The sequence below is a fragment of the Devosia ginsengisoli genome, assembly GCF_007859655.1.
GTDB classification, from domain to species: domain Bacteria; phylum Pseudomonadota; class Alphaproteobacteria; order Rhizobiales; family Devosiaceae; genus Devosia; species Devosia ginsengisoli.
Window position 1 is genome coordinate 3797133 of the sequence record NZ_CP042304.1, and the last position, 114906, is coordinate 3912038.

General features: G+C 64.3%; 99 protein-coding genes and 3 pseudogenes (2 of these 102 running past the window's edge). 52 read left to right on the top strand and 50 right to left on the bottom strand.

The genetic code is table 11. From position 1 onward, the window contains the following. The 4 genes in view from kdpB to FPZ08_RS18615 are tightly spaced (at most 43 nt apart) and all read left to right on the top strand, a layout consistent with a single transcriptional unit that may run on beyond the window. Window positions 1-813 carry the 3' portion of a potassium-transporting ATPase subunit KdpB gene (gene kdpB / locus FPZ08_RS18600; RefSeq protein ID WP_146291725.1) on the top strand. It extends 1239 nt beyond the left edge of the window, so the window shows 813 of its 2052 coding nt (coding positions 1240-2052); its start codon lies off the left edge, out of view; the stop codon is at window positions 811-813. Between the two features lie 11 nt (window positions 814-824). Beyond that, window positions 825-1391 carry a potassium-transporting ATPase subunit KdpC gene (gene kdpC / locus FPZ08_RS18605; protein ID WP_146291727.1) on the top strand — a complete coding sequence of 189 codons (567 nt, stop codon included), beginning with the start codon at window positions 825-827 and terminating at the stop codon, window positions 1389-1391. 43 nt (window positions 1392-1434) lie between these two features. Next, the gene (locus FPZ08_RS18610) at window positions 1435-4056 is read left to right on the top strand and encodes a sensor histidine kinase (protein ID WP_246132711.1); all 2622 of its coding nucleotides are present in this window, start codon (window positions 1435-1437) and stop codon (window positions 4054-4056) included. Beyond that, a complete protein-coding gene (locus FPZ08_RS18615) occupies window positions 4053-4736 on the top strand; it encodes a response regulator (RefSeq protein ID WP_146291731.1) in 684 nt (227 codons plus the stop codon). Before FPZ08_RS18610 ends, FPZ08_RS18615 begins: the two co-directional genes overlap by 4 nt. A 27-nt stretch (window positions 4737-4763) precedes the next feature. Here FPZ08_RS18615 and FPZ08_RS18620 read toward each other — a convergent pair whose 3' ends face one another. Genes FPZ08_RS18620 through FPZ08_RS18665 form a run of 10 tightly spaced genes read right to left on the bottom strand, consistent with a single transcriptional unit; the run spans window position 4764 to window position 15062 of the window. Beyond that, window positions 4764-5822 carry an ABC transporter ATP-binding protein gene (locus FPZ08_RS18620; protein WP_146291733.1) on the bottom strand — a complete coding sequence of 353 codons (1059 nt, stop codon included), beginning with the start codon at window positions 5820-5822 and terminating at the stop codon, window positions 4764-4766. Beyond that, window positions 5815-7026, bottom strand: a complete 1212-nt coding sequence (locus tag FPZ08_RS18625) for an ADP-ribosylglycohydrolase family protein (protein WP_146291735.1) — start codon at window positions 7024-7026, stop codon at window positions 5815-5817. The genes FPZ08_RS18620 and FPZ08_RS18625 overlap by 8 nt, the downstream gene beginning before the upstream one ends. Then, window positions 7019-8422 carry an extracellular solute-binding protein gene (locus FPZ08_RS18630; protein ID WP_146291737.1) on the bottom strand — a complete coding sequence of 468 codons (1404 nt, stop codon included), beginning with the start codon at window positions 8420-8422 and terminating at the stop codon, window positions 7019-7021. Before FPZ08_RS18630 ends, FPZ08_RS18625 begins: the two co-directional genes overlap by 8 nt. Before the next feature lie 49 nt (window positions 8423-8471). Continuing rightward, window positions 8472-9368, bottom strand: a complete 897-nt coding sequence (locus FPZ08_RS18635) for a carbohydrate ABC transporter permease (RefSeq protein WP_146291739.1) — start codon at window positions 9366-9368, stop codon at window positions 8472-8474. Window position 9369: 1 nt separating this feature from the next. Further along, window positions 9370-10338 (bottom strand): ABC transporter permease, encoded by a 969-nt coding sequence (locus FPZ08_RS18640; RefSeq protein WP_146291741.1) that lies wholly within the window; start codon window positions 10336-10338, stop codon window positions 9370-9372. Continuing rightward, window positions 10335-11201 (bottom strand): phosphoenolpyruvate hydrolase family protein, encoded by an 867-nt coding sequence (locus tag FPZ08_RS18645; RefSeq protein ID WP_146291743.1) that lies wholly within the window; start codon window positions 11199-11201, stop codon window positions 10335-10337. The genes FPZ08_RS18640 and FPZ08_RS18645 overlap by 4 nt, the downstream gene beginning before the upstream one ends. After that, on the bottom strand, window positions 11198-12400 hold the full coding sequence (locus FPZ08_RS18650; protein ID WP_146291745.1) for a Tm-1-like ATP-binding domain-containing protein: 1203 nt from the start codon (window positions 12398-12400) through the stop codon (window positions 11198-11200). The genes FPZ08_RS18645 and FPZ08_RS18650 overlap by 4 nt, the downstream gene beginning before the upstream one ends. Window positions 12401-12426: 26 nt before the next feature. Beyond that, window positions 12427-13476, bottom strand: coding sequence for a Gfo/Idh/MocA family oxidoreductase (locus tag FPZ08_RS18655; RefSeq protein ID WP_146291747.1), 1050 nt, complete (start codon window positions 13474-13476; stop codon window positions 12427-12429). Continuing rightward, window positions 13476-14360, bottom strand: a complete 885-nt coding sequence (locus FPZ08_RS18660) for a sugar phosphate isomerase/epimerase family protein (RefSeq protein WP_146291749.1) — start codon at window positions 14358-14360, stop codon at window positions 13476-13478. Before FPZ08_RS18660 ends, FPZ08_RS18655 begins: the two co-directional genes overlap by 1 nt. Beyond that, entirely contained in the window at window positions 14361-15062 is a 702-nt protein-coding gene (locus tag FPZ08_RS18665; RefSeq protein WP_146291751.1) for a GntR family transcriptional regulator, read from the bottom strand. Between the two features lie 152 nt (window positions 15063-15214). On the opposite strand from FPZ08_RS18665, the gene FPZ08_RS18670 reads away from it, so the two are divergent. Beyond that, complete coding sequence (locus FPZ08_RS18670) at window positions 15215-15610, top strand: cupin domain-containing protein (protein WP_146291753.1); 396 nt, start codon at window positions 15215-15217, stop codon at window positions 15608-15610. Window positions 15611-15791: 181 nt separating this feature from the next. Here the strand turns inward: FPZ08_RS18670 and FPZ08_RS18675 are convergent, their stop codons facing one another. From FPZ08_RS18675 to FPZ08_RS18700, 6 genes are all read right to left on the bottom strand, one after another. Further along, window positions 15792-16022 (bottom strand): hypothetical protein, encoded by a 231-nt coding sequence (locus tag FPZ08_RS18675; protein WP_146291754.1) that lies wholly within the window; start codon window positions 16020-16022, stop codon window positions 15792-15794. A 45-nt stretch (window positions 16023-16067) separates the two neighbouring features. Beyond that, window positions 16068-16310 carry a hypothetical protein gene (locus FPZ08_RS18680; protein WP_146291756.1) on the bottom strand — a complete coding sequence of 81 codons (243 nt, stop codon included), beginning with the start codon at window positions 16308-16310 and terminating at the stop codon, window positions 16068-16070. Window positions 16311-16392: 82 nt separating this feature from the next. After that, a complete protein-coding gene (locus tag FPZ08_RS18685; protein ID WP_146291758.1) occupies window positions 16393-17055 on the bottom strand; it encodes a hypothetical protein in 663 nt (220 codons plus the stop codon). A 153-nt stretch (window positions 17056-17208) separates the two neighbouring features. Next, on the bottom strand, window positions 17209-17961 hold the full coding sequence (locus FPZ08_RS18690; RefSeq protein ID WP_146291760.1) for a hypothetical protein: 753 nt from the start codon (window positions 17959-17961) through the stop codon (window positions 17209-17211). Next, on the bottom strand, window positions 17954-18946 hold the full coding sequence (locus FPZ08_RS18695) for a Gfo/Idh/MocA family protein (protein ID WP_146291761.1): 993 nt from the start codon (window positions 18944-18946) through the stop codon (window positions 17954-17956). Before FPZ08_RS18695 ends, FPZ08_RS18690 begins: the two co-directional genes overlap by 8 nt. Continuing rightward, complete coding sequence (locus FPZ08_RS18700; RefSeq protein ID WP_246132712.1) at window positions 18943-19872, bottom strand: Gfo/Idh/MocA family protein; 930 nt, start codon at window positions 19870-19872, stop codon at window positions 18943-18945. Before FPZ08_RS18700 ends, FPZ08_RS18695 begins: the two co-directional genes overlap by 4 nt. Window positions 19873-20033: 161 nt before the next feature. Between FPZ08_RS18700 and FPZ08_RS18705 the strand changes: the two genes are divergently transcribed. From FPZ08_RS18705 to FPZ08_RS18770, 14 genes are all read left to right on the top strand, one after another. Beyond that, window positions 20034-20759 carry a FadR/GntR family transcriptional regulator gene (locus FPZ08_RS18705; protein ID WP_146291765.1) on the top strand — a complete coding sequence of 242 codons (726 nt, stop codon included), beginning with the start codon at window positions 20034-20036 and terminating at the stop codon, window positions 20757-20759. Between the two features lie 20 nt (window positions 20760-20779). Continuing rightward, window positions 20780-22366 carry an ABC transporter substrate-binding protein gene (locus FPZ08_RS18710; RefSeq protein ID WP_146291767.1) on the top strand — a complete coding sequence of 529 codons (1587 nt, stop codon included), beginning with the start codon at window positions 20780-20782 and terminating at the stop codon, window positions 22364-22366. Between the two features lie 69 nt (window positions 22367-22435). After that, on the top strand, window positions 22436-23395 hold the full coding sequence (locus FPZ08_RS18715) for an ABC transporter permease (RefSeq protein WP_146291769.1): 960 nt from the start codon (window positions 22436-22438) through the stop codon (window positions 23393-23395). A 1-nt stretch (window position 23396) separates the two neighbouring features. Then, window positions 23397-24281 (top strand): ABC transporter permease, encoded by an 885-nt coding sequence (locus FPZ08_RS18720; RefSeq protein WP_146291771.1) that lies wholly within the window; start codon window positions 23397-23399, stop codon window positions 24279-24281. A gap of 18 nt (window positions 24282-24299) precedes the next feature. Then, on the top strand, window positions 24300-25217 hold the full coding sequence (locus FPZ08_RS18725; protein ID WP_146291773.1) for a dihydrodipicolinate synthase family protein: 918 nt from the start codon (window positions 24300-24302) through the stop codon (window positions 25215-25217). 2 nt (window positions 25218-25219) lie between these two features. Beyond that, window positions 25220-26227 (top strand): ABC transporter ATP-binding protein, encoded by a 1008-nt coding sequence (locus FPZ08_RS18730; RefSeq protein ID WP_146291775.1) that lies wholly within the window; start codon window positions 25220-25222, stop codon window positions 26225-26227. A 2-nt stretch (window positions 26228-26229) separates the two neighbouring features. Further along, a complete protein-coding gene (locus FPZ08_RS18735; RefSeq protein WP_146291777.1) occupies window positions 26230-27195 on the top strand; it encodes an ABC transporter ATP-binding protein in 966 nt (321 codons plus the stop codon). 20 nt (window positions 27196-27215) lie between these two features. Further along, on the top strand, window positions 27216-28748 hold the full coding sequence (locus FPZ08_RS18740; protein ID WP_246132713.1) for a putative N-acetylmannosamine-6-phosphate 2-epimerase: 1533 nt from the start codon (window positions 27216-27218) through the stop codon (window positions 28746-28748). A 161-nt stretch (window positions 28749-28909) separates the two neighbouring features. Continuing rightward, window positions 28910-29746: a MurR/RpiR family transcriptional regulator gene (locus tag FPZ08_RS18745; protein ID WP_146291779.1), complete on the top strand. Its 837-nt coding sequence runs from the start codon at window positions 28910-28912 to the stop codon at window positions 29744-29746. Window positions 29747-29762: 16 nt separating this feature from the next. Continuing rightward, entirely contained in the window at window positions 29763-30920 is a 1158-nt protein-coding gene (locus FPZ08_RS18750) for an ABC transporter substrate-binding protein (RefSeq protein ID WP_146291781.1), read from the top strand. Window positions 30921-30973: 53 nt separating this feature from the next. Beyond that, complete coding sequence (locus tag FPZ08_RS18755) at window positions 30974-32719, top strand: ABC transporter permease (protein WP_146291783.1); 1746 nt, start codon at window positions 30974-30976, stop codon at window positions 32717-32719. Then, window positions 32716-33816 carry an ABC transporter ATP-binding protein gene (locus tag FPZ08_RS18760; protein WP_146291785.1) on the top strand — a complete coding sequence of 367 codons (1101 nt, stop codon included), beginning with the start codon at window positions 32716-32718 and terminating at the stop codon, window positions 33814-33816. The genes FPZ08_RS18755 and FPZ08_RS18760 overlap by 4 nt, the downstream gene beginning before the upstream one ends. Then, complete coding sequence (locus FPZ08_RS18765; RefSeq protein ID WP_146291787.1) at window positions 33813-34418, top strand: histidine phosphatase family protein; 606 nt, start codon at window positions 33813-33815, stop codon at window positions 34416-34418. Before FPZ08_RS18760 ends, FPZ08_RS18765 begins: the two co-directional genes overlap by 4 nt. A gap of 6 nt (window positions 34419-34424) precedes the next feature. Next, window positions 34425-36086, top strand: coding sequence for a Na/Pi cotransporter family protein (locus FPZ08_RS18770; protein ID WP_146291789.1), 1662 nt, complete (start codon window positions 34425-34427; stop codon window positions 36084-36086). Between the two features lie 39 nt (window positions 36087-36125). Here the strand turns inward: FPZ08_RS18770 and FPZ08_RS18775 are convergent, their stop codons facing one another. Further along, window positions 36126-37163: an ABC transporter ATP-binding protein gene (locus FPZ08_RS18775; protein WP_146291791.1), complete on the bottom strand. Its 1038-nt coding sequence runs from the start codon at window positions 37161-37163 to the stop codon at window positions 36126-36128. A gap of 90 nt (window positions 37164-37253) precedes the next feature. Between FPZ08_RS18775 and FPZ08_RS18780 the strand changes: the two genes are divergently transcribed. Then, window positions 37254-38045 carry a phosphodiesterase gene (locus FPZ08_RS18780; protein WP_186767077.1) on the top strand — a complete coding sequence of 264 codons (792 nt, stop codon included), beginning with the start codon at window positions 37254-37256 and terminating at the stop codon, window positions 38043-38045. 4 nt (window positions 38046-38049) lie between these two features. Here the strand turns inward: FPZ08_RS18780 and FPZ08_RS18785 are convergent, their stop codons facing one another. Continuing rightward, window positions 38050-39015 carry a sugar-binding transcriptional regulator gene (locus FPZ08_RS18785; RefSeq protein ID WP_146291795.1) on the bottom strand — a complete coding sequence of 322 codons (966 nt, stop codon included), beginning with the start codon at window positions 39013-39015 and terminating at the stop codon, window positions 38050-38052. Window positions 39016-39200: 185 nt separating this feature from the next. On the opposite strand from FPZ08_RS18785, the gene FPZ08_RS18790 reads away from it, so the two are divergent. The 11 genes from FPZ08_RS18790 to FPZ08_RS18840 all read left to right on the top strand — a co-directional run bounded on the left by FPZ08_RS18790 (window position 39201) and on the right by FPZ08_RS18840 (window position 52758). Next, window positions 39201-40544, top strand: a complete 1344-nt coding sequence (locus FPZ08_RS18790) for an ABC transporter substrate-binding protein (RefSeq protein ID WP_146291797.1) — start codon at window positions 39201-39203, stop codon at window positions 40542-40544. A gap of 24 nt (window positions 40545-40568) precedes the next feature. After that, on the top strand, window positions 40569-41270 hold the full coding sequence (locus FPZ08_RS18795) for a glycerophosphodiester phosphodiesterase (protein WP_146291799.1): 702 nt from the start codon (window positions 40569-40571) through the stop codon (window positions 41268-41270). 2 nt (window positions 41271-41272) lie between these two features. Continuing rightward, entirely contained in the window at window positions 41273-42064 is a 792-nt protein-coding gene (locus FPZ08_RS18800; protein ID WP_146291801.1) for an inositol monophosphatase family protein, read from the top strand. Next, entirely contained in the window at window positions 42061-42978 is a 918-nt protein-coding gene (locus FPZ08_RS18805) for a carbohydrate ABC transporter permease (RefSeq protein WP_146291803.1), read from the top strand. The genes FPZ08_RS18800 and FPZ08_RS18805 overlap by 4 nt, the downstream gene beginning before the upstream one ends. Then, on the top strand, window positions 42975-43790 hold the full coding sequence (locus FPZ08_RS18810; RefSeq protein WP_210246828.1) for a carbohydrate ABC transporter permease: 816 nt from the start codon (window positions 42975-42977) through the stop codon (window positions 43788-43790). Before FPZ08_RS18805 ends, FPZ08_RS18810 begins: the two co-directional genes overlap by 4 nt. A gap of 71 nt (window positions 43791-43861) precedes the next feature. Continuing rightward, complete coding sequence (locus tag FPZ08_RS18815) at window positions 43862-45481, top strand: Na/Pi cotransporter family protein (RefSeq protein ID WP_146291805.1); 1620 nt, start codon at window positions 43862-43864, stop codon at window positions 45479-45481. Window positions 45482-45483: 2 nt separating this feature from the next. Then, window positions 45484-46959, top strand: a complete 1476-nt coding sequence (locus FPZ08_RS18820; RefSeq protein WP_146291807.1) for an FGGY family carbohydrate kinase — start codon at window positions 45484-45486, stop codon at window positions 46957-46959. Further along, window positions 46956-48428, top strand: coding sequence for an FGGY-family carbohydrate kinase (locus FPZ08_RS18825; protein ID WP_146291809.1), 1473 nt, complete (start codon window positions 46956-46958; stop codon window positions 48426-48428). The genes FPZ08_RS18820 and FPZ08_RS18825 overlap by 4 nt, the downstream gene beginning before the upstream one ends. Continuing rightward, on the top strand, window positions 48425-49051 hold the full coding sequence (locus FPZ08_RS18830) for a histidine phosphatase family protein (RefSeq protein ID WP_146291811.1): 627 nt from the start codon (window positions 48425-48427) through the stop codon (window positions 49049-49051). Before FPZ08_RS18825 ends, FPZ08_RS18830 begins: the two co-directional genes overlap by 4 nt. Next, the gene (locus FPZ08_RS18835) at window positions 49044-50057 is read left to right on the top strand and encodes a 2-hydroxyacid dehydrogenase (RefSeq protein WP_146291813.1); all 1014 of its coding nucleotides are present in this window, start codon (window positions 49044-49046) and stop codon (window positions 50055-50057) included. The genes FPZ08_RS18830 and FPZ08_RS18835 overlap by 8 nt, the downstream gene beginning before the upstream one ends. 196 nt (window positions 50058-50253) lie before the next feature. Further along, the gene (locus tag FPZ08_RS18840; protein ID WP_146291815.1) at window positions 50254-52758 is read left to right on the top strand and encodes a PIG-L family deacetylase; all 2505 of its coding nucleotides are present in this window, start codon (window positions 50254-50256) and stop codon (window positions 52756-52758) included. A 101-nt stretch (window positions 52759-52859) separates the two neighbouring features. Here FPZ08_RS18840 and solA read toward each other — a convergent pair whose 3' ends face one another. From solA to FPZ08_RS18860, 4 genes are read right to left on the bottom strand one after another with little or no spacing between them, the layout of a single operon-like run. After that, window positions 52860-54029: an N-methyl-L-tryptophan oxidase gene (gene solA, locus FPZ08_RS18845; protein WP_146291817.1), complete on the bottom strand. Its 1170-nt coding sequence runs from the start codon at window positions 54027-54029 to the stop codon at window positions 52860-52862. Then, entirely contained in the window at window positions 54013-54903 is an 891-nt protein-coding gene (locus FPZ08_RS18850) for a DMT family transporter (protein ID WP_146291819.1), read from the bottom strand. Before FPZ08_RS18850 ends, solA begins: the two co-directional genes overlap by 17 nt. Before the next feature lies 1 nt (window position 54904). Continuing rightward, window positions 54905-57271, bottom strand: a complete 2367-nt coding sequence (locus tag FPZ08_RS18855) for a PIG-L family deacetylase (protein ID WP_146291820.1) — start codon at window positions 57269-57271, stop codon at window positions 54905-54907. 29 nt (window positions 57272-57300) lie between these two features. Then, window positions 57301-58524 (bottom strand): ROK family protein, encoded by a 1224-nt coding sequence (locus tag FPZ08_RS18860; RefSeq protein ID WP_246132714.1) that lies wholly within the window; start codon window positions 58522-58524, stop codon window positions 57301-57303. 196 nt (window positions 58525-58720) lie between these two features. On the opposite strand from FPZ08_RS18860, the gene FPZ08_RS18865 reads away from it, so the two are divergent. From FPZ08_RS18865 to FPZ08_RS18895, 7 genes are all read left to right on the top strand, one after another. Continuing rightward, window positions 58721-59959: a sugar ABC transporter substrate-binding protein gene (locus FPZ08_RS18865; protein ID WP_146291822.1), complete on the top strand. Its 1239-nt coding sequence runs from the start codon at window positions 58721-58723 to the stop codon at window positions 59957-59959. A 72-nt stretch (window positions 59960-60031) separates the two neighbouring features. Continuing rightward, complete coding sequence (locus tag FPZ08_RS18870; RefSeq protein WP_146291824.1) at window positions 60032-60964, top strand: carbohydrate ABC transporter permease; 933 nt, start codon at window positions 60032-60034, stop codon at window positions 60962-60964. Further along, window positions 60961-61821, top strand: a complete 861-nt coding sequence (locus FPZ08_RS18875; protein ID WP_146291826.1) for a carbohydrate ABC transporter permease — start codon at window positions 60961-60963, stop codon at window positions 61819-61821. Before FPZ08_RS18870 ends, FPZ08_RS18875 begins: the two co-directional genes overlap by 4 nt. A gap of 3 nt (window positions 61822-61824) precedes the next feature. Beyond that, window positions 61825-63333 (top strand): argininosuccinate lyase, encoded by a 1509-nt coding sequence (argH, locus tag FPZ08_RS18880; protein ID WP_146291828.1) that lies wholly within the window; start codon window positions 61825-61827, stop codon window positions 63331-63333. Next, on the top strand, window positions 63333-64400 hold the full coding sequence (locus FPZ08_RS18885; RefSeq protein WP_146291830.1) for an ABC transporter ATP-binding protein: 1068 nt from the start codon (window positions 63333-63335) through the stop codon (window positions 64398-64400). Before argH ends, FPZ08_RS18885 begins: the two co-directional genes overlap by 1 nt. Next, window positions 64397-65293 carry a carbohydrate kinase family protein gene (locus FPZ08_RS18890; RefSeq protein WP_146291832.1) on the top strand — a complete coding sequence of 299 codons (897 nt, stop codon included), beginning with the start codon at window positions 64397-64399 and terminating at the stop codon, window positions 65291-65293. Before FPZ08_RS18885 ends, FPZ08_RS18890 begins: the two co-directional genes overlap by 4 nt. Window positions 65294-65343: 50 nt before the next feature. Further along, complete coding sequence (locus FPZ08_RS18895) at window positions 65344-66084, top strand: glucosamine-6-phosphate deaminase (RefSeq protein ID WP_146291834.1); 741 nt, start codon at window positions 65344-65346, stop codon at window positions 66082-66084. A 2-nt stretch (window positions 66085-66086) separates the two neighbouring features. Here FPZ08_RS18895 and FPZ08_RS18900 read toward each other — a convergent pair whose 3' ends face one another. Continuing rightward, complete coding sequence (locus FPZ08_RS18900) at window positions 66087-67028, bottom strand: GlxA family transcriptional regulator (protein ID WP_146291836.1); 942 nt, start codon at window positions 67026-67028, stop codon at window positions 66087-66089. A gap of 89 nt (window positions 67029-67117) precedes the next feature. Between FPZ08_RS18900 and FPZ08_RS18905 the strand changes: the two genes are divergently transcribed. Continuing rightward, complete coding sequence (locus tag FPZ08_RS18905) at window positions 67118-68269, top strand: DJ-1/PfpI family protein (protein WP_425457555.1); 1152 nt, start codon at window positions 67118-67120, stop codon at window positions 68267-68269. A 10-nt stretch (window positions 68270-68279) separates the two neighbouring features. On the opposite strand, the gene FPZ08_RS18910 is transcribed toward FPZ08_RS18905, so the two are convergent. Genes FPZ08_RS18910 through FPZ08_RS18920 form a run of 3 tightly spaced genes read right to left on the bottom strand, consistent with a single transcriptional unit; the run spans window position 68280 to window position 77745 of the window. Continuing rightward, window positions 68280-68930 (bottom strand): 4'-phosphopantetheinyl transferase family protein, encoded by a 651-nt coding sequence (locus FPZ08_RS18910; RefSeq protein WP_146291838.1) that lies wholly within the window; start codon window positions 68928-68930, stop codon window positions 68280-68282. Beyond that, the gene (locus FPZ08_RS22465) at window positions 68927-74320 is read right to left on the bottom strand and encodes an SDR family NAD(P)-dependent oxidoreductase (protein WP_342780190.1); all 5394 of its coding nucleotides are present in this window, start codon (window positions 74318-74320) and stop codon (window positions 68927-68929) included. Before FPZ08_RS22465 ends, FPZ08_RS18910 begins: the two co-directional genes overlap by 4 nt. A gap of 20 nt (window positions 74321-74340) precedes the next feature. After that, window positions 74341-77745: a type I polyketide synthase gene (locus tag FPZ08_RS18920; protein ID WP_186767079.1), complete on the bottom strand. Its 3405-nt coding sequence runs from the start codon at window positions 77743-77745 to the stop codon at window positions 74341-74343. A gap of 270 nt (window positions 77746-78015) precedes the next feature. On the opposite strand from FPZ08_RS18920, the gene FPZ08_RS18925 reads away from it, so the two are divergent. Together FPZ08_RS18925 and FPZ08_RS18930 are read left to right on the top strand one after the other, a co-directional pair. Continuing rightward, the gene (locus FPZ08_RS18925) at window positions 78016-78750 is read left to right on the top strand and encodes an outer membrane protein (RefSeq protein ID WP_186767080.1); all 735 of its coding nucleotides are present in this window, start codon (window positions 78016-78018) and stop codon (window positions 78748-78750) included. A gap of 94 nt (window positions 78751-78844) precedes the next feature. Beyond that, the gene (locus tag FPZ08_RS18930; RefSeq protein WP_146291846.1) at window positions 78845-79975 is read left to right on the top strand and encodes a peptidogalycan biosysnthesis protein; all 1131 of its coding nucleotides are present in this window, start codon (window positions 78845-78847) and stop codon (window positions 79973-79975) included. On the opposite strand, the gene FPZ08_RS18935 is transcribed toward FPZ08_RS18930, so the two are convergent. The 14 genes and pseudogenes from FPZ08_RS18935 to FPZ08_RS19000 form a co-directional block, all read right to left on the bottom strand. Then, on the bottom strand, window positions 79956-80597 hold the full coding sequence (locus FPZ08_RS18935) for a GNAT family N-acetyltransferase (RefSeq protein ID WP_146291848.1): 642 nt from the start codon (window positions 80595-80597) through the stop codon (window positions 79956-79958). The genes FPZ08_RS18930 and FPZ08_RS18935 overlap by 20 nt on opposite strands. 128 nt (window positions 80598-80725) lie before the next feature. Beyond that, window positions 80726-81502: a DeoR/GlpR family DNA-binding transcription regulator gene (locus FPZ08_RS18940; protein WP_425457611.1), complete on the bottom strand. Its 777-nt coding sequence runs from the start codon at window positions 81500-81502 to the stop codon at window positions 80726-80728. A gap of 154 nt (window positions 81503-81656) precedes the next feature. Beyond that, window positions 81657-82697, bottom strand: coding sequence for a sn-glycerol-3-phosphate import ATP-binding protein UgpC (locus tag FPZ08_RS18945; RefSeq protein ID WP_146291850.1), 1041 nt, complete (start codon window positions 82695-82697; stop codon window positions 81657-81659). Between the two features lie 4 nt (window positions 82698-82701). After that, window positions 82702-83550, bottom strand: coding sequence for a sn-glycerol-3-phosphate ABC transporter permease UgpE (ugpE, locus tag FPZ08_RS18950; protein WP_146291852.1), 849 nt, complete (start codon window positions 83548-83550; stop codon window positions 82702-82704). Window positions 83551-83562: 12 nt separating this feature from the next. Further along, complete coding sequence (gene ugpA / locus FPZ08_RS18955) at window positions 83563-84447, bottom strand: sn-glycerol-3-phosphate ABC transporter permease UgpA (protein WP_146291854.1); 885 nt, start codon at window positions 84445-84447, stop codon at window positions 83563-83565. 87 nt (window positions 84448-84534) lie between these two features. Next, complete coding sequence (gene ugpB / locus FPZ08_RS18960) at window positions 84535-85863, bottom strand: sn-glycerol-3-phosphate ABC transporter substrate-binding protein UgpB (RefSeq protein WP_146291856.1); 1329 nt, start codon at window positions 85861-85863, stop codon at window positions 84535-84537. Window positions 85864-86090: 227 nt separating this feature from the next. Further along, window positions 86091-87512, bottom strand: a complete 1422-nt coding sequence (locus FPZ08_RS18965) for a carboxylesterase family protein (RefSeq protein ID WP_186767081.1) — start codon at window positions 87510-87512, stop codon at window positions 86091-86093. Further along, window positions 87509-88454: pseudogene (locus FPZ08_RS22690) on the bottom strand (ABC transporter ATP-binding protein). The gene FPZ08_RS18965 and the pseudogene FPZ08_RS22690 overlap by 4 nt, the downstream one beginning before the upstream one ends. Further along, window positions 88451-89467 (bottom strand): ABC transporter ATP-binding protein, encoded by a 1017-nt coding sequence (locus FPZ08_RS18975; RefSeq protein WP_246132716.1) that lies wholly within the window; start codon window positions 89465-89467, stop codon window positions 88451-88453. Before FPZ08_RS18975 ends, FPZ08_RS22690 begins: the two are co-directional and overlap by 4 nt. Further along, complete coding sequence (locus FPZ08_RS18980; protein WP_146291860.1) at window positions 89464-90408, bottom strand: ABC transporter permease; 945 nt, start codon at window positions 90406-90408, stop codon at window positions 89464-89466. The genes FPZ08_RS18975 and FPZ08_RS18980 overlap by 4 nt, the downstream gene beginning before the upstream one ends. 1 nt (window position 90409) lies before the next feature. Then, window positions 90410-91315 (bottom strand): ABC transporter permease, encoded by a 906-nt coding sequence (locus tag FPZ08_RS18985; protein WP_146291862.1) that lies wholly within the window; start codon window positions 91313-91315, stop codon window positions 90410-90412. A gap of 3 nt (window positions 91316-91318) precedes the next feature. Beyond that, window positions 91319-92890: an ABC transporter substrate-binding protein gene (locus FPZ08_RS18990; RefSeq protein ID WP_146291864.1), complete on the bottom strand. Its 1572-nt coding sequence runs from the start codon at window positions 92888-92890 to the stop codon at window positions 91319-91321. Window positions 92891-92910: 20 nt separating this feature from the next. Further along, the gene (locus tag FPZ08_RS18995) at window positions 92911-93285 is read right to left on the bottom strand and encodes an AtuA-related protein (protein ID WP_146291866.1); all 375 of its coding nucleotides are present in this window, start codon (window positions 93283-93285) and stop codon (window positions 92911-92913) included. Beyond that, window positions 93282-94646 (bottom strand): acyclic terpene utilization AtuA family protein, encoded by a 1365-nt coding sequence (locus FPZ08_RS19000; RefSeq protein WP_146291868.1) that lies wholly within the window; start codon window positions 94644-94646, stop codon window positions 93282-93284. The genes FPZ08_RS18995 and FPZ08_RS19000 overlap by 4 nt, the downstream gene beginning before the upstream one ends. Window positions 94647-94765: 119 nt before the next feature. Between FPZ08_RS19000 and FPZ08_RS19005 the strand changes: the two genes are divergently transcribed. Next, window positions 94766-95440, top strand: coding sequence for a GntR family transcriptional regulator (locus tag FPZ08_RS19005; RefSeq protein WP_186767082.1), 675 nt, complete (start codon window positions 94766-94768; stop codon window positions 95438-95440). 9 nt (window positions 95441-95449) lie between these two features. Here FPZ08_RS19005 and FPZ08_RS19010 read toward each other — a convergent pair. The 3 genes and pseudogenes from FPZ08_RS19010 to FPZ08_RS19020 all read right to left on the bottom strand — a co-directional run bounded on the left by FPZ08_RS19010 (window position 95450) and on the right by FPZ08_RS19020 (window position 97997). Continuing rightward, window positions 95450-96624 (bottom strand): annotated as a pseudogene (locus FPZ08_RS19010) (acetyl-CoA C-acetyltransferase). Further along, a pseudogene (locus tag FPZ08_RS19015) lies at window positions 96621-97281 on the bottom strand (3-oxoacid CoA-transferase subunit B). The pseudogenes FPZ08_RS19010 and FPZ08_RS19015 overlap by 4 nt, the downstream one beginning before the upstream one ends. Continuing rightward, a complete protein-coding gene (locus tag FPZ08_RS19020; protein WP_146291872.1) occupies window positions 97281-97997 on the bottom strand; it encodes a CoA transferase subunit A in 717 nt (238 codons plus the stop codon). Before FPZ08_RS19020 ends, FPZ08_RS19015 begins: the two are co-directional and overlap by 1 nt. A 186-nt stretch (window positions 97998-98183) precedes the next feature. Here FPZ08_RS19020 and FPZ08_RS19025 point away from each other — a divergent pair, with 186 nt between their 5' ends. Continuing rightward, the gene (locus tag FPZ08_RS19025) at window positions 98184-98705 is read left to right on the top strand and encodes a LuxR family transcriptional regulator (RefSeq protein WP_146293310.1); all 522 of its coding nucleotides are present in this window, start codon (window positions 98184-98186) and stop codon (window positions 98703-98705) included. Between the two features lie 13 nt (window positions 98706-98718). On the opposite strand, the gene FPZ08_RS19030 is transcribed toward FPZ08_RS19025, so the two are convergent. Beyond that, window positions 98719-99801 (bottom strand): Gfo/Idh/MocA family protein, encoded by a 1083-nt coding sequence (locus FPZ08_RS19030; RefSeq protein ID WP_146291874.1) that lies wholly within the window; start codon window positions 99799-99801, stop codon window positions 98719-98721. A gap of 138 nt (window positions 99802-99939) precedes the next feature. On the opposite strand from FPZ08_RS19030, the gene FPZ08_RS19035 reads away from it, so the two are divergent. The 9 genes from FPZ08_RS19035 (at window position 99940) to FPZ08_RS19075 (ending at window position 109136) form a co-directional block, all read left to right on the top strand. Beyond that, window positions 99940-100842: a MurR/RpiR family transcriptional regulator gene (locus tag FPZ08_RS19035; protein WP_186767083.1), complete on the top strand. Its 903-nt coding sequence runs from the start codon at window positions 99940-99942 to the stop codon at window positions 100840-100842. A gap of 52 nt (window positions 100843-100894) precedes the next feature. Continuing rightward, window positions 100895-101617, top strand: a complete 723-nt coding sequence (locus FPZ08_RS19040) for an SDR family NAD(P)-dependent oxidoreductase (RefSeq protein WP_146291878.1) — start codon at window positions 100895-100897, stop codon at window positions 101615-101617. A 44-nt stretch (window positions 101618-101661) separates the two neighbouring features. Then, window positions 101662-102822: a Gfo/Idh/MocA family protein gene (locus FPZ08_RS19045; protein ID WP_146291880.1), complete on the top strand. Its 1161-nt coding sequence runs from the start codon at window positions 101662-101664 to the stop codon at window positions 102820-102822. After that, a complete protein-coding gene (locus FPZ08_RS19050) occupies window positions 102819-103733 on the top strand; it encodes a sugar phosphate isomerase/epimerase family protein (protein WP_146291882.1) in 915 nt (304 codons plus the stop codon). The genes FPZ08_RS19045 and FPZ08_RS19050 overlap by 4 nt, the downstream gene beginning before the upstream one ends. A gap of 46 nt (window positions 103734-103779) precedes the next feature. Then, window positions 103780-104805: an ABC transporter substrate-binding protein gene (locus FPZ08_RS19055; protein WP_146291884.1), complete on the top strand. Its 1026-nt coding sequence runs from the start codon at window positions 103780-103782 to the stop codon at window positions 104803-104805. Between the two features lie 68 nt (window positions 104806-104873). After that, window positions 104874-106397, top strand: coding sequence for a sugar ABC transporter ATP-binding protein (locus FPZ08_RS19060; RefSeq protein WP_146291886.1), 1524 nt, complete (start codon window positions 104874-104876; stop codon window positions 106395-106397). Continuing rightward, window positions 106394-107365, top strand: coding sequence for an ABC transporter permease (locus tag FPZ08_RS19065; RefSeq protein ID WP_146291888.1), 972 nt, complete (start codon window positions 106394-106396; stop codon window positions 107363-107365). The genes FPZ08_RS19060 and FPZ08_RS19065 overlap by 4 nt, the downstream gene beginning before the upstream one ends. Beyond that, a complete protein-coding gene (locus tag FPZ08_RS19070; protein WP_146291890.1) occupies window positions 107365-108342 on the top strand; it encodes an ABC transporter permease in 978 nt (325 codons plus the stop codon). The genes FPZ08_RS19065 and FPZ08_RS19070 overlap by 1 nt, the downstream gene beginning before the upstream one ends. A gap of 14 nt (window positions 108343-108356) precedes the next feature. Further along, window positions 108357-109136, top strand: a complete 780-nt coding sequence (locus tag FPZ08_RS19075; RefSeq protein WP_146291892.1) for an SDR family oxidoreductase — start codon at window positions 108357-108359, stop codon at window positions 109134-109136. Window positions 109137-109194: 58 nt separating this feature from the next. On the opposite strand, the gene FPZ08_RS19080 is transcribed toward FPZ08_RS19075, so the two are convergent. The 6 genes in view from FPZ08_RS19080 to FPZ08_RS19105 are tightly spaced (at most 45 nt apart) and all read right to left on the bottom strand, a layout consistent with a single transcriptional unit that may run on beyond the window. Then, complete coding sequence (locus tag FPZ08_RS19080) at window positions 109195-110457, bottom strand: ABC transporter substrate-binding protein (protein ID WP_146293312.1); 1263 nt, start codon at window positions 110455-110457, stop codon at window positions 109195-109197. 45 nt (window positions 110458-110502) lie between these two features. Further along, complete coding sequence (locus FPZ08_RS19085; RefSeq protein WP_146291894.1) at window positions 110503-111426, bottom strand: phosphotriesterase family protein; 924 nt, start codon at window positions 111424-111426, stop codon at window positions 110503-110505. Further along, window positions 111423-112718 (bottom strand): FAD-dependent oxidoreductase, encoded by a 1296-nt coding sequence (locus FPZ08_RS19090; RefSeq protein WP_146291896.1) that lies wholly within the window; start codon window positions 112716-112718, stop codon window positions 111423-111425. Before FPZ08_RS19090 ends, FPZ08_RS19085 begins: the two co-directional genes overlap by 4 nt. Then, on the bottom strand, window positions 112715-113473 hold the full coding sequence (locus tag FPZ08_RS19095; protein WP_146291898.1) for an SDR family NAD(P)-dependent oxidoreductase: 759 nt from the start codon (window positions 113471-113473) through the stop codon (window positions 112715-112717). The genes FPZ08_RS19090 and FPZ08_RS19095 overlap by 4 nt, the downstream gene beginning before the upstream one ends. Further along, window positions 113463-114242 (bottom strand): sugar isomerase domain-containing protein, encoded by a 780-nt coding sequence (locus FPZ08_RS19100; protein WP_146291900.1) that lies wholly within the window; start codon window positions 114240-114242, stop codon window positions 113463-113465. Before FPZ08_RS19100 ends, FPZ08_RS19095 begins: the two co-directional genes overlap by 11 nt. Further along, window positions 114235-114906: the 3' portion of a GntR family transcriptional regulator gene (locus tag FPZ08_RS19105; protein WP_146291902.1), read on the bottom strand. 117 nt of this gene lie beyond the right edge of the window; 672 of the gene's 789 nt are visible here — the last part of the coding sequence; the start codon falls outside the window, past its right edge — the gene reads right to left on this strand; it ends in the stop codon at window positions 114235-114237. Before FPZ08_RS19105 ends, FPZ08_RS19100 begins: the two co-directional genes overlap by 8 nt.

Here is a 114906-nt window from a genome sequence, read left to right on the forward strand (position 1 = left end):
GGTGGCGATTTCAACAGGGCGGTGGAGGCCATTGCACGCTCGGGCGGGACACCGCTGGCCGTGGCTGAGGCCGATCGCCTTCTCGGCGTCGTGCATCTCAAGGATGTGGTCAAGCCCGGCATCAAGGAGCGTTTCGCGGCCTTGCGCGCCATGGGCATCCGCACCGTCATGGTCACCGGCGATAATCCCGTCACCGCTGCGGCCATTGCCTCGGAGGCCGGGGTCGATGATTTCCTGGCCGAGGCCACGCCCGAGCAGAAACTCGACTTCATCAGGAAGGAACAGACCGGTGGCCGCCTCATTGCCATGTGCGGCGACGGCACCAATGACGCGCCCGCCCTTGCCCAGGCCGATGTCGGTGTCGCCATGCAGTCAGGCACCCAGGCGGCGCGCGAGGCCGGCAATATGGTCGATCTCGATTCCAGCCCGACAAAGCTCATCGAGATCGTCGAGATCGGCAAGCAGATCCTGATGACACGCGGTGCGCTCACCACCTTCTCGATCGCCAATGACGTGGCCAAATATTTCGCCATTATCCCGGCCTTGTTCCTGGCGACCTATCCCCAGCTCGGTGCCCTCAACGTCATGGGGCTGAGCTCGCCGGAATCGGCGATCCTCTCGGCGGTCATCTTCAACGCGCTGATCATCGTGGCGCTGATCCCGCTCGCGCTGCGCGGCGTCAGGTATCGCCCGGTCGGCGCCGCCGCTTTGCTCAGCCGCAACCTGCTCATCTATGGCCTTGGCGGGCTGGTCGCGCCCTTTATCGGCATCAAGCTGGTGGACATGGCCGTCACCGCGTCAGGCCTTATCTAGGATTACCCGTCATGTTCAATCAGCTTCGTCCGGCCATCGTGCTTACCGTCCTGCTGTCGGCGGTCACCGGTCTGCTCTACCCGATGGCCATTGCCGGCATGGCGCAGGCGGCCTTTCCGGCCCAGGCCAATGGCAGCCGCGTCGTCATGGATGGCGTCACGATCGGCTCCGATCTCATCGGGCAGAATTTCGTCCAGCCCGGCTACTTCCGGCCGCGTCCCTCGGCGACAGGAGGCGAGCCCTACAATGCCGGCGCATCGGGCGGCTCCAATATCGGTCCCACCGGCAAGGCGCTGGTCGATCGCGTGGCAGCCAGCGTCGATGCCCTGGGTGGCGGGCCGGTGCCGGCCGACGCCGTCACCACGTCGGGCTCCGGCCTTGATCCGCATATCAGCCCGCAATATGCGGCATTGCAGGTCGGCCGCGTGGCCGAGGCGCGCGGCGTTGATCCTGCCGCGATCGAGGCCATGCTTGCCGATATGACGGAACAGCCGCTGCTTGGTATATTGGGCGAACCGCGCGTCAACGTGCTGCGTCTCAACCTGGCGCTGGACGAGGCCGCCCCCCTCGGGAACTGACATGCCCCGCCCCACCGATGCACCAAGGCCGGACCCAAAGGCCATGCTCCAGCTTGCCGCGCGCGAAAGCCGCGGCAAGCTGACCGTGTTCCTCGGCGCGGCTCCCGGCGTCGGCAAGACCTATGCCATGCTCGAGCGCGCGCGCGGCCGCAAGGCTGAGGGTATCGATGTCGTCATTGGCCTTGTCGAAACCCATGGCCGCAGCGAAACGGCAAGACTGGCCGAGGGCATCGAAACCCTGCCCCGGCAGGGCGATAGAGGCGTCTATGGGGAATTCGACCTCGATGCGGCTTTGGCCCGCAAGCCGGCTTTGCTGGTTGTGGACGAACTGGCCCACAGCAACGCTGTCGGCGCCCGCCACCCCAAGCGGCATCAGGATATTGCCGAGCTCATCGCTGCCGGCATCGAAGTGTGGACCGCGCTCAATGTCCAGCACCTCGAAAGCCTCAGCGACCTTGTTGCCCGCATTGCCGGCGTGCCGGTGCGCGAGACGGTGCCCGATACGGTGCTCAAGGGTGCCGATGAGGTCATCCTGGTCGATCTGCCGCCAGCCGAGCTGATCGAGCGGCTCCATGCCGGCAAGGTCTATCTGCCCGACAATGCCACCCGGGCACTGGATGGCTTCTTCAAGCCTGCCACGCTCACCGCCCTGCGCGAGCTGGCCCTGCGCCGCGCCGCCGACCGGGTCGATGATCAGATGGTCGATTTCCTGCGCCAGAGCGCGGTGGAAGGGCCATGGGCCACCGGCGAGCGGCTGCTGGTCTGCGTGGGTCCCGACGAGATGTCGGAAAAGGTCGTCCGCATCGCCAGCCGGCTCGCCTCGGGCCTCAATGCGCGCTGGCTGGTCTTCTCGGTCAGCCGGCCCGGCGCGCCCCTGCTTGATGCCACCAGCGCCGAGCGCCTGGAAGAAACCCTGCGGCTGGCAGAGCGGTTGGGAGCGGAGACGCGGCGCGAGACAGCCGGCGATTTTGTCGAGACGATCCTGCGTCTTGCGCGGCGCGAGCACATCACCCAGATCGTCATCGGTCGGCCCGCCGGCCGGCGCTGGTTTCGGCGCTCGCTACCCGATGCCATCCTGCGGCAAGCGGGCGATATCGGCGTGCATGTGGTGCCCGTCCAGGCCTCCGGCGCCACGATCCGCCGTCCACGACGGCACCTGTCGCTGCCCCAATGGGCGCTGGCGGCGGGGCTGCCAGTCATTGCCGTCGGCGCAACGACGCTTCTTGGCCTCGGCATCAATGCGCTGATCGCGCTGCAGAACCTCAGCATGTTCTATCTGGCTGCGGTCCTGCTCTCGGCCGTGATCGCCGGGCGCGGTTCGGCTTTGCTGGCGGCGATCCTGTCCTTTGCTGCCTACAATTACTTCTTCATCGAGCCGACTGGCGAACTGACCGTGGCCCAGCCGCAGGAAGTGCTGTCGCTGCTGATCTTCATCGCCGTGGCCCTGGCCGCCGGGCAGTTGGCCGCGCGACTGCGTGAACAGGTGGAACTGGCACGCCATCAGGCGCGGCAAAGCCAGGCGCTGCTCGATTTTTCCCGCAAACTGTCCGGCGCCTTCGGTGAAGAGGCCGTGCTCGACGCCATTGCCAGCCACCTTCATGCAAGCCTGGGACGCCCGGCCATCGTGCTGGTGCCGGACGGGAGCGGCGAGCTGTCGCCCGCTGCCGCCTGGCCACCCGATCAGCCGCTCGACGCCGCTGCACTCACCGCGGCGCGCTGGGCGCAGGACAAGAAGGAGCCTGCCGGTTTCCTGACGGGCACGCTGCCACAGGTGCGCTACCTGTTCTGGCCCATCATCTCGGCCCAGCGCATGCTGGGCGTGGCCGGTCTTGCCATGGGCCCGCGCGACGAACCCCTCGGCGCCGAGGATGAGCGCACCTGGCAGGCGCTGCTGGCGCAGGCCGCCATTGCCATGGATCGCGCCCGCCTCAACCGCGAGAGCGCCCGCGCCTCGGTGGCGCGCGAGGGCGAGAAACTGCAGGCGGCTCTTCTGTCATCTCTGTCGCATGACCTGCGCACGCCGCTGGCCTCGATCACGGGGGCAGTGACAACCCTCCGCCAATTGGGCGAAAAGCTTCCCGGCGAGACGCGCGACGATCTCCTCCTCTCCATTGAGGAAGAGTCCGGCCGCCTCAATCGCTTCGTCGCCAATCTCTTCGACATGACCCGTATCGAGGCCGGCATGACCAAGGCGCGACGGGAGCCGATCGATCTCGCACAGCTGATCGATACCAGCGTGGCGCGCGCCAGGCGGCTTCACCCAGACCTGACGGTCGAGCTCAGTCTCGCCGCCGACCTGCCGCCAGCCATGGGTGACGCTACCCTGCTCGAACAGGTGTTGTTCAACCTGCTCGACAATGCACACAAATATGGTGGCGCCGAACAACCGGTGGCCATTTTCGCCAGGGCGGAAAGCGGCGCGGCGATGATCTCGGTGACCGACCAGGGCAAGGGCATTCCCGAGGCGGACCTCGAAAAAATCTTCGACAAGTTCTATCGTCGCGCCAAGGGCGATGGGCGCCCTGCAGGGACAGGGCTGGGCCTGTCCATTGCACGCGGACTGATGACGGCAATGGGCGGCACCATCACGGCCAGCAGCCCGGCCACGCGCAAGCGCGGCACCCGCTTCACGCTGCACCTGCCATTGGCCAGGACGGGTATCTGATGCAACAGCGCATTCTGGTTGTCGATGACGAGCCGCAGATCCAGCGCTTCCTCAGGCCTGCGCTGAGCGCCGCCGGCTTCGAGGTCGAAACCGCGGCGACGGCCGCCGAGGCCAGGCGCCTCGCCGCAACCCGTGCCCCGGCGCTAATCGTGCTCGATCTCGGCTTGCCCGATGGCGACGGCAAGGACGTCATCGAAACCGTGCGCGCCTTTTCTGCCGTGCCGATCATCGTGCTGTCGGCGCGGGACCAGGAGGTCGAGAAGATCGCCGCCCTCGACCTTGGCGCCAATGACTATGTCGAAAAGCCCTTCGGCATTGGTGAGCTCCTGGCGCGCATCCGCGTGGCGCTGCGACAGGCAGAGCCGGCCGAGTCAGGACCATCCGAGCGGCGCTTCGGCAATATCCTGCTCGACCTCGACCATCGGCACGTGCTCGTCGATGGCGCCGAGGTCCACCTGACGCCCAAGGAGTTCGACCTCTTTGTGCTATTGGCAGCCAATGCCAACAAGGTCGTTACCCACCATCACGCCTTGATGCAGGTCTGGGGACCGGCTCATCGGGATGACGTGCAATATCTGCGCGTCGTCATCGCCCAGCTCCGCGCCAAGCTGGAGACCGACCCCAAGGCCCCGCGGCATCTGCTCAACGAGGCAGGTGTCGGCTACCGATTGGTCGACTAGTGCGCTGAGCCAAAAGCCAGTCCTGGCTTAGCGCAGACGCAGGCCGGTGGCTCTGTCGAAGATCAGGACACGCGCCGGATCGATAGCAAGGTGGATCGTCTGGCCGAGACTGAGCGGGGCGTGATCGCGCACGACGATGGAAATGTCTTCGCCAGCGATGCGCGCCAGAACTTCCTGGGCGTCGCCGGTGGGCTCGACCACGACGACGGCGGCGGGAACGCCATCATCGGTCAGGGCGATATGCTGCGGGCGCAGGCCATAGACGATTTCTGTGCCTGCAGGGACATCGAGAGGGGCGCCGAGCGGCAGTCTGGCGCCAGTCTCGAGCGCGACATCGGTGCCACCGGCATAGCGCGCCTCATAGAGATTGATCTCCGGCGAGCCGATGAAGCTGGCGACAAACAGATTGGCCGGGTTGTCGTAAAGCTCCAGCGGGGCGCCGGCCTGCTCGATTCGGCCGCCGTTGAGCACCACGATCTTGTCGGCCATGGTCATGGCCTCGGTCTGGTCGTGGGTGACATAGACGGTGGTCTTGCCCAGCCGCTGGTGGAGTTTCTTGATCTCGGCCCGCATCTTGACGCGCAGCTTGGCATCGAGATTGGACAGCGGCTCATCGAACAGAAACGCCCGGGGATTGCGCACGATGGCCCGGCCCATGGCGACGCGCTGGCGCTGGCCGCCCGACAGCTCGCGCGGCAACCGGTCGAGCAGATGCGCGAGCCCGAGAATTGCGGCGGCTTCATCGACGCGGGCTTTGATCTCGGCTCTTGGCGTGCCGGCGAGCTTGAGCGCGAAGCTCATATTGTCGGCGACCTTCATATGCGGATAGAGCGCATAGGACTGGAACACCATCGCCAGGTCGCGTTCCTTGGCCGGCATGTGGTTGATGACCTTGCCGCCGATGGTGATCTCGCCCGAGGTGATATCCTCGAGGCCAGCGATCATACGCAACAAAGTGGACTTGCCGCATCCGGACGGGCCGACCAGCACCACAAACTCGCCATCGCCCATTTCGAGCGAAATGTCGTCGAGGACGCTGACGTTGCCATAGCTCTTGCCGACATGCTTGAGTTCGATTTCAGACATGGCCGTCCTCCGTCGCATTGCAATTCGAAAGCGCGGCGCGCTCCCTGGTGATGGTGAGATTGCGGGCTTCGGCCTCTTCAAAGATCGTCCGGGCGGTCCGGCTGAAGGTCTCGGCCTCCCCGGCGAGATCGAGACGGTTGATCTTGTCGATCTGCGCGGCCTCCAGCGGGTCGATCACCGCCTCGCCATGCATGGCGCCGAGAATGGCCCCGGCCATCACCCCGATCGAATCCGCGTCGCGGCCCGAATTGACACCCGCCTCGACCGCGCGTCGGAAATCGCCGCCGGCCACGATGGCAAAGCCCATGGCGAGCGGCAGTTCCTCGATCGAGAAGAAACGTGACGGCTGGTAGTTGGCCGTGACCCTTCCGACCTTTTGGGCGGTGTGATCCAGATCGTCGCCAAGCGGCGAAAAAGGCCTGATGCGCGCGTGGAAAGTCGCAACGACCTCGTCATGCTCGGCGCCTTTGTCGCGCAGGGCGGTGGCGGCCTCGGCGATCTCGCCGATCGCGGCGCGGGTGCCGTCCTTGGCCAGGTGATAGGCCTTTTCGGCCACGGCATCGATACTCGTTCCGGGAATAAATGCCGCGGCAACGGCCCCCGCCAGAACGCCGGCAGCTTCGAGCCCATAGCTCTGCTGGTGGCCGGAGGCGAAGGCGATGGCTTCATCATAGGCCGCCTGCGGGTCACATGCGTTCACCACGCCCACCGGCGCGATGTACATCGCGGCGCCGCAATTGACCATGTTGCCGATCCCGCCCTGGCGGGGATCGCAGGCCGCGAGCTGGTGCCGCTGGAAGATCCATTTTTCGGGGTAGAACAGGCGCTCGATCAGCGGCGCTTCCCGCTGCAGTTCGGGGACGTAGCGGCGCACCCAGGCAATCTGGCGCACCATGCCGTCGGCCATGTCCCAGGCGTCGAGATGTCGACGCACCTCGTTGTAGACACTCATCAGCGCCAGGGTCATCAGCGTATCGTCGGTGACAATGCCGTTGCCGCGGACCCGCCCGTTGCCACCGGCAGGGTTGCGGCTCGTGCGGTGCCAGGCGTTGTCGAGCGAGCCGACCCAGCCATACATGTCGCGGATTTCCGCCGGGGTGAGCTTTTCAACGGGCGCCCCGATGGCGTCGCCGAAAGCGACGCCATGGAGCAGCCCGCGAACCCGACCGTCAAAGGTCGGGCCCGCGTTTTGCCGTTCAGTCATCAAGAACCGTCCTTGCATAGTCGGTCATGGCCTGGCCGCCATTGTCGTACCAGCCCTGGACATAGGCATCCCACTGGTCCATCGACCACTCACCCGACACGAACCGGTAGACGCTGGAGCGATAGTATTGCTCGGCCGCGTCGACATTGGCAGCCAGCTCACCGGGCCAGACGAATGCGTTGTCCGGGGTGAAATAGCGCGCGCCCTGTTCGAGCGAGGCCTGGGCAACGGACGAGAGCAGGTCTACCGGCGGCGTCCAGTATTCGGGATTGACCGTCCAGTAGCGCGGATACCAGAGACCCATTTCCGGGAGCACTTCATAGGTATCGCCATCGCGTGTGTAGTGTTCGCCTTCATAGCCCATGCTGTCGATCATCAGGCCTTCGGGGCTGGCCATGAAATCGAGGAAAGCAAAGGCCGCTTCCTTGTTGTCCGACATGGCGTGGATGGCAAAGCCGCGCTCTTCCTTTGCGATGTTGACGGCTTCCAGACCGTCGGGCGGCTCGAGCAGGGCCAATTCGGAATCGGGATGAACCTGCTGCATCTTGGTGCGGTAGGTATCGACCACGCTCCCCGCCGTGCCGGCCACGATGGCGACACGTCCGGTATAGAACTTGTCTTCCTTGATTTCCCAGTTCGAGGTGATGAACTCGCGATCGAGAATGCCGTCGGCATAGAGCATCCGGTAATATTCGAGCTTTTCCCGCTCGCCGTCGGAAACGCGCGAATGAATCCACTCGCCATTGCCGTCGGCAAGCCAGGTCGAGCTGATGCCGAACGACTGGTTGAAGATTGCGTCGAGTTCGGCCGTGTTGTCTGGCGCAATGATCCCGTAGGTGTCCTGGGTGCCGTTGCCGTCATAGTCGGAGTCCGACAGCACGCGCAGGAATTCGGTCCATTCATCGAGGCTGGTCGGTGCGGCAAGGCCGGTTTGTTCAAGCCAGTCCTTGCGGATGACCGGGGATTTGGTGCGCGCCGGGAAGACGTAGAGCAGGTAGGGATAGTTTTCGAGACGCACCTCGTTGTGCGGCCACAGCGCATCCTTGAGATAGGTGGATTGTGCGATCCAGGGACGCAGATCCTCGAGAATGCCCTGGGCGGCAAACTCGGCATCGCCGCCCTGGAAGTAGATGATGTCAGGGACTTCGCCCGATAGCAGTCGCAGGCTCAGGGCGTCGGGATAACCCGCATTCGGCAGGCCGATCTGGTTGATATCGATATTGATGCCCTTTTCGGCCATCGCCGCTTCGATGCGCGCCAGCTGTTCCTCGATCCGGGGGCTCTCGTGATTGATGATGGTGATGGTGACCGGCTCGTCCTGGGCCAGGGCGGCCCCGCCGAGTCCGGTTATGGCGGCGAGCGCGGTTCCCGCGGCCAGAAGATGTTTGAACGACATTCGTTTCTCCTCCTTGGTGTGAGCGTTTTCGGGTGAGCTTTTTGCTCGGTTATCCCTTGAGGGCGCCGCTCATTGTGCCCTTGGTGAAAAATTTCAGGATCAGCGGATAGACCGCCAGGATCGGCAGGATGGTGAGGACGATCATCCCCGCATTGAGTGCGCGGATGCTGATCTGGCCGGCCTGCTCGTAGTTCGACATGGCATCGATCCCCACCATCGAGAGCTTGTCGCCCTCGACCACGAACTGACGCAGCACGACCTGAAGCGGGTGCATGCTCTTGTCGGTGAGGTAGATCATCGGCCGCAGGAACTCATTCCAGTGATAGACGAGATAGAACAGCGTGATGGTGGCGAGCGCCGGCCGCGTGAGCGGCAGGACCACTTTCCAGAGCGTCTGGAAGGGATTGGCGCCGTCGAGTTCGGCCGCTTCGAGCAGTTCCTTGGGTACATCCTCGAAAAAGCGCACCAGAATGATGAGGTACCAGGCGTTGACCATCTTGTAGAGGATGACCGACCAGTAGGTGTTGAGCAGCCCCAGGTCGCGCACCACGAAATAGTCCGGGATGAGGCCGGGCTCGAAGACGATGGTGATGAGGACAAAGACGAAGAGCACGCGCCGGCCCGGCAGGCTCGGGCGCGAGAGCGCCCAGGCCATCAGCGTGGTGAAGGTGATGTTGAGCACAGTGCCGCTGATGGTGATGAAGAGCGAGTTCAGGATGCCGCGCTGCACGCCCGGATGGTTGAGCAGCAGGGCCCAGACGTCGAGCGAAAACCCGTTGGGAAGCACGGCCAACCCGCTCATTCCCGGCACCTGACCAGGCTCGGAGAACGAAATCGCCACCAGGTTGAGGATGGGCTGGATCGTCGTGACCGCCATGAGCAACAGGGTCGAGACGATGATGACCTGTTCGACGCGCTCGAAGCGCGACTGTCTGGACCTGGCCATGTTACCACACTCCCTTGCCGGTCAGCCGTTTGGCGATGGTGTGGGCGGCAACGATCATGAGCATGCCGATTGCGCCCTTGAACAGGCCGGCGGCCGTGGCCAGGGAGAACTGGCCGGACTGAAGCCCGATGCGGTAGACATAGGTGTCGATGATATCGATCTGGTCACGGACGGCGTCGTTGGCGAGGTTGAACACCTGGTCAAAGCCGGCATTGAGAAACAGCCCGACATTGAGGATGAACAGCGTCGCAATCGTCGGCGCGATGCCCGGCAGGGTAACGTGGATGATTTTCTGCCAGCGATTGGCGCCATCCATTTCGGCCGCATCGTAAAGCTGGGGATCGATGGCCATGATGGCGGCGAAATAGAGCAGGGAATCCCACCCCGAGGCCTGCCAGATCGACGAGAACACCACCACCCAGCGGATGGCGCCGGAATCGGTCATGAAACCGTGCGGTGCCAGGCCCAGCCAGCCGCGCATTTCGTTGAACACGCCCGATGACGGCGAGAGCGCGGCGATGAAAATGCCGGCGACCACCACCCAGGACAGAAAGTGCGGCAGATAGATCGCCGACTGGATGAAACGCCGCAGCGAGGAACCGCGCACTTCGTTGACCAGCAGCGCCAGCAGGATAGGGACGGGAAAGAAGAAGACCATCTTCATGGTCGAGATGATCAGCGTGTTGAGCAGCACCTGATAGAAAGCAGGCGAACCCAGCAGGGCCTCAAAATACTTGAGCCCGACCCAGACATTGTCCCCGAAAATGCGGAAGTCCTGAAAGGCGAGCTTGGCCTGATAGATCGGGAAATAGTGGAAGACGAGGAAGTAGACGATGCCGGGCGCCAGCATCAGGTAATACGGCCACCACATGCGGAACTTGAAGGCGCGGGCCTTCGCGCGCTCCGACGCATTGGGAACGTTCCCATTTCCGGATACGCTGAGCGCGATCTGTTTTTCGTCCGGACTCATGAGCCAAACTCCTCCCCAGGCCTGCTCTGACCGGCAGTGCCGATGGACCGGAACGAGACGATCTGATCGCGAATGGCGATCTCGGTCGGCAGGCGCTCCATGGAACTGGCCCCGTAAAAGCCGTGACAGAAGCTGGTTTGCGCCAGAACCCGCGCCGCATCTTCGGGCATGGCGATCGGACCGCCATGACAGAGAATGATGATGTCCTCCCGCACGTTCCGCGCCGCTGCCGACCAGCGATCGATGAGGTCCGCGCAGTCATCAAGCGAGCGGGATGTCACCGCCCCGATGGTGCCGCCGGTCGTAAGCCCGAGATGACAGACGATGATGTCGGCGCCGGCCTCGGCCATCGCCACGGCGTCCGCCTCGCTGAAGACGTAGGGCGTCGTCAGCATGTCCATGCGGTGCGCACGGGCGATGATGTCGACTTCCATGGCAAAGCTCATGCCCGATTCTTCGAGATTCTGGCGAAACACGCCGTCGATCAGGCCCACGGTGGGGAAGTTCTGGATGCCGGCAAAGCCCAGCCGCTTGAGGTCCGCCAGAAACTGATCGGGCAGCATGAAGGGATCCGTGCCGTTGACGCCGGCGATAACCGGCGTGTGCTTGACCACCGGCAGCACCTCGCGCGCCATCTCGACGACGATGTCGTTGGCGTTGCCATAGGCCAGCAGCCCTGCCAGCGAACCGCGCCCGGCCATGCGATAACGCCCGGAATTGTAAATGACGATAAGGTCGATGCCACCCGCCTCTTCGGCCTTGGCCGAGAGCCCGGTACCGGCACCGCCGCCGATGATCGGCTCGCCACGATCGATCCGGGCGCGCAGACGGTCGAGAATGTCCTGGCGTGCGAAATGGGTCATGCTCTCACCGTGATCTCTGAGTGGTTGGCAACGAGCGCATCCGCAAAGGCGGGGTCGTTGATATGGGCGTTGCATTCGATCAACTGCCGGTTGGGCGCGTTCTGCCAGCCGTGCCGGATGGCATCGAACAGCGCCGCATCGGCATCGGGATCGTGGAAGGGCTGGCCTGGCGCATCGATCGCCGAGACCCCGCCCAAGGGGAGCAGGAACCGCACCGGTCCCTGCATCTGATTGAGCCGCTCGACGATGAATTGCCCGATCCGGCTATTCTCGTCAGGCGTCGTGCGCATCAGCGTCACCTGGGGATTGTGGGCGAAAAGATTGCGGCTCCTGAACGCGGACGGCACTGTCTCGGGCGCGCCGAAATTGACCATGTCCACTGCGCCAACGGAGCCCACATATGGCCGGCCCCCGCGGATCATCGCGCCGAAGCGGTCTTCGGTCGCGGCGAACACGCCACCCACCAGCAGGTCGGCGACTTCGGTCGTGGTAGTGTCGACGATGCTCCCGATAAGACCGGATTCGAGCAGCTTTTCCATGGTCTGCCCGCCCACGCCGGTGGCGTGGAAGACATAGGTGTCGCAACTGGCCTCAAGCGCCTTGCGCACCTGATTGACGCAATCGGTCGTCACGCCGAACATCGTCAGGCCCACGGCGGGTCGGGTCGAGGTCGCATCGGGCTGGTGGTGGGCCACCATGCCGGTGACCGCATGGGCGGCATTTTCGATGATGCGCCGTGAAATGGGGTTGAGCCCGGCGACGTCGACCACCGAATACATCATGGTGATGTCGTTTGGCCCCACATAGGGCGCGGTGTTTCCCGAGGCCACGGTCGAAACCATGACCTTGGGCATGCCGACGGGGAGCGCGCGCATACCCTGCGTCACCAGCGCCGTATTGCCGGTGCCACCCAGGCCGAGAACGCCTGCAATGTCGGCGCGCCCGGAAAGGAACCGCGCCAGGGCGGTACCCATGGCCGCCACCGCCGCGCCACGGTCGCCCGCCTTGAGCACGGCGTCGGCGCCATCGGGATGATGCGCCGCCACCTCGGCGGCCGCCACGTCCGCGCCGGCCGAGGCGGTGCGGGTTCCGACATCGACCAGCACCACGCCCGTGTCTGCGGCCCGGATGCGCTCGCAGGCATAGGTCAGTTCGTCACTCTTGGTGTCGAGGGTACCGATGACATAGATGCTGGACATGCGGTTTCTCCCTTCCCCGGCCGTGCTCAGCCCGACGTCACGGCGACCGTCTTGCCCTGCGAGAGCAGGACGGCTTCCCAGACGCGCGTGAGCGCGAGCGTGAAGTCGAGGTCGCAAATGGTCGGGCGTGTCCCTTCGGCCACTGCGGCTATGAAATGGTCGAGCGCGCCATGGATCCCCTGGGTGACCGCCGACATCGTTTCGGGCGAGTTGAGACCGTCCTGGGCCTCCCAAACGATAGCGCCGGTGTCGCAATTGCCTTGGGCAAACGAGGTGCCGTGCGTATAGGAAAAATCGATGCCGCGCTGATAGATGACCCGCCGCGAATTCTCGATTTCGATGCTGCGACTGCCCGCCGCAATCAGATAGCGCTCGCAGGGCTGGGTATTGGGCACGCCCTTCGACAGATGGAGATTGCCGATCGCCCCGCTCGCATAGTGAAGGATGCAGGCGCCCCCATCATGCTTGCTGCGATGGGTGGTTACTGCCTCAACGGCGCCGCCCAGTTCCATCATCAGCGCCAGCGGGTGGCAGCCATTGGAAAGCCAGGCACTCTTGCGCCCTTCCGCCAGCACGGCCGGTCCATCTTCGGGAAGCGACAGGGGATAGACCCCGAGGAGGCTGCGGATCGGTGCATTGCCTTCGAGGGCCAGCAGCTCGATCGCCTTGCGCGTTGCGGGCATAAAGGCCTTTTTGTAGCTCACGACGCAGAACCGGTCGCCGCGCGCCGCGAGCATGGCTTCGACCTCCGAAGCCCGCATCGCCGCCGGCTTCTCCATCCAGACGTGAAGTCCGGCTTCGAAGGCCTGGATCGTCAGTTGCGGATGGAGCTTGGCCGATACGCACAACAGCACGGCGTCGAGCTCTTCGGCCGCATACATCTCGGCGGCACTGGCATAGGCCTTGGCATTGTACTGCCGTCCCACGGCGGTCGCGCGCTCCAGGTCGACATCGGCGACCGCGACGAGTTGGACGGGCAGATAGGTCAGGGTGGGGAGTATGTTGCGGTAACAGTGGGATCCCACCCCGACCACCCCGATCCTGACCGGCTTTTGTGCCTCGATTTGATATTGCATCAGACAATTCCCCTGACTGCGCGGCGCAGAAACGCGATGTCGAGCTGCGTCACCTCGCCATAGTCGTATCCGTATCCGTATTCGGACTTGAGCTTGCCCTTGGGCGGATTGATGCAGATGACTGGAGAAACCCCGTCATCGACCACGCGCTGAATGATATCGACCACGGGCCAGCTCGCATCTTCGAGCCGCGATTTCCAGGCAAGGGCACGGGTGACCGGATCTTCGTATTGTCCACCCTTGGCGTGGACATACTGGAGCAGCGGTTTGAGGGTTTCGTAGTCGGCCAGGCTCGGAAAGGTGCCGCAGGTCCATTGATTCTGGATGTCCCAGGTCAAACCCACGGACTGGCGCCGGTCGAGCGCGTCAAAGAATGCCACCATGTCATCGGCGGTGACCAGCATGCAGTCGCGCGCTTCATTCTCGATGGTGACGGCGGAGCCGAGATCGGCAGCGCGATCGATCGCCTCCCGATAGGCTTGTATCACCCAGGGGTGGTCGCGCATGACGGTATCGAACGCGCCAGGCGTCTGGGGCCGATCCGAAAGCCGGCCAGCGAGGAGCCTGATGTATTTGGGGCGCAGGATGCTTACGGTCGTGGCGAGGCCGGCGATGCGGTCGATGTGATGGGTGCGGAAATGCTCTTCGCCCTTGACGAGATCATCATGCATCAGGCTCGTCGAGAGGCAAAAGACCTTTAGCCCCGCTGCATCGATGGCGTCCTTGGCCCGACGCGCCGCGACCTCGTCGAGCGTTTCGACCGTGTGCCCGTAGATCGAATCCTTGAGATCGAGCCACTCCAGCCCCCACTGACGATGCAGATCCAGCGCGTGATCGAAATCGGGGCTGGCCATGGAATTGAGGATCGCCAGTTTGCTCGCCATCTACCGTGTGCCTCCCTTGCCCGGGCGGGCCGGCCGATGCCCATCATTGCCGGCGCTGGGAGCCATCTGCTCGGACACGGCGCGCTGCACGTGGGCGATATGAGCGTCCATCAACGCCGCGGCGCGATCGGCGTCACGCGCCCGCAGTGCGCCAAGAATGGCGTCGCGCTCGCTCGCCGCGGCCTTCGCGAAATGGACGTTCCTGTTCGCCGTGGCGCGCCCCATCTGGATGCGCAGGGCCAGGCGCTCGAGGGTTTCGATCAACGGCTCGTTCTTGGAGAGTCGCGCAAAGGTCGCATGGAACTCGGTGTCGTGAACGCCATAAGCGTCGAGATCATTGGCTTCGAGCGCGGCGATCCCGGCATCGAGCACCTGCTCCAGCCGCGCAATGTCGGCGTTGGAAATATTCTCCACCGCCAGCCGCATGGCAAAGCCTTCGAGGACGCGCCGCAACTGATAGAGGTCATCGATTTCCTTGGGCGAGGGCAGATGCACGCTGAACCCGCGATAGGGACGGACATCGACGAGCCCTTCCCGCGCCAGCACGGCAATGGCCTCGCGAAATGGCGTGCGGCTGACGCCGAGCCGGTCGGTCAGCGCCCGTTCGTCCAGGGGCGACCCGGGCGGTAGCTCCCCCGACAGGATGAGGGCCAGGAGGCTGCGATAGGTGTGGTCCCGCAGGGTAAGCGTCGTCGTGTCCATCGACTTTCCAAGGCTGACATTCTGAATGCATGTCATCCAAACGGTATTTTTTCTGGTTGTCAATATTCTGATATTGCTATTTGTATACAATATTGGCATCTGGAATGCGGCGATGCCGTCATGCGTCGCCCTCTTCAAGGAAAGGAAGCGCCATGAACCATAACGTGGCCGGACTACGCGATTTCGTTGCGGCTTTGGGCGATACCCTGTCCTTTGGCGAGGATTGGGGGAATTTGACCTGGCTGGTTTCGGCGGATGCGATGCCGGGGGCCGAGCAGACGCTTGGCGTCGTGACGATCTACCCTGACAAACGCAATCCCCTCCATTCGCATCCCAATTGCGAGGAGTTGCTCTACGTCGTTTCGGGGCGTTGCGAGCACCTTCTGGGAGAAGAGACTTGTGAGCTTTCGCCCGGCAGCGTCATCCGCATTCCGCGCGGCGTCCGCCACTGGGCCCGCTGCACAAGCGACGAGCCGCTGGTCGCGGTGATTTCGTTTTCCTCCGGTGACAGGCGTACTGACAGCCACGAAGGCAACGGCGTCGCGTAGCGACGCGATGCAGCCTGCCTCGTGGCGGAGGTGGTCTCAGTCTAGAGACATGGTTGCAGGCGTCCGGCGTGCATGTCGCTGGCGAGCGTGCATCGAGCGTGCAGTTTTCCGGCCTGCTCGACTATGCAACCAGTCTGCAAGCGCGCTCATTGCGAGCATCTAGCTTCGGCTAAAAGCAGGTCTATTGAGCTGCCGGCTCGGCTGGCGGCGTGGCTTCCGAGGTTGCGGCGGGGGCGTTCGTGTCGACGGCCGCTGCGGGCGCCTCGTTCATGGTCGATCCCTTATAGGCGGCCCCGAGCATGATGAGGACGGCAATAATCCAAAGCGCTGCCATGGCCAGGGAAAGCGGCCCGAGGAAATTGGCATACATCTCCCGCTGCTGCTCGGTTGCGGCTTGATCCTCATAGGTCATCTTATGATCTCCATTTGGCCTGGGATACCGGGACGGGCACAACGTTCAGCTTGGCGAGCCCGTTCCGAACCATCGTGCGGCGAGGCGCCTGCGCCAGGCCCTGGTCTGGATATGGCCTGCCAACAGCCGGCGCACTGCCTCGTCGGAGGTTTGGGTGCCGACGGCGAGGGAAATCATTCTGTCGCCAATCCTGGCATGCAACACGCCACGCTCAACGTAATAGCGGGCGTTATGGGTCTGATTGCCGTCCGAGACTTCAACTTCGCGAACGATGCTCTCTTCCTGCATGATGGCCTCCGCAGGCCACAGGATGCGCGTTCACGCGGGAAGAGTCCATTTCGATTTAACGCGCGTCGCCGCGCCGGGTCGCTCAATCGCCCAGCAGGTAGTCCGCCAGGCTGTAGCAGTGGCTCGCCTGGTAGGCATTCCGCCCCCGGTTCATATGCGTCAGGTTGAATGCCCTGATGGCGCGCAGCATTCGAGGGGTCGCGAGGAATGTGCGGATTGAAGCCGCGCCGCGCACATTAATGCCGAACATGTTCTCGCCGCGTGGGAAGAAACAGCCGACGTCTTCTGGCGCCGCTACGGCGTGTTCGAGGGAAGTTTCGTCCACATGGTCCTGCTCCAGCGACTGATCCGTGGTGAAATCCGATAGGTGCACCAGGAATCGGCCGCGGATGTCTTCGCCATCGGCATAGAGCGTAAACAGCTCCATCCAGCTCGCATTGACGCGGATCAGGGGCTTGTCGGATGTCGATGGAAGACACGAAACCGACCAGTAATTCCGCTCGGTCTTGCGCGGGATGGGGATGCAGTTGCGGCCATAGAGCCTGAGAAATTCCAGAACCTGTGGTGCCTGGGGGCGAGTGAGCAACTTCTGGAAGCGCGGGGTATATTTGAACCGCAGTTCCAGGGACTCGGTGCGCTCCTCGACGTCGGGCAGACTGGTCTTGCCTTCCATCCAGTTGCGCTGTTGCTCAGCGTCGAGAAACTGGTGCAAGCCGGTCAGTTTGCGCTGGCGGGTCGTGCCCATGTCAGGCGCCGATCGGGGGATGGTCTGCCACCGGCAGACTCCACGGCCGGTAAGCGGAGGTTCTCAGCATTTGCCTAGCGTATCCCGAGTCCTGGTTTTGGTCTGCCTGCATAGCTTATGTCATGCAGACAGACCTGTCTACTAACCGCCGTTTCAGGACAGGGTCAGCGAGACTGGGTCGAAATCGCCGAGCTGCAGGGTTGCGGTACCGGTTGGGGGGACTTCGATGAGGGCGCAGAGGGAGCCGGTGGTGATGGTCATGCCGGCGCGCAGGCCGCCGAAATGGTCGAAGGGGGCGCTGGCATAGGCGATGATGGGCTCGAGCACGCCGCCGAACGGGTGTTTGGCCGGTCCGAGCTGGGCCGTGCCCGCAGCGGTCTTCAGCGTGATCGGGAGGCCATCGACTTCGGGCAGGGTGGGGATGGCCTGGAGGCCGGTCACATAGCCCGACGTCACCATGAAATCGGAGAGCGGACCGAATGGGCCGGCCTGCTTGTGCTGGTCGATGCGGGTGCCGATCAGCTCGATGCCGACGATGAAATGGTCGATCGCTTCCAGCACGGCCGCCTTGCTCTGGTGGGCGATATCGGGCGTGAGATCGCTTTTGAGCACGGCGGCGATCTCGATTTCGAGGCCCATCAGGTTGCGGCCATCCAGCTTCAGCGTGCCGCCGCTTTTGACGACCCAGCTATCGATGATCGGCGCAGCCAGGGCCAGGCCGCCAGCAGGCGCCGCGACCTTGGCCACCGATGCGGTCTCGCCCAATTGGCGCAGCACCTCGCCCTGCACGGCCATGGCGCCGGCCGCGTCCAGTGCCTGCAGGCTGGCGGCCGGCACGGGATTGGTCGGATCGCGATGGGCCGCGATATAGGCTTGCGTGAGTTGCTCGGTCGACTGGCTAGACATGGCTTATCTCGATTTCCCGTTTTTCGGCATTAGCCTGATGCACTGCTTCGATGATTCCGACAATCTGGCGAGCATAGGCGCCGCTGACGGCGACCGGCGCCGCGCCGGTTATGGCATCGCGCATCGCCTGCCATTCGCGCGCCACGGCATGATGCATCCAGTCGGGCTCGATCGAATCCGGCACCGGCGTCCAGACTGCATCGCGGCCGATGGAAACGCCATGGTCGAAATCGATGCGCAGAGTGCCGCTTTCGCAGACCAGGTCCATGGCAAAGCCGACCGCGCCATTGCGATAGCCGATGCTTTGCACCTGGCCGATGCCGCCATTGGCGAAGCGCAGCCCGATCAGCGCGCTGTCATCGGCCTGCTGCTCGTGAAAGAAGGTGCCGGCCAGCGCGTTGACGCTCACCACATCCTGCCCCATCAGCCAGACCAACCGGTCCAGCGCATGAATGCCGGCCGTCATCAGCATGCCGCCGCCCGAGGCGGTATTCTTGTGCCAGTCGCGGCGATTGCTCTCCATCCACAGCTTGATCATCCAGCTCGATCCCAGCACCGGCTTGCCGATCACGCCGGAATCGAGGACCTCCTTGGCCTTGAGGCAGGGCAGGGCGAAATGCATCACATGGCCCACCATGAGCTGGACGCCGGCCTTGGCCACGGCGGCATTGATGGCGTCGCAGGCGCGCGTGGTCGGCGCCATCGGCTTTTCCAAGAGGATATGCTTGCCGGCCTGGGCCGCGCCGATGGCGATTTCCTCATGCAGGTGGTGCGGCGTGGCGATGACCACGGCATCGACCTTGGGGTCGGCGAGAAGCTGGCGCCAGTCGGAATAGGCGCTGCCGCCATGCTCCTGCGCGAACTGCTCCGCGGCCGCGCGGTCCTCGCGGCAACTGGCGACCAGTTGCACGCCATCGACTTCGGCCATCGCCCTTGCATGCACCGCGCCGAAATGGCCGGCGCCGATGATACCAATTCCAATCATGATTCTGCCTTTGCATATGCGGCATCGATGAGGGTCATCGCCGCGAGATAGTCGTTAAGGGTGATCGCCGGCGGGCGGCCGTCGCGCAGGCGCTGCAGCGTATCGGCCATGAAGAGGCGATAGCGTGTGGCCGTCGGTTCGGGCGGCAATGCGCGTGTGCTCGCATCATCGAGCGTGACGCAACTGGCGCTGTCGCCGCGATCCACCAGCGTGGCGTTGGCCGTCACCATCCGCCATTCGAATTCGCCGCCGGGCGCCATGGAGGCATAGGTATAGCCGGCCTCGACAGTGAACAGCGTGCCGGCCGTATCGGTCAGCACCAGCAGGGCATGGTCGTCCACCGCCTCGTCATGGATGCGATTGCCGATATTGGCCGAGACCAGGGTGACCGGCCCCTGCGCCAGGCTCAGCACGGCATCGACGCCGTGAATGCCCAGATTGCGCAAGGCGCCGCCACCGCCAATGGGGGGATCGAGCAGCCAGCCCACGGCATCCTGGCGATAGCGCTCCGGCGGCCCATTCACCAGCCGGAAGCTGGCATGGGCCAGCCTGCCGGCGCGACCGGTCTCCTGCAATTGCCTGAAGGCGCTGAAGATCGGGCCGAAGCGGTTGGGCAGTGGTATGCCGACAAAGGTGCCGCGTGCGCTAGCAAGCTGGGCCAGTTCCGCGATGGCTGCCGTACTACTGGCGGCGGGCTTTTCCAGAATCAGGGGAATGCCCACTTCGATCAGCGCATGCGCGCGGGCCGGCAGGGTGGATGGGTGCCCCATCAGCACGACGAGATCGGGCTCCAATGCCAGCCCCTCGCCCATGGTGGCCGCGGCGGGCAGCGCGTGTTTTTCGCCGAATGCTGCGGCATGGGCCGGGTTTTCGTCCCATACGCCAACCACTGTCGCGCCCGCTGCACGCGCTGCATCCAAGTGCATTTCCGCGTGCCAATGGCTGGTTCCGAACAACGCAATCTTCATGCTTTGGTTACCTATCCAATATCGACTTGCAGGATATCCCATATGTCGCTATACAACAAGCGTTGACGGTGTCGATCTGTGCCGCCCAGAAAAGCTGGAACAGATAAACGAGGACCACGATGTCGAATTTGAAATCGATGACGCCGTTGAGCCGGGCCCCTCTCCTCCATGTCACCGTGCAGGAGAGTCTCAAGGACTATATCGAGACCAACCAGCTCAAGGCCGGCGACCCGCTGCCGCCCGAAACCTTCCTGGCCCAGCAATTGGGCGTGGGGCGCAATTCGATGCGCGAAGCGATCAAGGCGCTGGAATCCCTGGGTATCCTCGAGACGCGGCGCGGCATCGGCGTCTTCGTCAAGGAATTCTCGTTCAAGCCGCTGCTCGACAACCTGGCCTATGGTCTGCAGGACTCGCTGCGCGACGTCGAGGAATTGCGCGAAATCCGCCGCGTGCTCGAAACCGGGCTGATCGGCAAGACCATTGCCATGATCAGCGAGGCGGACCTAGCCGCTTTGCGCGATGTCACGGCGCGCATGAAGGTGCGGGCCGAGCGGCAGGAGAGCTTTGCCGAGGAGGACCAGCGCTTTCACCAGCTGCTGTTCCGTTGCCAGAACAATCACATGTTGAGCGCGTTGATCGACATCTTTTGGACGGCTTTCAATAAGGCCTCCAACTTCAACAATCTCGACAATCCCGAGCCGCTCGATACGTGGCGGGACCATCACGAAATCGTCGAAGCGGTCGCCCGCAAGGACGTAGAGCAGGCACGCAAGCGCCTGGACGATCACTACCGCGGCATCCAGCAGGTCATTGCCAGGAACCGCACAGAACCATCCAAAGCCTGATCTTTCCGGGGAGGAAAACCATGCATATCAGGACTATCACGCAAGCTCTGGCCATCGGCGGCCTGCTGCTTGGTGCAACGGCACTCACCACGCCTGCCTTCGCGCAGGACGCAAAGACCATTACCGGCGGCTTCGATGTCGGCCCGGGCGGGTTCCCCAAAAACTTCAATCCGCTGGCCGCGACCGGTGGCTTTACCTGGCTCAACACTTATTTCGAGCCGCTGGTGATCTATAATGCGGAGCTGAACGCCATCGAGGGCGATCTGGCCACCGACTATACCGTCAGCGACGACATGCTGACCTACACGTTCAACCTGGCCGAAGAGACATGGCATGACGGCGAGGCCTTCACCTCGGCCGACGTCAAGTTCACCCTCGACCTGATCCGCGACGCGGCTTCGGGCAGCGTCTTTACCGGCCGCCTGGGCAAGATCGCCAATGTCGAGGCGCCCGATGACCGCACGGTCGTCGTGACGCTGTCGGAGGCCGATGGCGGCCTGCTGTCGGTGCTGGCGCAGGTCATGATCCTGCCCGAGCATGCGCTGGCTTCGATCGCGCCCGAGAGCATCGCCACCAGCACCTGGTGGTCGACCACGCCCATCGGCACCGGCCCGTTCAAGTTCACCAAATATGTCACCGACCAGTATGTCGAACTGGCTGCCGACGAGGACTACCGGCGCGGTGCGCCCAAGGTCGACCGGCTGATCAACCGCTATTTCGAGAACCCGGCTGCCGCCGTGGCCGCGCTCCGCGCCGGTGAAATCCAGTTCACCTATGTCGAGCCGGAAGACGCCGCGACCTTTGCCGGCAACGAGGCCTTCACGGTCATCGAAGGCGACTCCTATGTGGTCAACTACATTGGCTTCAACCAGAAGGTCGATCTGTGGAAGGACGTTCGCGTCCGCCAGGCCTTCATGTATGCCATCGACCGCGCCGCGATCGTCGAAAGCCTCTATGGCGGCGCTGCCAAGCTGGCCAATTGCGGCTATGTCGCACCGCACCTGGTGCCCGAGGGTCTCAACGACTACGCCTATGACCCGGAAAAGGCCAAGGCGCTGCTCGACGAAGCCGGCTGGGCCGATCTCAACGGCGACAAGCCGATCACCTGGCTGACCTATTACGGCTCGCCCCAAGCCGCCAATGTCATGGCCGCCGTGCAGGCCATGCTGGCCCAGGTCGGCGTCAATGTCGTACCGCGCGTCGTCGACGTGCCGACCTATAACGGCACCGTCTACCAGGAGAACAACCCCGACTGGAACGAATTCCCGCTGATCTATGCGGGCCTGCAGAACGGGCCCAATCCGGCGGGTATCAATGTCGGCCTCAACAAGTCGCAGCTGCCGCCGGCCGGCGCCAACATCATGCGCATCGAGTTCGACGATCTAAGCGCTGCTTTCGATGCGGCCATCGGCGAGACCGATGCCAGCCAGGTCGACGCCCGCTGGCAGGATGTCTGCAAGGTGATGAACGAGGAACTGCCCTGGGCCACGATGTGGGTCGCCAACCGCTATGGCGTGGCATCGGCCAACCTGGTCGACTTCGTCTGGACGCCGGCACCGGCCGGTGGCCCCTTCGCTGCCCATCCCGAACTCTGGGACATCAAGTAAGCGCGGTTCTCCCCTGCGCTCGGCGGCGCGGTCAATCCGCGCCGCCTACCATTCACACCGGACCTGGCCATGTTGAATTACATCGCACGCCGTATCGGCATTGGACTGTTGATGCTGATTGCCCTCAGCGTCCTCGTCTTCGTGCTGCTGCGCCTGGCGCCGGGTGATGCGATCGACGCCTATATCAATCCCGCCGCACCTCTTTCGATGGATGAGCTTGCCGCGCTCCGCGCCCGGCTCGGTCTCGACCAGCCGCTGCCGGTGCAATATTTCGGCTGGCTGCGGGCTGCCATATCGGGCGATTTCGGCTTCTCCACCCAGCGCGCCGGGGTATCCGTGCTGCCGCTGGTGCTCGAACGCATCGGACCGACTGTGCTGCTGATGGGCACGGGCATGCTGCTCGCCATCGTGCTGGGCATCGCCGCCGGCATCATCAGCGCCGTGCGCCGCAATTCGGTGACCGACGTCGCGCTGTCGGTCACCTCGTCCATCGGCATATCGAGCCCGGCTTTCCTCACCGCCCTGCTCGGCCTCTACTTCTTTTCGGTGCAACTGCGCTGGGCCCCATCTGGCGGTATGCTGACGCCGGGCGCCCCGTTTTCCGCGGCCGACCTGCTGTCCCACCTCATCCTGCCGGCTTTCCTGCTGTCCATCGGCCATGCCGCGCTCATCATGCGCTATATGCGCTCCTCGCTGCTCGAAGTGCTCAACCAGGACTATGTCCGCACGGCGCGCGCCAAGGGCGTGCGCGAATTCTGGGTGATCATCAAGCATGCCACGCGCAATGCCCTGTTGCCCGTGGTCACCCTGATCGGCTCGACCATCGGCATCGCCGTCGGTGGCGCCATCTTCCTCGAAAGCGTCTTCAACTGGCCGGGCATGGGCCTGCTGCTGGTCAACGCGGTCAATACGCGCGACTACCCCGTCATCATGTGCGCCACGCTGATCGTCGGCGCCTGCGTGATCGCGGTGAACCTGCTGACCGATATCACGTACGCCGCGGTCGATCCGCGCATCCAGGTGGCCTGACATGAGTGATGCAGCGACCGCCCCCATCGAGCGGACCAGGGGTCCGACCCGCCGCTCCATCGAGCGCTTTTTCGGCAACCGTGCCGCCATGGTCGGGCTGGCAATCTTCCTGCCCATCCTCATCGCCATCGTCACCTATGACTGGTGGTGGGGGCTGGGGCCCAACGCCATCGACCTGCGCGCGCTCAACAAGGGACCGTCGCCCGAACACTGGCTGGGCAGCGACGGCGTCGGCCGCGACGTGATGGCACGGCTGCTGCAGGGTGGCCGGGTTTCGCTGATCGTGGCTGTGGTTTCGGTGGCGATTTCCATCGTCATCGGTTTCCTGGTCGGTGCCTTTGCCAGCTTTGGCGGCCGCGTCGTCGATGCCTCGCTCATGCGGCTGGTCGATCTCGCCATGACCCTGCCGCCGGTGATTTTCCTCTTGGTCCTCGCCTCGATTGCCGGCACCGGCATCATGCCGACCATCCTGGTGATCTCGCTTTTGTCCTGGCCGACCCTGTCGCGCATGGTGCGCGCCCGCCTGCTTGAACTGCGCGAGCGCGACTTCGTCGTGGCGGCGCGCGGCATGGGCGCCAGCGTGCCCCACCTGCTGTTCAAGCATGGCCTGCCCAATTGCATCGACATCCTGGTGGTCTACGCCACCTTGCAGGTTGCCAATGCCATCCTGCTCGAGGCGGGCCTGTCCTTCCTCGGGCTGGGTATCGCGCCGCCCGAGGCCAGTTGGGGCAATATGCTCAACCTGGCGCGCTCCACCGTCGTGCTCGAACAATATCCCTGGCAATGGATGTTTCCCGGCGCGGCCCTGGTGCTGACCGTGCTGGCCATCAATTTCATCGGCGACGGCCTGCGCGACGCGTTCGACCCTCGCTCCGCTCTCAACTGACCCTGAAGGTTTTCTGAAATGCCCCTGTTTACCGGCGTCGTCCCTCCCGTCGTAACGCCACTCAACACCGACTTCACCGTGGACTATGCGTCCTTCACCCGCGTGCTCGAGAACATGATCGATGCCGGTGTCCACGGCCTCTTCGTGCTCGGCTCGACCAGCGAAGTGGTGTTCCACGATGCAGAGACCCGCAAGGCCATTGTCGACCATGCCATCAAGATCACCAATGGCCGGGTGCCGGTGCTGGTCGGCACGATCGACCCGACGACCGACCGCGTCATCAACCACTCGCGCATTGCCAAGGCGGCCGGCGCCGACGCCGTGGTGGTGACTGCGCCCTTCTACACGCGGACCAACCAGGCCGAGACCGTGGACCACTTCCGCTACATCAGGGATGCGGTGGACCTGCCGGTCATCGCCTATGACATTCCCGTCTGCGTCGGGCTGAAGCTCGACCGCAAGACCACAGTGACGCTGGCCAGGGAAGGCGCCATTGTCGGCCTCAAGGATTCCAGCGGCGATGACGGCAACCTGCGCTATGTGCTGGCCGACATGGAGGACGATGCCAGTTTCTTCGGCATGACCGGCTCGGAAATCGTGGTCGACAGCGTGCTGGCCATGGGCGCCCACGGCGTCGTACCCGGTCTCGCCAATGTCGATCCGCACGGCTATGTCAAATTGTGGAATCTGGTGCAGGCAGGCGATTTCGCCGGTGCCCGTGCCGAGCAGGAGCGGCTGTGCAAGCTGTTCGAGATCGTCTGGATTTCGACGGCCCGCACCAGCGCCGGTTCGGCCGGTGTCGGCGCCTTCAAGACGGCGATGCGCCAGCTCGGCATCATCGCCGGCAACACCATGGCGCGGCCGCAGCGCCACCTCAATGACGAGGAAACGGTCAAGGTCGACGCCGTGCTCAAATCCGTCGGATTGCTCGGCTGACCATGGGCGCCCCGATCCTCGACATTGCTGGACTACGCACCGTGTTCCGGATCGGCGGCGCCGAAATTGCCGCCGTCGAGGACATGGAACTGACCATCGCGGCGGGCGAGACCGTGGCGCTGGTCGGCGAATCCGGTTCGGGGAAATCGGTGACGAGCCTGTCGGTGATGGGCCTGCTGCCCAAGCGGGTGGGCCGCATCGCCGCAGGCAAGGTCATGCTGTCGCGCAAAAGCGGCGAGGTCGTTGACCTGGCCGCCATGCCAGACGAAACCCTGCGCCAGATCCGGGGCAATGACATCGGCATGGTGTTCCAGGAACCCATGACCAGCCTCAATCCCGTATACACGGTGGGCGAGCAGATCGCCGAGCCGATCCGCATCCATCTGGGCAAGTCGCATCGCGAGGCCGCGGCCGATGCCGTGCGGCTGCTGGCCGATGTCGGCATTCCCGACCCCGCCCGCCGCGCCCAGCAATATCCGCACGAGCTTTCGGGCGGCATGCGGCAGCGCGTGACCATTGCCATGGCGCTGGCCTGCGACCCGCGCATGCTGATTGCCGATGAGCCGACCACGGCGCTGGATGTCACCATCCAGGCGCAGATTCTCGATCTGTTGCAGAAGCTGCAGCGCGAGCGCGGCATGGGCATTCTGTTCGTCACCCACAATCTGGGTGTCGTGGCCGAGATCGCCGATCGTGTCGTGGTCATGTATGCCGGCCGGATCGTCGAGTCGGGGCCGGTGGCGGAGGTTTTCGTCCATCCGCGGCACCCCTATACCAAGGGCCTGCTGCGCTCGGTGCCCCGGCTGGGCCAGGCGGTAGCGCTCAAGCGCGCCGGCACACCTCTGCCCACCATTCGCGGCAATGTGCCGTCACTGCGCAACCTGCCCAAGGGCTGCGCCTTTGCCAATCGCTGCGACTACGCCATCGCCGACTGCAGCGCTGCCATGCCGGCTTTGGTCGAGACGACGCCGACGCAGAAAAGCCGCTGCATCCGCTGGCAGGAACTCTGATCATGCAACAGCCCTATCTATCGGTCAGAAACCTCTCCAAGCATTTCAAGCCGGCCGCCTTTTCCCGGGGGCCGGTCGTCAAGGCGCTGCAGGATATTTCCTTCGATATTCCACGCGGCCAGGTGGTCGGGCTGGTCGGCGAATCCGGCTCGGGCAAGACCACGATCGGCCGCTCGGTGCTGCGCCTGATCGAGCCGACCAGTGGCGAAGTCATGCTGGACGGGGTCGATGTCACCACGCTTTCGGGCGAGCAATTGCGTCGGCAGCGGCGCAAGATGCAGTATATTTTCCAGGACCCGTTCGCCAGCCTGTCGCCGCGCATGACCATTGGGCAGGTGCTGACCGAAGGGCTCGATATCCAGGGTATCGGCACGCGGGCCGAACGGCGCGCCCGCGCGGAACAGGCGCTGGTGGCGGTGGAACTGCCGGTCGATGCCTTCGACCGCTACGCCCATGAATTTTCCGGCGGCCAGCGCCAGCGCATCGGCATTGCCCGTGCCCTGACGCTCGACCCTGAATTCATCGTGGCTGACGAACCGGTCTCGGCGCTCGACGTGTCGATCCAGGCGCAGGTCATCAACCTGCTGCGGGATTTGCAGGTGCGTCTCGGCCTGACCATGCTGTTCATCTCCCACGACCTAGCCGTGGTCGAATATATCTGCGACACGGTCATCGTGCTCTATCTCGGCCGCATCATGGAAATGGCGCCCGCCGCCGATCTCTATGCCAGGCCCAGCCATCCCTATACGCGCGCACTGCTCTCGGCCATTCCATCGCCCGATCCGGCGACGCGCCCGCAGCGGCAAATCCTGACCGGCGATATTCCGAGCCCCGCCAATCCGCCGTCGGGATGCGTGTTCCGGACCCGTTGCCCGTTTGCCATCGAGGCCTGTGCCGGCGACGTTCCGGCCTTGCGTGAAGTGGCGCCGGGGCATCTGCGCGCCTGCATCCGCGACGATATTCTCTGACGCCTGAAGGACCGCGATCCGTGCCGCACCATACCCAATTCCTGACCGACCTCGCGGGTGGCCTGATCGTGTCCTGCCAGCCGGTCGATGATGGACCGCTCGACACGATCCCGGCCATCGTCGCCTTCGCCCAGGCCGCCCGCAATGGCGGCGCGCGCGCCCTGCGCATTGAGGGGGCGGACAATGTGGCGGCCGTGGCCGGAGCCTGTGACCTGCCGATCATCGGCATCATCAAGCGCGACCTGCCCGATAGCCCGGTGCGCATCACCCCGTTCATCGCCGATGTCGAGGCGCTGGCCGCTGCGGGCGCGACGGTCATCGCCGTTGACGGCACCGACCGGGTTCGCCCGGTGCCGGTGGCCGAATTGCTGGCCGCCATTCATGCCGCGGGGTGCCTCGCCATGGCCGACCTGGCGACGGAGGCGGAAGCCAGGGTTGCCAAGCAACTCGGCTTCGACATTCTCGGTACCACCATGTCCGGCTATACCGGCGGACCGGTTCCGGCCGCACCCGACCTCGGTTTCGTGGCGGCCTGCCGCCGCCTGGGTGGAGTGGTCGTTGCGGAAGGGCGCTACAATACCCCCGCCACGGCAGCCTCGGCCATGGCAGCGGGCGCCAGCGCGGTCTGTGTCGGCTCGGCAATCACCCGCACTGAGCATGTCACCGAATGGTTCCGCAATGCGGTGGACCAGGCGGTCAGGAGCAGCACGGCTACCGTGCTGGCGCTCGATGTCGGCGGCACCAAGACACTGGCGGCGCTGGTCCGGAATGGCGACATTCTCGAACGGCAGACGATACCGACGCCGCAGGGCGTCGGCACGGATGCATGGTTCGCCACGATCGGCGCGCTGGCCGCCGACTGGCGGGGGCGCTACGACGCGGTCGGCGCCGCCGTGACCGGCGTGGTGCAGGATGGTCATTGGTCGGCACTCAATCCGCGCACGCTGGCCATTCCTGAGCGCACGCCGCTGGTCGAGCGGCTGACGGCGCTGTTTGGCGTGCCGGCCATTGCGTTCAACGACGCACAGGCCGCGGCCTGGGGCGAGTATTGCCATGGGGCCGGTCGCGCGCAGGACATGGTGTTTGTCACCGTGTCGTCCGGCATTGGCGGCGGGATCGTTCTGCAGGGCAGGCTGTTGCAGGGCGCCAATGGCCTGGGCGGCAGTCTCGGCCAGACCAGGGGCGCATCGGGCGCCGAACGCCTCGAGACGCGCGCTTCGGGTTTCGGCATGGCTGCATCGGCAGCCGCTCTCGGCCATGCCGCCACCACGCATGAGATTTTTGCTTCGGTCGAGAACGGCCTGCCATGGGCCGTAGCGCTGCTCGATGAAGCGGTCGAAGACCTGGCCGTGGCGCTGGGTGATTTGCAAAGACTGATCGATCCTGAGGTCGTCGTGCTGGGCGGCGGCATCGGCATGCTGCCGCAATTTCGCGCCCCCTTGATCGCCCGACTGTCGCAGGAGCCGAGCCATCTGCGCCCGGTGATCAAGCCGGCGAGCCTGGGTGGCGACGCCGGAATTATCGGCATAGCCGATCTCTGCCGCGCCATCTAACTTGCTGCTACCCCTGAATTTCCTGGCGACATAGCGCCGCGGCCGCGCTGGCCGCGGTAATCCGCCATGGCATCTGCCCGACGGATTTTGCGCTGCACCTATTGACAGCAACGATCTTTGCGAAGAAATATTGTCTTGCAAAGATAATTGCAGGAACGGTGATGAAAGTCCTCGACCGGGTGAATGCCCACTCTGCCAAACTGACCGACGCCGACCGCAAGATCATCGCCACGGTGTTCGACGACCGGGCGGAAACGGCCTTTCTTTCGGGCCCGCAACTGGCCGAACGCGCCAGCGTGCACGAAGCCGCTGCCACGCGCCTGGCGCAGAAGCTGGGCTACAAGGGCTACCCGGAAATGCGGGCCCAGCTGCAGCGCGAATTGCTGGCGGGGCAGGACGCCGCCGACCGCATGCGCCGCTCCGTGGCCACGGTCGAACACGGCGGCTACCTGGCGGACCTGATCGCCAAGGAAGTGGCGGCGCTCGAAGTGCTCGCCAGCGCCGTGCCGCAGTCCGATGTGGACCAGGCGGCCGACCTGCTGTTCGGCGCCAAGCGCGTCTTCATCTTCGGGCAGGGCCATGCTTTGTCCGTGGCGTCGTTCCTGCAGCGCCGTCTTGATCGCTTCGGTATGACCACTGTGGCGCTGACCGGGCGCGGGCGGGACATCGCCGAACGGCTCGTCGATCTCGACCAGAACGACGTGGTCTTCGCGCTGGCTTTCCGCAAGCAGCCCGACAGCTATCGCGCGCTGCTGGAACAGGCAGCCGAGGTCGGCGCCAAGACCATACTCGTTTCCGATCTGGCCGGGCCGACCATGGAGCCCAAGGCCGATCTTATGCTCGCCGCGCCGCGTGGCCGGTCGGGCAGTGAATTCCAGACCCCGACAGTCCCGTTTGCCATCGTCAACGGCATCCTGCTGACGATAGCCGGCCGGCACGAAAAACAAATGATGGGCAAGCTGGAAAAACTGTCGAAGCTGTTCGATCGCTTCGACTAACGGAGGAAAAGTTGGAATGTTGAACGCTATCAAGTCAGCCCTGCTGCTCGCAGCGGCCTGCCTGCCGCTATCGGCCTATGCCCAGGATATCAGCGCAATGAGCCCCGAGGAAGCGCTGCCGTTTCTGGATGCGATGACATCAGAGGAATTGCTGCCCCTCGCCCAGAAGGAAGGGCAGGTCGTGGTCTTCTCGCTGTCCAGCCGCATTGCCCGCGTCGAGGCGGCGTTCGAGGCGCAGTATCCAGGCGTGGACCTGGTCGGTGTCGATCTGAGTTCCACCAAGCAGATCGCCCGTGTGGTGGCCGAGCAGCAGGCCGGCGTCTATGCCGTCGATGTGCTCTACCTGGCCGATACGCCCATCGTTTATGGCGACCTGCTCGCTCAGGGCCGTATTCACAATTACATGCCGCCGCGCGTGGCCGGCGAAATCGAGCCTGCCTTGCAGCAGCCGCTCGCCGTGCATCGCCTATCCACCAAGGTGCTGATGTATAACGAGGCGGCTTATCCCGATGGCTCGCCTATCAGCAACCTCTGGCAGCTCACCCTGCCTGAATGGCGCAGCAAGGTGCTGATGGTCGATCCCAGCCAGCGCGGCGAACTGCTCGACCTGCTGACCGAAATTGCTCTCCATCCCGACGAGATGGCCGCCGCCTATGAGGCCCAGTTCGGCTCACCGATCCAGGTCGATGGCGACCTGCAGGGGGCCGGCGAGCAATTCGTGCGCGACCTGTTCGAGAACGATCTGATCCTCGTCGCCAATAGCGACGTGCTCAATGAATCGGTGGGCGATGTCGAAGCTGCCGATCCTCCGGTCGCTTTCGGCACCTATTCGGACCGCCGCGACAACGAGGATGAAGGCTGGGCGCTCCAGGTGGCCAATGACGTGGTTCCGGCCAACGGCATCCTGTTCCCCGCCGTCCTGACCGTGGCCGACAAGGCGCCCCATCCGGCGGCGGCACGGCTGGTGATCGACTTCATGTATGGCGACGACAGCGCCAGCGGCGGGCCGGGCTTCGAGCCGTTCAACGTGCCCGGCGACTATGCCGTGCGCTCCACCATCACCGACGATCCGGATTCGGTGCCGCTGGACGAACTCAACGCCTGGACGATCGACCCGGCCGCCACTGCGGCTGCCCGCGGCCGCATCGCCGACCTGATCATTACCCTGCAATAGGCGCGAGACCGGCACGCATATGCGTGCCGGTCACCCCGCCCGAGGGAAATCCCATGACATCAATACCCCTGACTCTGGCATCCGGCAGGCGACTGTTCCGGTCCGAAAACATCACGCCCCTGCTCCTGATCCTGATGGTGGCGGTGCTCGTCATCGCGCCACTGATCAAGATCCTGCTGGTGACACTGACGCCCGAGGGCCTGGCGGCCTGGCAGTCGGTTCTGGCCAGCCCGCTCTCGGAAAATCTCTGGTGGCGGCCGCTGCTCAATACCTTGACGCTGGGCATCGGCGTGGCCACCGGGTGCCTGTTGCTTGGCGGGTTTCTCGCCTGGCTGGTCGTGCTGACGGATGTGCCGGGGGCGAAATTTCTCGGGGTCCTCTCAACCCTGCCATTCATGATCCCCAGCTTCGCCGCGGCTCTGGCCTGGGGCACGCTGTTCCGCAATTCCCGGCTGGGTGGATCGGCGGGGTTCTTCGAGGTCAGTGGCATCGCCATTCCCGACTGGCTGGCCTGGGGCCTGCTGCCGACGCTGGTCGTGCTGATCGCCCACTATTATTCACTCGCCTATACAATCATCGCGGCTGCGCTGAGCTCGATCGGCGCCGATCTCATCGAATCAGCGCAGATGGCCGGCGCCAAGCGGCCCCGCATTTTCTTCGGCATCATCCTGCCTGTGGTGACCCCGGCCCTGATTGCTGCAGCGTCCCTCACCTTTGCCGGTGCGGTTTCCAACTTCGCGGCGCCGGCCCTGCTCGGCTTGCCGGTGCGCATGCAAACGCTCTCGACGCGCCTCTTCGGCATGATCGAGACCGGCAATAGCGAGCGCGGCTTCGTCCTGGCGCTGTTGCTGATCCTCGTCTCGGCGACGTTCCTGTTCTTCTCCGACCGGCTGGTATCGGGCCGTAAGGCCTTCGTGACCGTGACCGGCAAGGGCGGGCGCACCAAACGCTTTGCGCTGGGTGCCTGGCGCTGGCCGCTTTTCGTCATCGCCGTGCTGCTCGGTTGCATGACCACGGTCGTACCAGTGCTGGTGCTGGCGGCTTCGAGCCTGGCACCCCAGAGCGGCGCGCTGTTCTCCAACTGGACGCTGCATTTCTGGATCGGGGAGGGCGGCGGCGTACTCGCACAGGGCACGGCGGGCATCTTCCGCAACCCGGTGCTGATCGACGCCTTGTGGAACACCATCAAGCTCGGCGCCACTGTGGCTGTCATCACCATGGTGATCGGGCTGGCCCTGGCCCATACCATCGTGCGCCGCAAGGGCACGGTGCTGGCCAATGTGCTGAGCCAACTGGCCTTCATGCCGCTGCTCATTCCCAGCATCGCCTTCGCGGCCGCCTATATCGCGCTGTTCGGTGCGCCGATCGGGCCGTTCCCCTCGCTCTACGGCACGTTCACCCTGCTGGTGATCGCCGCCGCCGCCCATAACCTGCCCTATGCGGTGCAGTCGGGCCGGTCGGTCCTGGGTCAGGTTTCGGCCGATATCGAGGAAAGCGCCAAGCTCACTGGCGCCCATCCGATCCGCCGCATGCTGGTGATCGTCTTTCCGCTCGCCATCCGCGGACTGCTGGCCGGCGCCATCCTGGTCTTCGTCAAGATGGTCCGTGACCTCTCGCTGGTCGTCCTGCTGTTCAGCGCCACCTCGCCGGTGCTGTCCATGGTGGCCTATCGCTATGCGTCGGAAGGCTTCATGCAGTTCGCCAACGCCATCACTCTTCTCATTCTCGTCATCTGCCTCACGGCCTCGCTCGTCGCCCAGGCGCTGCAGGCCCGTGTCCAGAAGTGGAAGCAATCATGAATGCCCTGAACACGACGACAGCCGATGCCATCCGCATCACCGACCTGGTCAAGCGCTTCGGCACTTTCACCGCCGTCGACCATATCGACATCGCGGTCCCCAAGGGCGCCTTCCTGGTGTTGGTGGGTCCCTCGGGCTGCGGCAAGTCGACCCTGCTGCGCATGCTGGCGGGGCTCGATGAGCCCTCTGCGGGCGAGATCGCCTTTCTCGGCCAGACGGTGTCGAGCGGTACCGGCGGCGTCCTGTCCGACCCGCGTCAGCGCAATGCCGGGCTGGTCTTCCAGAGTTACGCGCTCTGGCCGCATATGACCGTGGCCAACAATATTGCCTGGCCGCTCAAAGTGGCCAAATGGAACAAGGAAATGCGCGATGCGCGCGTTGCCGAAGTGCTGGCCCTGCTGGGCATCGATGAATTGCGCGATCGCTATCCGGCCGAAATCTCGGGCGGCCAGCAGCAGCGCGTGGCGATTGCCCGCACCATTGCCCCCAAGCCGGCCATCCTGCTGTTCGACGAGCCACTATCCAACCTCGATGCCAAGCTTCGCATCGAGATGCGCAGCGAATTGATGCGTATTCACCGGGCGACCGGGGCGACCTCGGTCTATGTGACCCACGACCAGGTGGAAGCCATGACAATGGCGACCCATGTAGCCGTGCTCAACAATGGCCGGGTGGAACAGTTCGGCGCGCCCATCGACCTGCTACGCCAGCCTCAGACCACGTTCGTCGCGACATTTCTCGGCACGCCACCGGCCAACCTGTTGCCGGTCGAGAAGCGTGGTGACAGCCTGGCCTTCGGCGACCTGCCGCTGGCCGACGCCGCCTTGGCGCCCGGCCTCACCACGGCACAGCTGCTCTACCGGGCCCAGGATATCGGCGTGGGGGTGGTCGAGGGACGCCCCTCGATTGCCGCCACTTTCTCGGAGGCCGCGCCGATTGCCGGCCAGACCATGGTGACGGCCATGGTGGGCGACCTGCGTTTCACGGGCCTCGTCGACGGCTATTTCCAGGCGGCGCCGGGCGATGCGATCCAGCTCAGCTTCCTGCGCGATCCCGATGCCATTTTTACCAGCGGCGGCGAAAGGGTTGCCCAATGAGACTTATTCTGTTGCGCCACGGCGAGACCACCTGGAATGCCGAACAGCGCCTGCAGGGGCAGGACAATTCGGACCTGTCCGAGCGTGGTATCCAGCAGGCGCTGCGCTTCCTGGGTTTTGCGCGCGCGCTGCAGCCGCAGCGGGTTGTCTCGTCCGATCTGGGGCGGACGCGCCAGACCGCGCAGATCATCGGGCATGGCGACTGTCCCGCCGATTCCCGGCTGCGGGAGCTGGACATGGGCGAGTGGACCGGGCGGGTCAAGGCGGAGCTGATCGCCCAGCATGCCGACGAATATCATGCCTGGCGCGCCGGCACGTTCACGCCGCCACGCGCGGAGACCTGGGCGGCCTTCCGCGAGCGCATTACCAGCGGCATCCGCGACTGGATGGGGCGCGGCGAGGGTGACATCCTGGCCATTGTCCATGGCGGGGTAATCCGCGCCGCCTGCCATGAATTTCTAGGCCTGCCGCCCTCGCGCGTCATCCCGGTCACGCCGGGTACGGCGACCATTCTCAACTTCGCCAATGGTGGCGCCGGATCGGCCCAGCTCGAGGGCTACAATATCGGTGCGGTCGTCCCCGACCTATCGGTTGCGGACTGAGCCGCCATGTCGGGAACCTTCGTCATCATCGACCTGCTCGGCGGCATCGCGCTGCTGCTCTGGGGCGTCCGCATGGTCAAGACCGGGATCATGCGGGCCTATGGTGACCGGTTGCATCTGTTTCTCGAACAAAGGCTCGGCAATCGCCTGACTGCCTTTGGCGGGGGTCTGGTGGCGACGGCCATCCTGGGCAGCGCCACGGCCATGGCCCTGATCGTGTCCGGCCTGGCCGGCAGCGGCGCGCTCAGCGCCACGACGGGGCTGGCCGTGTTGCTCGGCGCCGATGTGGGTTCGGCGCTGATTTCGGCGGTTCTGGCCTCGGGATCGTCGAGCGCTGCTGCCTTGGCGCCGCTGCTGCTGTTCGTCGGCTACCTGACCTTCGGCGTCGCCAGGGAATTCCGACCCCGCAATATCGGTCGTGTGCTGCTCGGCCTGGGGCTCATGCTGATTTCTCTCAAGCTGGTGGTGGGGGCCACCGCGCCGCTGCGCGAGGCCAGCCTGTTCCACGAGGCGCTGGCCGCCGTCAGCGCCGAACCCGTCCTGGGTTTCTTTGTAGGGGCGGTATTGGCCTGGCTGTGCCATTCGACGCTGGCCGTCGTGCTGCTGATCTCCTCTTTCGTGCTCAGCGGCAGCCTGGACATGGCCGGCGCGCTGCCCTTCATCCTGGGCCTCAATTTCGGCGGGGGCCTGCCCGCCATCACCGCCACCATGGACCAGCCGGCGGCCGCGCGGCGCCTGCCGCTCGCCAATATGGCCTGTCGCGGCGCGCTGGCTATTGCCGGCCTCGCCGCAGCGCGGCCGCTGACGCAATTGCTGGCCGGCATTCCGGTCGACGACCTGCATGTGGTGGTGGCCATTCACGCTGGCTTCAACGTGCTGGCGGCGGCGATCTTCCTGCCTTTGGCGCCGCTTGTGGTCGGGCTGGTCGGCCGTTTCGCCCGCGATCCTGATCAGGCCGAGGACCCGCTGGCCCGGCCGCGCTATCTCGACCGCGCCGCGCTTGATACGCCCGCGATCGCGCTATCGAATGCGGCCATGGAGACGGTGCGGATGAGCGAATTGCTGAGCCGCATGCTGGCCATCACCTTCCGGGTGCTGGAGACGCGCAAGCTCGAAATGCTCAAGGAAATCGCCCCGATCGATGCGCGGCTGGGCAATTACCTCAACGCCATCCACGCCTATATCGGCGAGCTCAGCCAGAACCGGCTTTCACCGCAGGATGCGCGCCGCGCTTTCGAAATCATCCTCTATGCCAGCAATCTCGAACATGCCGGCGACGTCATCAAGCTGAACCTGGCCGATCGCATCAAGAGCAAGGTGAAGCAAAATGTGGAATTCTCGGCCGAACAGGCCCGTTCGCTGCAGGCACTGACCGAGCTGGTCAATGACTGCCTCCGCCTGGTGCCCGGCGCGGTGACCTCGCGCGACCTGGAGGCGGCCACCCGGCTGGCGGCGCACAAGGATCTGTTTCGCAAGCTGGAAGACCGGGTGATCGACGATCACCTCAACCAGGACGCTGCCACCAAGCGCGTTTCGCTGCGCGCCAGCGCCCTGTTCGTCGACCTGGTGCGGGATCTGCACCGGATCAATTCCCACGTCGCTGCCGCCGGCTATCCGGTCATCGAGGCGGCGGGGCTGCTGAACGAGACCCGGCTGAAGGGCGCGTGATCGGATGCAAGCATCCAGTTCATAGCCGCGCCGCCTTCATCAGACACGCTGCCCATTGCTGTCGAACAGGGTAACGCGATCCAGCAATGGAGAGAGGTGCAGGATATCCCCGGCCTTGGCAGCCAGCCGGTCCTTGAAGAGGCCGATGATGGTCTGCTCGCCCAGCCTGAAAAGTACCTGCGTTTCCGAGCCCATGGGCTCGACCACGACGACCTGGGCCGGCACGCCCTTCGTGTCGATCGTGATATGTTCGGGACGTAGTCCGTAAAGTGCCACGTCGCCATGGCCGGCAGGCAGGGGGAGCACGCTGCCATCTTCCGTCTCGAAACCTTTCGGCGTCGTCTTCCCCTTGATGAAGTTCATGGAGGGGCTGCCGATGAACCCGGCAACGAAGGTGGTCCGGGGATCATCGTACAGGTCCAGCGGCGCACCCATCTGCTCGATGACGCCATCCTTCATCACCACGATCCTGTCGGCCATGGTCATGGCTTCGACCTGATCGTGGGTGACATAGATGGTCGTGGTCTTGAGGCGCTGGTGCAGTTCCTTGATCTCGGCCCGCATCTGCACGCGCAGTTTGGCGTCAAGATTGGACAGCGGTTCGTCGAACAGGAAGACCTGCGGGTTGCGCACGATGGCACGGCCCATGGCGACACGCTGGCGCTGCCCGCCCGAGAGCTGCCGGGGCTGGCGCTGCAGCAAGGTATCGAGACCCAGGATCGCCGCCGCCCGCCCGACCCGCCCGTCGATTTCAGCCTTGGGCAGGCCGGCGAGCTTGAGGGCGAAGCCCATATTCTGCTCGACCGTCATATGCGGGTAGAGTGCATAGCTCTGGAACACCATGGCGATGTCCCGCTCCTTGGGCTCGAGATCGTTGACGACTCGGCCGCCGATTTCCACCGTGCCTGACGTGATCGATTCCAGCCCGGCGACCATGCGCAGCAGGGTCGACTTGCCGCATCCCGACGGGCCGACCAGAACGATGAATTCGCCGTCTTCGATATCGATGTTGATGTCGTGCAGAACCTGCACCGAGCCATAGCGCTTGAAGGTATCCCTGATGACGACTTGAGCCATGCCCATTCTCCCTGAACCGCACCATCTTGTCGGTTTTGAACTTTTGATATACCAGAAATACATTTGTATCAATGGCCCGGGAGCGTGGCTTTGCAGGACGTCAAGTTCATCCATTTCACCGACCCCCATCTCGATGTGGGCAGCTCCAGGCTTTACGGCCTCGAACCGGCCGCGCGGTTGCAGGCATGCGTTGCGCATATGGCGGCCCATCACGGGGATGCGGCATTCGCGGTGCTGACGGGGGACCTCACCCATGACGGATCGGTGGCCTCCTATCAGCAGGTTCGCACGTTGCTGGCGCCCCTGGCATTGCCGGTGCATCCGCTGATCGGCAATCACGATGATCGCGCCAGCTTCCAGCAGGCTTTCCCCGAGGTCGCGGCGGATCAGGCGGGCTTCGTGCAATATGTGGTCCGGTATGGCGGACGACGGTTCATCGTGTTGGACACGGTGCAGGCCGGTAGCCATGAGGGCGTACTGGACGCGGCGCGGCTGGCCTGGCTCAGGCAGGTGCTGGCGGAAGACCCGACCGATCCCTGCTATCTGTTCCTGCACCATCCGCCGATGGCCGTGGGCATGCCGCGTTCGGACACGATGGCGATAAACGATCCTGGTTTCGAGGCGATCCTGGCCGAGGCTAGTAATGTCCGGCACATCTTTTTCGGCCATCTGCACCGGGCGGTGTCAGGCATCTGGCGCGGCATTCCGTTCTCAGGCATTCCCGGCCTCAGCCATCAGGTCGCCCTTGATCTCGTCGAGAATGATGGCCGAATCCGCGGCAGCCACGAACCGCCATCCTACAGCGTGGTGTTGCTGCGGCAGGATGACGTCATCATCCACCAGTGCCATTTCCTTGACGATAGCGGCACATTCTACCTCTAGTCCCTCACGGCTTTCGTGGTTGCGGCCGCGTCGCCATGGCGGCCGCCGCCCTTGCCGTATCCTCGTCGCAAACCAGCACCGATCCGAGGCCTGCCGAAAGCACGCCGGCAATGGCCTCGGTCTTGTGGCGGCCACCGGCGGCGAAAATGGTGGTCTTGACCTTGCGCAGCTCTTCGAAGCTCAGCGCGATCACCCTTTCATTGATGCCGTGGGGAATGAGCACGCCTTCGCGGGTGAAGAACTGCCCCATGACGTCGCCGACCGCGCCCAGCGCCTGCAGGTCCTGCATCGATACGTCCTTGGGAAGGCCATGGCGGACCAGAAGCGAGCGCGGCGACAATTCGCCGATACTGAGCAGCGCGAGTTCGTTGCTGCGCCCCTTGTCGGCCAGGGCGAAGACCTCCTGGTCCAGGATGATGTCGCGGGACTGGGCGCTGCCGGCATAGATGGGGGCGACCAGATAGCTGCATCGCGCCTGGAGGCGGCGGGCGAGCTCGCGGGCAATCTCGAATGTATTGATTTCCAGCCCCTGCGTCAGCCCGCCCATCAGCGAGTTGACATGGATATCGGGATGGCGGGTTTCGGGCAGGTTGCGGATGATGTGGAGGATCGTCTCCCCCCAGCCCACGCCGATTTCGTGGATCTCGTTCTCCTGAAGGTATCGCGCCAGGAACTCACCACCGGCCCGGCCCAGATTGACCGGGATCAGGGATTGATCCTCCGGGGTGGGGATGATCACGGCGGCTTCGAGGTTGAAATCGGCCTCCAACTGCCGTTCCAGCTCCACGCAGCTTTGGAGGCGGGCATTGATCTGCACGCGGACCAGCCCCGATTCCCGAGCCTCGGCCAGCATCCGGTTGACGCGCAGCCGGGTCATGCCGAGTTTTTTGGCAATGTCGGCCTGGGTCGCACCTTCCATGTAGTAGAGCCAGGCAACCCTTACATAGTCCTGGTCTTCCGATGCGCTCATAGCTGTCCTCCTGCTGTCGGCGCGGCCCGTGTCCAGCACCAATATCCCTATCCGTCCACGCCCACAGCCGGAAGCTGATTTCCGACCATCGTCATAGCCGGCGCCGGACGGGGTTGCATCCCTATTACAAATGTAATATCCAAAATGCAAATGTAACCGGGAAGACCCGATAAGGAGGAGAGACTATGATGTTCAATCGTGTACAGGCAGGCCGCTTCGCGCGCGCTTCGCTGGTGGGCATGCTGCTTTCCACGGCAAGCTTCAGCCTCATCGCGAGGGCCCAGGCGGAAGAAGTGGTGACGTTCTGGCATTCCATGGGCGCCGCTCACGCCCCCACGCTGGAAGCCCTCGTGGCCGAGTTCAATGCCGAACATGCCGGCGAAATCCGCGTGGATCCGATCTTTCAGGGGGCGTACGGCGATTCCCTCGCCAAGCTGACCGCCGCCATCCAGGCCTCCACCACCCCGACCATCGTGCAGGTCTACGAAATCGGCACCACGCTGATGATGGATCTGGACGTGGCCATTCCGCTGCAGGATGTCGCTGCCGATGCCGGCATCGACCTAACCGAAATCCTGCCGGCCATGTCGTCCTATTACACGGTCGGCGGGAAGCTGCAGTCACTGCCCTTCAACGCCTCGGCGCCCATGTTCTACTACAACAAGGATGCGTTCCGTGCCGCGGGGCTCGATCCCGAACAGCCGCCCACCACGCTGGCCGAAGTGCGCGAAATGGCCGAGAGCCTGCTGATCAAGAATGGCGATCAGGTTTCCCAATACGGCTATGTCAGCTCGGTCGATGGCTGGTTCGTGGAGCAATGGTTCGCCAGGGGCGACCAGACCTATTGCGGTGCCGGCAATGGCCGCGAGGGTCGTGCGAATGACGTGACCTGGGACAATCCGGTTCTCCATAACATCCTGAGCTTCTGGCACGACATCATGGATGATGGCGTTGGCATGAATGCCGGCCGCGTTTCGGGCGATGCGATTGCCGCCTTCGTTTCGGGGCGCGCCGCAACCCTGATCCTGACATCGGCGCCCATGCGCGACATCATCGAGCGGTCCGAATTCGAAGTCGGCGTCGCCAACTTCCCTGCACCGATCGAAAATGCGCAGGGCTCGGTGTTCAATGGCGGTGCCTCGATCTGGCTGCTGAAGGACCATCCTGAAGCCGAACAGGCAGCGGCGCTGGAATTCATCAAGTTCCTCGCCTCGGCCGAAGCGCAGGGCAAGTGGTCCTCGGGAACGGGCTATATCCCGACCAATATCCATGCCGCCGAGACCGATGCTTATAAGAAGATCGTGGCTACCTATCCCGATTTCGACAAGCCTCGGCAGCAGCTTGAAAGTGCCGCCCAATCGGTCGCCAGCAGCGGTTGCCTGGTCGGCGTGCTGCCCCAGGCGCGTCCACGCCTCAACGAGGTGATCGATAGCGTGCTCCTGGGTGGCGACATCCAGCAGGCGATCACCGAAGGTCAGGACGCCGTCAACGGCCTGATCGCCAACTACAACCGCTCTGTCGGTCAGTAACCGAGCGCCCCGGAGAAACGCCAAATGACCTTCGCTGTCGCCCATCGTGGGCTGCCCCTTCGGTTGCCCGAAAATACCCTGCCGTCCATTCTGCTGGCAGAAAAGCACGGGGCGGTGGCCGTCGAATTCGACGTGCGGGCCACCAGCGACGGACATGCCGTGCTGCTGCACGACAAGACCCTGGCGCGTATCTGGGGCGATCCTCGCCCCGTTGCCGAGGCGCCGTTCCATGAGGTGCGAGCCCTTGGCACGGAGCAGGGCGGGCAGAAGATCGTCATTCCCACGCTGGAGGAGGTGGTGGATGCCACCTCCCTTACGCTGATCGTGGACTGCAAGCCTGCAGGCATCGTTGCCGATATCGCCGAACTGCTGGCGAGCCGCGGGCAAGCGCAGCGGGCACGGTTCATCGGTGAGCCTGAAATCCTTTCCCATATCCGACTGGCCATGCCGCAAGCCGATATCATCCTGTCGTGGTCGCGCCCCGAAGCACCGCCGGCGGATATGCTCGATGCCATCAGGCCATCGACGCTGAATATCAAATGGGAAGAAGGAAACGAGGCCCAGGTCGCGCGCATTGCGCGCCTTGGCTATCCGATCTGGACCTATACGGTCGACGACGTCGCCGAGGCTTTGCGTGCTCGCTCGCTCGGCATAGAGGCCGTCATTTCCAACAATTTCGAAGCGGTCAGCGCGGCGCTCCGCGATGCCGAGGCCGGGAGCAAGTGAACATGACACCCCAGGAACTGCGCGCCTTTGCATTGCAACTGGCCGAGGAGGCCATGGTAACGATTGCCGGGGCACATGCCTCGCCCGATCAATCAGCCACGAAGGTCGATGCGGGCGATTGGGTCACTCCGTTCGACAAGGCGGTCGAGACGCAGACACGCGACCGCATCCACGCCCAATATCCCGGCCACAGGGTTGTGGGCGAGGAGTTCGGCGCCGACGCGGATGCCGGTGGCGACGCGGAAATCACCTGGTATCTCGATCCGATCGACGGCACGATGAACTTCGTTCACGGTGTGCCATGGGTGGCCTTCAGCCTTGCGGCCGTTGATAGCCAGGGCGTTGTGGCCGGCGTTGTGGCCGACGTCTATCGGCGCGAAATCTACAGTGCCAGCCGCGGTGGCGGCGCCTATATCGACGCCAGGCGGGTCAATTGTGCCGCCCATGCCCGCATCGGCGGTGGCGTCTTCCTCACCGAATGGTCGCGGCAGGCGGCCTGGTCCGGCATGGACGAATACCTGCATGCCATTTCCGCCGAGGCAGGGGCGACCCGCATCATGGGGTCCTGCGCCCTGGCGCTGGCCCTGGTCGGCGTGGGACGGGCGACGGGGACCGTGCTGCCCGGATTCTACAATCCCTGGGATGTCTATGCCGGCGCCCTCATCGCCCGCGAAGGCGGGGCCGTCATCGCAGGTCGCAGCGGCCCGGCAGGCGACGTGCCGCTCGATGGCGTGATGGCCGCAACGCCGGGCGTTGCCGATAAGCTGCTCAAGCTGTGGAGCGCGGACCAATGAGTGCCCGCAGCCTGCTTGCCCGGCACATCCGCGGCTATTCGGTACGCGACATGGCGGTGGCGGCACTCTTCCTGTTGCCATGTCTCATCATCTTCGCTGCCTTCGTCCTCTATCCGCTGGGCAGGACCTTTCACCTGAGCTTCTTCTCCAACGATCTGCTGGGGCGTCCCGTGCATTTCGTGGGGCTGGAGCAATATTATCGCATCGTCAGCGATCCCTATCTGGTGGGGGTCATGGGCACGACGGCCCTCTTTCTCGCCTATACGGTCTTGCCGGGGATTATCATCGGGCTTGGCCTGGCACTGCTGCTGCAACCCAAGATCGCTGCTATCGGGGTGTTTCGTGCGCTTCTGGCCACACCCTTCGCCTTCTCGGTGGCTGCTGCCGCGGTGGTGTTCAACGTGTTCTACCGGCCGGGCATCGGGCTGTTCAACGGCCTGCTGCAACAGATGGGCCTGCCGGCTATCGACTGGCTGACCAGCCCCAACTATGCGCTGGGCAGCGTCGCCGTCGTGTCGATTTGGCGCTATATGGGCTATACGCTGATCGTCTGCCTGGCTGGCCTGCAATCCATTCCCGACGAACTCTACGAGGCTGCACGCATCGACGGCGCGTCCAGCTGGCACCGTTTCCGCTACATCACGCTGCCACTGATGACGCCGACGCTGTTCTTCCTGCTCGTGGTCTCGACCATCCATTCCCTGCAGACCTTTGGCGAGATCAAGCTGATGACGGCCGGCGGGCCGGTCAATTCCACGACGACGCTGGTCTACAGTCTCTACAAGTCCGCCTTCGCCTACGGCAGCAGCGATTACGGCCTGGCTTCGGCGCTGGGCGTGGTCCTGTTGCTCGTCGTTACGGTCATCACCGTGATCCAGTTCCGCTTCCTGCAGCGAAAGGTGTTCTACTCGTGAAAACCCTTCGTCTCTTCGCTCATTATGCGGTGCTGATCCTGGCCGCCCTCATCGTGCTGTTCCCGCTCTATTTCACTATCGCGGGCGCGCTGATGACCGATGCCCAGCTCATGCGCTTCCCGCCCATGCTGGTGCCGCAGGAGCTGCATTTCGAGAACTTCGCCAAGGTGCTCGATGCCATGCCGCTGATCCGGCAGTTCTTCAACAGCATCTTCGTGGCCTCGGCCATCGTGCTGGGCGTGCTGGTCACCTCGGTGCTGGCAGCCTATGTGCTGGTTTTCCTCAACATTCCCTTCAAGAATGTGATCTTCGGCATCATCATGCTGACGATCCTCGTGCCGACCGAATCCTTGATCGTCCCCAAATACCTCATCCTGGTGGACCTCAGGTGGATCAATTCCTATCCCGGCCTCATCGTGCCCTTCGTAGCCTCCGGCTTCGGCATATTCCTGATGCGGCAGTTCTTCCTGTCGTTTCCCAAGGAGATTTACGAGGCGGCCCGGATCGATGGCTGCGGGCACCTGCGTTTCGTCCTGACCATCCTCGTACCGATCGTGCGGCCGGCGCTGGGGGTGCTGGGCCTCTATACCTTCATCGGTAGCTACAACATGTATTTCTGGCCCCTGCTGGTGATCAACACGCCCGACATGCAGACGCTGCAGATCGGCCTGCAGGCCCTCAATTCCTCGGAATCGACGCAGCCAAGCCTGATCTATGCCGGCGCCGCAATCGCCATCGCCCCAATGCTGGTCATCTTCTACCTGTTCCAGAAGAGCATCGTCCGCGGGCTCACGTCTGGCGCTGTCAAATAGCCGTTGCTGCGGGTGCCCTTCACCCGCAGCCCGATTGAAACTTGCCGATCGTACGGCGGGCTCGTGGTGACATGTCGATACTTCTCGAAGTTCTGAGTGCTGCGACGCTGCTTCTATGGGGACTGAATGTCCTCAAGAAAAGCATGCTGGACGGCTTTGGCACCAAGCTGCGCGTGTGGCTCGCTTCAGCTACCAAGAACCGGGCGCTCTCCTTCGTCAGTGGCCTGGGCGTGACCGTGGCTGTGCAATCCTCCACCGCGACGGCCCTGATGCTGGCCGGCTTTGTTGGGCAGGGCTTCGTCAGCGCCGCCATGGCACAGGCGGGCATGCTCGGTGCCAATCTGGGCACGAGCCTGGTGTCCCAGCTGCTCTCGCTCGACCTGCATTGGCTGTCGCCGGCGACGCTGGTGCTCGGTTTTGCGCTGCAACGGCTCTATCCGGACCGTCGGCTGGGCCATATGGGCGGGGTATTCTTCGGCTTCGGGCTGTTGCTGGTGGGGCTCGAAATGGTGGGGCGGGCCTCGGTGCAGATGCTGCATGGTCAATCCATGGACCTCGTGCTGCAACTCATGGCCGATGTGCCGCTGCTGGCCCTGCTGACCGGCGCCGTGCTCGCAACGCTCTCGGCCTCGAGCATGGCGGTCGTCCTGTTCGTCATGGCGATCGGCGCGGCCGGGCAGCTATCGGCCGACCTGACATTGATGATGGTGGCCGGCGCCAATCTCGGCGGTGCCATCCCGCCCATATTCGCCACGCGCCACGAAGGCATTCATGCCCGGCGGGTGATGATCGGCAATCTGCTGGTCCGCGCCGCTGGCGTCGCGGTGGTGCTGGTGCTGCTGTCCTGGATTTCGCTGCCCGATATCGACTCCGGCCGGCTTGCCGTCGACCTGCATGTTCTGTTCAACCTGGCCCTTTGCCTGCTGTTCCTGCCGCTGGTCGGTCAGGTCTCGAAACTGATGGCCGTGCTGCTGCCGGAGCGCGCCGCCGACGAGCCACGCAGCCATCTGGGCACCGCTTCGGAAGACGAGCCGGTGGAGGCCCTGGCGGCCGCCACCCGCGAGGCCCTGCGCATTGGCGACATGGTGGAATTGATGCTGGAAAAGGCCATGGCCGGTCTCGTGCCGGGGGGCGTGGCGCCGTCGGAAGCGATCGGCCTGCTGGAGAACAATGTGGATCTGGCGCAGGGGCGATTGAAGCTCTTCATGTCGCGGCTGATGCGCCACCCCCTGTCCGACGCGCAGCGCGAGCGGTCCCTGGAGATCATGTCCTATGCGCTCAACCTCGAGCATGTGGGCGACATTATCGACCGCAGCCTCAATCGGCTGCTGGTGAAATCGGCGGAGCGGCAAGCGCCACTGTCGTCCGAAGGCATAAGCGAGATCGACGCTATCTACCACGCCGTTCTGTCCAACCTGCATGCCGCACAGACGGTTTTTCTGTCGCGCGACCTAGCCATGGCGCGGCAGCTTATGGAAACCAAGGTGCAGATCCGCTCCATGGTGCGCCGCTCGCAGGATCGGCATTTCCGGCGCTTGCAGGATGGTCGTGCCGACAGCATCCAGACCAGCGGCCTGCATCTCGACATGTTGCGTGATCTCAAGCGCATCAATGCCCACATCGTGGCGGTGACCGAGCCGGTGCTGCTCGAACTGGGCCAGCTCCGCGACAGCCGGCTGACGGAGTGGTGACCATGGCTCGTGACAAGCAGGATATGGTCCACGCCGCCATCGACGTGGGAACGACCAGTATCAAGGCGGTGCTGTTCGACCGGGCCGGTCGTGAGCGCGTAGTGGCGCGCGCCTCGGTGGGTGTGGATCGGCCGCAGCCGGGCTGGGCGGAGCAGGACATGCGCGCGGTCTGGCAGGCAGTTATAGGATTACTGTCGGAACTGGCGCAGGCGGCCGGGCCGTCTCTTGCCGGGCTGGCCATTACCGCGCAGGGCGACGGTTGCTGGTTGTCCGATGCCGAGGGTGAGCCGGTACGACCGGCCATTCTGTGGAATGACGGCCGGGCCGGGCCGCGCATCGCCGGCTGGCTCGCCGACGGCACGCTGCGCCGCATGCTCGATATCGGCCATTTTACCGGTTTTGCCGGCACACCGGCTGCCATCCTGCCTTGGCTCGCCGAGAAGGAACCGACGGTGCTCGCCCGCGCCAAGACCGCCTTTACCTGCGGCAGCTGGATCTATCGGCGACTGACCGGACAGACGCTGATCGATCCCAGCGATGCCGCCGTGCCGTTCATGCCGGCGGCCGGCCAGGCTTATGACGATACCCTGCTGGGCTTGAGCGGCGTGCAGCATATGGCGGCATTGCTGCCGTATATCGCGCCGACCGGTCGGCCGGTACATGGCGTGTTGCCCCATGTCGCCGCGGCGACCGGCCTGCCGGCCGATCTGCCGGTCGTGCTCGCGCCCTATGATGTGCCCGCCGCCGCGTTGGGGGCCGGCTGCGTTGAACCCGGCGACATGCTCATGGTGCTGGGCACCACCTTCCTGACCGGCAGCGTGGTCGCCGGCGGAACACCTCCGCCTTTTGGCGGCACCGACGTGCCGCTGGGTCGGACCGGATCGGCTTTGCGGTTTTTTCCGGCGCTGGTGGGTATGGAGACGCTGGCTTGGGCGGCACGGATATTGGGATTTGCCAATGTGGAAGCGGCGGTCGCCGCTGCATTGGAGGCCGAAGCGCGCGGCGCTGTATTCCTGCCCTATCTGTCGCCTGCCGGGGAGCGATCCCCCTTTGTCGATCCGCTGATAAAGGGCGGTTTTGCCCAACTGTCGCTGGACCACGCACCGGAAAATCTGATGCGCGCGGTGTTGGAGGGGCTCACCATGACCCTGCTCGATTGCGCGCTTGCATCGGGTGGCGGGCAGCGGATCGCCGTTTGCGGTGGTGGCGCCAATAGCGATGGCTGGTGTCAGATGCTGGCCGATGCCACGGGCATAGACGTGCATCGCCCCGCCAGTTCGGAATTGTCGGCGCGTGGTGCCGCGCTCTCTGCGCGGGCTGCGCTCGATGGAGAGGACGAGCGGACCGTGGCGCTGCGGTGGCGGGGTACGGCGCGGGTCTGGCAGCCGAACCCCATGCGGAAAGCGCATTACGAAGCTCTCTACGCCGAATTCGTGGCGGCACGCACAGCCATGCCGCGGAAGGCCGCTCAGCCATGAGCGCGGAAATGGCCTGGCTCGGTATCGATATTGGAACGCAGAGCGTCCGCGCGCTGGTCGCGGCGGGCGACGGAACCATCCTGGCAAGCGGGCAGGCGCCGCTGGCGAGCCATCGGGAAGCTGGCCGCCATGAACAGGACCCCCGCCAGTGGTGGGAAGCGGTGGGCGCGGCTTGTCGGCAGGCGATGGCCGATATCGACCGGAATCGCGTTGCGGGACTTGCGGTTTGCGGCACATCCGGAACGGTGCTGCTGGCGGACCAGCAGCTTCGGCCGCTCTCGGCCGGCATCATGTATGACGATCGCCGGGCCACCGGCCAGGTCGAGACCGTCAATGACATCGGCGCGGCGCTGTGGCGTCGAATGGGCTACGGCCGCATGCAACCGGTCTGGGCCCTGCCCAAAATCCTGTGGTTGACGGCCGACGCGGCGCCCGACGCGCTGGTGTTTCATCAGGCCGACTTCATCACCAGCCTGATGGCCGGGCAGAGGACCGCCGCCGATACCAGCAACGCGCTCAAATCGGGCTGCGACCTGGTGACCGAGGACTGGGATGGGGCGCTGATCGCAGCCTTGGGGCTCGATCCGATCGTCTTACCGCGACTGGTGCGTCCAGGCACCGAAATTGGGCGGGTCTGCATGGAAAGCGCGGCCCATTGCGGGTTGCGTCCCGGCACGCCCATCCTGGCCGGCATGACCGATGGCTGCGCGGCGCAACTCGGCAGCGGTGCCGTGACCGTGGGGAGCTGGAACAGCGTTCTGGGCACCACCCTTATTCTCAAGGGAACCTCGCCCGCGTTGATCCCGGACGATAGCGGCGCCGTCTATTCGCATCGCTCGCCACTGGGCGAATGGCTGCCGGGTGGCGCGTCAAGCTCGGGTGCCGGGGCGATCGCGCGCCTCTTGCCAGGCCTGGACCCGGATGCCCTTGAAGCTGCGGCGGCGGCACGACCTCTGCCGCTGCCGGCCTATCCCCTGGCCAGCGAAAGGGGGGAGCGCTTTCCTTTCACGGCGGCCGAGGCCGAAGCCTTTTTTCTCGAGCCGGCAATGCAGGATGACGCCGTCGACGGCTATCATGCGCTGGCAGTGGGCATCGCGGCCATGGAGCGCCTGTGCTTTGACCATGTCGAGCAGCTCGGCTTTCCCACGCATGGGCAGATCGCCGTGAGTGGTGGCGCAGTTCGCAGCCGGTTTTTGACGCAGCTCAGGGCCGATATGCTGGGGCGTGAACTGATCGTGCCCGGTGTGGCCGAACCGGCGCTCGGCATGGCGGTGCTTGCCGCTGCCAGCCAGGTGGGGCTGCATCAGGCGGGGGCGAGCATGGTCCGGCGGGGCAAGGTGGTGGAGCCCTCTCCCGCACGGCAGCAGCAATGCTTCGACCGATACGGCGCCCTGGTGATCGCGTTGCAGCAGCGCGGCTGGCTGCCGGCCCGACTAGCCGCTCATGCGAAAGGCAAGATCAACAGATGACCCGGCTCATTCTGACCCGACATGCGGAAACGCTCTGGCATGCAGAAAACCGCTATGCGGGGCGCTCCGAAATCGGCCTGACCGAACAGGGGCTGCGGCAGGCGGAGGCGCTGGGTCGCTGGGCTGCCAAAGCCGATCTTGATGCCATATGGGCGTCGCCCATGCAGCGCGTGCGCGCCACCGCGGCGCCGGCGGCACAGGCGAGCGGGTTTCCCCCGACCTTCGACGGGCGCCTGCGCGAAGTGGATTTCGGCTGGCTCGAAGGCAAGACGCGCAAGGAGGCGCAAGCGGAGCGTCCCGCCGAGCTTGCAGCCTATCTGGAAAACCCGGTCGACAATGTCTTCGAGGGCGCCGAAGCGCCGCGAGAGGCCGTTGCGCGGGGGTGGGCGGCGCTCGACACGATCGCTGCATCCCACGAGGGACAAAGAGTGCTGATCGTTGCACATTCGACCCTGATCCGCCTGCTGCTTTGCGATCTGCTCGATATTCCCCTGCAGCGATATCGGCAGGTCTTCCCGGCACTTGGCAATTGCACTTTGACCGAGATCGACATTTCCAACAGGGGCATCGGCCTCATCACTTTGAACATTCCCACATATCTGGATGGGCTTTCTCATGACTAGGATTTTGCTGGCTGGCGATCATTTCGTGCTCAACGAGCACCTCAAGGCGGCCATTCTCGAAAGGATCGGCGCTGCGCCGGTTTCCTTCACGGAGCTCACCTTGCCCTGGCCCGTCGTCCCCTTCGGTCCGGTAGCCGAGGTAGATGAGGCATCCGATATCGAGCAGGAAATGATGGACCTGATCGGAGGGGCGGAGATCTGCGTGACCCAGATGGCGCCGATCACGCGGCGCGTACTCGATCGGGCGGTGGATTTGCGGCTGGTCTGCGTGACGCGCGGCGGCCCGATCAATGTCAATCTGGAAGCGGCCCAGGCCAGGGGGATTTCGGTGATGTCGGCGCCGGGGCGCAATGCGATCGCCACAGCAGAGCACACGATAGCCCTGGCCCTGTCCGCGCTGCGGCGCATTCCCCAGATACACAACAGCGTGGTCGCCGGGGAATGGCGCAGCGATCTCTATTCCTATTCCGAAGTCGCCTTCGAACTGCATGGCGCGCCGGTGGGCATTGTCGGCTACGGCGCGGTGGGGCGACATGTCGCCTGGATATTCAATGGTTTCGGTGCGCATGTCCGGGTGTTCGATCCCTTCGCGCCCAGTGTGGACGGCTTCGCCGAGCGGGTGGAAACGCTGGATGCCTTGCTGGCTGGATCCAGGATCGTCAGCCTGCATGCACGACTGACGCCGGAAACGCGCAACATGATCGGGGCGGCCCAACTGGCAGTGATTCCGGATGGCGGCATCCTGGTTAACGCCGCAAGGGGCGGGCTGGTCGACATGAATGCAGTGGCGTCCGCGCTGGTAACCGGAAAGCTGATGGGGGCGGCATTCGACGTATTCGATACTGAGCCGCTGCCGCCGGAAGCGAAAATTCGCCAGGCGCCCAACGTCACGCTGTCCCCCCATCTGGCGGGGGCCACCCAGGAAACGGCGCGCCGCGCCGCCAGCATCGCGGCCGACCAGGTGAGCGCCTATCTCAAGGGCAGGACCATCGCTGCTGCAGTGTGAGGCGGCGGAGATGGTGTGGTTTGTTCGAGCGTTCAGGCTCATCCGGGAGGCAGGTCACTGTTGCCGATTTACTGCGGCAAAAATCTGATTAACACACTTGAGTTAAGTTAATGGGACTCGCATAGTCCTTCATGCGACTGTCGCAAATGACCGTGGAGGGTCAGGCAGCTGACGGTCTCAGGAGAGGAAAAGACCAATGACTCGTTTGACTCGGCGAACCTTTATCGCCTCCGTTCCGCCCTTGCTGGCGGCCACGCAGATTCCTGCCTGGGCGGCTCCGGCGGCCGACCGGGACCTGATCGCGGCCCAGAAGGGCGAGCCCGCCATCGTCAAGCTGTACCGTCAGTTGGAACGCCTGACATCGACAGTGACCCTGATGACCACGGGCGCACACCCGGACGATGAGCCCAGCGGCATGCTGGCGGCTCTGCGGCACGTCTATGGCATTCGCCCGGTTCTCTATTGCATCACCCGTGGCGAAGGCGGACAGAACGCTATCGGCCCCGAACGCGGCTCGGTTCTCGGTGTGCTGCGCACCCGCGAAATGACCGAAGCGTCGCGCGCGCTCGACGCCTCGCTGGCCTTTGGCGGCCAGGGCCACCACGACCCTGTGCATGATTTCGGCTTCTCCAAGGATCCGAACCAGACCATCGACCGCTGGGGCCGGGATCGCGTCATCGAGCGCATGACCTGGGCGTTCCGCTACTATCGTCCTGACGTGATCATGAACTGCTTCCTCGATGTGGGCGGCCAGCACGGTCATCACCGCGCCGCCAATGTCGCCACTTTCGTGACGGCCGAGATTTCCGGCAATCCCGAAGAATTTCCCAACCAGATCGCGGCGGGCCTGAAGCCCTGGAGCGTGCCCAAGATCTACCAGCCGGCATGGGGTGGCGGTGGTGGCGTCTATGACGACGAAACCCCGCCCCCGCCGCAGACGCTGATGATCCGTGCGCCCGAGCGCGATCCGATTTCCGGCGCCACCTTCCCGCAGATGGGCGAATGGTCGCGCGTGTGCCACCAGACGCAGGGCATGGGCTCCTGGCGTCCCGATCCGCAGACCGAATGGCCGCTGAACCTGAGCTGGGCCGCCAATGGCGACGCCGGCCGGCAGGAAGAGGACATCCGCGACGGCCTGATTGCCACGGTGGGTCACATTGCCGAACTCGATGGCATGCCGGCTGCTGCCGCCGATGCCCTGCGCAATGCCCAGGGCCTGATCGACGAGGCCATTGCCGATTATGGCGATCCTGCCGTGGTCTCAGGCAAGCTGGTCGAAATCGGCAAGGCCATCGCCGAAGCTCGCGCCAGCCTGCCTGAAGAGCTGGAACTGGATGCCGGCCACCGCCTCGATCGCAAGATCAAGGAAGTGAATCTGGCGCTGGCCACGGCCGCCGGCATGCAGATCCGCGCCTTCACCGATGGTGGCGACCTGCGTCCGGGTCAGGACATCGTGGTCAAGACCGTGGTCGATGCGCCTGACGCCGTGACTGTCGACAGCGTGGCCGTGGTGTCCCGCGAGGGCATTACCAGCGAGCCGGTGGAAGACGGGGTCAAGGTCATCGTCGCCGATGATGCCGATCTCACCAACCCGCTCAACGAGCAGTTCGATCCGCTCGGCGGCAATGGCGATGCCTTCGTGCGCCTGACGGCCGATATTTCCGGCTACAAGGCGGTGCTTGACATCGACCTTGAAGACGCGCTGCGCGTGCTACCGGACGCCTCGCTCGAACTGCAGCCCGATGCCGTGGTGTTCAACACCGAAAAGGACATCGTGCCGGTCGAGATGACTGCCGTCGTTTCGGGGGCGACCACCGCCGACCTCGACTTCAACCTGCCCGAGGGCTGGTCGATGACGGCAAAGGGCGAGACCGGTGCCGAAGCCGGCACGTTCGAACTGGCGCCGCCCGATGACCTCGGCACCGCCCGCATCACCATCGCGCCCAAGCTGCTCGACCAGCCGGCCTATGCCATCAATGTCTTCACCTATCCCCATATCGGCCGCTCGGTCGTGCCCACGGAAGTGGCCGTGCCGGTGCAGTCGGTCGGGGCGATCATTCCGGAAGGCAAGATCGGCTATATTGGCGGCAATAACGACAATGTCGGTGTCTGGCTGAAGCGGCTGGGCGTCGATCTCAAGGAGTTGAGCCAGTCGGATATGGAGGCCGGTGCCTATCGCGACCTCGATACGCTGGTGGTCGGCATCTATGCCTTCGGACGCCGTGCCGACCTTGTCGCGGCGCTGCCAGGCATCCATGAATGGGTGAAGAATGGCGGGCACCTGGTGACGCTCTATCACCGTCCTTCGGATGGCTGGAACACCGACACCGTTCCGTTGGCCTATCTCAAGATCGGTTCGCCTTCGATCCGCTATCGCGTGACCGATGCGGCGGCGCCGGTAACGGTGCTGGAGCCCGATCATCCACTGTTCAACTATCCCAACGTCATCACCGAGGACGACTGGGCCAATTGGGACAAGGAACGCGGGCTCTACTTCGCGTCGGAATGGGATGAGGTCTACAAGCCCCTGGTCGCCATGAGCGATGCGGGCGAGGAGCCGCTGACCGGTGCGCTGCTCTCGGCTGAGATCGGCGAAGGCCGTCACACCCATACGAGCCTCGTGCTGCACCATCAGCTCGACAAGTTGACCCCCGGTGCCTTCCGGATCATGGCCAACCTGATCCAGCCAGCGAAGCACTGATCCACCCCTCCGGCCCGCGATCCTCCCGTCGCGGGCCGCTTGCGCCGCGCATCGACAGCGGCAGAGCCTCCGACCGCCCCCGGTCGGAGGCTTCTTTTGCTCTAGATCAGGCGGGACAGGGCGAAGCTGCTCAGGTCGATGGCCGGGCCTCCGTCCAGCACCCATTGGGCGGCGCTTTCGCCGATGGCCGCCGAGTGCTTGAAGCCGTGGCCCGAACAGGGCGAGACGACCAGCATATTGCCGTGTGCCGGGTGGCGGTCGATGAGGAACATGCTGTCCGGCGTCGCGGTATAGATGCAGGTCGCGGTGCGGACGGGCCGGGGCGTCACATCGACCAGCCGGCCGCGCAGATGCGCGTCGAACATGCGACGGCTGTCGCTTTCGGGCACCTGGCGATCGATATGGTCGGGGTCGCTGGCGGCGCCATAGAATTCGTCGGCCGTCTTGACCGACAGTCCGTCCAGCGAGGGAAAGCCGTAGAAGAAGCCGTCTTCGCTCTCGCCGTGCGGCCACATGAAAACCGGCGAATTCTGCCAGGCGGGGGTGGCATCGGGGGCGAGGGCGAACCAGTGCATCACCTGGCGCGTGGGCCTGAGAATGCGGTCGAACGGTGCGCGGAGCAGGCCGGGCGCCCAAGGGCCGGCCGACACGATAACTTCGCCGGCGAACAGGGTCGTGCCGTCAGCGAGGTGGATGGTCACGCCCGACGGCGTTGCGTCGAAGCGGGTGACGGTCTGGCCGAGTTGCAGTGTTGCCCCCAGTTGCCCGGCGCGGGTGAGCTGGGCAGCAACGCAGTTTTCGGGGATCAGGTAACCGCCGCCCGGTTCGTAATAGCCGATCTCGTTGTCCTGAGGGGCCAGGTTGGGGAAGCGGTGGCGGATTTCGCCGGCATCGAGAATTTCATGCGGGATGCCGTAGCGTTCGGCGGCGGCCATCGACCGGCGGATGAAGCCGGTGCGGCCGGGGCGGGCGACATTGTCGTCATGTTCGGAGATGACGATGCTGCCCACTTCGTGGAACAGGGCCTGTCCGGTTTCCGCCTCCAACTGCCGCCAGATTTCGTGCGAGCGGCTGGCCAGGGGTACGTAGGCCTCGCCTTCGCCAATGCCGCGGCGGGTGATACGGGTTTCTCCGTGGGTGGAGCCGTGGCTATGCGGCGGATGATGGCGGTCGATACCCACCACTTTTGCGCCGCGTCGGGCCAGTTGATAGAGCGCCGCGCTGCCCATGGCGCCGAGGCCGATGACGGCAACGTCAAATGTCTGATTCATGGGCTGGTGCTTCCCTGGATGACTGCCGGCGGTCGAGGCGTGCGGTGAGGACGAGGGCGAAAAGGATGATGACGATGCCGGCCAGCGTGGTCCAGGCCGGTATTTCGCCAAAGGCGAGATAACCGGCAATGCTGGCCAGCACGATGGAGAGATAGCCCAGCGGCGCCAGCACATTGGCCGGGCTGGCTTGGTAGGCACGCAGGTAGCAATATTGGCCGATCTGGGCGAGCACTCCGATGCCGAGCAACAGCGGCCAGGCGGATGGGGCGACTGGCTGCCAGGCGATGGCGGCAGGGACGGCTGTAAAGAGCGTGAGTCCGACAGTGTAGAAGACCATGAGAATGGTGGTGTTCTCGCCCTTGAGCGCCCGCGTCTGCACCGTGGCCAGCGAGCCGAACGCGACAGCCGCCAGGGCGGCCAGGATGCCGGCATTCCAGGCGATCTCGCCCGGCGCCACCATGAGCAGCACGCCAGCGAAGCCGATACCGGCGCCGACCCAGCGCCACGGGCCGGAACGTTCGCCCAGCATGAATGTAGCCAGCGCCAGCACGACCAGCGGTCGCATGAAGCCGATGGCATTGGCGAGCGCCAGCGGCAGGGCGGTCAGGGCGGCGAAATTGGCGTTGAGCGCCGCCGTATTGCAAAAGACGCGGAAGGCGTGGCGGCCCCAATGCTTGGTCTGGCGCAGCGCCTGCCGGTGCCGCCAGGCCAAAGGCAATACGCTGACCAGGCCCACCAGCGAGCGGATGAACACCATCTGCACGGCGGGGTAATCGGCCCCGCCGAGCTTGACCAGCACGGTCATCACCGTGACCAGCACCATGTCGCCCATGAGCCAGGCCATGCCGATGCCCGGCGCGGTGTTGTCGGGCATGTCAGGCCGGCTGCAGCAGATTGGCCATGAGACGGAAGGCCCCCGGCACCAGACGGTCGAGCTGGTGGTGGAGGACTAGGCTGGTATGGGTGTGGCGCCCCTTGCCGATGGGGGCCGACACGATCGAGCCGAGCAGTGGGACTTCGCCGGCATCGCTCATCGACAGGAGCGGTTCATAGGCCTTGTCCCAGTCGGAGGCGAAGTAGAGGCCGCGCTCCTTATCCCAGCCGGCAAAGTCTTCCGCCGTGATCCGGTTCGGGCCGGCGAGCAGCGGGTGGTCGGGCAGCAACATGGTGACCGGCGCTGCCGGATTGGTGACGCGCCAGCGCAGGGAGGGCGAGCCGATGATGAGATGGCGCGGCGGGGTCGCGTCGGGATCCCAGCCATCGCTGGGCCGGTGATAGAGCGTCACCAGATGCCCGCCGGCTTCGACCCAGTCGCGCAGTCGGGGATTGGCGGCGGCAAGGTCGGGCCGCGTGCCATAGGCGAAAATGCCGACCACGATCGTGTCGAGGCCGGACAGAGATCCGGCAAGCGCGTCGGCATCGAGAATGACAGGATCGGCGCCCATGCGGGCCAGCCACTGTCCCACGCGATCGCTGCCGCCGCCGACATAGCCGACGCGGGAGCTGGGCAGGGTGAGGTCGAGCGCCAGTACATCGAGCGTAAGGGGGCGCACGAAGCGGGTGCGCCCGATATGCGGGTAGGCGATGGGCGTCACGATATGGGCCGGCTGGTCATCAACGGTGACGGGCAGGCTGTGGCGGCCCGCCTGCAGTTGCGGCCCGGCGACCAGTACCAATCCAGCGCCGCTGCGCTCCAGCGTCAGGCCGGGCGGGGTGGACAGGCTAAGCCGTGCCGGGTCGAGTTCAGGCTTGAGGGCAATGCCGTGCCGGCCTTGGGCGGGCAGTGGCAGGATGAGCGCTTCGGGGGCCAGTTGCAGCGGGTGAGGCGGCGCAACCTGCAGAGGCTCTTCCGTATCAACCGCAAAGGTCAGGCGCTCGCCGGCAATTTCGGCATGGACCAGCAGCGAGAGTGCGCCATTGCCACCCAGGCTCTGCCAGTCGGGGGCGAAGGCGTTACCGGCCGGGGCATCGGTGCGGACCTGCAGCGACAGCACGGTTGTTGGCTCGGTCACGCTTTGAGCCGCCACCGGGTGGAGCAGCGGGCCGGTGATCGGCTCGATCTCTATGGCTTCGGCAAGGCCCGGCTCGATCTCGACGATGAGGTCGAGGGAAGCGCCGGGTGCAACATCGGCCGAGGAGAGGCTGGCCAGCACGTTGATATTTGCCGCCAGCGCCATTGCGGTGTCGATTTCCGCGAGCTTGCGGGCAAGACGGTGGCCGTGCAGGGCCTGAGCGGTTTCCGTCAGCCGGCCTTGCGCGGCGCGAATGGCGGCGCGGGCCGATATGAGGTGCTTCAGCACCGCGTGGCCGTTGGGGAAGGCGGCGATAGCTGCCGCCAGGGCAGCATCGGCCTGGGCGAGCTCCGCGAGATCGGCCAGGTCGGCAAGCCTTGTGGGCAGGCCAGCCGTAATATCGGCCTCGGCCGCGCCGCCGACCAGATGCAGTGCCCAGGACTGTTCTCCGGGGTGGCGCCAATGCCCCATGTTCTGGCTGGCATGATTGGTGCGGGAGACCTCGCCCAGCCGATCATAGGCGAGACCGGTCGCGGTGTCGGAGCCGTTGGCGAGGATACTGGTTGTGGCTGCGGGTGGCGGGACCTCGTCGTCATAATAGCCATTGCCGCCGCCCGACCAGGCCGGCAGGTAATATTTAGAGACGCGCCAGGGGAGCAGGCCCTCGGCAGCATGTTCGAGGAAAGCGGTCGGATCGGCGGCCAGAGCCAGCGCGGTCTCTGCCGCCTGGGTCATGGCGCGGTGGTGCCCGTGCTGGCCGGGGACGTCGAGGAAGGTGGGGATGACGATATCGGGCCGGAACTGCCGATAGGCGCGCACCAGCCGCTCGATGGTGCGCTCTTCGCCCCAGCGTGCCAGCGTATCAGGCCCCGATTTCGAAAAGCCGAAATCATGTACGGGATCATCAGGACCATGACCGAGCCAGGCAATGTCGGCATCGATAACCCGCGCCGCTTCCTCCATCTCGCGCGAGCGCAGCACGCCCAGTGCACCACCGCGTTCGGGGCCAAGGATGTTCTGACCACCCTCGCCACGTGTCGAGCAGGCTACGACGATGCGCATGCCATATTGGTGGCGCAGAGTGGCCAGCATGCCATTATGCTCGTCATCCGGATGCGCGCCGGTATTCATGGCGGTCAACGGAGAGCCGAGCCGCCCCAGGGCATTGTGCAGGGCGACGAGGTGGGGAGTGGCGGCCTGGCGGCGCAGCCGTTCGCGACTGGTAAGCATCGGCAAAATTTCCGAATCGAATTGAAAGATCAGCTAGCCGGATCGGCTACGCTGAGATGGGGCGATACCGTATCGAGCAGGGGCAGGGCGGCCGCACCCAATGCGGCGGTCAATTGTCCGGTCTGTCCGCGCAGCACCCTCGGCAGCGAGCGCTGCAGACGGGTGGCGACGGAGACCGGCAGGGGATCCAGCGCGGCAATGACGGCGTCGAGCACCGAGTCAGGCAGGCCGCCACCGAAAATCACCGTTTCCGGATCGAAGATATTTTCCAGCATGGCCACGGTGGGCGCCAGATAATCGGCCGCCATGGCGATCCAGTCCCTGAGGGTTTGGTCGTTCTCGTCATGCAACCGCTGGATGTCCTCGACGGTCGCGACATAGATGCCGGCCATGGCCAGCCGTTCGCGCAGGGCGAAGACGGAAACGAAGCGTTCGAGTGCCCCGGCCGGACCATAGACGCCCTTGCCCTTGCGGGGCGTCAGGCCGACATGGCCGATTTCGCCGGCATTGCCGAAAGCGCCGCGCATCGGCCGCCCATCCTGGATGACGCCCAGGCCCAGGCCGACGCCGAAATAGAGGTAGCAGAAACTGCCCAATTGCCGGCCCGCCCCATAGAGGCGTTCGCCGACGACGGCAGCCGTGGCGTCGTTTTCCACCACGACATGCTGGCCGGTCGCCGTGGCAAAGAGCGGGGCGGGGTCCACCCCGGTCCAGCCGGGCAGGGTGGCCGGGCCGACCGAGCTCATGCCCTCGATCTCGAAGGGGCCGGGCATGACGACGCCGAGGCCGAGCAACTTGCTGCTGTCGGCGCCCAGCGCATCCTGCAATTTACGCACTTCGCTGGCCGCCAGGTCCGGCACCACGTCCGGTCCGGGTCCAGCGAGGGACACGATCGACTGGCCCCTGATGCCGCCGGACAGGTCGAGCAGCACGGTCACCATGTGATCCGCCGCCACTTCGATGCCCGCGGTCAGCGGGCCATTGGGGTTGACGGCAAACTGGATGGGCGGCTGGCCGCGGCCGGAACGCAGCCGGCCCAGTTCGATGAGCAGGCCCTCTTCGAGCAGTTCCTCAACGATATTGGCGACGGCCTGCGGCGTCAGATGGGCGCGGCGGGCAATTTCGGTGCGGCCCAGATGCTCGTGCATGCGGATGACTTCCAGCACGACGCGGCGATTGTGCGCCCGGTTGCGCTCAGGATTGGAGCCGATGGCAACGCGCTGGCGCAGAATTCGCTTGCTGCGGCTGTTCACGATCGGCGGCCCTCCAATCCATTTGCTTACACGACATGGACAACTCAGACTAGCGAGCGAACAGAATAACTCAAGTAGATTATTTTATTGACAAGCCAGCGTCACATATCCGACGCTAAGCGTGGATTGGCGGTCGTGCGCCCGTCTCGCACCAGATATGGCCGTCGGACAGCCGATGGCTCAACGGAGGATATTGATGTTCACCAAGGCAAAGTTGGCCGGGCTCGCTGCCGGCATTAGCTTTCTGGCGCTGGGCTCCGCCCAGGCCGTAGAAATCGAGTACTGGCAGTATGTGTTCGACAGCCGCGTCCAGGCCATGGACAAGCTGATCGAGAATTTCGAAGCCGCAAATCCTGACATTACCGTCAAGCAGACCACGTTCCCCTATGCGGACTACCAGACCCGCGTCGTCGCGGCCAAGGTCGCCGGCCAGGGCCCCGATGTGGTTCAGCTGTTCTATGGCTGGCTCGACCAGTTCGTGGCCGGTGGCCTCATCCAGCCGCTCGATCCCGCCGTGTTCCCGCATGACGCGATCGAATCGGACTTCTTCCCCATCGTTTCGGCGATGAAGCGCGGCGACGACTATTACGGCCTGCCCACCGCCGTGCGCTCGCTGGCCCTGTTCTACAACAAGGCCATCTTCGCCGAAGCCGGCATCGAGCCGCCGACCACTCTGGACGAGCTGCTCGCCGCGGCCGAAGCCACCACCAAGCGCGATGGCGCCGGCAACATCACCTCGGCCGGTATCACCATGGACATGGCTGGCCAGGACCACCACTGGTGGCGTGAGAACCTCGTGCGCCAGTTCGGCGGCGAGCCCTACGACGCCGAAGGCAATGTGGCCTACGATTCCGAGGCGGGCGCTGCCGGCCTCAAGTTCTATACCGACCTCCAGACCGAACATAATGTCGGCCTGCTGGGCTTCATGGACGAAGGTCAGGCGGCATTCCGCGCCGGTCTGGCAGCGATGACCATCGACGGCACGTTCCGTCTGGGCGCCTTTGCCTCGAACCCGTTCGAATGGGGCGTGGTCGAGCTTCCGGCCAATGCCGAAGGCGTCAAGTCGAACTATTCGAGCTATTTCGCCAACGCCATCGGCGCCACTGCCGAAGGCGAAGAGCTGGAAGCCGCCCAGAAGTTCCTGGCCTACATCTCCTCGCCCGAAGCGATGGAAATCTGGCTTGAAACCGTCGGTGAACTCCCGGCTCGCCGCGATGTGGCCCTGACGGAGGCGAACCTCGCCGACCCGATCCTTGCGCCGTTCCTCAGCGGTCTCGAATATGCGCATACCACGCAGTTCTATGACGAAGCCGGCCAGCGCCAGGTTGCCATCGACATGGTCAACCGCGTGCTGCTCGAAGGCCAGGCCATCGAGGATTCGGTGAAGCAGGCTGCTGAAGCCGAGCAGGCCATCATCGACGCTGCGCGTCAGTAATCGAAAGCCTTCCCTCGACGCGGCCGGTGGCGGATATTCTGCCACCGGCCGATTGAAATCGCAGGAGCGAAAATGGCGTCAGTGCACGCATATCAGCAAACGGGACGGGTTCGCTTCTGGGACCGCCTGAACATCAGCACCAAGCGCGTCATCTGGGCCTGGACCTTCCTGGCCCTGCCCATCCTGTTTTATACGGGCATCCGCTTCTACCCGACATTTCAGGCCTTCTGGCTGTCGCTGACCAACTGGGACCTGCTGCGTCCGGCCCAGTTCATCGGCCTGGCGAACTACCAGAAGATGTTTGCCGATCCGATCTTCTGGAAAGTGTTCCAGAACACCTTCCTCTATTTGCTCGTCGGCACGCCGCTCAGCCTGATCATCTCCTTCGTGATCGCCTATTATCTCGATCGCGTCCGCTTCATGCACGGCTTTATCCGGGCGCTCTATTTCCTGCCTTTCCTGACCACGGCCGCAGCCATGGGCTGGGTCTGGCGCTGGTTCTACCAGCCCGTGCCGATCGGCGTGATCAATAGCATGCTGAGCACCATAGGCATCGAGCAGCAGCCCTTCCTGCGCTCGACGACACAGGCTCTGCCAGCCGTCCTCGTGCCGGCCATCTGGGCCGGGCTCGGTTTCCAGATCATCATTTTCATGGCCGGCCTGCGCGCCATTCCCGGCACCTTCTACGAGGCCGCCCGCATCGATGGGCTGGGCGACTGGGCCATCCTGCGCAAGATCACCATTCCGCTCCTCAAGCCCACCACCGTCTTCCTGGTCGTGTTCTCGTCCATCGGCTTCCTGCGCATTTTCGACCAGGTCTACAACATGACCACCAATGATCCCGGCGGGCCGCTCAATGCGACCAAGCCGCTGGTGCTCATGATCTACCAGACGGCCTTTTCGTCCTACCAGATGGGCTATGCCGCTGCGCAGACCGTGGTGCTCTTCACCATCCTGCTCATCGTGTCCCTGCTCCAGCTCTATGTGCTGAGGGAAAAGAAATGACCGCCACCACTGCCCCGACATCAGAGCTGGCGGCCAATCGCCGCGACATCCGCCCTGGCCGCATCATCACCTGGACCCTGCTGTTGATCGGCGGGCTGATCATGGTGACGCCACTGCTGTTCATGTTCTCGACTTCGCTCAAGACGGCCGGGCAGGTCTATGACCTCAAGCTCATCCCGTCGGCGCCGACGCTGGACAATTACATCAAGGTGCTGGGTGACGGCCGCTTCATGCAGTGGTTCCTCAACTCGACCTTCATCGCCATCACGGTGACCGCGTCCAACGTGTTCTTCGATAGCCTCGTGGGCTATACGCTGGCCAAGTTCGAATTCCGCGGGCGCTACTTCATCTTCCTGGCGATCCTGTCCACGCTGATGATCCCCACCGAAATGCTTGTGATCCCGTGGTACCTGATGTCCAGCCAGCTCGGTTGGCTCAATTCCTACTGGGGCATCATGTTCCCCGGCATGATGACGGCCTTCGGCACCTTCCTGATGAAGCAGTTCTTTGAGGGCGTACCCAACGACTTCCTGGAAGCCGCGCGCGTCGATGGGCTCAACGAGTTCACCATCTGGTGGAAGATCGCCATGCCCATGGTGGTGCCCGCCATCTCGGCCCTGGCCATCTTCACCTTCCTGGGGAACTGGACCGCCTTCTTCTGGCCGCTGATCGTCACCACCTCCAAGGAGCTCTATACGCTGCCCGTAGGCATTTCGAGCTTCTCGGCCGAGGCTTCCATTCAATGGGAGCTGATCATGACCGGCGCCGCCATCGGCACCATCCCCACGCTTCTCGTCTTCCTGGCCCTGCAGCGCTTCATCGTGCGCGGTGTCATGCTGGCCGGCCTGAAGGGCTAAGAAATGACCGATCCACGACTATCCGACAGCTCGGTCTTTCCCGACCCCGTCTATAAGGAAACGGTGCTTGCGCCCCTGTTCGACGGGGCCAAGGACCACCATGTCGATGGCTTCCGCGCCATCGACCGCGCCCATCTGGTCATGCTGGCCGAAACCGGCATTCTCGATGCCGCCCAGGCGGGTGACATTGCCCGGGCGCTCGACAGCATCGACGCCGAAATCGACCCGTCCAGGCTCGTCTATACCGGCGAGGTGGAGGACTTCTTCTTCCTTATCGAGAAGGAGCTGAAGCAGCGCGTGGGTCCCGATCTCGGCGGACGGCTGCACACCGCCCGTTCGCGCAACGATATCGACCATACCCTGTTCAAGCTGGGCCTGCGCAGCCGTCTCAACGTGCTGATCGGCAAGGCGCTGGCTTTGCACAAGGCGCTCATTGCCGCCGCCGAGCGCGAGAAATCCACCCTGATCGTGGCCTATACCCATGGCCAGCCGGCGCAACCGACCACGTTCGGCCACTACCTCTCGGCTATGGTCGAGTTTGTGGGCCGCGATATCGGGCGCCTGTTCGAGGCCTACGCAATCGTCGATCTCTCGCCCATGGGGGCCGCTGCCATCACCACGTCAGGCTTCCCCACCGACCGGGCGCGGGTGGCCGAGCTGCTGGGCTTTGCTGCGCCTTTGCAGAATTCCTATTCCTGCATTGCCGGCATCGACTATATCACCGCCACCTACAGCGCCATCGAGCTGATGTTCCTCCATCTCGGTCGTCCCATCCAGGATTTCCAGGTCTGGACCAGCTTCGAGGTCGGGCAGATCTACGTGCCCAATTCGCTGGTGCAGATCTCCTCGATCATGCCGCAGAAGCGCAATCCGGTGCCTATCGAGCATCTGCGCCATCTGGCGAGCCAGACCTATGGCCGGGCGCAGGCCATGTTGACGGTGATGCACAATACGCCCTTCACCGACATGAATGACAGCGAGGGCGAAACCCAGGCCATGGGCTATCAGGCCTTCGACAGCGCCTATCGCGTGCTCGACCTGCTGGCGGCGCTGGTGGCGCAAATCCGCATCGATCCGGCCCGGGTAGCGCAGAATATTCGCCGCTCCTGCATCACCATTACCGAACTGGCCGATAGCCTGGTGCGCCGCGAAGGCCTGTCCTTCCGCGAGGGCCATGAAATAGCCGCTGCCGTCGCCAAGGCGGTGGTGGCCATGGGTGGCGACCTGGTCAGCGATGGCTATACGCCCTTTACCCAGGCTTTCGAAAAGGCCACCGGCCACGCTTCGGCACTGGACCAGGCGACCTTCGCCGAACTGGTTTCGCCCGAATATTTCGTGGCCGTGCGCACCCGCTATGGCGGCCCCGCGCCCGAGCCACTCAACGCCGCCATCGACGGCTACAAACACCAGGCAGCCGAACTTGCTGCTCGCCATGACAATTTGCTGGAGCGCCAGGCCAAGGCCGCGCGCCTGCTCCAGGAGCGCTTCGACGCATTGAAGGGAAAAGCCTGATGGCAAAGATCGAACTGCAAGGACTGGTCAAGACCTACGGCCAGACCCGCGCCGTACATGGCATCGACCTCACCATCGAGGATGGTGAATTCGTGGTCTTTGTCGGCCCGTCGGGCTGCGGCAAATCCACGACATTGCGCATGATCGCCGGGCTCGAGGATATTTCCGGCGGCACGCTGCTGATCGGGGACGAGGTGGTGAACCAGCGCGAACCCAAGCAGCGCAATATCGCCATGGTGTTCCAGAACTACGCCATCTACCCGCATATGACCGTGGGCCAGAATATCGGCTTCGGGCTTTATACCTCCAAGCTCAGCAAGGCCGAGAAGGCCGCGCGGATCCTTGAAACCGGCAAGATACTCGGCCTCGAAAAGCTGCTCGACCGTCGTCCGGCGGCCCTGTCGGGCGGCCAGCGCCAGCGCGTGGCCATCGGCCGCGCCATGGTGCGCGATCCCGTGGCCTTCCTGTTCGATGAGCCGCTGTCCAACCTCGACGCGCAACTGCGTTCGCAGATGCGCATGGAGATCAAGAGCCTGCATCGCCGGCTCGGCACGACCATCGTCTATGTGACCCATGACCAGGTCGAGGCCATGACCATGGCCGACAAGATCGTGGTCATGCGTGATGGCAACATCCTGCAGGTCGGCTCGCCTACCGATCTCTACGAGTATCCCGTCGATATCTTCACCGCCCGCTTCATCGGCAGCCCATCGATGAACATGCTGGAGGCCAGCCTGTCCAAGGGCGCGCTTACCATCGATGGCGTCGCGGTGTCGGGCCTGACGCTGCCGGCGCATGAGGGCAAGGTTACGGTCGGCCTGCGGCCGCACGATCTCCGCGTGGGCGAAGGCTCGGGCGCCGGGCTCAGCGCGTCCGGCCAGGTTGAGGCGGTCGAGCCGCTGGGTTCGGAAACCCTGGTTCACGTGATGATTGGCAAGACGCTGGTCACGGCCACGGCGCCGGGCCGGGTTGTTCCGGCCATCGGCAGCACCGTGTCGGTCCATGCCGAAGCGGGCGCGCTCTACCTCTTCGATGCTGCGAGCGAAAAGGCTCTGGGCCGGGCATGACGTCTTCAACGAAAGCCGGGGCTGTGCTCAGCCTCGGCCGCATCTACTGCGATATGGTGTTTCGTGGCCTTAGCGGCATGCCGCAACTGGGGCGCGAGCTGTTTGCCAGTGATTTCACCATGACCCCCGGCGGCGGCGCGCTGATCACGGCGGCGCATCTGGCGGCAAGCGGGCGGCCATCGGCCCTGCTGGCGCGCTTTGGCACCGATGCCCTGTCCGTGGCTTTGGCCGGGCAGATCGAAGCCCTGGGGCTCGACCTGCAGTTTCTCGACCGACAGGACAGCGCTGGCCCGCAACTGACCGTGGTCATGGTCAACGACAATGACCGCGCCTTCCTGTCGCTGCGGGCAGGCCATGCCCGTCCGTCGAGCTTCGAGCGCGCTTTGGCCTGGCCGGAAGCGGCGCATCTGCATATCGCCGAATATGCCACCCTGCATGAAATGCGGGATGCCATTTCGGCCGCCAAGGCCAATGGCCTCACCGTGTCGCTCGATCCCAGCTGGGACGATGACCTTATCCGCGACCCGCTGTTTTTCGAGCGCAGCGCCGGCGTCGACGTCTTCCTGCCCAATCAGGAAGAGGCCTATGCTCTGACCGGCACTGACGATCCGCGCGCTGCGCTGGCCGTCCTCACGCGTCATTTCCCCGTCGTGGCACTGAAATGCGGTGGCGACGGTGCCCTGTTGGCTATGAACGATACCGTCATCGCGCTGCCCAGCCCGCAGGTCGAGGTTATCGACACGACCGGCGCCGGCGATGCCTTCAATGCCGGCTTCCTCAATGTCTGGCTCGAGGGCGCAAGCCCGGCCGAATGCCTGTCTGCCGCCATCACCGCCGGATCACGTTCCGTGCAGGCCTCGGGCGGCACGGGCAGCCTCGCCGCCACGGCATAATTCCAGTTTGAAAGGGGCGAGGGCCTGGCCTTCGCCCGAAGATCGCTTCCATGACCAATCCAGATTTCCGTATCTTCCCATCCGCCGCGGCGACGGCCGATGCCGTGGCCGCCTATCTGGCTGAGCGGCTAGCCGCGCAGCCGGACATCCGGCTTGGCCTCGCCACAGGCAATACATTCGTCCCCGTCTATGCGGCGCTGGTCGAGCGGTACCGGGCCGGTGGTCTGTCTTTTGCCGGGGCGGCCAGCTTCAACCTCGACGAATATGTGGGCCTGCCGTCCGGCCACGTCGCTTCGTTCCGCGCCTATATGCAAAGCCACCTGTTCGATCATGTCGACCTCCCGGAGGGGAAGGGGCTCCTGCCGGCGGTCGATGGCGATATCGAAGCGGGCTGCCGGAACTATGAAGCGGCCATAGCGGCGGCGGGTGGCATCGACCTGCAATTGCTCGGTATCGGCCGGAATGGCCATATCGGCTTCAATGAGCCGGGATCGGCCTTTGACAGCCGCACACGTCAGGTCGAGTTGACGCCATCGACGCAGCAAGCCAACAAGGCCGACTTCCCTGCGAGCGAGGCGGTGCCTCCCACTGCCGTGACCATGGGTATCGGTACCATCCTGGAAACCCGAGAAATCGTGCTGGTCGCGGTCGGCGCCACCAAGGCCGAGGCGCTGCAAATGGCGTTCCGGGCCGGTCAGACGCCCGCTTGCCCGGCCTCGGCACTGCAAAGCCATACCAGGGTTCTGGTATTCTGCGACGAGGCCGCCGCGAGCCTGGTGCGGACCGACTGAAATTACTGTGTCGCGCGAAGGGAGCGCCGCAGCAATTGCGGTGGCTGGCCTAGGACGCGCAGGAAGGCGCGGCGCATCCGGCCGGCATCCTTGAAGCCGACGCGGCGGGCGATCTCGTCGAAAGACCCCAGCCCCGCTTCGACGGCATCGCGCGCCGCGATGAGCCGAAGCTGCTCTACCGCCTTGGCCGGTGTCGTTCCCATTTCCCGAAGAAAGGCGCGCGCGAAATTGCGCGGGCTCATGGCGGCCTGTTCCGCCAGTTGCTCGATGGTCAGCGGCTCGGCCAGGCTGGCCTTGACCCATGCCACCAGGGCTTCGAAGCGCCCTGACTGGCCACCGAGCTCAAGCAGGCCGGAAAACTGCGACTGCCCGCCGGGCCGACGGCTATGCACCACAAGCTGCTGGGCGACCAGCCGGGCGATTGCCGGCCCGTGATCGTCCTCGATCAGGGCGAGGGAAAGGTCTATGCCGGCCGAAATCCCTGCCGATGTCCACATGTCGCCATCCCGCGTGAAAATGCGGTCGGGCTCGAGGCGGACACGCGGATAGCTGCGCCGAAACCGCTCGGTGCTCTCCCAATGCGTCGTGGCCGAACGGCCATCAAGCCGGCCGGCCTCGGCGAGCAGGAATGCTCCTGAGCATACGCTTGCCAGCCGGCGCGGGCGCACACACTTCAACCAGGCGACGATGGTGTGGAAAGCCGCCATGTCCCAGACCAACTGGCCGCCGGAAACCACGATCGTGTCGAGCCCGTCGGCATCCAATGTCGTCGCCGCCAGCTCGAGGCCGGAGGAACTGGCGATCATTCCGGCCGTTGGAGCCAGGATTTCGAGAGCGTAGCCGTCGGGCACGTAGCGGGAGGCAATCTCGAATGCGGCCGTGGGGCCGACGACGTCGAGGAACTGGAAGCCGGGATGAATGACGAAACCGATCCGTCGTGTCATGGCAGTTTTCGCCCGATTTATGTCATTTCGGACAGCTTCCATCTTGCGCTAGGGTCCTGTCAACATCTGCTGCGATACGGGAGCGAAAAGTGAGGAAGCGTGTAGTTGCCGCATGGGGCGTCGTCGGGGTCGTCATTCTTGCCGCGGGTGGCCTCGGCATCTGGCTTGCCATGCTTCCGCCCGGCACGGCGGCATCTGCGCCGCCAGTGCCCGCATCCGAGACGGCAGCAATGCTGGAGGCGCTCCAGCCCCCCGCCGGCCAGCGGCCGGTCGTGGCCGTTATCGGCCTCAATGATGCGACCGAGACCACCGATTACCTCATGCCGACAGGGATATTGCGGCGCGCGGACATTGCCGATGTGATCATGCTGGCGACCGAGCCCGGCCCGGTTCAGCTCTATCCTGCACTCAAGGTCGAGCCCGATGCCACCATTGCGGAATTCGATGCCAGCCATCCCCAGGGCGCCGACTACGTCATCGTGCCGGCGATGAGCCGGGATGACGATCCCACGGTGTTGGCCTGGCTCCAGCAGCAGGCGGACAAGGGCGCCATCGTCGTCGGCGTCTGTGCCGGCGCCAAGGTCGTCGGCGCGGCAGGCCTGCTCGACGGCAAGCGCGCGACGACGCACTGGTTCTATCTGCGTGACCTGCTGCGACGCAGCCCGACCATAGATTATGTCCCCGACCGGCGCATGGTGATGGACGGGAACGTCGTGACGACGACCGGCATCACCGCATCCATGCCCATGATGCTGACACTGGTCGAGGCCATTGGCGGCCGGGAGCGGGCAGAGGCAGTGGCGCGCGATCTCGGCGTGGACTATTGGGGCGCGCAGCATGCGAGCGGCGCATTCACGTTCACCCGCCCATTCGCCACCACGGTTCTCGCCAATACGATGGCGTTCTGGAACCGTGACGAGTTCGGCATTTCCCTCAAGCCCGATATGGACGAGGTGTCACTGGCCCTTGTGGCCGATGCCTGGTCGCGGACCTATCGCTCCAGGAGCGTCAGCTTCGCCGCTTCGGACGCTGCCGTCGTGACGAAAAATGGCCTCCGCATCCTCCCCGACCGGATCATGCAGGACTGGCCGAAGGCCAATAGCGTCGCCGATTTTTCCGAGCAGCACCCCGTGACCGCGCTGGACCAGACGCTCCAGGCAATCAATGCGCGCTATGGCGAAAGCACCACCAATGTCGTGGCGATGCAGCTCGAATATCCCAGATCGAACCTCGCGCAGTGATAGCAGCGCTCTAGGAAGTCAGCCGGCCGCTGCTCTCGTAGCGTATGGTCGGCTCCCGCACGGTGCAGAGTGTTCCGCAAATATGCGGTGGCAGGACAAGGGACGTCAGTTCGACGTCGCGGGATACGATTTCCCCGATCATGCGGGAAGCCAGCGCCTTTTCGTCGAGCAGCCGGGGCATGGCGAGCCCGTGGTATTTCACCCAGGCCTCCAGCACGGTCCATGCCCGAAGCTGGGTATCTGTTTCGGCAGGCCAGCCGATGCGTGGCAGGATCGCACTGACTTCGGCAATCAGCAGGTCCGTTAGCGCGACCGGTCGGCGGCGTTCGATATCGACGCCCACTTCGGCGTTGGAAACGGCGATGATGACGGCCTCGTCCGTGCGGGAAAGGTTGAAGCCAAGCGCGCCGCCAAGGGCGGGCTTGCCAAGAGGGCCGACAGCGAACTGCTGGTGGCCGTCACCATATTCCGCAAGAACCAGCCGCAGGGCCGCGCGGGACGCCAGGAATCGTTCCGCCTGAGCGGTTGAAGCAAATCTGGAGGACCGTTCGATGACGCCGGGCTCCAGAAGGTGCCTGGCCCGCCCGATTTCCAGCAGTCGAGGGCCCTGCGCAGCCAGGTCGAAAAACCACACGGCAACCCAGGGCTGTCCTGCTGTCATGTGGTTTCCAGGCTATGCTTGGGCGCCTCGATATCTTCGGAGGCGGCAAGAGGGGCACTCAAATTCTCGCCCTCGACTATCGATGGCGGTAGCCCCGCGAGGGCAATCAGGGTGCGGCCCAGTGCCGATATATCCGCGTCGGCGAAGCTCTCGATATCGTAGTAGAAATTGAGCTCCAGCCCGCCATGGGTCGAGAGCGGGCGCAACTGGAGGCGCCCTTCCTGCAGCCCGAATGGCGCGATGTCGATGGCTTCGATTTCCATCGACATGACGGATACGCGGCCATCTGAAAGCTGGCGCATGGCAGGCCCGAACAGGGAGCGATCGAGCATTTGCCGGGGTAGCAGCGGCGCGTAGATGAATGCCGGTACGGCGCCCAGAATGCCGGGTTTCGCCGCGAGGTCGAGGAACTGCGCATCTAGCTGCCGCGCAACCTGGGCGACGTTGCCATCCATGGGCATATCGAGCTGGACCATGCGGCTCAGGAAGGCTACGGCGCGGCGAAGCCGAGGGTCGCCGCGCGCCGGATCATAGGTTCCGAGTTCCGGCAGGGTACCGTGCCCTGTAGCGACCAGCGCCTGGGCGAACGAAGCGGCGAGCAGGCCATTTTCGGTCGTGCCCAACGTGGCGGCCTGCTGCCGAAGGGCTTCCGCGCCGCCAAGCCCGAGGCGCAGGGTTCGAACCCGGCTTGGCCCCAGCTGCAGGCGATCTATCCTGACCCCCGCGCGGTGGACCTGGCTCGAGACGGGGTGGGACGCCAGGCTCAAAATCTGCGACATGCCCGGTGGACGCCGCCCGAGGTCGAGCCCGATATATGCTCTGATCAGATCGTCAAGAACGACGCCAAGCGACCAGCCATCGGCCACCCCTTCGAACAGCCTGATCAACACCACGTCGCCGCCTGCGCCCAGCCGCAGAAGATGAACCTCGATCAATGGTGGCCGGCTCACGTCATACGGGCGCTCGGCAATGCTGCGCATGGCTTGCGCAAGTTCGACGTCACCGGCTGCGTCCAGGTCGCGAACTGTCAATGGCGCGACCCTGTCGAGCACCAGAGCCCGCCATTGCCCGTCATGGCGGGCGAACCGGGCGCGCAGAAACTCGTGGCGATCGACAACCTTGCTGACGGCCCGCTGCAGCCGTTGAACATCGACGCCGGGACGGACGCGGATTGCCTGGCACAGCATGGAGGCGCGTCGCAGTGTTTCGGTCGCTGCGGGGTCCGACACTTCGTCGAGCAGGTTCGTGAGGGCGGCGCTAACCGGGTATCCCGGGAGCGGCTGGGTAGCCGGCAAATCGCGCGCGGTTTTCTGGTCGATCGAACCATTGGGGAGGGCGGCAATTGCGGGCGACGGTGTGACCGGGTTTGCGGTCTGACCGGGGGCGTTGGCGAGCGCTGTCACGAGCCTTTGCAGATTTGCCTCATCGATTGCCTGTTCGTCATAGGCAAGCGTTACCCGCGTGCCGCCTTCGAAGGTCACAATGTGGGCTGCCAGCGCGTTCCACGCCGGAATAGCTGGGTCGTGCTCGTCCCGGAACGAGAAGCCGAGCTGACGTGCCTGGACATTGGCCAGGTCCAGTTCTTCGGCCAGCAAGAGCTCCATCGAGCATGTCTCCAGAACGGGCTCGCTGAGAGACAGCTGATGGTTGACTATCGCCAGGGCGAGCGACCTGTCCGGCGCAAGGGCCACGCGGACAGGAAAGCTGCTAGGCTCAGCGTCGACAAAACGTTCGATCATGAGATCGCGGCGCCCGGTGACTGTCTCGACAGCCTGCGCGAAGGCGAGCAGCCAGTCGGCTTCAGACAGCCTGGCGGATGTTTGCAGCACGTCGCGATGAACTATCCGCCCGATGTTCAGGCCGGCGGTTGAGGCCAGCACCGGCCTGGTGCCGCCCGGCAGCTTGACGGCGGAGGCCCAGGGCTCCAGCAGTGCACGCGTACGGGCTTCTGCCGCGATCCTGTCGATGTCGGGTGGTTCGTGGCGGATGATCAGGCCGGGGTCGTCGCTCACCAGTGCGTTGAGCACACTGTCGGCCTCGATGTCGATGGCCAGGTGCAGGCGCAGGCCGAGTTCGACGACCACGTCATTCTCCTCGGACGCGGCGATGCGAAGCAGTTCACCGCTCGTAATATCGAGTGGGCGCGCCAGGGCATCCGCGACGGATTGCGTCACGACAATATCAGGTGGCGTCCCCCGCATAAGGAGGGTGCGGCTCGCGGGGTCACAGTGCAGCGCAAGATGTGGCGCAATGCTGCAGAGGCGGGAGAGCGCTTCCTCGATATCGGCGAGGGCGCGCGGGCTGTCGGGGCGGCGCCGAGCCACCTGTTCGAGGGCCGCCCGGCCGGCGTCTGAGGTCATCGGCGCCAGGGCGCGCTGGATGGCCCAGCGCTGGCGGTCCGAAAACACCGCCTGCTGCTCGGCTGCGGGCAGAGCTCCCGGCCCGCCCGGCATTTCACGCTCGGATCGGGCCTGCTCTTCGAGGGCGCTGGCGATGACGGATGACAGCTTTTCCAGCGTCGGCGCCTGCAGGAAAGCCCCGACTGTCATGGTCAGGCCCAGCCTGGTCTCGATCCTGTTCTTGAGCTCGATCGAGGAGAGTGAATCCAGCCCCAGTTCGGCCAGTGGCCGATTGACCGGAACCAGTTTAGGTTCGACGTCGAGGACGCAGCTGACTTCTTCGACGAGGAACTCTTGGAGGAGGGCCGGCCACGCCGCAGAAGGGGATGCCGCGAGCATCTGGCGCAGTTTATGGTCGCCTTTGCGCGTGCCCGGCATCAGTCCGGCAAGGCGTGGGGTTACCCCCTGGCTGCCGAATGCACCGCGGACCCGACTCCAGTCGACGGCAGCGATGCTGCGCGAGGTCGCGCTGCTGACGGCAAGCCCTTCCAGCAAATCAAGGGTGTCGGCACTCGCCATCGGCAATATGCCCAGGCTTTCGAGATAACTGCTCATTGCCGCATTGTCGGCCACGAAACCGGCCTCTCCCAGGGCGCCAAGGCTGACGGTCTGGGCCGGCATGCCGTGTCCCGCGCGGTAGCTTGCGAAGCCATCAAGGAAGCTGTTGGCGGCAACATAATTGGCTTGCCCCAGCGAGCCGAGCAACTGGGCCACCGATGACAGGGACAGGAAGAAATCCAGCGCGGCCCCGGACTTTGCCAGGGCCCGGTGCAGCGCCCAGGCGCCGGCGACCTTGGGCTGCAGCACCGCGCGAATGGATGCCGCGTCGAGCTGGCCCAGCAGGCCATCCTTGAACACGGCGGCGCCATGTACGATGCCGGCTAGTGGCTGGTCGGAATGGGTGCGATCCGCAATGAATGCGTCAACCGCCGCCTCGTCGGTCAGATCGAGCGCTACGGCTTCGACCGTTGAACCCGACGCGTGCAGTTCTTCGGCGAGCCCCTCGTGCCGGGCAGGCAGCGTACCGGAACGCGAAGCGAGGATGAGGTGGCCTGCGCCGTGCCGGCTCAGCCAGCGGGCAATTTCCACGCCGAAGCCGCCCGTGCCGCCGGTTATCAGATAGCTGCGGTTCTGGCGGGCCACCAGTGCACGGTTGGATGATGCGCGTACCGTACGGGCGCCGGATTCAAGGCCGATCACCACCTTGCCGATATGCCTGCCCCTGGCCATCAGATCGAAAGCATCGGCAGCGCGATCGACGGGAAAATAGGTGATTGGCGTCGGGATATAGACCTTGTCCGCAAAGCGCTGGAGCACTTCGGCCAGAATGCTCGCCAGCAAGTCGGGACGGTCCGTGCCCATTGCCGCCAGATCGATGACGTGGACCGAAATATTGCGGCGCAGTCCGTGCAGGCCCAGGGGCGTATCTGCGTAGACGTCGCGCTTGCCGATCTCCAGAAACCGTCCGAACGGCGCCAGGACGTCCAGCCCCTTGGCGATGAAATGCGCTGGCAGGGCGTTCAGGATGACATCGACGCCCTTGCCGCCGGTCGCGGTCAGGATGTCGTCGGCAAAGCCGAGCGAGCGGGAATTGAAGACATGGGCAAGGCCCAGGCTTCGGAGATAGCTGCGTTTCTCCTCGGACCCGGCAGTGGCGAAAACCTCGGCGCCAAGGGACTTGGCCACCTGAATAGCGGCAAGGCCAACGCCGCCGCTGCCCAGATGGATGAGAACGCGTTCGCCCTTCTGTACCCGGCCGGCATGTGCCAGCGCATAGTGGGCCGTTGCGAAGGCCGAGGGGATGGACGCCGCCTCTTCGAGGGACAGGGCCGATGGAATGGGCACGAGCGTCCGAGCGGGAACCGCGACGAGGCCCCGAAGACAGGCCCGCGCCATGCCCATGACCCGGGCGCCGACAGCCAGTTCCGGCACATTGCTGCCGAGCGCCCGAACGGTGCCGGAGAATTCAAGGCCGAGATTGAGCCAGGCCGGGTCGGGTTCCGCGCCGGCCGGCAACAGCCCGGTCACCGCCATGACATCCCGGAAATTGAGGCCCACCGCGGCCGTCTCGACCAGTACGTCGTCTGGCGCCAGGCTTGGTCTCGGGCAGGCCTCGAGGAAAAGACTGGCGGTCGATCCCGGGGCTTTCATCGTCAGCTGGAAATTGTCCGTTGCCGATGTCAGGTCGATATCGACGAGGCCGCCGGGAAGGTCCGAGCGACTATCGGCGACGAGGCGCGGGACATAGCTGGCGCCGCCCCGTAACACGAACTCGGACTCTTCGCTGTCGGCTGCCGCCAATATTCGAACCACATCTTCGATCTCGTCGCGTGGACTATCGATCTGGCGGATGCGTATATCCGGATTTTCGGAGGCGATGGTTCGGGCCAGGCCGACCACTGCGGAGGCCGCCAGGCCGGCCAGCGACATTGGCTTGTCCTGCGGTAGCAGGCGGGCCCCATGGGTCACGATGATGACGTCGCGCACGCGCCGTGGAGTGTCGAGCGCCTGAAGGGCTTGCGCTACCGCGATCAGGTGCAGGACATGTTGCTCGCTGCGGGAGACCAGATCGTCCTCTCCGATACCATCGCCCGAGACATGGAAAATCACGGAATCGACCTGCGCCGCTGCGTCAGCCGTCAGGGTGCGCGTTCGCGACAGCAGGTCTTCGTCCGCCGCCGCGGTCGGCAGGTCCAATGCGATGACGGAAGCGCCAGCCTGTTCCAGCCCCGCGGTCAGGCTTTCGGTGGCACTGCTATCGCTGGTCAGGATGAGCCAGTTCCCGCTTAACCCTGCCTGCTCCCCGGGTTGGAAAGGGATGAAGGTTTCGGCGTAATAGGCGGGTTTTCCAGCTTCGGCATCGGTCTTCGTGGCCTGTTGCCCCACTTGTCGCATTTCCAGCCCGTCGATGGAGAGGAGGCAGCGGCCATCCGCATCGGCAAGGCTGTAATCGGCGGTGACCGCTTTTGCCTCCGAGCTTTCCAGCCTCATCTGGACAGAGATGTGCCGGGTCAGGGGGCGGCAAAGCGCAGCCGGCGCAGCGCCGTCGGCAGGTACAGTGTCTGGGCCGCAGCGCTCGGATTTTCTGGCTCGCCGGGTGCGGTCCGGCTGGCAGCAAGCATCGCTATGGTGAGCTGCAGGGCACCATCGAGCAGGCATGGGTGGGCCAGGCTGCCCTCGAGCGAGACCTGGTCGGGTGCCACGATCGCGCCGCTTGCCGTCTCTGCCGTCACACTGGCACTCGCCACCGTCCTGAAAGCGGGGCCATATCCAAAGCCGGCCGATGCGGTTTGAGCATAGAAGTCGTCGGCGCTCAGCGGCGAACCCGCTTGTGCATCGAGCGGGAACGGAAGGCCGGGCATCACATCGGTCGGGCGGAGCCGCGCGCTGGCCCGCAATATCCATTCTGGCGCGCCATCGCGGGTGCGGGTTCTGACGTCGATGAGATGGCGGGCAGCGTCGAACCGCGTGGAGAACAGCACCCGCTCATCGGCGCCGATGAAGAGGGCGGCCGAAATCTCGAAATTCTCGATCTCGATCGGCACGTCGCCGAAGATGTTGCGTCCGGCGCAGAGCATGATCTCGATGAAGCCGGCTGCCGGGAACACCACGTCGCCGCCAACCGCATGATCCCGGAGAAACGGGAAGGCGCCCAGGCTGACCTCATTGCTCCAGACCGGATCAGGCCCCGGGGAGCGTTTGCCGAGCAGTGGAAATTCGGCGCTGTCGTGCAGAAGATCGCGCGCTTCTTCGGAGTGCCGCCAATAGGGCGATAGCTGCCAGGGATAGGTCGGAAGCCCTTTCGCCTGCGCGTTGCCGCCCGTTGCCGCCTGCCAGTCGATCGTCCGGCCGCTGCAATGGAGCTGCGCAGTAGCGACCGCCACGGCGCGGAAGTCATCTTCGTTTCGCACCAGTGAGTTGACGACCGACACGGGAACGGCGCGCTCGGCGGCATTGGTCGCGTTAAGGCCGCTCAGCACCCGGTGCGGCGACAGTTCAAGGAAGGCATTGGCGCCGAGATCAAGCGCCATCAGCACGGCATCCCGGTAGCGGACCGGCTGACGCAGGTTTTGCCACCAGTAATCGGCATCGAGCCGGCTTTCAGGCTGCCCGGTGACGGTGGAGATAAAACCCACCTGCGGCGCCTGCCACTCAATGTCGCCGATTTCGCCCCGGAACCAGTCTTCCAGCGGCGCCAATTGGCGGGAGTGCCAAGCGGTATCGCTCTGTACCGGCCGAACCTGTGCCGATGGATGCGCCTCGGCCAGCTGCGCGGACAATTGCGCCATTTCGGCGGGCGGCCCCGCCAGGGTAACCATGGAGGCGGCATTAAGGGCGGCGATGTCTATCTGGCTGTCGGGTCCGAGCAGAGCCTGGACTTCCGCCGGGGCCAGGCCGACCGCCAGCATGGCGCCGTCGGTTCCCAGCTTCTCGCGGATCTGGCAGCGCACATGGATCATGCGCGTCGCGGTCTCGAGACTGATTGCTCCGGCAAGATAGGCCGCCGCCAGTTCTCCAAAGCTGTGCCCCAGGACGAAGTCGGGCCGCACATCACAGGATTGCCAGAGCGCGCCGAGCCCGATCTGAACGCCGAAAATCGCCGGCATCGCATAGCGGGACTGATCGAGGCGATACTGCGCCTCGTCGCGCAGCAGTTCAGCGTGGACAGACCAGCCGGACAACGCCTCGAAACCCTGGTCGAATTCCATGAAGGCGCGAGAGAAAGTCGGGTCTTCGAGCAGCAGTCGCCGCCCCATGCCCCACCATTGCCCGCCCTGACCAGCGAAAGTAAATGCCAGCCTGCTGCGCGGCGGCGGTGAACCGGACACGATTGCCGGCAGCGCGCCGCGGACGGGTGGCGGCACGTCCCGCTCGGCCATCTCGGACAGGCTGTTTGCCAGTTCCTGCCTAGAGGCGGCAATAACGGCAGCCCGATGCGGCAGGCCTTCGCGCATGGTCCCGAGTGAGGCGGCAATGTCCGCCAGGCTGCGCTCCGATAGCCTGCCCTCGACAACTTCCGCGTGCAGGCGGCCGGCCACCTGGCGCAAGGCTTCTGCGCTGGCGGCCGATAGCGGCACGGCGACAGTTTTTTCGATCGGCTGCGGGCTTTCGGAAGCCGGGCGTACCGAATTAGCGCTTTGCAGCAGCACGCCGGCGTTGGTCCCGCCGAAGCCAAAGGAATTGACCGCTATGAAGACCGGCGAACCACTATTGCTTCCCAGCGCTGCCGGCGCTTGCGGCACCGCCATGTTATGCGCCTCGAACGCAATGGCCGGATTGGGCTCCTCGGAATTGATGCTGGCCGGCACAAGACGATTTTCGAGAACAAGGACGGCCTTGATCAGGCTGGCAATGCCGGCGGCGGATTCCAGGTGTCCGATATTGGGCTTGACCGAACCAAACAGCAGCGGCGCCTGTCGGCCCGCGCCGCCGAAGACATGCCCAATGGCTGCGGCTTCGATGGGATCGCCAATCGGGGTTCCGGTGCCGTGCGCTTCGACATAATCCACGTCATGGGGGGCGATATCCGCAGTATTGCAGAGCGCGGCCATCATGGCCTGCTGGGCATGCAGGTCGGGCGCGGTCAGCGTCGGTGTGCGGCCGTCCTGGTTGACGGCGGTGGCGCGTATCAGCGCCCGCGTCCGTCGTCCCTGCGCCAGGGCGTCGGTCTCGCGCATCAGCACTATCGCGCCGATGCCTTCGCCACGGACATAGCCATTGGCCCGGCGATCGAAGGCGGACAGCGTCCCCGTGGGCGAAAGCATACCGGCCTTTGAAAACGCGACGAAGGTTGCGGGGTCGATCAACAGGTTGACGCCCGCGACGATGGCGATGTCGATCCGGCCGCTGTTCAAGGCCGTGACGGCCTGGTCGAGGGCGACCAGCGAGGAGGAGCATGCCGTGTCGATCGACAGGCTGGGGCCGCTGAGATTGAAGCGGTGCGAAACCCTGTTGGCCACGATCGACAGGGCGGAGCCGGTTCCGGCATAGATATCGCTATGGGTGCGCTGCAGGCGCTGCAGGGATGCATAGTCGGAAGAGGAGGCGCCCACGTAAACGCCGGTGCGGACCGTGCCGAGAAGGTTCCGCGTCAGGCCCGCATCCTCCATCGCCTCATAGGCGACCATCAGCAGCAGGCGCTGCTGCGGATCCATGGCCTGGGCCTCGCGCGGAGAAATCTCGAACATTGCAGGGTCAAAGCCGGCGACGTCATCGATGAAGCCGCCCCAGCGCGTATAGCTCTTGCCGGGTGCTTCGGTATTGGCATCGACATGGGCCGCGATCGAGAAGCGATCCGCCGGGATTTCGCCGATAGCGCTCCGCCCGTCGAGCAACTGGCGCCAGAAACTGTCCGGTGTGTTGGCGCCGTCCGGAAATCGGCAGGCCATGCCCATCAGGGCTATGGACGTCCCCATGGATTCCTTCCCCTCACGGGCGGGGTCGAAGCTCAACTCTGGCACTCCATGCGGGCACTCTGGGGGCCGTGGGCAATTCAGGCGAAACGATGACCATATCCCGGCCGAACATTGGTGACTTTTGGGCAACAGTCCGCGTCGCCTGTTTTCTAAAGCGCTCGCGACGCGGTTACAACGGCCCGTTGACATCTTGTCAGCAATCGCAAAGCAGCACTAGTTTGCCCGGGTGAAGGGGCCGAGGACAACGTCCTCAACCTGCTGGAGGGCGATGTGAATAAAAACTTTGTTGCAGCGGTAGGCGTATTGTCGGTTTTGGCGTGCGGCGCCGCGTCGGCACAGGACGCTGTGCCGTCCGGGTCCGTCGTCTACGACGCGGCCGCATTCGACGCGCTGCCGTGGTATGTTTCGGGCAAGGTCGGCATCGCGCTGCCGGGCACCATCGACACGACCTCGGTCACCGGTTTTGGTGTCGGCCCATCGGGTAAATCGAGCTTCGATGCCGGCTTTGCCGGGGCCGTTGCGGTCGGCAAGCATATTAGCCCCCAGGTGCGGGCCGAGCTGGAACTGGGCATCGCGATCAATGCCGGTCGCTCTTTCGAAGGTACCTATCCCTGGGGAGCCCCCTCGAGCGGCTCTCTCGATGGCAATGTAACGACCACCACCGCTATGGCGCTGGGCTATTACGATTTCACGCAATTCGGCAACTTCGTTCCATACCTTTCGGCAGGTCTGGGTGCCGCTCATGTCAGTTCCAACCTGACCTATACCGACACCGTGGGCTTTTCGAGCGGTACCATTACCGGCAGCAGCATGGTGCCGGCAGCGCGCATCGGCGCTGGTTTCCAGTACAAGATCGCCGATTCGATGGATCTGACTGTCGACTACACGGCGCTTTTCGGCGGCCAGGCCGCATTCACCCACAATGATGCCTTCGGTGGCTCTACCACCGTCAACTCCAGCGTTATGGCCCATGCACTGGCCGTGGGCGTAAAGGGCAGCTTCTAGGAACTGAAGACGCAGGGAATCCCGATATTGTCGGGTTCCCGCGTCTCAGTTCGCGTCCGGCCTGGCTTCAACCCTGGAACCTGCAGCGGCTGATATGCAGGTAACGGTTCACGATACGATCGACGACATCGGGGCCGTAGAATGGGACCGGGTATTCGGCCCGGAACGGCTGTTCCAGAGCCATGCCTGGCTGCGCTCGTCGGAAGGTGGCGCCCTCGGCGATTGCACGCCGAAATATATTGTCATCCGCGACGATGCGGCGGACATTGTCGTGGCAGTTGCCGCCTATATCATCCCCACATCGCTGGTCATGTTTTCGGCAGGTCCCATCAAGTGGGTGGCCGAACGCATCCAGCGGCTGGTCCCCTGGTTCCTGCGGCCGCGCATTCTCGAATGCGGCAGTCCACTTGGTCCGGGCAATGGCATTGGTATTCGGCCGGGTGCCGCGATTGCGGCGCTGGCGCCTGTCATCTGCGAGGCGCTGGAACGCCTGGCAGCCAGCGAACGCGTGCATCTCATCGTGCTGCGTGACTTTCTCGAGCCGGAGCTTGAGGCGAGCGCCGCGTTCGAACTGGCGGGCTATGCCAGGGGAGAAAGCCTCCCCACTATGTCACTCGATATCAAATGGGCGTCCTATGCCGACTATCTAGCGTCAATGACGAGCCGGCATCGCCAGAAGGTGCGGCGCGGACTGGCCTTGGCCGAAAAATCGGGGCTGCATGCACGCTGGACTGGCCGTATCGGCGACCGGGGCGAGCGATTGGCGCGGCAACGCGAGAATGTCCGTCAATTCGCCACCGAATATAGCCGCGAACAATTGGCGCCCAGCTTCTTTGCCCAACTCGACCATGCGTTGGGTCAGCGGGTGCGTGTGCTCGACGTGCTGAAGGGCGAGACCAGTGTGGGGCATGCGCTGGTGGTCGATGACGGCAGCATCCTGCGCTGGCTATCCTTTGGCCGCGAGACGGGCGGTGTCCGGGACGGCGCCTATTTTCTTGTGCTCGCCAGCATTGTCGAATTGGCGATCAGTGAAGGCAAATCCGTGCTCGACATGGGAATGACGACGCACGGCCCCAAGACCGACTTCGGCGCGATAATGCATCTGCAATGGATGCTGCTGCGGTTCCGCGGCCCGCTCGGCAAGTTGTTGCCGCTGGCCCTGAACTACCTGAACCCGGCACGGGGGACGGCCACGCGCCACGCGTTCAGGGATGACGGGCCGTGATGGCGTGCTGGTGCGCGGGCCGGGTCATGGCGACAATCACTGTGTCGGGCGGTAGCGTGAATTCGCCAACGGCCGCAAAGCCGAAACGTTCATAAAGCCTGGCGCTGGAAGGGCCCGATGCCTCGAGGTGAACAATTCCCCCCGCTTGGTCGATCATGTCGAGGCGGTCTCTAAGCAGCGCAGTGGCGATACCCTGTCCGCGTGCACTGGCATCCGTCGCTAGGCGCACCAGATGCCAATGCGGTCGAGCGGGCTGGAAGCGCTTGAAGTCGGAACGGTAGGTGAGCCAGTTGAGCAGGCCCCGCAAGCCAACCGCCGCCAGCATGGCAGGCCCATATCGCACGGTTTGCAACAGCATCCCTCGGGCGCTCGGCGCTTCCCACACGGCAGCTCCCACGGCTTGGCCGTCGGTGTCTCGGTAGAGATCGATCACCCCACCCGTGTCCAGGGTCAGGCAAGCCTCGGCTTGGAGATATGAGCGCAGCCGCTTCTGCCGCTCTTGGCCATCCACGAAGGCCCGCAGCTCGGGATCATCATCGAAAGCCCGCGCCAGCAAACCGGCGATTTCCGGAATATCTGCCGTGGAGGCAGGGCCCGTACCTCCAGCCATAAATCCCGCCATTCCCGGACTGCCCTCGCCAGCGTCAAATGAACTGGATGGCCTGAAGAAATCAAGCGAACAAACGACTCCTTCCAGGCTCCGGTGCTGGCGTCGAGATCGCGTGAAGGTACAATTCGCCGTAGTGGCGGCTAGCGGTTCTGTGGTCCGCAGAGCATGACGTGTATGCCGCTTTGGGTCAGGCTTTCCTTGTTCTCCTGATCCAGCGGCAGCAGGTCGGTGGCTAAACAGGTGAATTTTGAGAATGGCGCCACGCGCACCGCGGCCGTTCCCAGCCATTTGCTGGCATCCGCCACCAGGTATCGATTGCGCGAATTAAGCAGGATCGCATTGGTGATCTGGGCTTCTTCATAGCTGAAATCGAGTACGCCGCTCGTCGGATGCAGTCCGCCGGCACCGACCACGGCATGGGTGGCATGGAACTTCTCGAAATAGCCGATCGTGTCGGAGCCCACGAGGTCGCGGTCATTCGTCCGCCAGACGCCGCCGGTAAGGTGGAGTTCGATGCCCTCGACATCGCCAAGGATCAGGGCAACCTCGACATTATTGGTGACCACGGTGAGCCCCGCATGCCCGCGGAGCGCCTCGGCGACGAAACGCACCGTCGTCCCTATCCCCATGAACACCGTCGAACCATTGGGAATGTCCCGCGCGACATGGGCGCCGATGAGGCGTTTGGCGCGGCTGTGCAGGCTCGCCCGGGCGTTGATCGGCGTGTTCTGCGCCATGACCGGCAGGTCGACGCCGCCATGCAGCCGCCGTGCCAGGCCCAAGGCACAGAGTGCGTTGATATCCCGGCGGATGCTCTGCGGGGTCAGGCCGTAATCCTGCGCCAGCAGGTCGATCTGCTGCGCGCCGCGCGCCGATGCGCGCGAGGATGTCGTTCTGCCGATCGGAAAGCCGAGGATCGCTCATGTCATTGAAGGAACATCTGTGAATTGTTGGAGAACATCACCGGGCGCGCATCGGCCGGTTGCGAAGGACGATCCTCTGCGCGTGAATTTCCCGGTGATCCGAGGGCCGGCTGTCTGTCATCTGCTCGTCCCCTGGTGACGCTCTGCCTCAGTCCGTCCGCTGTCCTGTTTCCTTGTTGAATGGATGGAGGTCCGTCATGCTCACATAGAGCGTTGCCCGGCTTCCCTCGGTGACCGCGGTGCGTGCCGGTACGGCCGCCACGATCAATTGGCCGCTGCCATCCAGCCGCATATGCAGGTGGCTCTCACCGCCGATCGGTTCGTAGAGCTCGACGGTGGCTTCGAGCACCAGATGCTGCCCTTCAGGGGGCGACAACTGGATGGTATCGGGCCGGATGCCGACGAGATCGGAGCCGTCAGGAAGCGCAAGCGCGCCTTTGTCACGCAGATCATCGATATCGATCAGGTTCATCGGCGGCGAACCGATGAAGCCGGCGACGAACAGCGTCTCGGGGCGTTCATAGAGAGCCAGCGGTGCGCCCACCTGCTCGATGCGGCCGCCATTCATCACCACCAGTCGGTCGGCCAGGGTCATGGCTTCGAGCTGGTCGTGGGTCACATAGACGCTTGTCGTGGCCAGGTTGCGCTGCAGGCGCTTGATTTCTATACGCATCTGCCCGCGCAGCTTGGCATCGAGATTGGAGAGGGGTTCATCGAACAGGAAGGCCTTGGGCTGGCGCACGATAGCGCGGCCCATGGCAACGCGCTGGCGCTGCCCGCCCGAAAGCTGGCGCGGACGGCGATCGAGGAAGGGCTCGATCTCCAGAATGCGAGCGGCCTCGGTGACCCGTCGGTCGATCTCGTCGCGCGGCGTGCCACGATTCTTAAGGCCGTATTCGAGGTTTCCGCGCACTGTCATATGCGGATAGAGCGCGTAGTTCTGGAACACCATGGCGATGTCGCGCTCGGCCGGTTCCTTGGTGTTGACCACGGTGCCGTCGATGGAAATCGTGCCTTCGGTGATCGCTTCGAGGCCGGCAATCATGCGCAGCAGGGTGGACTTGCCACAGCCCGAGGGTCCCACCAGCACGACCAGTTCGCCATCGGGAATGGCCAGGTCCAGGCTGTGGATGGCGGTGACGGCGCCGCCATAGACTTTCTTGACGCCCGATATGTCGATACTTGCCATTTTCTCACTTCTCGGTTTCGACCAGGCCTTTAACGAACAGGCGCTGCATTAATATGACGACGAGGACGGGGGGCAGCATGGCCAGGATCACGGCGGCCATGACGAAGTTCCATTGCGGCTCGGAATCGGCGGTGGCCGCCAGCCGCTTGATGCCCATGACGACGGTGTAGTAGCGGCTGTCGGTGGTCACCAGCAGGGGCCACAGATACTGCACCCAGCCATAGATGAAGAGGATGACGAAGAGCGCCGCGATATTGGTGCGGCTGAGCGGCAGCAGGATATCGCGGAAGAACTTCATCGGCCCCGCACCATCGACGCGCGCGGCTTCCATCAATTCGTCCGGCACGGTGAGGAAGAACTGGCGGAACAGGAAAGTGGCCGTAGCCGAGGCGATCAGGGGAATGATCAGGCCCGGATAGGAATTGAGCATGCCGAGATCCGCCACCACCTTGAAGGTGGGGATGATGCGCACTTCGACTGGCAGCATCAGCGTGATGAAGATGATCCAGAAGGCCAGCAGCCGGAACGGGAACTTGAAGAACACGATGGCATAGGCGCTGAGGATCGAGATGGCGATCTTGCCCACGGCGATGGAAATGGCCATCACCAGCGAATTCAGCAGCATGATGGAGAGCGGTGGCGCCCCGGCGGTCGAAATGCCCTCGTTGAGCATGAAGCTGTAGTTTTCGACCAGATGCGGACCGGGCAGCAGGGGCACCAGCCCCCGCATGAAGTCGCCGCTGCCATGGGTGGAGGCGACGAAGGCCAGATAGACCGGAAACACCACGATGACGACGCCGATGATCAGCACCAGATGGGTCAGGAAGGCCAGGAAAGGTCTGTTTTCAATCATCTCGCCGCACCCCTAATACTGCACACGCCGCTCGACATAGCGGAACTGGATGGCGGTAAGCGCGATGACGATGATCATCAGCACTACGGACTGGGCGGAGGATGAGCCGATATTCAGCCCGATGAAGCCGTCGGTATAAACCTTGTAGACCAGGATATTGGTCGCCTGTGCCGGACCACCCTGGGTGGTGGCGTCGATGAGCCCGAACGTGTCGAACATGGCGTAGTTCATGTTGACGATTAGCAGGAAGAACGTGGTTGGCGACAGCAGCGGGAAAACGATGGTCCAGAAACGCTTGAAGGGTCCGGCGCCATCAATGGCGGCGGCCTCGATCAGCGATTGCGGCACCGATTGTAGCCCTGCCACGAAGAACAAGAAATTATACGAAATCTGCTTCCAGCTGGCGGCGATGATGACCAGGATCATGGCATCGGTGCCATCGATCCGGTGGTTCCAGTCGATGCCTGCCGCGCGCAGCAGATAAGGGGCGATGCCGATCGTGGGGTTGAACATGAACCACCACAATATGCCCACGACGACTGGCGCCACGGCATAGGGCCAGACCAGCAGGGTCGTGTAGAGCCTGTTAGTGCGCAGCACGCGGTTCACTGCAACCGCCAGGATCAGCGCCAGCGACATCGACAGCACGGTCACGCTGAAGGCAAAGACCGCGGTCTTGCTCAGCGAGCCGACATAATTCGGGTCGATGAACAGCCGGCGATAATTCTCGAACCACACGAAGGTGGTGCGGAAACCGAACGGGTCTTCCCGCTCGAAGGAGGACTTGAGTGCCTGCAAGGCAGGCCAGATGAAGAAGATCAGGGTAACGGCAAGCTGCGGGACGAGCAGCATGTAGGGAAGAATCTTGTTGGGAAAGATGGTTCGTTTGGCCTGCATGCTCCGCCTCGTTCTGGGTCGCGCTAGACGGCGACTATGGCGCTCCACCCTCGCCAGGAGGGTGGAGCGGGCTTCGGGGTCGGAGGCCTACTGGTTGGCGGCTTCGAAGTCGCGCAGGATCTGGTTGCCGCGTTCGACGGCGGCATCGAGCGCTTCCTGGGCGGTCTTGGTGCCGGCCAGCATGGCTTCGAACTCTTCATCCACCACAGTCCGGGCCTGGGTCAGGTTGCCGAAGCGAACGCCCTTGGAATTGGCCGTTGGCGTGCCGCGGGTGATCTGCTTGATGGCAATGTCCGAACCGGGATTGTCGGCGTAGTAGTTCTGTTCCTGGCCCAGCTCATAGGCGGCATTGGTGATCGGCAGATAGCCGGTGAACTGATGCCAGGACGCCTGCACTTCAGGCTGGCTGAGATAGGTGAAGAACTGGGCCACGCCCTTGTAGACTTCCGGGTCCTTGCCATTGAGCGCCCACAGCGTGGCGCCGCCGATGATCGAATTCTTCGGATCGGTGGTCACGTCGTCATAATAGGGCAGGGGTGCGAAGCCGACCTCGAACTCCTTGGAGTTGTTGATCACGCCGGCACGCGAGGCCGAGGAGTTCATGTAGATGGCGCATTCCTGCGCGTAGAACTTGGGCGGAGCGTCGCCACCGCCCACCGGGCCGCCATATTCGAACAGGCCTTCGTCAGCCCACTTCTTGAGGTTGTCCCAATGCTTGACCTGCACGGGGCCGTTGAAGGTGAATTCGGTGCCGAGGCCCCCGAAGCCATTCTCCAGCGTGCCATAGGGCTGATCGTGGATGGCGGAGAGATTTTCGGTCTGCACCCAGGTGATCCAGCCGCTGGTGAAGCCGCAGGGGGCCGCACCCGATTCCATGATCTGGCGGCTCATGGCTTCGAGCTCAGCCCAGGTCTTGGGCGGCGTTTCGCGGTCCAGGCCGGCTTTCTCGAACACGTCCTTGTTGTAATACATGATGGGCGTGGAGGAATTGAACGGCATCGACAGGATGTTGCCGTCGGTATCGGAATAGTAGCCGACCACCGGGGCGAGGAAGCCTGACGGATCCCACGGTTCGCCATTGTCCTCCATGAGCTGGTAGACCGGATAGACGGCGCCCTTGGCGGCCATCATCGTGCCGGTGCCCACTTCGAAGACCTGCACGATGGCGGGCTGCTCATTGGCGCGGAAGGCGGCGATGGCGGCGGTCAGGGTCTCGGGATAGGTACCCTTGTAGCTCGGAACGATCTTGAACTCCGACTGGCTCTCGTTAAAGCCATTGGCGATTTCCTCGAGCTTCTTGCCCAGTTCGGCATCCATGGCATGCCACCAGGCAATTTCGGTCTGGGCAGCAACATTGGGCGCATGGGCCAGTGCGGCGATCACACCTGTCGACAACAGGAGCGCAAGCTTCTTCATTGGATGGTTCCTCCGATGTTTTTTAAGCAGAGGATCTCCGTCCTCGCATCGCCGAGTCGTAGCAATGCAATTTTCATTTGGCAAAGGATATGTTCAAGTGAACACGGGGCGCGGCGATAAACGGCCCGGAAGTCCTTCATGATGCTCATGTGAACGTCGGCGAGCCATAGGGAGGCTCACCCTTACCGCCTGGTCAATTCAGCAGTTGCCCGACCTTGGATTGCAGCTCATTTGAATGTCTGGATGCCATCTGCCAGCGCCCATGTCGGCTCGCCTGTGCGGGCGAAGGCATAGAGCGCCGTGCTCATTTCGGCGGCCAGGGCGTCGGCCCGGTTGTCGCCGGCGGTGAGGGGGATGCGGTCGGGCGATACATTGCCGAAGACGAAGGGTTCGTCCGAGCCGTGTGCCGCCCCGAGCCGGCCGCCTTCGAAGGGCGGAACCCAGGCAAATTCATAGGTATAGGCGCGGCCGCCAGCCGTATTCTGCGCCGATGCGGTGGCGAGGGCAGGGTCGCGATAGATGGCGCGCGACAGGAAGATTTCCTCGTATTCGGTCCAGCTGCGGCCGGGCAATTCGGCCTCGAGCCGCGCCAGTTCACCGGCCGGGTCTTCGGGGCGGAAGCGCGCAATCGAGGCCAGCAGGGTAGCGCGGTCGGCAACTTCGGGCATGATGCCGAAGGCATACCACATGCGCGCCTCGTCGCGGGCCCAGCCCAGGACGAGCTCGTGATCCCTGAACCGGCCGCTGGCGAGGTTTTCGAGCGGGTGGCGCATCAGGCTGGTGCCATCCAGCACGATGCCCAATGTCCTGCCACCCGGCGCATTGCGCTCGCCCAGATGCGTCGCCAGCACTGTCTCCTGAATGGCCAGGATCGTTTCGACCGGCAGCGCGGCAAGGCCCGCGGTGTCACCCGGTGCAATGCCGGCTTTGTCCAGAAACGTGGCGGTTATGGCGGTCGCCGTATCGGGCATGACGATCCGACTGGCCGGTCCGCTCATCAGCCAGGCGCGGCGGTAGAGGTCTGCCACGCCCTCCATGCCGAAGAGGGCAGCGATGGTGAACGACCCTGACGACATGCCGATCAGGGTGACATTATCAGGATCGCCACCGAAGGCCGCGATATTGTCCCGCACCCATTCCAGCGCGGCAACGAAATCGAGCATGCCGCGATTGGCCGCGGCGTAATCGTCGCCCATGGCGGGGCCGAGATGCAGGAACCCTAGCGCGCCGGTGCGCATATTGGGCCGAACCAGGACCACGTCGCCGCGCGCGGCAAAGCCGGCATCGTCATGATAGCCGCCCTGCGCCGCGCCGCCCTGGAAGCCGCCGCCAAAGGCATGGACGATGACCGGCCTTTTCGCGCCATCGGCAGCAGGGGTGTAGACATTGAGATTGAGGCAATCCTCGCCGGTCTGGAAGCCGGCGCCGCGCGGCATCCATGCTGGCGCCCGGCGCTGCATCTGGGGCGCCGCATTGCCAAAGGTCGTGGCATCGACCAGACCGGAATTCTCGTGCCGTACCGGTGGCCGGAAGCGCAACGGGCCAATCGGCGCCTCGGCATAGCGAATGCCGCGGAAGCTCTGACCTTCGCCGGTAACAATGCCGCGATAGATCGCTTGGCGACTGGTGACGTCGATCGTGTCGGTCATGCAGCCATTGCCTTGTCGAGCAGGTGGCATGCCGCTTTCTGGCCGCCACCCAGATCGTGCATGGCCGGCTTTTCCGCGGTGCAGCGCGCAAAAGCATGCGGGCAGCGCGTGCGGAAGGCACAGCCGCTTGGCACGGCATGCGCACTGGGGATTTCGCCTGCCAGCCGGGCCCGCTTGTCCTGCCCCTTGCCGGGCGCCGAAGCCAACAGGGCCTGGGTATAGGGGTGTTGCGGCGCCCCATAGATGGCATTGCGCGGCCCCTGCTCGACGATCTCGCCGAGATACATCACGCCGATCTCGTCGCACATGAACTGCACCACGCGCAGGTCGTGCGAGATGAACAGCATGGTCGTGCCGTGCCGGTCCTGCAGGTCCCGCATCAGGTTGAGCACCTGCGCCTGTACCGACACATCGAGTGCGCTGACCGGCTCGTCGGCGACGATGAGGTCCGGATTGGTGGCGAGGGCGCGGGCAATGGCGATACGCTGGCGCTGGCCACCGGAAAATTCATGCGGATAGCGATCGAGCGCGGCAACGGGCAATCCGACCTCGCCCAGCAGCCGTTCGGCGGTCCGCAACTGTTCGCCGGTCGTGCCCAGGCCATGCACCAGTTGTGGCTCGACCAGCGTATCGCGCACGCTCATGCGTGGATTGAGCGAACCGAACGGGTCCTGGAAGATCATCTGCATATGGCGGCGCTCGCGCCTGCAGCTCGCCCGACGAAAGCCGGGCGAGATCGCGTTCGCGGAAGGTGATGGAGCCGCTGGTGGGGTCGACCAGCCGCAGCACCAGCCGCGCCGTGGTGGATTTGCCGCTGCCCGATTCCCCGACAAGGCCGAAGGTCTTGCCGCGTGGAATAGTGAAGCTGACATCGCGGACGGCCTGCACGGCCCGGAAACTCTTGGAGAGGCCCGCGACGGCGAGCATGGGCGCTTCGGTCATGACGATCTCTCCAGCGGATGCCAGCAGCGGATAGTTGTCGCGTCGTGCTGTTCGAGCGCGGGCCGCGTCTGGCAGGCCTCGGTGGCACGCAGGCAGCGTGGCGCGAAACGGCAGCCTTCCGGCCAGGCGCCGACCGGCGGTACCGTGCCCAGGATCGGGGTCAGCCTGGTGCGGTTGTCGTCATGCGCTGGCACGGCGTCGATAAGGCCGCGCGCATAGGGATGGGCGGGGTGCTGCACCACATCGGCGCTCATGCCACGCTCGACGACGTCGCCGGCATACATCACCACCGCCTTGTCGCAGAACTCGCCGACCACTTCGAGATCGTGGGTGATGAAAAGCATGGCCAGGTTGAGTTCGCGGCGCATGTCGTCGAGCAGGTCGAGCACCTGCGCCTGGATGGTGACGTCGAGTGCTGTGGTCGGTTCGTCCGCAATGATGAGCGAAGGCCCGCAGGAAATCGCCAGCGCAATCATGACGCGCTGGCGCATGCCGCCGGACAGTTCATGCACATAGCCGCGCAGGATATCGCGCGCCCGCGGGATACCGACGCGATCAAGCAGCTCGGCAGCTCGATTGGTGGCGGCCTGCTGGCTGAGCCCAAGATTGTGCTTGAGCGTATCGGTCATCTGCCGCCCGATGGTCAGGGTCGGGTGCAGGGCCGTCATCGGTTCCTGAAAGATGAAGCCCATATGTCGGCCGCACAGCTTGCGACGATCCTGCGGGGACAGGCCGGAAATGGGCTGGCCGTTGAGGGTTATATCGCCCGTGATCACGGCATTATCCGGCGCCAGTCCCATGACGGCCAGGGCCGTGATGGATTTGCCGCAGCCCGATTCACCCACCAGCGCCACAGCTTCGCCCTGACGGATGGAAAAGGAAACGTCGGTGATGATGGGCAGCAGACGGTCGGCATTGCGAAACGCCAGACTAAGCCCTTCGACTTCGAGCACGGTGGGCCGTGCCGGTGCCGCTGTCGGAATGGGTGCCGCCATGGCCGGAGACAGGGTCATTGGTAGCGTATCCTTGGATCAACGAGGGCGTAGATGACGTCGATGAGCAGGTTGAGAAAGGCCAGCACCAGCGCGATGGTCAGCACGCCGCCTTCCACCAGCGGATAGTCGCGCCGGCCCACGGCCTCGACCAGCAGCCGGCCCAGCCCCGGCAGGGCGAAGATCAGTTCGATGGCAACGGCGCCGCCCAGCATGTAGCCGGCGGACAGCCCCACCACGGTCACGACAGGCATGGCGGCAGTGCGCATGGCATAGCGGCCGATGACGGTGCTTTCGGGCAGGCCCTGGGCGCGGGCCGTGGTGATATAGGGCTCATTGAGCACATCGAGCATGGACGACCGCATCATTCGGGTCATCAGCGCCGACTGGCGGACTCCCAGTGCCAGCGCCGGCAGAAAGATGGTGGCGCCGAAGGCAATCATGCCGGCGGAAGGCGGATTGTAGCCGGCCACTGGAAACCAGCGCAGCGTGACCGAGAAAACGAAGATGAGCAGCAGCGCAAACCAGAATTCGGGGAGAGAAATGCCCAATACGGCCGTCGCGACCACGCCGCGATCGATGGGCTTGTTGCGGTTCATGGCCGAGATCAGGCCCATGGTGACGCCGATGATGACGGCCAGGGTGAGCGCCACAATGGTCAGGAGGATCGTCACCCCGGCATAGCGCGGAATGATCTGCATCACCGGCTCGCGGAAGAACAGCGAGTCACCCAGATTGAGCGTCACGATATTCTTGAGCCAGAGCAGGAACTGCACGAAGAAAGGCTGGTCCAGCCCCATCTGCGCCCGCAGGGCGGCGATCTGCTCGGGCGTGGCCTGGTCGCCCAGCATCATGCCAGCCGGATCACCCGGCGACAGCCGTAGCAGCAGGAACACCAGGATCAGTGGCACGAAGATGGTGGGCAGGATCAGCAGGAACCTCTTGCCGAGATAGCGCAGCATGTCAGCGCCTCCTTGCCAGGCGCGGATCGAGAATATCGCGCAGGGAATCGCCCAACAGGTTGAGCGCCAGAATGGTGAGCATCAGTGCCAGACCGGGAAACAGCACGATCCATGGTGCCTGGGTGATGTAATTGCGCGCTTCGGTCAGCGCATTGCCCCAGCTCAGCTCCTTGGGGCCGATGCCCACGCCGATGAAGCTGAGACCCGCTTCGCCGAGTACGGCAGCGGAGAAGACGAACGATGCCTGCACCAGAATGGGGGAGCTGACCGCCGGCAGGATATAGCGGGTGAACAGGCGCAGTGTCGGCACGCCGACGGCGCGGGCGGCCTCGATCATCTGCAATTCGCGCACCACCAGCACCTGGCCGCGCACGATGCGCAGCGACGGCGCGATCAGCACGATGGACAGCGAGGTGATGACGGTCTGCATGCTCGGCCCCAGAATGGCGGCGGCGGCCGTTGCCAGTACGATGCCGGGAAAAGCCATCAGCCCGTCAACCAGCCGCATCAGCACCACATCGACCTGCCGGTAGAAGCCGGAAATCGCTCCCAGCACCACGGCGATGCTCATCGAGATGGCAGTAACGATCAGCCCGACGGCCAGCGAAGTGCGGCCGCCATGCAGCACCATCTTGAACATGTCCCGACCCAGATTGTCGGTGCCGAAGAAATATTCGGCGCCGGGCCCGATGAACCGATCGGCCGGGCTGACCTTCATCGGGTTTCCCGGCGCCAACCATGGCGCCAGGATTGCACTGAGCGACAGCAGCACCAGCACGGCGATGGAAAACATCGCCGTGGGGTTGCCGAGCAGACGCTGCCACAGGGTCGGGTTGGTGGTGATGAAGGTTGCCGCTTCATCACCACCAGGCAGGCGCTCGGGAGCTGCGGCCTGAACCACGGTCATGGGTCAGCTCGCCGGAGGCGGGGCGACATTGTAATAGTCGCCGGCGCGCGACGGGATGCGGGCCGGATTTCCCACACCCTTGCGGATGCCATACATGTTTGCCTCGGTGCCGAACTTGATGAACGGGAACTGGTCGTAAGCCAAAGCATGGATCTTCTCGAAGATCGCCTTGCGTTCATCGGGGTCGATGGTGGTGGCGATCTGCTGCATCAGTTCGACCTTTTCCGGGTCTTCCCAGAAGCCGGGATAGCTGGAATTGAGATAGGCGATCGAGGTCGGGTCGACATAGGTCGGCAGGAAGCTCGAAAACGCATCCATCGCCGTGGCGTCGGCGCGGGCCTGGATATAGTTGGCCATCGGCGATTCCACGATTTCGACATTGATCCCATATTCCTCGAGCATCTGCGAGGCGGTGATCGCGGTCAGGAAATGCTTCTGGTACTGCTCGGATGCGACCAGCCAGCGAATGGGCTCGCCCTTGTAGTTCGAGGCCGCCAGATATTCCTTGACCTTGTCCGGGTTAGGCGTGCCGAAGCCATCAGGGACGCCTGCCGTGGTGTACCAGAATGAGTTCGGATCGGGGATCCAGCTCGGATCGAGCGTGTAGAATTCCGGATTGCCCACCGAAGCGAGCATGATCGGCTCCATCTCCAGCGCGTAATACATGGCCCGGCGCAGATTGACGTCGGCGGCCACGCCTTCCTTGGTGTTGAACACCACGGTCAGCGACTGGTTGTTGGGCACCACAACCGCTTCGGTATTGGGGTCGTTCTGAAGCGCATCGTAGAAGTCGCTGGGCAACTCGCCGGCAATGTCGATCTCGCCTGTGATCAGCGAGTCGCGGCGCACCGAGGCCTCGGGCATCAGGCGGAACACGATTTGGTCGGCATAGGCATGCTTCATGCCCGACGCGCTGGAGCTCGGCTCGCTGCGCGACGCATAGTCGTCCCAGCGGGTCATGGTGACGCCCTGGTCGGGCTGGTATTCGGTCAGCGTATAGGGTCCGGTGCAGTCGAGGCCGCGGGTCGCCTCGGTGGGCGATGCGCCTTCGAGCGAAGCCGTCGACATGATCACGGCCTGCGAGCCCGCCAGCAGGCCCGGAATGATCGGGGAGGGAGCGGGGAGATCGAACAAGACGGTCTTGTCGTCAGGCGCCGTGATAGCCGACACCGCGCCCTTGAAGGCCGCGCCGATGCCGGCCGATTCACGGAAGCGCTCCAGTGAGGCCACCACGTCGGCCGAGGTCAGCGCGGCACCGGAATGGAACTTGAGCCCGTCGCGCAGGGTGACGGTCAGCGTCTTGCCATCTTCACCATAGGCAAAGCTGTCGGCCAGCATCGGTTGCGGCGTCCAGCTTTCATCCAGTGCGAATAGGCCTTCACAGACCACGCCTGCCGTGGCCCAGTTGACGCCGAAAGTGGTCACGACCGGATCGGGCGAGGGCGCCATCTGCGAAATGGCGACGCGCAGGGTTCCACCTTGTGGAAAATCCTGGGCCAGTACCGGCTGAGCCGCCATGACGGCGAGCGACGCTCCGGCCAATAAGGTCCGTCGCATCAGTGTATCGAGTTTCATTTGTTCCTCCCTTGTTGCCCTTAACGGGCGGTTTGCAGCACCGGTTCGGCTTCATGGCCATCACCGGGTTCAACGGGCACCCGGACGTCCATTCCGAGTACGAGATAGCTCAGGCACTTGCCGTGGGTATCCAGCGCCAGGCTCGAATTGACGCCGCCTTCCAGCGCGTCATCGATGACGAAATTGAGCGCGCCCAGCCGCGGCAGTTCATACCGTGTCACCCTTGTGGCGCCGCGATGGGCAAAGAGCGCTGCGACGCGGGCTTCGGTCACCTCGGCCAGCAGCACGGGCCAGTGTTCCGGTCGGTAGGCGATGATGTTCACGTTCAACCGATTGCCCTTGTCGCCGGATCGGCCATGAGCAATGTCATGCAGCTTGACGGTGCGGGCGTTCATTCCGGCTCTCCGGCAAAATGGAACCGCGCCGCGACCACATCGCGCGCCACCAGATGCGACAGGGTGCGGACACGCGGGCGAACGCTCTGGCGCACCCCGCCGCCGCCGGCCGGACCGCAGCAATAGAGGGCGTTGACCTCCTGGACGGCGCTATTGACGTCGGCCTGGGACGCCGAGCCGAAGGCAAAGCGCACGCGATAGTCGCCTGCCAGAGGTGGCTCGGACTCGGCCAGCAGGTCCCCCGCATCGGAATCGAACGCGCTGACCGTGCCGACGATGTCGGCGCGATGCGCCAGGTTGAGGCCCCGTCGCTCGAGACGGGCCTTGATGGTGGTCACGGCGAGCCGGGCCCGCGCCAGCGCATTGGGACCGGCATAGGAGATTTCGGCTTCGCCGAGCCAGTCGCCGTAATAGCTGACCGTGGCCTTGAGCTTGTCCGGTGCCGGATGGCCCCGTGCTCCGCTGACCCGCACCCGGTCCCTGCCAAGCTCTTCCAGTTCGACCTCCGTCAGGTCCAACGTCACGTCCGGCGTCAGATAGGCGGCGGGGTCGTGAATTTCGTAGAGCAATTGTTCCTTGACCGTCCGCAGATCGACCAGCCCGCCGGTCCCCGCCGCCTTGGTCAGCACGAAGCTGCCATCGGCCTCGACCTCGGCAATGGGGAAGCCGATATTGGCGGTGTCGGGCACGTCCTTGACGCCGGGATCGGCGAAAAAGCCCCCTGACACCTGCGCGCCGCATTCGAGCAGATGACCCACCAGCGTGCCGGCGGCCATGCGATCGAGATCGTCCCAGGCCCAGCCGAAATGGGCCACCAGCGGGCCCAGCGCGAGAGCCGGATCGGCCACGCGGCCGGTAACCACGATCTGCGCGCCGGCAGCGATTGCTTCGGCAATGGCGGAGGCGCCCATATAGACATTGATGGCGATCACATCGCCCTGCAGGCCCGGCAGCCGCCCATCGCCATCCCAGCGTTCGGTGCGGGTGAGATCGATCTTGCCGACCAGATCGTCACCACCGACCACTGCGATCCGCAACGTGCCAAGCCCGAGCCGATCGGCCAGCGCCTGGATGGCCCGTGCAGCGGCCGGTGGATTGGCTGCGCCGAAATTGCCGACGATGACAATCCCGGCGGCCACAGCCTGAGAAAGAATAGGCGCCAGGATATCTTCGAGCAGTGGTTCGTAGCCGCGCGACGCATCGAGCCTCTTGGCGATCTGGCCGAGAGCCAGGGTCCGCTCACCCAGCGTCTCGAAAATCACCGCTCCGCCCTGACCGGCTGCGGCAATTGCTGCCACCACCGACTGGGCTGCGTCGATCCTGTCGCCGGAAAAGCCGGCGCCACTGCCTATGCGATACACGGGTGATCCTCCTGATCGACATATCCATCGTTATTATTATCGATAATGTCAACGATGATTGTGCGACCCGTGCCTTTCCGCTAGTCTCGCCTGTGCAAACAATGAGGATTCTGTACAGGATGCGATCTGCCAAGCCGCTGACAGAACAGGGAAAATCCTGGGATACGGTCTATCGCGACCTTCAACGTGGCATCATCTCGGGGCAGTATCGCCCGCGCGAGCGGCTGGTCGAAGACGAGATCATTGCCCGCACGGGGGCGACTCGGCACGCCGTTCGGCGAGCCTTTGACGAGCTCGAACGCCTTGGCCTCGCCATCCGCCAGCCCAACAAGGGCGTGCAGGTGCGCGACTATTCGATCGCCGAGATCGAGGAACTCTACGACATCCGCGAATGCCTGGAGATGCGGGCGGCGTCCCGCTTCAGTCGGCCGGCCAGCGAGGAACTGGTGGCCCGGCTGACCGACATCGCCACGCGCCACCGCGAAGCGTCTCGCACCCAGCATTTCGCCGATGTGTTCTCACTCAACAACGCATTTCACGAGACGCTCTATCGTGCGGCTGGCAACCAGCAGCTGGCTGATGCCATCATCCACTATACCTTCGCCACACACCCGATCCGCACGCGTGCTTTCCCCAATGAGGAACTGCGCGAAATCGCCATTACCGAGCATTTCGCCATGATCGAAGCCATCGCCCGCGGCGAGGGGGTCGCGCTGGGCGAGATCATCCGCACCCACATTCAGCGGCCCAAGGAATTCTACCTCAAGGCCACCTATATCCAGAGCGCACTCTAGCTGGACGCCCTATGGGCGCTCGACGCAGAGCGCCACACCCATGCCGCCGCCGATGCAGAGCGTGGCCAGGCCCCGCCGCCCGTCACTACGCGTCAGTTCATGCAGCAGCGTCACCAGAATTCTTGCGCCAGACGCACCGATCGGGTGGCCGATGGCGATGGCGCCACCATTGACGTTGACCTTGTCCGGATCCCAGCCCATGGCCTGGTTCACCGCGCAGGCCTGTGCAGCAAAAGCCTCATTGGCTTCGATCAGGTCGAGATCGGCCACGCTCCAGCCCGCCTTAGCCAATGCCTTTGTCGATGCCGGGATCGGCCCGGTTCCCATGACCGCCGGATCGACCCCAGCAGTGGCCCAGCCGGCAATGCGCGCCAGCGGCGTCAGGCCTCGTCGCGCCGCCTCGTCCGCCGCCATCAGCACCAGCGCCGCCGCCCCGTCATTGATGCCCGAGGCATTGCCGGCCGTGACGGTGCCGTCCTTGTCGAAGGCGGGCCGCAATTTGCCCAAGGCTTCAGCACTGGCATCGTCGCGGATATATTCATCGGCATCCACCACTACATCGCCCTTGCGGGTTTTGACCGTCACCGGCACGATTTCCGCCTTGAACCGCCCCGCCTGTTGGGCCGCCGCGGCTTTCTGCTGCGAAGCCAGCGCAAAGCCGTCCTGCGTCGCCCGGTCGATGCCGAATTGGCGGGCCACATTCTCGGCAGTGATACCCATATGGTAGCCGCCAAAGGCGTCGATCAGGCCATCGACCATCATCGTATCTACCAGGGTGATCGGCCCCATTTTCGCGGGCGCGCGCAGCGCTGGCAATGCGGCGCCAGCGACATGGATTCCTGCCCACCTGCCACGACGATCCTGGCATCGCCCGTGGCGATCTGCTGCATGCCGAGCGCCACGGCGCGCAGGCCGGAGCCGCAGACCTGGTTGAGGCTCCAGGCTGTCGCGCCTTGCGAAATGCCCGCGCGCATGGCGGCCTGCCGCGCGGGGTTCTGTCCGGCGCCTGCCGTCAGCACCTGCCCGAGAATGACTTCGTCGACCTCTTCGGACGGAACACCGGCGCGGTCGAGTGCAGCCCTTATGGCGGTGGCACCGAGTTCATGCGCCGGCACTGTTGCCAGCCCACCCATGAAGCTGCCGACCGGCGTGCGGGCCGCTCCGACGATGACGATATCGCTCATGCCTTTTCTCCGGCCGATAGCCCAACGGTGAAGGTCGCTTCTGTCTTGGCGGTGATCTCCTCGACGCTGACATCCTCGGCCAGCTCGATCAGGACCATGCGGGGCTCGCCGCGCCGCTCCAGCGTAAAGACGCCCAGATCGGTAATCACCAGGTCGGCGACGCGCTGGCCGGTCAGCGGCAGCGTGCAGGCCTTGAGCAGCTTGGGCTCGCCCTTGGCCTCATGCTCCATCACGACCACGACGCGCTTGACGCCGGCGACGAGATCCATGGCGCCGCCCATGCCCTTGACCATCTTGCCGGGGATCATCCAGTTGGCGAGATCGCCATTCTCGGCAACCTGCATTGCCCCCAGGATCGACAGGTCGATATGGCCGCCCCGGATCATGCCGAAGCTGTCGGCGCTGGAAAAGAAGCTGGTCTGCGGTAGTTCGGTGATGGTCTGCTTGCCGGCATTGATCAGGTCGGCATCCTCCTCCCCCTTCAAAGGGAAACGGACCCATGCCCAGCATGCCATTTTCGCTTTGCAGCCGCACATCGATGCCATCGGGAATATAGTTGGCCACCAGCGTCGGAATGCCGATGCCGAGATTGACGTAGAAACCGTCCTGCAATTCGCGGGCGGCGCGGGCCGCCATCTGTTCGCGTGTCCAGCCCATCAGACTGCCTCCACCAGTGTGCGCGGGCGCACGGTGCGCTGCTCGATATGCTTGGTCGAATTGGGCACATGCACCAGGCGCGACACGAAGATGCCGGGCGTGTGAATCTGGTCCGGCTCGATCTCGCCGGCCTCGACCAGATGCTCCACCTCGGCCACCGTCACCTTGCCGGCCGTGGCCATCATCGGATTGAAGTTTCGCGCAGTCTTGCGGTAGACGAGATTGCCTTCGGTATCGCCCTTCCAGGCATGGACGATGGCCACGTCGGCGACAATGCCGCGCTCCATGACATAGTGCTCGCCGTCGAATTCGCGGACTTCCTTGCCGTCGGCAATGATGGTGCCCACGCCCGTCTTGGTGAAGAAGGCGGGGATGCCGGCGCCGCCGGCGCGGATGCGTTCGGCCAGGGTGCCCTGCGGGGTGAATTCCAGCTCCAGGTCACCCGCCAGGAATTGCTGGGCGAACAGCTTGTTCTCCCCGACATAGGACGAGACCATTTTGCGGATTTGCCGGGTTTCCAGCAGGATTCCGAGGCCGATGCCATCGACGCCGGCATTGTTGGAAACCACTGTCAAATCCCGCACGCCGGACAGCTTGATCGCGGCGATGAGTGTTTCGGGAATGCCGCATAGTCCGAAGCCGCCCGACATGATCGTCATCCCGTCGGCCAGCAAGCCAGCCATGGCCGTTGTCGCGTCTGCATGGACCTTTTGCAAAGCTCGTCCTCCCTGCGCTTTCGCTGATATTGGCCCGTCCTGCTTGTCGCAGTGGCGCCGTTGGAGAGAGGTTAGGTCTTGCCCGCGCGGCTCGGTTAGTCGTATTTATACCCTATGGATGCAGCTCTCCCCGCAGGCCCGGATCGCCCGTCCCGGCGCTACACATTGGGAGAAATTCCGGTGCCCATGGTGTTTGCGACCCATCGCATCATCCGCGATTGCAATGCCGAATTCGCTGCGCTGTTCGGCTTCCTGCGCCAGGATCTGATCGATCAGAGCTTTTCTCGGCTCTACCCCGAACTGGCCGATTTCGTCCGCACCGGCCAGATGTGGCGCAGCAACCTGCCGGGCGGGCAGGTCTATTACGATGAGCGGATCATGGTGGGGGCGGGTGGCCAGCGGTTCTGGTGCCGGGTAAATGGCCGCTCCCGCAACGATGTCGATCCCTTTGCCGAGGCGCTTTACTGTTTCGAGCCGATGAGCCGGTCCGTCATTGACGCCACCATGACCGGCCGCCAGCGACAAATCCTGGCCCTGGTGGCGCAGGGCAAGACCAATGCTGCCATTGCCATTGAAATCGGTCTCAGCAAGCGAACCGTCGAGGCGCACCGACTGCGGATGATGCGGTCCCTCGGTGTTCGCAACGCTGCCGAACTGGCAGCATGGTTTTCGGCATCGCATGACACCGGACCAGGCCAGCCGGGATGAGTTGCGGCAGGCTTTATTTCAGTTCGACCACGCGCCCTTCGTTGATCGATTGTTCCGCGGCCAGAACGATTTCGAGGCTGTTGACGGCCGCGTCCATGGCGTCATCAAGGTCGATATCCTCGCGGATGGCGCGCAGGAACAGCGCCTGCTCGCGGTCGCATAATTCCTGATGCGTCGGCTCGTCCTCGGTCGAGATGAAGTCGTCCGGCTTGACGAAATTCTTGTCCGGCCCGACCTCGGCATGATGGTAGCGCAGCATGTCGGTCTTGGTGTGCCGGTCGATATCGGCCGAGTCCGTCACCTCGGTGAGCTTGTCCTTGCCTTCCGACGATGCGGGCACCATCGACACCGCGCCATTGGGGCCGATCACGTCTTTGACGAAATAGGCCGTCTCGCTCATCATCGGTCCCCAGCCGGCCTCGTACCAGCCCACCGAACCATCGTCGAAGGTGACATGCAGGTGCCCGTAATTGGGCTTGTCGGCTGCCTCCCAGAGCTTGGCGCCGATGCCGTGGACGCGGGCCGGCCTCGCCCCGGTCATCTGGCACATGACGTCGACATAGTGGACGCCACAATCGACGATCGGGATCAGCGAATCCATCAGGTTCTTGTGGCCGGTCCAGGCCGGGCCGTTGCTCTGCTGGTTGAGGTTCATTCGCATGACCAGTGGTTTGCCCAGTGTCTTGCTCAGTTCGATGAACTTGATCCAGCTCGGGTGGACCCGCAGGATATACCCCAGCACCAGCTTACGATTGGTTCGACGCGCCGTCGCCACGACTTTCCGCGCATCCGCAATCGTAGTGGCAATCGGCTTTTCCATGAACACATGCGCCCCCGCCTCCATCGCCCTGATGGCATAGTCGGCATGGGTGTCGGGCCAGGAATTGATGGAGACGGCGTCCGGCTTCGTGGCGGCCATGGCGCCGTCAAAATCCTCGAACAGGGGATAGCCCTGCAACTCGTCCGGGATGGTGGCGGATTGGATCGACCGGCTCATCAACCCGACGATTTCGAAGCCCGGATTGCGGTGATAGGAAATGGCATGCGAGCGCCCCATATTCCCCAGGCCAACGACAAGAATTCTCACGGGGTTCATGTCGATTTCTCCTATTTTGCACGCTACGAGACCATGCAGGACGGGTGAGGGCAAGTCATGTTGCTCGGCTTGCCGACCCGGCAGCGGACATGCAAGCATCGGCTCCCGCCGACCAGGCCAGGGGAGCAGAGCCGAACCATGAGCGCCAGCGCGCCGCGCCCGCCGATCAGGGACTATGAGAGCCTGTGTGCCGTGCTCGCCGAGCGGCAGGATTCGCTCAGCCGGCGGCTCGGACAGGTCGCGCGGTTCTTCCTCAACCATCCTGAAGAGGTGGCGATCAGTACGCTGGTGACCCTGGCCGACCACGCCCAGGTGCCGCCGGCGACCATTACGCGCTTTGCCAAGGAGCTCGGCTTTGTCGGCTTTGCCGACCTGCAGGCCGTGTTTCGCGAACGGCTGGTCGGGCCGCGGCTGCCCTATGCCGACCGCGTCACCAAGCTGCGCACCGGCGAGATCGGTGATGCCGATCTCAACGATTCCGATCGGGTGTTCGAAGGCTTCGTGCAGGCGGCCGTCAATTCGCTGGTCCGCATCGAGGAGAGCCTCGATCGCGACGAACTGGCGGCTTTTGTCGATGCCCTGGCCGCCTGCGACGTGGTGCATGTGGCGGCAGCGCGCGGCGCCTTCAGCATAGGGGCGTATTCCGTCTACGGCCTCGCCAATATCGGCAAGCGCGCCCATCTGGTGGACAATCTCGGCGCCATGCGGCGCGAACAGATCGGCGCGATGGGCCAGAACGACGTGCTACTGGTCGTCACCTTTGATGACTATACGCCCGAAACCGTCGAGGCGGCGCGCCTGGCTGCCGAGCACGGGCACACCGTGCTGGCGATTACGGACAATGAGCTCAGCCCGGTCGTCGGCCCGGCCAGCCATGTCCTCTATGTCACCGAGGCCAGGCTGGGGCATTTCCGCTCGCAAGTGCCGGCTCTGGTCGTGTGCCAGGCCATCATTGTCAGCCTCGGGCGGCGGTTGCGCGCGAAACAATCGGCATCCACCAAAATGAAATCAAAAAACCAAAAATCGAAAAACGAAAAATAGATTGCAAGAGCCTCGGTCCTCGGCGATGGTGGGGCTCGGGGGGGATATCGGCATGCAGGCCAGGTTCGATTTTTCCGGAGCATCCGTGCTGGTTATCGGCGCCAGCCGGGCCGGCATCGGCGCTGCCATCGCCCGCTCATTCCAGGCGGCCGGCGCCGATGTGACGATTACCGGCGTCGAGGACCAGCCGGCCGAGGAGGATCGCGCGCGCTTCCGTTATGCGCGGCTCGACGTCACCGATAGCGAAGCCGTTCGCGCCCTGGGCCAGTCGATCGACCGGCTTGACGTGCTCGTCAACTGCGCCGCCATCACCGCCCGCGGCGAGGAGATGGAGCCGAGCTTTTTCGAGAAGGTTGTCAACGTCAACCTGCACGGCACCTTCCGCACCGCCGAGACCTTTCATCCGCATCTGAAGGCGCGGGGCGGCAATATCGTCAATATCGCCTCGATGTATGCCCGCTTCGGCAGCCCGCGAAATCCGGCCTATGGCGCCAGCAAGGCGGCGGTCGAGCAGTTGACCAAGTCGCTCGCCATTGCCTGGGCGCCCGATGGCATCAGGGTCAACGCGGTGGCGCCCGGCTTCATCGTCACCGAGCAGTCCGCTCGCAGTCGCACCGACCCGGTCCATGTGGCCAATGTCAATGCACGCACCCCGCTAGGCCGCTGGGGGCAGCCGGACGATATTGCCGGCGTGGTGCTGTTTCTGGCGTCGCAGGCTTCGGCCTTTATCACTGGCGCCTGCATGCCGGTGGATGGGGGATATTCGGTCGTTTAACTTATCCTGGGCGGAAGAGGAGCCGCCCGGTCTTGGGAGGGAGCATGAACGGGTTCAGCGATCTGGGCGTTGCCGTCATTGGAACGGGCTTCATCGGCACGGTCCATATCGGTGCATTGCGCCGCCTTGGCATGCATATTACCGGCGTGCTGGGGTCGAATGCGGCCCGTGGCGCCGAACGTGCCGCCGCTCTGGGCGTGCCACGCGCTTACGACTCGCTGGACCAGTTGTTGGTCGACCCGGCGGTCGATGCGGTGCATGTCACCTCGCCCAACCATGCACACTACGCCCAGGTCAAGGCGATCCTGGCGGCGGGCAAGCATGTGATCTGCGAAAAGCCGCTGGCCATGACGTCAGCTGAATCGGCGGAAATGGTCGAACTGGCACGCGCCAGCGGCCGCGTCGCTGCCGTTTGCTACAACACCCGCTTCTACCCGCTCAATCAGCAGGCGCGCGGCATGGTCGCTGCGGGCGATCTGGGCGATATCCGCCTCGTCACCGGGCATTATCACCAGGACTGGCTGGCCCGGGCGAGTGACTGGAACTGGCGGCTGGAAACCGATGAAGGCGGCACCTTGCGCTCCGTTGCCGATATCGGCACGCACTGGATCGACCTTGTCAGTTTCATCGCCGGAGCGCGACCGACGGCGATCCTGGCCGAGCTCGCCACCTTCATTCCCGAACGCCAGCGTCCGCTCGGACCGGTCGAGACCTTTGCCAAGGCCGGTGGCCAGGCCAGCGAGGCCCGCCATATCGAAACCGACGACGCCGCGCTGATCCTTCTGCGTTTCGCCAATGGCGCGCGCGGTTCGATCACCACCAGCCAGGTCAGCCATGGCCGCAAGAATGCAATGAATTGGGAAATCTCCGGCGCCGACGGTTCCGCTGCGTGGGATTCCGAGCATCCCGATCACCTATGGCTCGGCCATCGCGAGGTGCCCAATCAGGTCCTGCAACGCGATCCGGGCCTGATGAACGCCCTGGGCAGCGCTGCAGCCAGCCTGCCCGGCGGTCATGTCGAAGGCTTTGCCGATACGTTCTTTTCCCTGTTCCGCGCCGTCTACACCGACATACTGGCCGGCCGGCGCTCCGAACAGGCAAATTACGCCAGCTTCGAAGATGGCCACTATGAGATGCTGTTCTGCGATGCTGTAATCAGGAGCGCCAGGGAAGGCGGCTGGGTCGATGTGGGAGGACAAGGATGAAGCTGGGATTTCTGACGGCTCCGTTTGCCGATACCGATCTGATGACGGTGGCCGGTTGGGCCGCGGCCAACGGCTTTTCGGCGCTGGAAATCGCCTGCTGGCCCCGCTCGGGCGGTGAAACGCGGCGCTATGCCGGCACGTCGCATATCGATGTCGACGGCCTTTCCGCCGGCCAGGCCGCCGAGATCGTCGCGGCACTGACGGCCAGGGGCATAACCATTTCCGGCCTGGGCTATTATCCCAATCCCCTGCATGAAGATGCAGCCCACCGGGACGCGGTAATCGGCCACCTCAGGAAGGTCATCACCGCCGCCGGCCTGTTGGGCGTGCCTGTGGTCAATACCTTCATGGGCGGGGACCGTCGGCTCAATGTCGAGGAAAACTGGGTACGCGCCAAGGACATCTTCACGCGGGTCGTGGCCCATGCCCGCGATGCCGGTGTGACGTTGGCCTTCGAGAATTGTCCGATGATCTTCAGCCATGACGAATGGCCCGGCGGGCACAATATCGCTTATTCGCCCAAAATCTGGCGGCGCATTTTCGACACCTGGGGCGAGGGGGTCGGCATGAATTACGACCCGTCTCACCTGGTCTGGCAGATGATCGACCAGCCACGCTTCATCCGCGAATTCGGCCCGAAAATGGTCCATGTCCATGCCAAGGATGTGATGATCGACCATGACGGGCTCTACGAAAACGGTATCATGTCGGTCGGTATCGGCTGGCAGGTGCCGCGCATGCCGGGCCTCGGCGATATCGACTGGGCCCGGTTCTTCTCCGGCCTCTACCATGCGGGCTACGATGGACCTGTCATCATCGAGCACGAGGACCGCAATTTCGAGGGAAGTGACGACAAGCTCAAGCGAGGCTTTCTGCTGGCTCGCGACGTGCTCAATCCATACGTGAAGTAACCAAAAGAATATGCAAGGATAACCACAGTCTCAAGGGAGGACTAATATGAACAAGCTGCTCGTGACCGCCAGCGCGGTCTCCATTTTTGTCGGGCTCGGCGGCATTGCCGCGGCGCAGGAATATACGATCGGTGTCTCCAATACCGTGCAGGGCAATGGCTGGCGCGAGGAAATGATCTGCGCGATCAAGGCGCAGGCTCTCGATTCCGGCCTGGTGTCGTCGCTCAATATCGCCCACCGCAATACTGACGCTGCCGGCCAGCTCGAAGACATCCGCAACCTGATCCAGGCCGGCGTCGACGCCATCGTCGTCAACCCGGCCAATCCCGAAGGCATCAATGCGGCCGTCAAGGAAGCGACCGATGCCGGCATCATTGTCGTTGCGGTCGATCAGGCCGTCACCGAGCCGTCCGCCTATGTCCTGTCGAACAATCAGGAAGAATACGGCTATCTCGGCGCCAAGTGGCTGTTCGAGCAGATCGGCGGCGAGGGCAGCGTGGTTTACATGCGCGGCGCCGCCGGCGCTTCTGCCGATGACGATCGCGACAAAGGCTTCAAGCGCGCTTTGGCCGAATTCCCGGGCGTGAAAGTGGCCCAGGAAGTGTTCACCGGCTGGCAGCAGGACCAGGGCAAGCAGCAGATACTGGATTATCTGGCGACCGGCATTCCGTTTGACGGCGTGTGGACCTCGGGTATCGACAACGTCATCGTCGACGCCTTCGTCGAATCCGATGCACCGCTGGTACCGATCGTCGGTGCCGACAATGCCGGCTTCGTCGGTCAGCTTGCCAGCGTCGACGGTCTCGTCGGCGCCGCGGTGACCAATCCGGGCTCGATCGGTGGTGCCGGCGTGACGCTGGCCCTGCAGATTCTCGAAGGCAACGCGCCGGCTGACAAGACCGTGCTGGTGGCGCCCGAGCTCTGGGACAACGTTTCGGATGAAGGCAAGGCCAAGATCGCCGAGGCGCAGAATCCGAACCTCGATCCTGAATGGCCGGTGAGCGTTTCGATCCCGGACTTCACCACCTACACGACCGAAGAAATCATCGCCTGCAAGGGTCCCGGCGAGTGATTTGAACCTGTCCCCGGCCGCAGGGCCGGGGACGTCTCCCGATCAGGCAAGGGCAAGGTGTCGTCGGCATGACGGAAGCAGCTTCTGGGCGTCCGCTATTGGACGCAAGCGGCGTGGCCAAGCGGTTCGGCGCCGTCGTGGCGCTCAAGGATGCGTCGCTCACGGTAGCTGCCGGTGAAATTGTCGCCCTGATGGGGGCGAACGGGGCCGGCAAATCGACCTTCGTCAAAATTCTCACCGGTGCGCTGCGGCCCGATGCCGGCCATATCCATCTCGACGGGCAGGATCGCCGCTTCGCCTCCCCCGCGCAGGCGCGACGTTCGGGCATCATGCCCGTCTATCAGGAACCCTCGCTCATTCCCGATCTCGACGTGGCCGACAATCTGCGGCTCGTCGATGTGCCTGTAGAACCGTTCCGGCACTGGATCAATGAACTCGGCATTGCCGATCTGCGGCTCGATGACCCCATTGCACACCTGCCATTGGCCACCCTGCGCATTCTCGATCTCGCCTTGACGCTCGCCAAGGAGCCCAAGGTGCTGATGCTCGATGAAATGACCGCCGCCCTGCCCACCGATCTGGTCGAGCGCGTGCTCACCGTCATCCGCGCCCAGGCCGATGCCGGGCGCTCTGTGATCTATATTTCACACCGCTTTGCCGAGATTGCCCGTGTCTGCGATCGGGCCTCGGTGCTGCGCGACGGGGTTACCGTGGGCGATTTCACCATCGAGCCCGGTATCGAGGAAAAGATCGTCGAGCTGATGCTGGGCGGCGTTCCCACCCGCATCGAAGCGAGTGGCACACGCGCCCGCGACAGCGCGGCCGCCGCTGCAACGCCGCGCCTGCAGGTGCGCGGCATCGGCGCCGGCTCGAAGCTCGCCGATGTATCATTCGACCTTCACAAGGGCGAAGTGCTTGGCGTCGTGGCGCTGGAAGGGCAAGGGCAGGACGAACTGTTCGACGTGCTTGCCGGCTTCCGCCGGGCGCGTTCCGGCACCATCGAGGTCGATGGCAAGCCTGCCAGTTTCGGCCACCCGGCCGACGCCATTGCCCGCGGCCTGACACTGGTGCCTGGCGACCGCAAGGATGCCCTGTTGATGCTGCGCTCGGTGCGCGAGAATATCGCTTTGCCGCAATTGGCTCATCCCTCGAAGTGGGGCGCCATCCCGATGCGCCGGGAAGCAGCGCGCGTCGCTGATGCAGTCGAGCGGCTGCAGATCGACATGCGGGCCCAGGCCGAGGTCCGGCGCCTTTCGGGCGGTAACCAGCAGAAGGTCACCATCGGCCGCTGGGTGGCTGCCGGGGTCGAAACCCTGCTGTTGTTCGATCCCACCCGCGGCATCGACGTGCGCACCAAGCATCAGATCTATCCGCTGCTGCGCGAACTGGCGGGGCAGGGTGCATCCATCCTGTTCTACACGTCCGAGCTCGACGAGGTCGCACTGGCCTGCGACCGCGCCATCGTCATCTTCGGCGGCCGGGTGGTGGATGTCATCGAGGCCAGTCAGGCCAGCGAACAGAACCTGATGCGGGCCGCCTATGGCTTGACCGAAGTCGAACGCCAACCGTCCGCGACGGAGGCGCAGCCATGACGCGCTTCCTCACCCGCCACAGCTGGTCGCTCGGGCTGTTCGCCATCCTAGTTATCCTGCTCGTCGCCACCCGCATCATTCAGCCTAATTTCGGCGCCTCCGGCCTCGATTCACTGGCGCGCGCGGCGCTGCCTTTTGCGTTTGCCACGATTGGCATGGGTATCGTGGTCATCGCCGGCGGCATCGATCTGTCCGTGGCCTCCATCATGGCCGTCGCGGGGGTCATCGCGGCCTTGCTCATGCAGCAGATGGGCGATGCCAGCGCCGGACTGGTCGTGCTCATTGTCCTGCTTGCCGGCGTGACGATGGGCGCTATCAACGGCCTGCTCATCGTGCTGACGCGGGTGCCCGATATCGTCGTCACCCTTGCCATGTTGTTCGTGTGGGAAGGGGTGGCGCTGCTGATCCTCAATGCGCCGGGCGGCACGGCGGCGCCCTGGCTACGCGCGCTGGTCGTGGGCGGGGTGACCATCCCCGGCCTGCCGCCGGAGCTGACGGCATGGTTGCCCCGGGCTTTCGTCGTGCTGGTGGCGTTCACGCTGATCATCTGGCTGCCGTTGCGCCGTTCCAAGCTGGGCCTGTCCATCTATGCCATCGGCAGCGACCAGAATGCGGCCTTCCGCTCCGGCGTGCCGATCGGACTGACCCGCGTGGCGGCCTACGCCTTTGCCGGCCTGTTCGCGGCGCTGGGTGGCCTGTCGATCACCCTCAGCACCGGCATCGGCGAGCCGATAGCCGGGCCCTATCTACTGGCCAGCGTCGCCGCCGTCGTGCTCGGCGGCATATCGCTGACCGGCGGCCGCGGCGGCCTGCTCGGCCCGATCATCGCCGTGTTCATCCTGCGCACGCTGCGACTCGATCTGACCCTGCTGTCGGTCGATCCCAACGTAACCACCATTATCGAGGGCATCATCATGGTGGCCGTAGTGATGATTGGCGGCCTGCTGGCCATGAGAGGACCGCGCTGATGGCAACGCCCGTCGAGACGATTTCACCGCTGCAGTATGTCACCCGGATCATCCGCGAGAACCCGGTCATCCCGTTGATCCTTTTGCTCTGTGCCTTGGTAGCCCTGCTGGAAGGTCTGCAACCCGGCATTTTCAATGAGCGCTGGGTGGGCAACACCATCCGCTTCGCCATTCCTCTCGCCATGCTGGCCGCCTGCCAGACCCTCACCATGCTCACTGGCGGCATCGACCTTTCGGCTGGCGTCGTGGCCACGGTCAGCGCCTTCGTCGTCGCTACGCTGACGCCGCTGGTCGGCGGCCCGGCTGCCATCGTACTGGCGCTGGTTCCAGCCGTGCTGATGGGACTGGTCAATGGTTTTGGCGTCGGCATCTGCCGCGTCCATCCGCTCATCATGACGCTGGGCACCGGACTGATCGGCACGGGATGCCTGCAGGTCTATCAGCGCTACGTCATCAATACCGGCTCGGAAATCCCCGGCTTTTTCGAGTTCCTGGGTACCGGCCGCACCTTCGGCATGCCCAATGCGCTCTATCTGTTCGTACCCTTCGCTATCCTCATCCTCTGGGGCCTGCGGCGCACCGGCTTTGGCCGCCTGCTCTATGCTCTCGGGGCCAACGAGAATGCTACGCGCCTCTCCGGCGTGCGCTCCTGGCAGGTGCTGATGGCGCTCTATACGCTGGTCGGGCTTATCGCCGGCATTACCGGCCTGCTCTATGTCGGCATCATCCGCGCGCCGTCGCTGTCGCTGGCCAATTCGCTGATGTTGCCATCGGTCGCCGCCGCGGTGATCGGCGGTACCTCGATCTTCGGCGGGCGCGGCAGCTATTCGGGCACCATTGTCGGGGCGCTGATCCTCACCGTGCTCGGCACCCTGCTGACGCTGCTGCAGATCCCCGAAGGCGCCCGGCGCCTGCTGTTCGGCGCGATCATTCTGGCCGTCACCGCCGTCTATGTGCGGATCACCGACCAAAGCTGAGCCTGGAGACGTCCATGACCGCGCCTTTTGGACAGAGCCTGCTGGGCAAGGCCGTGCTGATCACCGGTGGCTTTCAGGGCGTCGGCCTCGAAATCGCGCGCCATGCCCAGGCCAACGGAGCCAGCCGTATCGTGCTGGCCGGACGCGATGCCGGCAAGGGCGAGCGGGCGCTGGCAGAAATTCCCGGTGCCGAGCTGGTCTTCGGTGAGCTGGGTGATCCCGAAACCCCGGCCCGCCTGATGGAACAGGCGCTGGCCAATGGCCCGCTCGACGGGCTGGTCAATGCCGCGGGCCTGACCGACCGCGCCACCTTCCTCGATGGCACGGCCGCCATCTGGGACAAGCTCTTTGCCGTCAATGCCCGAGCCCCCTTCCTGCTGATGTCGGCGATGATTGCGCATCTGCGGGAGCGCAAGGCACCCGGCTCCATCGTCAATATCCAGTCGATGAATGCCCATTGCGGCACGCCGGAACTGGCAATTTATTCGGCCAGCAAAGGCGCGCTCGCCACGCTGACGCGCAACGCGGCCAATGCCCATATCGCCGATCGCATCCGGGTCAATGGCATCAATATGGGCTGGGCCGCCACTGACGGCGAGCGGGACATGCAGGCAAGGATTTTGGGCAAGGGCGAGGATTGGGCGCAGCAGGTCGCAGATCAGTTGCCGCTGGGCCGCCTGCTGGAAGCGAACGAGGTCGCCCGGCTGACGGTCTATCTGCTCTCTGACCTGTCGGGCCTGCAGACGGGCACTTCGATCGATCTCGAACAATGGGTCGTCGGCGCGCCGCGCTGAACGAAAACGGGCGGCGACAAAGTGCCACCGCCCGCATCGGTCCTGTCAGAGTGGCCTGTTACCAGGCGTCGCCCTTGAGGTCGGAAAGGTCTGCCTCGAGCAGTTCCAGATTTTCCGCAGCCGAGCCATTGCCGGCCAGCGTGTTGTGAACCGCGCTCCAGAACAGCGAGGAAACCTCGTTATAGTCGGTCTTGGTCGGGGCCGACGGCCGCGGCACAGCATTGAGCAATACGTCTTTCCACGCCGGCACGATCGGCTGGGCCGCCGCCACTTCGGCATCGTCATAAAGTGCCGGGCGCGTCGGCATTTCCGTCAGCTCGATCGCCCGCTCCTTCTGAACCTCGTAGGAAGTCAGATAGAGCGCCAGCTCGATGGCGGCATCCGGGTTCTTCGAATATTTGGAAACGGCATAGTTCCAGCCGCCAAGCGTCGCCGCCGAACGGGCATCGGGACCTTCGCCCGATGGTAGCGGCGCCACATCGAACAGGCCCTTGATCGGGCTGTCGCCGCTATTTCCGAGCGCATAGGCATATTCCCAATTGCGGTGAAACACCGAATTGCCGAGTTGCCACACGCCGCGGCTTTCCTCTTCCATATAGGCGAGGCTGCCTTCCGGCGAGATGGTGCCGATCCAGCTAGCGGCCAGGTCGATGGCGGCGACGGCGTTGTTGTTGTTGATCGAGATAGTGCCATCGGGCTCCACGATCTGCCCACCACCATAGGATTTCACCCATTCCAGCGCATCGCAGGTGAGGCCTTCATAGGCATTGCCCTGGAACACGAAGCCCCACATATCGGCATTGCCGGCAGCGCGCTCGCCATCCATGATTTCCTGCGCCGTCGCGGTCATTTCGGCCCAGGTGGTCGGAACCGACTTGCCGTACTTTTCCAGCAGATCCTTGCGGTAGTAAAGCGCCGGTGCGCCGGTATAGGACGGCAGGGCAACCAGCTTGCCATCTACGGTCTGCGACTCGATGATCGAGGGGAAGAAGTCGTCCACCACATCCTTTGCCGCCTCGGTGAGGTCGAGGAACTGGTCGGCAAGCTGGGGCGCCCAGATTACGTCCGTGGTGTAGAGGTCGATATCGGTATTGCCGGCGGCGAGCCACAGGCGGTACTGCCCGAACTGGTCGGTGGTCGAGGATGGCATCGGCACGATGGTCACCGTATGGCCGGTATCTGCCTCGAAGCGGTCAAGCTGGGTGCGCAGGAATTCGACGCTCCGCCCCGTGCTGCCCGACACCACCGAAAGCTCGGCGGCATAAGCCATGGCCGGCATGGCAATGCCGGCGAGCAGTGCGATCCCCCATGCCATCGTCATTTTTGAGAATTTGAACACGATGTCCTCCCTGGACTGTTGTTGTAATCAGGTCGCCACCGGATCAAAGGCCAGGAACCGCCGGGGATTGCCGACGGCCAGCATCTCGATATCGGTGGATGACAGGCCGGCGCTCTGCAGCGCCGGCAGAATGGTGCTGGGGATGTGGGCAAAGCCCGGCCCGCCGCCATGCGCCTGGTGATAGGACCGGCGCGCCATGTCGCCGCTGAGCATGATCTGGTGGCCATGGCCATCCGCCACCAATGCGACGACGAGGGCAATGCGGTCGGCGTCGGCGAGATATTTGGCCTTGGCGAACTGGTCGAAGCCAAGGAAGGCTCCGGTCGCCGCGACTTCGCGCAGATAGCCAAGATCGGGTTTGAGATCGAGATGGCCCAGCAGGATGCGATCGGCCGGCACGCCATGGTCGCCCAGCAATTGCACCTGGCCGATGGCCCAACTGCCCTTTTCGGTATGCGTGCTGATAGGCGCATTGGTGGCCCGGTGGGCCACGGCAGCGGCTTCGAAGACACGGCGCTCGTGCGGCCCCGGACCATCCAGGCTCGATGATGCCTTGATGAGCCCGGCTTTGGCCGTTGAGCCGGCAATGCCGTGCTGGACCTCGTCGATCATCCAGGCGGCAATGGCCTCCGTGGTCAGGGTGGAGCTGATCCGGTCGGCAAACTTGCCCTTGTTATAGCCGGTCGCGGCGATGAGATGCACGCCGCTGGCCGCCGAAATGCGCGTCATGACTGCGGCATCCCGGCCATAGTCGATCGTGGTCATTTCGATGACGGATCGTCCGCCCGCCGTGGCAAACAGTTCCAGCTCGCGCTGCGCCAATGCTTCGTCATCGAGCCGCAGGTCGGGGTCGATTACGTCGGACGGGGGCACGGCGTAGATATGCTCATGCCCCAGGGTCAGGCCCAGATCAGCCGGGTCGATATCGCCGAGAACCGTGCGGACGATCACAGCACGGCTCCCATATCGGCAAGCCGTTCGCGGATCAGCGTGGCGGGCAAGGTGCGCGGCGCTACACCCATGCTGGTGGAGAGTGCAGCCGCGACACCGGCCGCCTGGCCCATGGCCAGGCACTGGCCGATCGAGCGCACGCTGGCATGGGCATCATGCGATGCGCTGAGGCAACGGCCGGCAACCAGCATTCCGTCGACATCCTGCGGCAACAGGCACCGATAGGGGATGCCATAGGTGCCGCTATCGGGCACATATTCCCAGCGGGTATTGCCGCCGGCATGATGCTCCTCGATCGGCGCGCCGCATTGCGCGATGGCGTCGTCGAACTGGCGGGCCGCCAGCACGTCTTCGCGGGTCAGCCAGTATTCACCCTTGATGCGGCGGGTCTCGCGGACGCCGATCTGGATGGCCAAGCCTCCCAGCACCGACTTTTCATAGCCCGGCACGTTATCGACGAGGAAGCGCGCATATTCGAGCGCCTGCAGCCGGCCCTCCCTTTCGGCGGCGGAGAGCTGTTGCACATCGGTGCCGTCAACGCCGCCAACGCGGGTCATATTGGTCACCATCACGCCGTCATGCGGGGTGATGTGGGCGCTGCCTTCCTTGCGCGGCAGATTGTAGCTGTCGCTCTTGGCCGCCATCAGGTCCCACATGGCCTGCTTGGGAAAGGCCTTGGCGGCCGCCATGTCGACATTGATCATCTTGAACGTGGTGGTCAGCGACTGGGCGATGCCCAGGGCTCCAGAGTCCTCGAATGGCGCACCGGCGCGGGCGGCCACGGTAGCGTCGCCCGACGCATCGATGATGGTCGTGGCCATAATCGCCTGCGGCCCCTTGGGCGTGCCGACAAGGACGCCCTTGAGCTGTGATCCGTCGCGCAGCAGGTCAATGAAGTAGCTGTGGAACAGCACCTTGACGCCCGCATCATGCGCCAGCTTGTCCCACACCACCTTGAGCACTTCGGGGTCATAGGTGAGCCCGGCGCCGGCGCCATAGGTATTGGGCCGCTTGATGAGCACATTGTGCGCCGAAAGTCCGGCAATCACATCGTCAGGAATGCCGCCGACGACCTTTTTCTCGGTCTGGCCCGGCGTATAGAAGCCATAGAAGGTATCGAGCACCATGACGCCGGTGCCGCCGAGGAAGCCGTAGCGCTCGACGAGAACGACACTGGCGCCCTGGCGCGCTGCGGCAATGGCAGCGGCCGAGCCGGCGCTGCCACCGCCAATCACCAGCACGTCGCATTGTGCGAGTACTGGCAGGTCGGTTTTGTAGTTCAAGCTGGTCATCCTGCGACTCCCCACCCCCCGGCAACCTCGAGCACGGTCCCGGTTACAAATCTGGATTGATCGAGCGCCAGAAAGCCGATGGCATCGGCCACGTCTTCGGCAGAGCCGAAGGTGCCGGTCAGTGGCTGGCGATGCTTGATATAGGCCTTGGTCGGCTCGTCGCCCTGAGCCCGCAGGCTCATCGGCGTTTCAATGAGGCCGGGCGCCACGGCATTCACCCTGATGCCGTGATCGGCATAATAGGCGGCCATGGTCCGGGTCAGCGCGATGATGGCGCCCTTGGATGCCGCATAGGCATGGGTGGCGAAGAGCTTGGCCGGGGCATAGCCCAGCACCGAAGCGGTATTGACGATGCTGCCATGGCCCGCCGCCATCATCGGCTCCAGCGCGGCGCGGCACATGCGGAAGGTCGTGGTGAGATTGGTATCCATCACCGTGTCCCAGCCTTCGTCGGTGCAGCTATGCACCGGGCCGTCGCCGAAGCGCCTACCGCTGATGCCGACGACATTGACCAGCACGTCGATGCGGCCGAAGCGGGCCAGCACCTGCGCTACGGCATCGGCTGCCGCATCGGGTTCGGTCAGGTCATGCTGGATAGCCAGCAGGTCCGGAATGGTTTCGCCCAGCGCGGCGAGATTATCGGGCGCACGGTCGAGCGCGGCAACGCCGAGGCCCTGGCGCGACAGATAGCGCGCCGTGGCTGCGGCAATGCCCGAGGCCCCGGTGACGAGGGCGATTGAACGGTCAGGCGCCATAGAGCACCTTCACGCGGTCGCGATAGTCGTTATAGGTGTCTTCGAAGCGCTGTTTCGATGCTTCAGCGCCCATTGTATGGGCACTGGCCAGCACCAGCGGCATCTGGCCGCGCGCTGCCAGGTCGGCGGCAATCAGGCACTTTATGGCATTGACCACGGCCGTATTGCCGATGGTGCTGCCAGGACCGACAGGCACGTCGACGCCGGGAATGTCCACCATGGCGTCGCCCGGCACCGCGCAATTGTCGATCACCAGATCGGCGATATCGGCCAGCTTCTTGCCGGAGGAATGCCCGCTCGGCAGCAGGGCGGAATACTGGGCGGCAATGATGGCAATGACCTTCATGCCGCGCGCCTTGGCGCCCAGCGCCACATCCACCACCACGCCATTGGTTCCGGAGGTGGAGAACACCACCATCACGTCATAGTCGCGCAGCACGTAATTGGAGAGAATGACTTCGCCGAACCCTTCCTGGCGTTCGATCCACATCGCCTGGCGCTGGCCGTTCGAGCCGACCACCTGGGTGTGGTTGGTCATCGACAGTTCCACCATGGGGTGGAAGCCGGGAAAGCTGCCATAGCGGGGAAACACTTCCTCGACCGCCATGCGCGAATGGCCGGTTCCGAACAGATGCACCAGGCCCTTGCGGGCGATGGCGTCGGCGCACCAGGTCGCGGCGGTTTCGATCGCATCGCCCTGGGTGTCGCGGACGCGCTTGAGCAGGGCTTCCGCCGCGTCGAAATAGGCGGTGGCGGGCGTTCTATCCATTGGTCGTGTCTTCCTTTCGGGTAATCAGGGTGTTGCCGGCCGAGAGCTTGACGCGGAAGCTGGATTTGTCGCCGCGGCCCCAGCGCTGGGTGAATTCGACGGGCTGGCCTTTGTCGGTCACCACAGTTCGTTCGGTGTAGACCAGCGGCGCGCCCGGCTCGACGTCGAGCAGTTCTGCCAGTTCGACATCGGCAGAGACCGCTTCGATCGTCTCTTCGCCACCGGCCAGCGTGATGCGGTAATGGGTCAGCAGCGTATGATAGAGCGAGCCGGCCAGATCGAATGTCGCCAGCCCCGGCGCCAGTGTCTCGTTGATATGGGAAATCTCGTAGAGCAGCGGTTCGCCATCGATCAGGCGCACGCGTCGCAGGGTGACCACTGGCCAGCCCGGCAATTGGTTGAAAACCCGGGCGACCTTCTCGCTTGCCGAGGTGAGACCGGTTTCCAGCACGCGCGAGGTCGGCTCGAACCCCTGCGCGCGCATATTCTCGCTGAAGCCCGCCAGCAATTCGAGCCGCTGCTCGACCTTGGGCTGGCTGGAGAACGTCCCCTTGCCCTGCCGCCGGATGAGCCAGCCTTCGTTTTCCAGCTCCTGGATGGCCTGGCGCACCGTGGCGCGCGATACGCCAAGCTCGCTCGTCAACTGCCGCTCCGAGGGCAGGGG

What these genes read in the sequence shown, in the direction of transcription:
- kdpC (WP_146291727.1), top strand. Translation starts at nt 825, where the DNA reads ATGTTCAATCAGCTTCGTCCGGCCATCGTGCTTACCGTCCTGCTGTCG.
- FPZ08_RS18610 (WP_246132711.1), top strand. Translation starts at nt 1,435, where the DNA reads ATGCTCCAGCTTGCCGCGCGCGAAAGCCGCGGCAAGCTGACCGTGTTC.
- FPZ08_RS18620 (WP_146291733.1), bottom strand. Translation starts at nt 5,822, where the DNA reads ATGTCTGAAATCGAACTCAAGCATGTCGGCAAGAGCTATGGCAACGTC.
- FPZ08_RS18625 (WP_146291735.1), bottom strand. Translation starts at nt 7,026, where the DNA reads ATGACTGAACGGCAAAACGCGGGCCCGACCTTTGACGGTCGGGTTCGC.
- FPZ08_RS18630 (WP_146291737.1), bottom strand. Translation starts at nt 8,422, where the DNA reads ATGTCGTTCAAACATCTTCTGGCCGCGGGAACCGCGCTCGCCGCCATA.
- FPZ08_RS18635 (WP_146291739.1), bottom strand. Translation starts at nt 9,368, where the DNA reads ATGGCCAGGTCCAGACAGTCGCGCTTCGAGCGCGTCGAACAGGTCATC.
- FPZ08_RS18640 (WP_146291741.1), bottom strand. Translation starts at nt 10,338, where the DNA reads ATGAGTCCGGACGAAAAACAGATCGCGCTCAGCGTATCCGGAAATGGG.
- FPZ08_RS18645 (WP_146291743.1), bottom strand. Translation starts at nt 11,201, where the DNA reads ATGACCCATTTCGCACGCCAGGACATTCTCGACCGTCTGCGCGCCCGG.
- FPZ08_RS18650 (WP_146291745.1), bottom strand. Translation starts at nt 12,400, where the DNA reads ATGTCCAGCATCTATGTCATCGGTACCCTCGACACCAAGAGTGACGAA.
- FPZ08_RS18655 (WP_146291747.1), bottom strand. Translation starts at nt 13,476, where the DNA reads ATGCAATATCAAATCGAGGCACAAAAGCCGGTCAGGATCGGGGTGGTC.
- FPZ08_RS18660 (WP_146291749.1), bottom strand. Translation starts at nt 14,360, where the DNA reads ATGGCGAGCAAACTGGCGATCCTCAATTCCATGGCCAGCCCCGATTTC.
- FPZ08_RS18665 (WP_146291751.1), bottom strand. Translation starts at nt 15,062, where the DNA reads ATGGACACGACGACGCTTACCCTGCGGGACCACACCTATCGCAGCCTC.
- FPZ08_RS18670 (WP_146291753.1), top strand. Translation starts at nt 15,215, where the DNA reads ATGAACCATAACGTGGCCGGACTACGCGATTTCGTTGCGGCTTTGGGC.
- FPZ08_RS18675 (WP_146291754.1), bottom strand. Translation starts at nt 16,022, where the DNA reads ATGACCTATGAGGATCAAGCCGCAACCGAGCAGCAGCGGGAGATGTAT.
- FPZ08_RS18680 (WP_146291756.1), bottom strand. Translation starts at nt 16,310, where the DNA reads ATGCAGGAAGAGAGCATCGTTCGCGAAGTTGAAGTCTCGGACGGCAAT.
- FPZ08_RS18685 (WP_146291758.1), bottom strand. Translation starts at nt 17,055, where the DNA reads ATGGGCACGACCCGCCAGCGCAAACTGACCGGCTTGCACCAGTTTCTC.
- FPZ08_RS18690 (WP_146291760.1), bottom strand. Translation starts at nt 17,961, where the DNA reads ATGTCTAGCCAGTCGACCGAGCAACTCACGCAAGCCTATATCGCGGCC.
- FPZ08_RS18695 (WP_146291761.1), bottom strand. Translation starts at nt 18,946, where the DNA reads ATGATTGGAATTGGTATCATCGGCGCCGGCCATTTCGGCGCGGTGCAT.
- FPZ08_RS18700 (WP_246132712.1), bottom strand. Translation starts at nt 19,872, where the DNA reads ATGCACTTGGATGCAGCGCGTGCAGCGGGCGCGACAGTGGTTGGCGTA.
- FPZ08_RS18705 (WP_146291765.1), top strand. Translation starts at nt 20,034, where the DNA reads ATGTCGAATTTGAAATCGATGACGCCGTTGAGCCGGGCCCCTCTCCTC.
- FPZ08_RS18710 (WP_146291767.1), top strand. Translation starts at nt 20,780, where the DNA reads ATGCATATCAGGACTATCACGCAAGCTCTGGCCATCGGCGGCCTGCTG.
- FPZ08_RS18715 (WP_146291769.1), top strand. Translation starts at nt 22,436, where the DNA reads ATGTTGAATTACATCGCACGCCGTATCGGCATTGGACTGTTGATGCTG.
- FPZ08_RS18720 (WP_146291771.1), top strand. Translation starts at nt 23,397, where the DNA reads ATGAGTGATGCAGCGACCGCCCCCATCGAGCGGACCAGGGGTCCGACC.
- FPZ08_RS18725 (WP_146291773.1), top strand. Translation starts at nt 24,300, where the DNA reads ATGCCCCTGTTTACCGGCGTCGTCCCTCCCGTCGTAACGCCACTCAAC.
- FPZ08_RS18730 (WP_146291775.1), top strand. Translation starts at nt 25,220, where the DNA reads ATGGGCGCCCCGATCCTCGACATTGCTGGACTACGCACCGTGTTCCGG.
- FPZ08_RS18735 (WP_146291777.1), top strand. Translation starts at nt 26,230, where the DNA reads ATGCAACAGCCCTATCTATCGGTCAGAAACCTCTCCAAGCATTTCAAG.
- FPZ08_RS18745 (WP_146291779.1), top strand. Translation starts at nt 28,910, where the DNA reads ATGAAAGTCCTCGACCGGGTGAATGCCCACTCTGCCAAACTGACCGAC.
- FPZ08_RS18750 (WP_146291781.1), top strand. Translation starts at nt 29,763, where the DNA reads ATGTTGAACGCTATCAAGTCAGCCCTGCTGCTCGCAGCGGCCTGCCTG.
- FPZ08_RS18755 (WP_146291783.1), top strand. Translation starts at nt 30,974, where the DNA reads ATGACATCAATACCCCTGACTCTGGCATCCGGCAGGCGACTGTTCCGG.
- FPZ08_RS18760 (WP_146291785.1), top strand. Translation starts at nt 32,716, where the DNA reads ATGAATGCCCTGAACACGACGACAGCCGATGCCATCCGCATCACCGAC.
- FPZ08_RS18765 (WP_146291787.1), top strand. Translation starts at nt 33,813, where the DNA reads ATGAGACTTATTCTGTTGCGCCACGGCGAGACCACCTGGAATGCCGAA.
- FPZ08_RS18770 (WP_146291789.1), top strand. Translation starts at nt 34,425, where the DNA reads ATGTCGGGAACCTTCGTCATCATCGACCTGCTCGGCGGCATCGCGCTG.
- FPZ08_RS18775 (WP_146291791.1), bottom strand. Translation starts at nt 37,163, where the DNA reads ATGGCTCAAGTCGTCATCAGGGATACCTTCAAGCGCTATGGCTCGGTG.
- FPZ08_RS18785 (WP_146291795.1), bottom strand. Translation starts at nt 39,015, where the DNA reads ATGAGCGCATCGGAAGACCAGGACTATGTAAGGGTTGCCTGGCTCTAC.
- FPZ08_RS18790 (WP_146291797.1), top strand. Translation starts at nt 39,201, where the DNA reads ATGATGTTCAATCGTGTACAGGCAGGCCGCTTCGCGCGCGCTTCGCTG.
- FPZ08_RS18795 (WP_146291799.1), top strand. Translation starts at nt 40,569, where the DNA reads ATGACCTTCGCTGTCGCCCATCGTGGGCTGCCCCTTCGGTTGCCCGAA.
- FPZ08_RS18800 (WP_146291801.1), top strand. Translation starts at nt 41,273, where the DNA reads ATGACACCCCAGGAACTGCGCGCCTTTGCATTGCAACTGGCCGAGGAG.
- FPZ08_RS18805 (WP_146291803.1), top strand. Translation starts at nt 42,061, where the DNA reads ATGAGTGCCCGCAGCCTGCTTGCCCGGCACATCCGCGGCTATTCGGTA.
- FPZ08_RS18815 (WP_146291805.1), top strand. Translation starts at nt 43,862, where the DNA reads ATGTCGATACTTCTCGAAGTTCTGAGTGCTGCGACGCTGCTTCTATGG.
- FPZ08_RS18820 (WP_146291807.1), top strand. Translation starts at nt 45,484, where the DNA reads ATGGCTCGTGACAAGCAGGATATGGTCCACGCCGCCATCGACGTGGGA.
- FPZ08_RS18825 (WP_146291809.1), top strand. Translation starts at nt 46,956, where the DNA reads ATGAGCGCGGAAATGGCCTGGCTCGGTATCGATATTGGAACGCAGAGC.
- FPZ08_RS18830 (WP_146291811.1), top strand. Translation starts at nt 48,425, where the DNA reads ATGACCCGGCTCATTCTGACCCGACATGCGGAAACGCTCTGGCATGCA.
- FPZ08_RS18835 (WP_146291813.1), top strand. Translation starts at nt 49,044, where the DNA reads ATGACTAGGATTTTGCTGGCTGGCGATCATTTCGTGCTCAACGAGCAC.
- FPZ08_RS18840 (WP_146291815.1), top strand. Translation starts at nt 50,254, where the DNA reads ATGACTCGTTTGACTCGGCGAACCTTTATCGCCTCCGTTCCGCCCTTG.
- solA (WP_146291817.1), bottom strand. Translation starts at nt 54,029, where the DNA reads ATGAATCAGACATTTGACGTTGCCGTCATCGGCCTCGGCGCCATGGGC.
- FPZ08_RS18850 (WP_146291819.1), bottom strand. Translation starts at nt 54,903, where the DNA reads ATGCCCGACAACACCGCGCCGGGCATCGGCATGGCCTGGCTCATGGGC.
- FPZ08_RS18855 (WP_146291820.1), bottom strand. Translation starts at nt 57,271, where the DNA reads ATGCTTACCAGTCGCGAACGGCTGCGCCGCCAGGCCGCCACTCCCCAC.
- FPZ08_RS18865 (WP_146291822.1), top strand. Translation starts at nt 58,721, where the DNA reads ATGTTCACCAAGGCAAAGTTGGCCGGGCTCGCTGCCGGCATTAGCTTT.
- FPZ08_RS18870 (WP_146291824.1), top strand. Translation starts at nt 60,032, where the DNA reads ATGGCGTCAGTGCACGCATATCAGCAAACGGGACGGGTTCGCTTCTGG.
- FPZ08_RS18875 (WP_146291826.1), top strand. Translation starts at nt 60,961, where the DNA reads ATGACCGCCACCACTGCCCCGACATCAGAGCTGGCGGCCAATCGCCGC.
- argH (WP_146291828.1), top strand. Translation starts at nt 61,825, where the DNA reads ATGACCGATCCACGACTATCCGACAGCTCGGTCTTTCCCGACCCCGTC.
- FPZ08_RS18885 (WP_146291830.1), top strand. Translation starts at nt 63,333, where the DNA reads ATGGCAAAGATCGAACTGCAAGGACTGGTCAAGACCTACGGCCAGACC.
- FPZ08_RS18890 (WP_146291832.1), top strand. Translation starts at nt 64,397, where the DNA reads ATGACGTCTTCAACGAAAGCCGGGGCTGTGCTCAGCCTCGGCCGCATC.
- FPZ08_RS18895 (WP_146291834.1), top strand. Translation starts at nt 65,344, where the DNA reads ATGACCAATCCAGATTTCCGTATCTTCCCATCCGCCGCGGCGACGGCC.
- FPZ08_RS18900 (WP_146291836.1), bottom strand. Translation starts at nt 67,028, where the DNA reads ATGACACGACGGATCGGTTTCGTCATTCATCCCGGCTTCCAGTTCCTC.
- FPZ08_RS18910 (WP_146291838.1), bottom strand. Translation starts at nt 68,930, where the DNA reads ATGACAGCAGGACAGCCCTGGGTTGCCGTGTGGTTTTTCGACCTGGCT.
- FPZ08_RS22465 (WP_342780190.1), bottom strand. Translation starts at nt 74,320, where the DNA reads ATGAGGCTGGAAAGCTCGGAGGCAAAAGCGGTCACCGCCGATTACAGC.
- FPZ08_RS18920 (WP_186767079.1), bottom strand. Translation starts at nt 77,745, where the DNA reads ATGGGGACGTCCATAGCCCTGATGGGCATGGCCTGCCGATTTCCGGAC.
- FPZ08_RS18930 (WP_146291846.1), top strand. Translation starts at nt 78,845, where the DNA reads ATGCAGGTAACGGTTCACGATACGATCGACGACATCGGGGCCGTAGAA.
- FPZ08_RS18935 (WP_146291848.1), bottom strand. Translation starts at nt 80,597, where the DNA reads ATGGCGGGATTTATGGCTGGAGGTACGGGCCCTGCCTCCACGGCAGAT.
- FPZ08_RS18945 (WP_146291850.1), bottom strand. Translation starts at nt 82,697, where the DNA reads ATGGCAAGTATCGACATATCGGGCGTCAAGAAAGTCTATGGCGGCGCC.
- ugpE (WP_146291852.1), bottom strand. Translation starts at nt 83,550, where the DNA reads ATGATTGAAAACAGACCTTTCCTGGCCTTCCTGACCCATCTGGTGCTG.
- ugpA (WP_146291854.1), bottom strand. Translation starts at nt 84,447, where the DNA reads ATGCAGGCCAAACGAACCATCTTTCCCAACAAGATTCTTCCCTACATG.
- ugpB (WP_146291856.1), bottom strand. Translation starts at nt 85,863, where the DNA reads ATGAAGAAGCTTGCGCTCCTGTTGTCGACAGGTGTGATCGCCGCACTG.
- FPZ08_RS18965 (WP_186767081.1), bottom strand. Translation starts at nt 87,512, where the DNA reads ATGACCGACACGATCGACGTCACCAGTCGCCAAGCGATCTATCGCGGC.
- FPZ08_RS18975 (WP_246132716.1), bottom strand. Translation starts at nt 89,467, where the DNA reads ATGACCCTGTCTCCGGCCATGGCGGCACCCATTCCGACAGCGGCACCG.
- FPZ08_RS18980 (WP_146291860.1), bottom strand. Translation starts at nt 90,408, where the DNA reads ATGCTGCGCTATCTCGGCAAGAGGTTCCTGCTGATCCTGCCCACCATC.
- FPZ08_RS18985 (WP_146291862.1), bottom strand. Translation starts at nt 91,315, where the DNA reads ATGACCGTGGTTCAGGCCGCAGCTCCCGAGCGCCTGCCTGGTGGTGAT.
- FPZ08_RS18990 (WP_146291864.1), bottom strand. Translation starts at nt 92,890, where the DNA reads ATGAAACTCGATACACTGATGCGACGGACCTTATTGGCCGGAGCGTCG.
- FPZ08_RS18995 (WP_146291866.1), bottom strand. Translation starts at nt 93,285, where the DNA reads ATGAACGCCCGCACCGTCAAGCTGCATGACATTGCTCATGGCCGATCC.
- FPZ08_RS19005 (WP_186767082.1), top strand. Translation starts at nt 94,766, where the DNA reads ATGCGATCTGCCAAGCCGCTGACAGAACAGGGAAAATCCTGGGATACG.
- FPZ08_RS19025 (WP_146293310.1), top strand. Translation starts at nt 98,184, where the DNA reads ATGGTGTTTGCGACCCATCGCATCATCCGCGATTGCAATGCCGAATTC.
- FPZ08_RS19030 (WP_146291874.1), bottom strand. Translation starts at nt 99,801, where the DNA reads ATGAACCCCGTGAGAATTCTTGTCGTTGGCCTGGGGAATATGGGGCGC.
- FPZ08_RS19035 (WP_186767083.1), top strand. Translation starts at nt 99,940, where the DNA reads ATGAGCGCCAGCGCGCCGCGCCCGCCGATCAGGGACTATGAGAGCCTG.
- FPZ08_RS19040 (WP_146291878.1), top strand. Translation starts at nt 100,895, where the DNA reads ATGCAGGCCAGGTTCGATTTTTCCGGAGCATCCGTGCTGGTTATCGGC.
- FPZ08_RS19045 (WP_146291880.1), top strand. Translation starts at nt 101,662, where the DNA reads ATGAACGGGTTCAGCGATCTGGGCGTTGCCGTCATTGGAACGGGCTTC.
- FPZ08_RS19050 (WP_146291882.1), top strand. Translation starts at nt 102,819, where the DNA reads ATGAAGCTGGGATTTCTGACGGCTCCGTTTGCCGATACCGATCTGATG.
- FPZ08_RS19055 (WP_146291884.1), top strand. Translation starts at nt 103,780, where the DNA reads ATGAACAAGCTGCTCGTGACCGCCAGCGCGGTCTCCATTTTTGTCGGG.
- FPZ08_RS19060 (WP_146291886.1), top strand. Translation starts at nt 104,874, where the DNA reads ATGACGGAAGCAGCTTCTGGGCGTCCGCTATTGGACGCAAGCGGCGTG.
- FPZ08_RS19065 (WP_146291888.1), top strand. Translation starts at nt 106,394, where the DNA reads ATGACGCGCTTCCTCACCCGCCACAGCTGGTCGCTCGGGCTGTTCGCC.
- FPZ08_RS19070 (WP_146291890.1), top strand. Translation starts at nt 107,365, where the DNA reads ATGGCAACGCCCGTCGAGACGATTTCACCGCTGCAGTATGTCACCCGG.
- FPZ08_RS19075 (WP_146291892.1), top strand. Translation starts at nt 108,357, where the DNA reads ATGACCGCGCCTTTTGGACAGAGCCTGCTGGGCAAGGCCGTGCTGATC.
- FPZ08_RS19080 (WP_146293312.1), bottom strand. Translation starts at nt 110,457, where the DNA reads ATGACGATGGCATGGGGGATCGCACTGCTCGCCGGCATTGCCATGCCG.
- FPZ08_RS19090 (WP_146291896.1), bottom strand. Translation starts at nt 112,718, where the DNA reads ATGACCAGCTTGAACTACAAAACCGACCTGCCAGTACTCGCACAATGC.
- FPZ08_RS19095 (WP_146291898.1), bottom strand. Translation starts at nt 113,473, where the DNA reads ATGGCGCCTGACCGTTCAATCGCCCTCGTCACCGGGGCCTCGGGCATT.
- FPZ08_RS19100 (WP_146291900.1), bottom strand. Translation starts at nt 114,242, where the DNA reads ATGGATAGAACGCCCGCCACCGCCTATTTCGACGCGGCGGAAGCCCTG.